Origin of the sequence: Billgrantia pellis (assembly GCF_008297955.1) — a bacterium.
Classification (GTDB): Bacteria; Pseudomonadota; Gammaproteobacteria; order Pseudomonadales; family Halomonadaceae; genus Halomonas; species Halomonas pellis.
This window is the reverse complement of sequence record NZ_VTPY01000007.1, coordinates 56,476-169,390: the sequence shown is the minus strand read 5'-3', so window position 1 is coordinate 169,390 and position 112,915 is coordinate 56,476. Positions and strand designations below refer to the sequence as shown.

Sequence of the window (112,915 nt, the reverse complement as noted above, 5' to 3'; positions counted from 1 at the left end):
AGAGACTCACGCCTCTTCTGCGAACAGTGGCTGGCCAAGAGAAGTGAACGCCGGCGCCTGCACTTGGCGCGCTGGCGGTTGGCAGCTCCTGCGTCGCGAAGAGTTCGACGTATCGACGAGGCCTGTCTCCTCGACTTTCTCGGATTCTGCGGGAAGGCAGCTACGGCAGGAAAAGATTGCCTCCATCTTGCCGCCTCCAGAGGTGTTCTGGAGGCGACAACGTGCGTTTCAGGATGGCTTCTGGGTGAAAGCCAACGGCCTTGTCATCAGTGACACGACAACGTAGCAAGCAGATGAGATAACGCACCCGGTCAGCGGTCCTATCAGCCACCCCACCTCAGCGAAAAGCATCATGTAGCCACTGGTAAAGAACCCCACCAGCATTGCCATGAGAGCGCCCCAGCCGCTTCCTTGCCAGAAAGTGGAGATGAATACCGGCCCCATCATGCTGGCCAACAACGTTCCGGAGCCCAGGATACCCAGCCAGGAGAGCATGAAGGGCGGTGCATATAGCATCATCATCAGGGCAAGAATGCCCAACAGGACCACTGCCATACGATTGATCATCAACGCCAGACGTTCGTTGGAGACCGGGCCGAACAGGGACAGGCGCAGGTCATGAGACGTTGCTGAGGCCACCGTATGCAGCAGCGAGTTAGCCGTGGATTTCATGGCAAAGATGATGAATAGCGTAATTACCCCCTGAATGGCCGGATGCATGAACTGCTCGAGATAGACCGGCATGGCCATGTCAGGGTCGGCCAAATTCGGCACGCGCATGCGAACGTAGAGCCCGACGATGGGAATCAGGCTGAGCAGCGCTCCGAGAACGGCCACGTAGACTCCCACCTTGTGTAGCTTGACGTCCGGCTTCATGGCCAGGAAGCGGATCGCCATGTAGGGCAGCACAGCGGCGAACAGGAAGGCGTAAGGCAACACCAAAAAGACGGTACCGATAGAGTCGCCGTAAGGTGCCCCCGTTGTGGGATTGAGCAGCTCGGGGTCGATGGCATTGAGCGATGCCTCCCAAGCGCCGAGGTCGACGGAAGTCAGCATTTGCACCAGGATAATGACCGCGGCCAGCGCCATGCCGCAGACCATGACCGTATCGGTCCAAGCAACCGCGGCAAGCCCACCCAACATGGTATAGATAATGATCACCGAGACCATCAGGATGGCACTTTGATTGAGTTCGATGCCCAACCAACTGGCACCGAGCAGCCCCACGGCTTTGATCTGGCTAGTCAAGAAAATCAGCAGCAGAAGAATGGTAATGAAGGCAGCCACGCCTTGCAGCACTCGCCCCATGGTTCCACCCTCATGAATCTGGGCAATATACTCGGGGATGGTGTTGCTGCCCATTTCTATGGCACGGCGCTGCAGGAAGCGCGCGAAGTAGAGCACAGCAATCATCATCGCTGGTGCAAAGAAGAAGTTACCCAGCACTTCGATAGCGCCGAACTGATAGGTCACACCGGGCGAGCCCATGAATCCCCAACCGCTGAAGCCGGTAGCGACGATGGTCCCTGCCGCCACGAAGGCACCTAGTGACCGCCCGGCCACCAAGAAGCCCCCTTCATCGCTCTTGTTCATGTAGCGTGACGAAAGATAGCCGAGATAAATCAGTAAGCCGAAGGTTAAGACAAGAAGCCCCCAATTGAACAATTTGTAGGCATCCATGATCATTTCCTCAAACCGCTAACCGACTTTGCCTTTAATTCCCTTCGAAAATAGGCGACGCCGGCATGCACCAGCATGTAGCAGGCGAGAAATAGAAAAGTACTCAATACCCAGGAATTCATCTCCACACCCTCTTGTTTTTTATCAATGGGACAACGGCTTCCAACGCATTGCCTTCGCAGGCACATTCAAGGTATTTTATTCCATTAACAGCGGCCAATTTGTAACGCAAATCCTCTCATAAAACTCAACAATAGGCTTTGAAATGAAAAACATTCCTACAGAACTGCTTCGCACCTTCGTGACCATAAGGGATCTAGGCGGGTTTACCAGCGCCGGGGAGCTTCTGGGACGCTCACAACCTGCCATAAGCCTTCAAATCAAGAAGCTGGAATCGCTTCTTGATACGCAAATATTTTTGAGAGGCACAAGCCTGGAACTTACGGAAGACGGGAACTATCTTTACCAAGCTGCCAAGAATATTCTGGAAATCAATGACAGAGTCATCACCAGGCTCAGTGGTGAGCACGTATCAGGCCGCGTTAGACTTGGCATTCCGCACGATTTAGAGCTTGCCTTTCTGCCTAAAGCATTACGCAACCTAGCGCGAACCCACCCGAACATCATGGTCGAAGTAGACGGTGACATCAGCAAGGTAATCTATCAGCGATTCCAGAAACATCATTATGATGTCTGCTTGGTCATGGAACCTGAAAAACAGCAGGAAGACCGAGATACAAGCGACTTTCGAATCGACCAACTAACTTGGGTAATGAATAATGACAACCTCGCCGAATTCGACATCATTCCTCTGGTTACCTATCCGCAAGGTTGTATTTATCGATCAATGCTCGAAAGATCATTGGAACAAGCAGGCAAACCCTACCGTATCGCCTATACCAGCCCCAGCTTGCTGGGGATCGTATCGGCCGTCGAGGAAGGGCTTGGGCTGACAGCCATGGCTGCGTCAGTGGCGCCGCCTCACCTGTCCAAGGCGATAGAAACGGAGCGCCTGCCGAACCTCGGCTCGGTCAGCATTGGACTCTATTACCGGGAACGGGAACTGAGCGTAGCAACCCGGCACGTTCTTGACTTCCTCCATGCCGGGCTGGCCAACCTAACTCCGCCTCCCATTCTAGGCAGAAGGTAAAACCTTCCCTATCGTTACCTGACGATATTATGCTCCGGCCCATAGGGGAAGCCGGTAATGTTCTCGGCTCCGTATTCATTGATCACTAGGATATCGTGCTCACGGTAGCCGCCTGCCCCGGGACGGCCTTCGGGCACCATGATCATCGGCTCCATGGAGACCACCATGTTGGGTTCAAGTACGGTCTCGATATCCTCGCGCAGCTCAAGGCCCGTCTCGCGACCGTAATAATGACTCAAGGTACCAAAGGAGTGACCGTAGCCAAAGGTGCGATACTGCAGCAAGTCGTGCTTGGCGAAGATCTCATTGAGTTCATGGGCGATATCACAGCAGCGCATGCCGGGCTTGATTAGCTTCTGTCCCTGCCGGTGAACCTCGCAATTGACCTCCCAGAGTCGCAGGTGTTCGTCCGAGGCGTGCTCGTAGAACAGGGTGCGCTCCAGAGCGGTGTAATAACCTGAGATCATCGGGAAGGTGTTCAGGCTGAGAATGTCCCCGGGCTGCACACGACGGCTGGTCACCGGGTTGTGGGCACCATCAGTGTTGATCCCCGACTGGAACCAGACCCAGGTATCCATCAGTTCACTGTTCGGATAGGTCTTGGCAATCTCGCGCACCATAGCCTGCTGACCGGCCAGTGCTACTTCATATTCCGGCACGCCTGCCGTAATGGCGTCACGCACAGCCACGCCGCCCACGTCGGCGATACGCGCGCCCTGGCGAATCAATGCGATCTCTTCCGCCGATTTGATCATGCGCATCTTCATGGTCGGCATGCCGATGTCGACTAGCTCCACTTCGCCCAGCGCAGAGAGCAGCTTGCGCTGGTTCTGGAGCGTAAGATGATCGAACTCGACGCCCACCCGACGCTTGCCTTCACAGAGCTGCTTGACGGCCTTGAAGAAGTTATCCTTCTGCCAGTCGGTGTAGACGATATTGCTGCCCAGCCGGTTGCGACGATAGGGTAGACCTCCATCGATATTGGCTGTGACGGTCGTGAAGCGATCCTGAGTGACGACCAGACCGTAATCGCGCCCGAATTTGCAATAAATGAAATCACTGAAGTAGTTAATGTTATGGTAGGAACACAGGACAATGGCGTCGATCTCGTTGGCCGCCATATACTCGCGTAGCCGCTTGAGACGTCCCTGCATCTCAAGATCGGTAAATGTCGGTGTAGCCTTGTTTCCATTAGGGATTTGGATGAGCGATGGAAGATTCATCTGTTGTCTCCTTTTCACCTTTCAAGCGACATGTGTCGCAGATTGGGAACCGATTCTTATTGTCATGCCAAGCTCCTTCGTATCGTTGAGCTCACTGAACTGCATGAGGGAAAGTCGGTATCTGGTTTCCAGAATTCTTATCAGGCGCATGATGTGGTTGAACTCTTCGTCTTCAGCAAGGAAATCAATACCAAACATTCTCATGCCGAGGCAGGCTATCTCGTAGGTTTCTACTACGCGCAAAAGAACGGCGACATTGCGCTTCAATTCGCTGGCGTCTTCTAACACCCTAGAATCAAACGCCACTCTCAACACCAGCCTCCAATGTTTCACTTTCGCACTCCCTAGCCGTTGATTAAGGAATATGACCAGCCGGGGTCGGCAACACCAATGACAAGTGCAAATCAGCACATTGGCGACAGTAATGCCGTGGTGGCGGTTCGGAGTCGCCTCTAGCTCATGCGAGCAAGCCCGTCAGGAAGCAAGAGGATGGGATGTGACGCGCACGCGGTTGCAGGTGACGCAGAAATCGTCACTATGGGGCGAAAGGAAGCCGATTCACGCGTCGCCGCGTTCGGTGACCGACAGGCGAACGTAGCGCACGGAGCGGCTGAAGCCGACGATCAGGCTCATGCGTTTTCCTCGGCTCTTGCTTCGACATGGGCCGCGGCGCTCATCGGCAGCCGGGCGATCAGCTCACCGACCTGCTCGGTCACTTCATGAACGGTTTCATCGTCGTAGCGCTGGCCGCGGCGCTTGCGAAAGCCCTGCGCGTAGAGCGTGACGTGTTCGGTGGGGCTCACCCCGGCGCGAGCCAGACAGTGAGTCACGCAGTGCATCTGACAGCCGTCGATGGCGATGATGGGCCGGCCGGCGCGCGCGATGCGCACCAGGCCGGGTACGCCGCCGCCGACGCCGGCGATACAGGACATTTCGGCAACGCCGCTGTGGTCGAGCCTCACGGCGACGTCGTTGGCCAGCTGCGCCACGTCGGAGCAGCCGGAGCAGGAGTAAACCAGGGTGTGCGGTTTGTTCGAGGTTCGGGACATACGGCCTCCCTCGCTGGAAAGTGACTGCGCCCGGTCATTCGAGACACGACTGGGCAACTGCGGGCTAATCGTCGGCCAGCATGGCGTCGCGCAGTTTTTGTTCGTCGAGCACCGTCAGGCGCTGGCGATCGATGTCGATCACGCCACCGTCGCGCAGCTTGGCCAGCAGCCGCGACAGGGTCTCGGGCGTCATGGCCAACTGGGCGGCAAGCCAGCGCTTGGGAATCGACAGGCGCACCACCCGTGGGCTCTTGCTGCGCCCCGCCGGCAACTGGCGCAGGAGATAGCTGACCAGCCGCGACATGGCGTCGGCCTGGGTCAGCAGTGCCAGGTCCTCGAGACGCTCGGTGAGTTCCAGCGCCAGCCGGCTCATGAATTCGGCGCGGCAGGCCGGCTGGCGGTCCATGAATTCGCGGCAGCGTTTGGCAGGAATCGCCAGTACGTGGGTACGACGCAGTGCTTCGGCGGAGTAGAGGTAGACACCGGCACTCGAGACCATACTCAGTTCGCCCAGGGTACCGCCGCGCTCGACGCAGCGGATGGTAGCCAAGCGCCCGTCGCCGGCGCTGCGTGCCAGCCGCACCGCGCCGTTGATGACGATATAAAGCCAGTGCGCCGGGGCGTCCTGGCGAAACAGCCACTCGCGGGTATTGAGCGTCTTGAGTTCGGTGTCCTCAAGCAACGCAGTGACTTCTTCGTCATTCAGTTCGCCCAGCCAAGGCACGCCGCGAACCAGTTCGCGGAGCTGCTTGGGCTTGAACAGCAGGTCAGTCGACGAACTGTCCGGCGGGCAGATAGGGGTATTCATGACCTTCCTCCACGTCGGTATCGGCGGCCAACATCAGATAGCCGTGCGCTTGGCTGGCGGCATGCAGCATGTGGGAGCCCTGCCCGCCGGCCAGCAGGGCCAGCGGACGGTCGCCCTGCCAGTCGATGACGACGCGCAGCAGCTCGCGCCGCCCTGGGCTGCCCCGCCGCGAGAAACCGGCGCAGACGCGATAGTGTTGTAGCGGCCCGACGGCGCGGCCCTGGCAACCCTGCACGAAGGGCCTGGCCAGCAGATGCCAACCCACCAGCGAGGCCACGGGATTGCCCGGCAGGCCGATCAGCGGCACGCCTTTCGGCGAGCCGTCATCCAGGTAGCCGAAGGCGAACGGCTTGCCCGGCTTGATCGCCACGCCGTGAAACCAGAGCCCGCCCAGTTCGTCGAGCACAGGCCTGACGTGGTCTTCCTCACCCACCGAGACGCCGCCGGTGCAGACCACCAGGTCGGCGCCGTCGCGAGCGGCGCTGAACGCCTCACGCAGCGAGGCGGGGTCGTCGGCGATGATGCCGAGATCCAACACGTCGCAGTCGGCACGCTCCAGTAGCGCCTTCAGCATCACGCGGTTGCTGTTGTAGACCCGGCCGGGGCCGAACGGCTCGCCCGGTTCGATCAACTCGTCGCCGGTGGAGATCAGCGCCACCTTGAGGCGCGGCAATACCGGTACCTCGTCGATACCCTGGCTCGCCAGCATGGCCAGCGCCGCGGCGTCCAGTATCCAACCCGCCGGCAGCAGGGCATCGCCTGTCCGGTACTCCTCGCCGCGGCGACGAATGTTGGCGCCCAACCGGGTCTCGCCGGAGACATGTACCCGCCCCGCCTCGTCCAACCGCACCCGCTCCTGGGGCACCACGCCGTCGGCCCCCTCGGGCACCGGCGCGCCGGTGAAGATCCGCGCACAGCCGCCCTCGGGCAGCACCGCGACCTCGGCCCCCGCCGGCACCCGCAACACGACGGGCAAGCCGGCGCCGCTCACTTCCGCCACACGCAGGGCATAGCCGTCCATCGCGCTGTTGTCGATGCCGGGCATATCAAGCCGGGCGGACAGGTCGCGGGCCAACACTCTTCTCGAAGCCTGCTCCAGCGTTACCCGTTCCTCGCCCGGGACCGGCTCGGCCGCCGCGATCATGCGCGCCCTTGCCACCTCCAGGTCGAGCAGACCTCTGGCCAGCGTGCCACAGCTCATGCATGCACTCCTTGACCGTGGTCAGGCACTACCGCTTCACGCGAAGCGCACGCCTGTTGCTCAGGCATGACCATGGCCACGAAGTTGCACGGCCGGGTGCGCGCGTCGAGTTGGCTCTCGAGAATGCCCTCCCAGGCGGTGGCGCAGGCCTTGGGCGAGCCGGGCATGGCAAAGATCAGGGTGCGGTTGGCCACGCCGCCCACCGCCCGCGACTGCACGGTGGAGGTGCCGATGCTGTCGTAGGAGAGCTGGCGGAACAGCTCGCCGTAGCCGTCGATGGCGCGATCGAACAGCGGTGCGAGCGCCTCGGGCGTGGTGTCGCGCACGGTGAAGCCGGTACCGCCGTTGACCAGAATGACCTGCACGTCGTCGCGCACTACCCACTTGGAAACCACCGCGCGGATGCGGTAGATGTCATCGGGCACGATGCGCCGGTCGACCAGCACATGGCCGGCCTCGGAGAGCCGTTCGCTGAGCAGGTCGCCGCTGCCGTCACGGTCGAAGCCGCGGGTATCGGAAACGGTCAGCACACTGATGCCGAGCGGAACGAAACGGGCGTTGGCATGAACGTGGGACATGTGGTTCTCCTATTGCATCAGACTGCCGGCGGCATCGTCATCCAACTCAATGCCTTCGACGCCGATCTCGGCCTCGAGCGCCAGCAGGTAGTGGCGCAGCGCGCGCCGGGTGGCCTGCTCGCGCAGGGCGTGGCGCACACGCTCGGCGACCTGCTCGAAGGGCAGGCGCTGGCCGCCTTGGCGCGCGTCGATGCTGATCAGATGCCAGCCGTAGCGCGAGGCCAGCGGGCGGTCGTGCAAGCCTTCGGGCAGGTGCTGCAGGGCGCGGTCGAGCTCGGTCACGGTCTGCCCTTGCGCCAGCCAGCCCAGCTCGCCGCCCTCGCGCTTCGACGGACAGGCGGAGTGACGCATGGCGAACTCGGTGAAGCGCTCGGGAATGCGCTGCAGCTCTTCGAGCAGCGTCTCGCCCAGGCGGTACTGAGCGTCGCGCGCCTCGGCATCGTCGGGGGCGGCGGCCAGCAGAATGTGGCGCACGGCGATGCGGGTCGGCGTGCTGAAGCGCTCGGGGTCGGCATCGAAGAAGCGGCGACAGGCCGCCTCCTCGGGCTCCGGCACCTCCAGCTCCCGCTCCAGCAGGGCGGCGATAGCGGCATCATGCTCGCCTTCGTCACGGGAGTCCGCCCTCAGCAGACCGAGCTCGACGGTGCGCTGGCGCAGCAGCTCGCGAACCACCAGGGCACGAGCGGCCGAAAGCTTCGCCTCGACGGCGGTCGCCGCCGGGTGGTACTGCATCTCGCGGGCGATGCTCTCTTCGTCGATCGCCTTGCCGCCGACCTTGACGGGCGGTGGCGCGTAGCGGCCCGGTAGCTGTTCGATCTCGATCATTTGCATGGTAAAGACTCCTTGGAGCGCATGTGCAGGCTCGGGAGGGCGCCGGGGATAGGTCGTAGAGGAAAAGTGATGACCTATCGCCGGAAAAGCCCGACCTTCCACTGCAGCCCATTTCAGGCGCGACGCCGCACCAGTTGATAACGCCGCGTGACATAGCCCATCGGCACGCTCCACACGTGAACCAGACGGGTGAAGGGGAACACCAGCACGATGGTCAGACCCACCAGGATGTGCAGCTTGTAGATCCAGCTCACGCCCTCCAGGTGAGCGGCAGCCCCACCTTGGAAGTACACGATGGACTGCGCCCAGCCGGAGAACTGCAGCATCTTGCTACCGTCCAGGTGCCCCAGGGTCGGCAGGATGGTGAGCAGGCCCAACGCCACTTGCAGCACCAGCAGGCCGATGATCACGGTGTCCATGGTACTGGAGGTAGCGCGCACCCGCGGGTTGGTCAGGCGGCGATGGAACAGCATGGCCCCACCCGCCAGACACATCACCCCGGCGATGCCGCCTACCACTACCGCCAACACTTGCTTGGCACCGGGGGTGATGAAGGGCGCGTAGACCCAGTGCGGGGTCAGCAGGCCGACCAGATGGCCGAAGAAGATCACGAGGATGCCGACATGGAACAGGTTGCTGGCCAGGCGCATGTTCTTCGACGACAACAGCTGGCTGGAGCCGGTCTTCCAGGTGTACTGGCCATGGTCGTAGCGCATCAGGCTGGCGATCAGGAAGACACTGCCGGCGAGGTAGGGGTAGAGCCCGAACAACAGGGAGTCGATGTAGTTCATGAAAGTGCTCATGACAGGTCTCCGTTAACGTTTCTTGGCGGCATCGACGGGGTCGAGGATGCGCACCGCCTCACCCTGGATCGCCCGCTTGCGCTCGGCCAGGCGCCGCCCCTCGGCGGACTGCAGCGCGCAGTCCTCGTCGGACTTGGCGGAGAAGCGTACCGCCTCCTCCTCCCACACCGCGTCGAGTGCCTCGGGGGTGTCGTCACGCGTCTCGCTCACCACGGCTTCCCGCTGCGCCTCGACGTCGCCCTCGGCACCGATCAGGGCCAGCAGCGCGCGGGTCACCAGCGCCTGGTCGGCGCCGCGCTCTTCCAGGCGCGCGGTGAGCAGCGCCAGGATGTGACGGATCTCGCCCAGCCAGCGGCCGATCTCCTCCTCGCTGCGCGTGGAGAGATACTCCAGGAACAGCGGCAGGTAGTCGGGCAGTTCACGGGCGTCGAGCTCGAAGCCGGCGGCGCGGTACTCGTCGATCAGGTCGACCATGGCCTGGCCGCGGTCGCGGGATTCCCCGTGCACGTGCTCGAACAGCAGCAGCGAGTGCGCGCGGCCCTTGTCGAACAGCGCCACGTAGTCGGACTGCAGCTCGAGCAGGTCGGCCTCGCTGATGCGCTGGCACCAGCTCATCAGGTCGCCGCGCAGCATCGCCGGCAGGCGGCGTTCGACATAGAGCGCCTCGATCAGCTCATCCACCGCGTCTTGCAGCGCCGCGGTAGGATAATCGAGCAGCCGGGCCAGTACGCGCAGGCTGCGCATGCCGAACTCGGGCTGGGCGGCTGCGTCATCAGTCATTTTCAGCGCTGCATCAGCCATGGTGGGCCTCCTTGGCTTGTTCATCGCGCCGCCCATCGCTCTGTGTTTTCGGATCGAAGACATCGACCGGCTTGACCAGCGAGCTGGTCTGCTTGCGCCCGTTGAACAGGCTCGGCTTGCTCTCGCCGTGGCAGCCGTCGCCAAAGCTGAAGCCGCAGCCGCCGCGCTCGGGGAAGGCTTCGGTGGCCAACTCGCGATGGCTGGTAGGCACCACGAAGCGGTCCTCGTAGTTGGCGATGGCGAGATAGCGGTACATCTCCTCCACCTGGGCTTCGGAGAGCCCCACCGCGTCGAGTACCTCGGTGTCGTGCTTGCCTTCGACGTGCTTGTTGCGCATGAACACACGCATCGCCATCAGCCGCTTGAGCGCCAGCACCACAGGCTCCTCCTCACCGGCGGTGAGCATGTTGGCCAGGTAGCGCACCGGGATACGCAGCGACTCGATCTTGGGCAGTACGCCGTCGTACTCGATCTTGCCGGCCTCGGCGGCCGACTGGATCGGCGACAACGGCGGCACGTACCAGACCATCGGCAGGGTGCGGTACTCGGGGTGCAGCGGCAGCGCCAACCTCCAGTCCATGGCCATCTTGTAGACCGGGCTCTCCTGGGCGGCCTTGATCACGTTGTCGGCGATGCCGTCACGCTTGGCCTGGGCGATCACTTCCGGGTCGTGCGGGTCGAGGAAGATCTCGCACTGGCGGTGGTAGAGGTCGCGCACGTCGGGCGAGCTGGCCACTTCCTCGATGCGGTCGGCATCGTAAAGCAGCACGCCGAGGTAGCGGATGCGGCCCACGCAGGTCTCGGAGCACACCGTCGGCATGCCCGCCTCGATGCGCGGGTAGCAGAAGATGCACTTCTCGGACTTGCCGGTCTTCCAGTTGTAGTAGATCTTCTTGTACGGGCAGCCGGAGATGCACATCCGCCAGCCGCGGCACTTGTCCTGGTCGATCAGGACGATGCCGTCCTCCTCACGCTTGTAGATCGCGCCACTCGGACACGAGGCCACGCACGCCGGGTTCAGGCAGTGCTCGCACAGGCGCGGCAGGTACATCATGAAGGTGTTCTCGAACTGGCCGTAGATGTCGGCCTGCACCTGCTCGAAGTTCTTGTCGCGGCGGCGCTTGGCGAACTCGGTGCCGAGGATCTCCTCCCAGTTCGGGCCCCACTCGATCTTCTTCATGCGCTGCCCGGAGACCAGCGAGCGAGGACGCGCCACCGGCTGGTGGTCGCCCTGCTTGGCGGTGTGCAGGTGCTGGTAGTCGAAGTCGAACGGCTCGTAGTAGTCGTCGATCTCGGGCAGGTCGGGGTTGGCGAAGATGTTCGCCAGTACCCGCCACTTGCCGCCGATGCGAGGCTCGATCTTGCCGTCGCGGCGACGCATCCAGCCGCCCTTCCACTTGTCCTGGTTCTCCCACTCCTTCGGATAGCCGATGCCCGGCTTGGTCTCGACGTTGTTGAACCAGGCGTACTCCATGCCTTCACGGCTGGTCCAGACGTTCTTGCAGGTGACCGAGCAGGTGTGACAGCCGATGCACTTGTCGAGGTTGAGGACCATGCCTACCTGGGAACGAATCTTCATTTCACGGTCTCCTGCACGCTGTCGTTGCCTTCGCCGTCCAGCCAGTCGACTCTCTTCATCTTGCGGATCAGGACGAATTCATCGCGGTTGGAGCCAACGGTGCCGTAGTAGTTGAAGCTGTAGGAAAGCTGCGCGTAGCCGCCAATCATGTGGGTCGGCTTCGGGCACACCCGGGTCACGGAGTTGTGCATGCCGCCGCGGGTCTTGGTGACCTCGGAGCCCGGCACGTTCACCTGGCGCTCCTGGGCGTGGTACATCATCACCATGCCGGCCTTGACTCGCTGGCTGACGATGGCCCGCGCGGTGATCGCGCCGTTGGCGTTGAACAGCTCGATCCAGTCGTTGTCCTCGATGCCGATCTCCTGGGCGTCGGTTTCCGACATCCACACCACCGGGCCGCCGCGGTTGAGCGTCAGCATCAGCAGGTTGTCGCTGTAGGTGGAGTGGATGCCCCACTTCTGGTGCGGGGTGATCCAGTTCAGCGCCTTGGCCGGATAGCCGTTGTCCTCGGGCATGGCGAAGCCGGTCACCGTCTTGGTGTTGATCGGCGGACGGTAGGTCAGCAGGCTCTCGCCGAAAGCGCGCATCCAGGGGTGATCCTGGTAGAACTGCTGGCGGCCGCTGACGGTGCGCCACGGGATCAGCTCGTGGACGTTGGTGTAGCCGGCGTTGTAGGAGACGTGCTCGTCCTCCAGGCCGGACCAGGTCGGGCTCGAGATGATCTTGCGCGGCTGGGCCACCACGTCGCGGAAGCGGATCTTCTCCTCTTCCTTGTTGTTTGCCAGGTGGGTGTGGTCGCGTCCGGTGATCTTGGACAGTGCGCCCCACGCCTTGACCGCCACGTGGCCGTTGGTCTCCGGCGCCAGGGTCAGGATCATCTCGGCGGCGTCGATGGCGCTCTCGATCTTCGGCCGACCCTTGGCGGGGCCTTCGGTCTTGCGGTAGTTGAGCTTGCCGAGCAGCTCGACTTCGGTCTCGGTATTCCAGGCGATGCCCTTGCCGCCGTTGCCGATGGTCTCGAGCAGCGGGCCCACGGAGGTGAAGCGCTCGTAGGTTTCCGGGTAGTTGCGCTTGACCTCGATCAGCGCCGGCATGGTCTTGCCGGGAATCGGCTCGCACTCGCCCTTCTTCCAGTCCTTGACCTCGGGCTGGGCCAGCTCGGCGGGGGAGTCGTGCTGGTGCGGCAAGGTGACCAGGTCGGTCTCCTCGCCCAGGTGCCCCACGCAGACTTTCGAGAACGCCTTGGCAATGCCCTTGTAGATATCCCAGTCGCTGCGCGACTCCCACGCCGGGTCGGTGGCCGCGGTCAACGGGTGGATGAACGGGTGCATGTCCGAGGTGTTGAGGTCGTTCTTCTCGTACCAGGTGGCCGTCGGCAGCACCACGTCCGAATAGAGGCAGGTGGAGGACATGCGGAAGTCGAGCGTGACCACCAGGTCGACCTTGCCTTCCGGCGCCTCGTCGTGCCACTTCACTTCCTCGGGCTTGCTGCCGCCGAATTCGCCCAGGTCCTTGCCCTGAATGCCGTGGCGGGTCCCCAGCAGGTACTTGAGCATGTACTCGTGGCCCTTGCCCGAGCTGCCCAGCAGGTTGGAACGCCAGATGAACATGTTACGTGGGAAGTTCTGCGGGCTGTCCGGGTCCTCGGCGGCAAAGGCCAGCTCGCCGCTCTTGAGCTGCTGGACGGCGTACTCGGCGGTGGTGAGACCGGCGGTCTTGGCCTTCTCGGCCAGGCGCAGCGGGTTGGTGCCGAGCTGCGGCGCGGAGGGCAGCCAGCCCATGCGCTCGGAGCGCACGTTGAAGTCGATCAGGCTGCCGCTGTAGTCGGCCGGGTTGGCCAGCGGCGAGAGGATCTCCTTGACCTCGAGCTTCTCGTAGCGCCACTGCGAGGAGTGGTTGTAGAAGAACGAGGTGCCGTTCATGTGGCGCGGCGGGCGCTGCCAGTCGAGACCGAAGGCCAGCGGGGTCCAGCCGGTCTGCGGGCGCAGCTTCTCCTGCCCCACGTAGTGGGCCCAGCCGCCGCCGCTCTGGCCGATACAGCCGCACATGATCAGCATGTTGATCAGGCCGCGGTAGTTCATGTCCATGTGGTACCAGTGGTTCATCGCGGCGCCCACGATGACCATGCTGCGCCCCCGGGTCTTGTCGGCGTTGTCGGCGAACTCGCGGGCGATGCGGGTGACCTGCTCGGCGGGCACGCCGGTGATCTTCTCCTGCCAGGCCGGGGTGTAGGGCTTGATCTGGTCCAGCGAAGTGGCGCCGTCGTCCTCGCCCTCTTTACCAAATCCACGGTCGATGCCGTAGTTAGCGCACATCAGGTCGAACACGGTGACGGCCAGCACATCGCTGCCGTCGGCCTTCTTCAGGCGCTTGGCGGGCAGGCTGTGGAACAGCACCTCGTTGCCGGCCACGTGGTCGAAATGCTCGTGGGCGATGCCGCCGAAGTAGGGGAACGCCACCTTGGCCACGTCGTCGTGATGCTCGGCCAGCGTCAGCAGCGGGTGGATCTCCTCGCCGTCGGCATCGCGCGGCTCGAGGTTCCACTTGCCCTGGTTCTCCTCCTTCTCGCCCCAGCGGAAACCGATGGAGCCGCGCGGCACGACCAGTTGGTCGCGAGTCTCGTCCCACGCCACGGTCTTCCACTCGGGGTTGTTGTCCTGGCCCAGGTTGGCGTCGAAGTCGGCGGCGCGCAGCTGCTTGCCGGGCACGAAGCTGCCGTCCTCGCACGCTTCCAGCTCGACCAGGAAGGGCATGTCGGAGTACTTGCGTACGTACTCGGTGAAGTAGGCGCTGGGCTTGTCGAGGTGAAACTCCTTGAGGATCACGTGGCCCATGGCCATGGCCAGGGCGGCGTCGGTGCCCTGCTTGACCGACAGCCACTCGTCGGTGAGCTTGGAGACCTCGGCGTAGTCGGGGGTAATGGAGACGGTCTTGGTGCCCTTGTAGCGCACCTCGGTGAAAAAGTGGGCGTCGGGGGTGCGGGTCTGGGGCACGTTGGAGCCCCAGGCGATGATGTAGCCGGAGTTGTACCAATCGGCCGACTCGGGCACGTCGGTCTGCTCGCCCCAGGTCTGGGGGCTGGCCGGCGGCAGGTCGCAGTACCAGTCGTAGAACGACAGGCAGACGCCGCCGATCAACGACAGATAGCGCGCGCCGGAGGCGTAGCTGACCATCGACATGGCGGGGATCGGCGAGAAGCCGATGACGCGGTCGGGGCCGTACTGCTTGGCGGTGTAGACGTTGGACGAGGCGATCAGCTCGTTGAGCTCATCCCAGTCGGCGCGCACGAAGCCGCCCATGCCGCGGGCACGCTTGTACTGTTTGGCCTTGGCCGGGTCCTCGACGATGGACGCCCAGGCATCGACCGGGTCGCCATGCTGCTGTCTGGCCTCGCGCCACAGCTTAAGCAGCGGCTTGCGGATCAACGGGTACTTGAGGCGGTTGGCGCTGTACATGTACCAGGAGTAGCTGGCGCCACGCGGGCAGCCCCGCGGCTCGTGGTTGGGCAGGTCCGGGCGGGTGCGCGGATAATCGGTCTGCTGGGTCTCCCAGGTGACCAGGCCGTTCTTGACGTAGATCTTCCAGCTGCACGAGCCGGTGCAGTTCACGCCATGGGTGGAGCGCACGATCTTGTCGTGCTGCCAGCGCTGCCGGTAGCCGTCCTCCCAGCCACGGGACTCCTCGCGGGTCTCACCATGGTCGTTGGCGAAGGGCTCACGCGCCTTACGGAAGAAATTCAGCCGATCTAGGAAGTGACTCATGGTCGATCTCCAGGCTCCTTGATGGGATGCGTGGCCGCCCGGGCCACCCCGCCTGCCGTGCCGCGCGACGTATTCGACACGACCGTCAGGCAGGTGCTTGGAGAGGATTCTGGGGGATCGAAGCGGGGATTACTGCCCGGTTACCTCCATATACACCCTGTCTACCCACAAGGGGATAGGCGGCCCGGAGAAAGGGGTTAGTCCCCTTTGGCATGGCGCCGGGAGCGGGCGCGACTGCTCACTTCCCAGAGCATCACCAGCATGCACACCGCGAGCGCGGCGTAGAGGAACATGAAGCCGGCGGTGCGCACGCCGACCCGCTCGTTGCCGAGCACGAACATCAACGGCAACAGCGCGGCGAACAGCCCGCCGAGGGCCAGCGCCAGCCCGCCCGAGCGCACCATGTCGTCACCGTGGTCGCGGTGGATCAGGCACATCAGGCTGCCCTTGGCGATGCCCATGGCCAGGCCCATGACCGCAAGCAGCGCGGCGAAACCGGCCAGCGGCATGGAGAAGCCCAGCGTCAGGTCGCCGTGCACGCCGTGGATCTGCATGGTGAAGTCGGGGTAGGAGAGCAGGAACAGGCAGGCCATCACGCAGGCGCTGACCCACCAGCGCAGCTCGCGAAAGTCGTGTCGGTCGGCCAGTGCCCCGCCGAGGATCTGGCCCAGCCCGCCGGGTAGGGTGAAGACCAGTGCCCACAGCGCCGCCGCCATCAGCGGGAGGCGGTACTGCGCCATGAGATAGGCGGGCAGCCACAGCGCCAGCGCCACGAAGGCGCCATAGAAGAAGCTGTAGTAGAGCGCCAGGCGGCACACCGCGGGCGGCGGCAGCCCGCCGGAGCGTAGCATCAGCTTGGCAGGCACGTCGCGCAGCCCGCCGCGCCGGAGCGGATCGTCTTCAGCGAACAACCACAACAACAACGCCACCAACAGGATCGGCAGGAGATAGAGCTTGGGCGCCATGGGCCAGCCGTAGGCCTGGCTGATCAGCGGCAACAGGAAATAGGTCAGCCCGGCGCCGAGCATGCCGGCGCCGTAGAGCCCCAGCGCCAGGCCGGCATGGCGCCGCGGACACAGCGCCGCCACGTAGACCAGCCCCGCGGCCAGCGAGCCGGCGCCCACCCCCAGGCCGGCGCCGGCGAGCAGAAACTCCCAGTAATCGTGGGAATAGGCGATGGCCCATAGCAGCGGACAGATCCACAGCAGGCAGCCGATCATCACCCGCCGGCCGCCCACCAGGCGTGCCAATGCCGCCAGCGGCAGCGCCGCCAGAGCGCCGGTGAACATCGGCATGGCCAACAGCACGGCGAACTGCACCTCGCCGAAGCCCAGCCCCTGCTTCAGTTCGATGCCAAGCACGGCAAAAAGGGTCCAGCTGGCGAACACCAGGGCGAAGGCCAGCGGCGACAGCAGCACGACCACCAGCGAACGATAGTCGACCTGCAGGTCCGCGGCCGGGACTGTTTCGGCGGACGTCATGAACAGTGGGCCTCGTGGCGGGATCGTAGAGAGTCTTGTTCACCCCGTCGGCAGGGTCAAAAGGGCATACGAGGTACCTCTTTGGTAGCAGCGCCCCGCCACGCCCGGCAGATTCCGCACCGCCCCTTGGGGTATAGTGTCTCAGTTCCGTTATCATTCGGAGTTCGCGCCACCTTGAAACTGCTGCAACGCTCCCTCGTGGCCCGTATCGTTGCCTCGCTGCTGGCGATCAGCGCCATGGCCCTGATCAGCATCGTGGTGACCATGGCGGTAGCCGGCGGCAGTCGCGGCGATGCCGCAGCGATCAATGTCGCCGGCTCGCTGCGCATGAACACCTATCAGATCGTCGCCGCCCTCCAGCGCTACGAGCGCACGCCTTCCATGGAGCATCAGGCCGCTGTGCACGTGCTCAAGCGCCGCTTCGAGGCGCGCCTGCAGAGCGAGGAGTTGACCGGTGCCATTCCCGTCTCCGAAGCCCACGACCTCCGGCGCCAGTACCGCCTGGTGCTGTCGCACTGGCATAACGAGCTGGCCCCCGAGGTCAACGAGGCCGTCGACACCCGCTCGGTGAACATCGAGTCGCTCAATCGCGCCCTTGACGGTCTGGTGAGCGAGATCGACCAGATGGTTTCCCAACTCGAGCACAATACCGAAGCCAAGATCCGCCTGCTCAGCGCGCTGCAGATCCTGTTCCTGGGACTGACCGCCGTGGTGGTCGCCATCGCGCTGTACGACATCCGCCACAACCTGGTGGCGCCACTGCGCCAGCTGATGGTGCTGGCGCGCGAAGCGGCACGGCATAACTTCACTGTTCGCACCCGGCTCAAGGGCGCCGACGAATTGGCACTGCTCGGCCGCACCTTCGACAGCATGGCCGAGGAACTCGGCACCAGCTACGCCGACCTGGAGGACCGGGTCAAGCGCAAGACCCGGGAACTCGAGCGCAGCAGCGAGGTGATGCAGGTGCTCCATGACGGCAGCCGTTCGCTCTACGGCGGCGGCAACGATCTGTGCACCAGCGCTGCGCCCATGCTGCGCCAGGTGGCGGAACTGCTCGACATCGGCCCCATCCGGCTATCGCTCAACGATCCCCACGACAATCGTCAGGTGCCGATCCTCGCCACTCATTCGGCGCGACGTCCCGACTATTGCCGCGACCACGACTGCCACGCCTGCTTGATCGCCCCTCGTCCCTTGCGCCTCTCCAATACCGAAAATGGCGACTGCGTGCTGCTGCCGGTCAGCGTGGGCGACGAGATGCTGGGTACCCTGGAGATCTGGCACCCCAAGGGAGAGCGTCTCTCCGACAGCGTACGACGCCTGCTCAACGCCCTGGCCGACCAGTTGGCCACTGCCGTTTACTTGCAGCAGCGCATCGAGGAGGAGCAGCAGGTCTCGCTGATGAACGAGCGCACCATCATCGCCCGCGAACTGCACGATTCACTGGCGCAGTCGCTCTCCTACCTCAAGATGCAGGTGGCACGACTGGAGCGCATGCAGGCCAAGGACGCGCCTCGTGAGAGGCAGGCGGCGGTATTCGACGAGCTGCGCACCGGGCTCAACAGCGCCTACCGTCAACTGCGCGAGTTGCTGACCACCTTCCGCCTCAAGCTCGAGGGGCCCGGCCTGCAGACCGCCCTGCTGCAGACCACCGACGAGTTCTCCGAGCGCATGGGCGCGCCGGTGGAGCTGCACTATGACGTACCGCCTCATCTGCTCAATCCCAACGAGGAGATCCACCTCCTGCAGATCGCCCGCGAGGCGCTGAGCAATATCCACAAACACGCCCAGGCCCACTGGGCGGCCGTGACGGTACGCTTCGAGAATGCCCGTATCCTGCTGCGCATCGAGGATGACGGCGTGGGCCTGGAGGATGGCGACTCCCCCCCGATGCACTACGGATTGGTGATCATGCGCGATCGAGCCCATACGCTTAGGGGCGAGCTGCGCCTGGCCAACCGGCCCGAGGGTGGCACCCGTGTGGAAGTGACCTTCACCCCGCAGACGGCACGCCTGATCACCCGCCAGCCCGCGGAAACCACGACGCTTCACAACCAAGGAAATTGAGACGCCATGGGCCAGTCAACTCAAGAGACTCCTGCCAGCCTCCTGATCATCGATGACCACCCGCTGTTGCGCCGCGGCGTGGCCCAGCTGCTCGAACTCGAGGACGATCTCGAGCTGATCGGCGACACCGGCGAGCCGGAGGTCGGTGTGCGTCTGGCCGCCGAGCTGGATCCGGACATGATCCTGCTCGATCTCAACATGCCGGGCATGGACGGCATCCAGACACTGAAGGCGCTGCGCGAAACGGGCTACGCCGGGCGCATCGTGATGTTCACTGTCTCCGATCACGAGGACGACTTGGTCGCGGCCCTGCGCGGCGGCGCCGACGGCTACCTGCTCAAGGACATGGAACCGGAGGAGATGGTGCGTCAGCTGCGCCAGGCAGCACTGGGCCGCATGGTGGTCAGCGAGAGCCTCACCGCGCTGCTCGCCGAGGCGCTGCGCAACCAGCGCACGGCACCGGCCACCCCCGACCTTCATAGCCTGACCCAACGCGAGCGCGAGATCCTGCGTGAGCTGGCCGCCGGGCTCTCCAACAAGCTGATCGCGCGCAAGCTCGACATCTCCGAGGGCACGGTGAAGGTGCACGTCAAGCACCTGCTGAAGAAGCTCAACCTGCGCTCACGGGTCGAGGCGGCGGTATGGGCCGTGCAGGAAGGCATCGACCGATAGGGGTGGTTCTGTGTGGATACCTCCAAAGACTTCGAGGCGCCGGCAAGGCGCCTTTTTCTTGCCTGCCGTTTCTCAAGCACATAACAAAAACAATAGGTTAGAACCATACCCCCGCTACCCCTCAAGAGGTATTTCCTTGTTTTTCCAAACTTTTCGGCCGGTTTCGCCGCTCTGTTGCGCGACGTATCGTTGCGACAACGAACCTGAATTGATCCCGGTCAGGACGGACGTCGCAAGACGGGATTGGTGGAACCACGAGGGGGAAACGTCATGGCTAAAACGAGTGCCGATATCGGCAAACTCGGCGCCGGCAGACCAAGGAATGCCGACATCGAGCATTGGGACGTCGAAGACGACTCATTCTGGCAACAAACGGGCAAACGCATCGCCTCGCGCAACTTGTGGATCTCCATCCCCAGCCTGCTGATGGGCTTCGCGGTGTGGATGATGTGGGGCATGATCACTACCCAGATGCAGAACCTGGGCTTTCCGTTCACGGTGAGCGAACTGTTCACCCTGACCGCCCTGGCCGGCCTCTCCGGCGCGACCCTGCGCATTCCCGCCTCGTTCATGATCCGCATCGCCGGCGGGCGCAATACCGTATTCCTGACCACCGCCCTGCTGATGGTGCCGGCCCTGGGCACCGGCCTGGCGCTGATGAATCCCAGCACACCGCTGTGGGTCTTCCAGGCGCTGGCGCTGCTCTCCGGCATCGGCGGCGGTAACTTCGCCGCCTCGATGAGCAACATCTCGACATTCTTTCCCAAGAAACAGCAGGGCTATGCGCTGGGCATGAACGCCGGCCTCGGCAACTTCGGCGTCACCACCATGCAGATCCTGATTCCGCTGGTGATGACCGTGGGCCTCTTCGGCGCCATCGGCGGCGGCGCCATGGAACTGCAGAGTGCCAGCGGCACGCTGATCGGCCGCATCGAGGCAGGCACGCCGACCTGGATCCAAAATGCCGGCTTCGTCTGGCTGGTATTCCTGGTGCCGCTTGCCTTCCTCGGCTGGTTCGGCATGAACAACCTGCGCACCATCACGCCCAACCCGGGCACGCCGACGCAGGCCTTCGGCAAAATTCTCGGCCTCTATGCCGTGGGCGCCGCCACCAGCATCGTCGGCATGTTCGCGCTCAACCTGCTGGGCATGTGGCTCGCCTTGCCATTGACCATCGTGCTGACCCTGGGGCTGATGCGCCTGCTGCCCGGCGAGATCAAGCCCAACATCCAGAAGCAGTTCGCCATCTTCTCGAACAAGCATACCTGGTCGATGACCGTGCTCTACATCCTCACCTTCGGTTCGTTCATCGGCTTCTCCGCGGCGCTGCCGCTCTCCATCAATGTCATCTTCGGCAACATGATGGAAGTCGCCGCCGACGGTAGCGTGGCACGTGTCGCCAACCCCGACGGCCCCAGCGCCCTGACCTGGGCCTGGATGGGCCCCTTCGTCGGCGCCCTGATCCGCCCTATCGGCGGCTGGATCTCCGACAAGATGGGCGGTTCGATTGTCACCCAGGCGGTCTCGGTGATCATGGTGGTGGCCTCGGCAGTGACCGGCTACGTGATGATGCTGGCCTACAACGCTACCGACCCCAACAGCTATTTCGCCCTGTTCATGCTGTTGTTCGTGATTCTGTTCGCTGCCAGCGGCATCGGCAACGGCTCCACTTTTCGTACCATCGGCGTGATCTTCGACCAGCACCAGAAGGGCCCGGTGCTGGGCTGGACCTCCGCCGTGGCCGCCTACGGCGCCTTCATCGCCCCGCGGGTGATGGGCGAGCAGATCCAGGCCGGCACCCCCGAGCTCGCCATGTACGGCTTCGCGATCTTCTATGCAGTGTGCCTGGTGATCAACTGGTGGTTCTACCTGCGCCCCAACGCCTACGTCCAAAACCCCTGATGCGGTCGTCGATGCTCTGGCATGACGCCAGAGCACGCTTCTTACCTTGCCTCTGCGGAGGGATGCCATGAAAGTCATGATCGCTTACGACGGCTCGCGAAACGCCAAGCTGGCCTTGGCTCAGAGCGTCAGCCTGTTTCGCTGCAATTCGCCCACCCTGCTGCTGGTCGGCGTGGCCGAAAACCCCGGTGACGCCACCGACGCCAACGAGACGCTGTTCCAGCAGGAGTACGAAGAACTCAAGGCGGCGCTCAAGGAGGGCGCCGACTTCGCCCGCCAGGAGGGCTTCGAGGCGGATTGGTTACTGGCCGAAGGCGATGCCCGCAAGATGCTGTTGCACGCCACCCAGAAGCACCGGCCGGACGTGCTGGTCATCGCCCGCCACAGCAGCAAGCCCGACGGCGGCATCATCGCCCAATCGCTGAGCTATTTCGTCGACGAGCTCGACTACATGACCTTCGGCAAGGTCAGCGCTTTCCTGGCCCGTCGTGTCGAATGTCCGTTGCTGATCCTGCCCAGCCCATGAACCGCGATCCCGTTATCCGTGGCTGTCCGAGCTCTCACTTCAGGATGATACGACCATGAAAGTCGCCGACCTATTCAAGTTCCGCACTCCCGAGGTCCGGGCGCTGCACCTGACCTGGATTGCGTTCTTCATCACCTTCTACGTCTGGTTCAACATGGCGCCGCTCGCCTCGAGCATGCTCAAGAGCGTCGACTGGCTGACCCCGGAAGACATCAAGCTGTTCGCCATCTGCAACGTGGCACTGACCATTCCCGCGCGCATCATCGTGGGCATGGCGCTCGACCGCTTCGGCCCGCGCCGGGTGTTCTCGGTGCTGATGGTCACCATGTCGATCCCCGCCCTGGTGTTCGCCTTCGGCACCTCCATGACCCAACTGTTGGTCGCTCGCCTGGTGCTGAGCTCCGTGGGCGCAAGCTTCGTGGTCGGCATCCACATGACGGCACTGTGGTTCAAGCCCAAGCACATCGGCTTCGCCGAGGGCTTCTACGCCGGCTGGGGCAACTTCGGCTCCGCCGCCGCCGCCATGACCCTGCCGACCATCGCCCTCGCCTGGTACGGCGGCCCCGACGGCTGGCGTTGGGCCATCGCCCAGAGCGCCATCGTCATGGCCGCCTACGGCATCTACTACTGGTTCGCCATCACCGACGGTCCCGATGCCAAGGCCCACCGCAAACCGCGCAAGGCGCTGGCCATGGAGGTGAGCTCCTGGGGCGACATGATCAAGCTGACCCTGTGGACCATCCCGCTGGTGGGCTGCCTGGCGATACTGGTATGGCGCATCGAAGGCATGGGCTATCTCTCCAGCACCGGTGCGGTGATCTGCTACGTGGCGATTGCCGCGGTGGTGATCTACCAAGTCGGACAGATCCTGCGTGTCAACGTGCCGATCCTGAAGAAGGGCGTGCCGGAGGACGACAAGTACTCGTTCAACAGCGTGGCCGCGCTCAACAGCACCTACTTCGCCAACTTCGGCGCCGAGCTGGCCGTGGTCTCGATGCTGCCGATGTTCTTCGAGCAGACCTGGGGGCTGACCGCCGCCGCCGCGGGCCTGATTGCCGCCTCGTTCGCCTTCGTCAACCTGGTGGCGCGCCCCATGGGCGGCCTGGTCTCCGACCGCCTGGGCAATCGCCGCTTCGTGATGCTCAGCTACATGTTCGGCATCGGCATCGGCTTCGTGCTGATGGGCCTGCTCAACTCGAACTGGCCGTTGATCGTCGCCATCGCCATCACCATCTTTACCTCCTTCTTCGTGCAGGGGGCGGAAGGCGCGACCTTCGGCATCATTCCCTCGATCAAGCGCCGCATCACCGGCCAGATTTCGGGCATGGCCGGCGCCTACGGCAACGTGGGGGCGGTGGTCTACCTGACCATCTTCACCTTCGTCACCCCAACCCAGTTCTTCTTCATCATCGCCACCGGCGCCTTCCTCAGCTGGCTGATCTGCCTGGTGTGGCTGAAGGAACCGGAAGGGGCGTTCGACGAGGAGTACTACGTCTCCTCCGTCGACCGCCTGATTGAAGAACAGGAGCTGACCGCGAGCCAGGCCAAGCCGCAGCAAGGCTAAGCCGGTTGGGCGCATCAAAAGGCGGCGACTTCGGTCGCCGCTTTTTCCTGTACACCCTGCGACATCCCACCGCCCCCTAATCCCTAGTGAAACGGTCGGGCATTGATCTGCGACAAGGATGTTTTCGCCAGGCTGCGGCACAGTAGAACGAGAACTTTCAGGCGAACCTTCGTCTGCCAGCCGACCCGACCAGGAGGTAGCCATGCCTTCGAATACCGTGACCTTCCCGCACACCGCCGCCCAAGGCGACGAGCGCGGTACCAAGCTCGCCGCGGTGATCTACATCCTCTTCCTCGGCAGCATCATGGCGGTGGTCACGGCCCCGGCCGGCGTGCTGGTGGCGCATCTGCGTCGGCGCCAGGTGGCCGACTGGGTCGCCACCCACCTGCAGTTCCAGATCCGTACCTTCTGGCTCGGCATCGCCGGCGCGGCACTCTGCCTGGCGGCGTGGCAAGTGCTGGGAATAATGGGCGCGCCCTCGTGGGCGCCCTGGGCGCTGGGCTACGCCTTCTTCACCGCCTGCCTGATCTGGATGGTGGGGCGCTGCGGGGTGGGCATCCATCGGCTGATGGCGGGACGTGCCATCGAGGCCCCGCGCAGCCTGTGGCTCGGCGGCGCCAGCGTGAGCCTGCATGACTGAAGCCAACCAATCCCGTCCTTTGCCCAACCCGGGCTGGGGGCCGCTCTCCACGCTGCCCGGCAACCCGCTGATGTGGGTGCTGATTCTGAGCGAGGTAGTGGTCTTCACCGCCTTCTTCGCCCTCTATGCCTGGCATCGCGCCGGCGACGTCACCGGCTTCAACGCCGCCCAGCGTGAGCTCGACCCGCTGATGGGCGGGCTCAACACTCTGGTACTGCTCACCAGCGGCCTGTGCGTGGCGCTGGCGGTGGAGGCGATCGCCGCCGCCCGTCGCCGACGTGCTCGCCAGTGGCTGGCGGCAAGCATGGGGCTCGGGGCGCTGTTCTGCGTGATCAAGGTCATCGAGTATGGCGGCAAGTTCTCCGCCGGCATCACGCCGGAGACCCATCTCTTCTTCGGCTACTACTACGGCCTGACCGCCTTTCACTTCGCCCACGTGCTGTTCGGCCTGGGGCTGCTGACGCTGGTGACCTGGCGCACCTCGACCGAGAACGTCGAGACGGCGGCGGCCTTCTGGCACATGGTCGACCTGATCTGGATTTTGCTCTATCCGCTGATCTATTTACTGCGCTGAAGGCTCTTTGTTGCGCTGAGGGCTCCTTATTACGCTTAGGGCTCTCTCAACCCACGAGGTGACCATGACCGCACTCCCCGGTACCCGCCGCCTGGTGATCACCTGGCTCACGCTGATGGCACTGACGCTGGTGGCGATGTTCTCCGCGCGCCTGGACCAGGCCAGTTGGGAGCCGCTGCCGCTGGCCTCGGCGCTGCTGGTACTCGTCGCCACCGGGTTCAAGGCCCAGCGGCTGCTGATGGTCTATCTCAACCTGCGCGCGTCGACGCCGGCCTGGAAGGGCACCTTCGTGGGGCTGGTGCTGTTGACGCTGGCGCTGATCGGCGCCGGTTATGCAACGCCGCGACTGGTCTGAGCCGCAGTGGAGCTGAACGACATCGCCCGGCCGAATGGCCGGGCGATGCGTTACTGGCTCTCACTTGCCGCTAGCGGGGAGGCCGGTCGCGGGTCGACGAGTGCGGCAGCGGCGGCGGGTTGCGTGCCCAGGCTTCCAGCACCCGGGCCAGGCGCATCAGGCCGTAGACGATGACAGGGACGAGCAGCATCAGCCCGACGCCCCAGTCGCGGTTGTGGATCAGCCAGGCGATCGGTAGCACCACCGCCAGGCCAATGGTGAGCCCGATGGCGACGGCGATGGCGAGTCGAGGATGTGTCATGTTCCTGCCTCCTCAGTGTCCGATGATCTGACGGTAGATACCCGGCAGGGCGAGCGAGAGGTGCTCGGGCCGGTTGACGATGGCGTATCTGCCGCGGCCGAACAGGTGCGGCACGTAGCGATGCCCTTCGCTGTCGACGGTGACGCCGAACACCCGAACCTCCTGCTGACGCGTCTCGAGCACGGCCCGGCGGGTGTCCTCGATGCCGTAGCGGCCCTCGTAGTAGTCGGTATCGTTGGGCTTGCCGTCGGTCAGTACCAGCAGCAGCCGGTGGCGATTGGGCCGCTTGGCGAGTTCCTGGGTCGCGTGGCGAATCGCCGGCCCCATGCGCGTGTAGTGGCCCGGCTTGAGCGCGGCAATGCGCCGCCCCACGCGGTCGCCCATGGGCTCGTCGAAGCCCTTGAGCGTATTGACCCACACCTTGTGGCGGCGCTGCGAGGTGAAGCAGTGGATGGCGTAGTCGTCGCCGCAGCCGGCAAGGCCATGCCCCAGCACCAGCAGCGCCTCCTTCTCGACGTCGAGCACGCGCCGGTCCTCGAGCCAGGCCTCGGTGGAGAGCGAGACGTCGATCAGGATCGACACCGCCAGATCACGGGCCTGTTGGCGCGCCGCCAGATAGAGCCGGTCGCTCGACTCGCCGGTGGCCGCCAGGTCGCAGCGCGAGCGGATCACCGCGTCCATGTCGAGTTCGGTGCCGTCGAGCTGACCGCGCAGGATCTCGCGCCGCGGGCGCAGCGCCTCGAATTCGCGGCGCACCTTGCGAATGCGACGCCGCGTGGCCTCGTCGGGCTCCCACTGCTCGCCCTCCTCGCTCTGCACGTCGCTCAGGACCACGCAGTGATCGGGCAGGTAGATCTGCTTGCGGTGGTGCCACTCGGGATAGGTGTGGCGCCCGCTCAGGCGGCCGCCGCAGGCCTCGTCGGGCGCCAGGTCGAGGTCGAGCTTGAGCCGCGAGGCGGCCTGCTTGCGGTGGGGGCTGAGCACGATCTCGTCGATCTGGTCAGCGGCCTCCTTGGCCGTCTCCTCCTCCTCGTCCTCGACGTGACGATTGAGGTTCACCATCTCGGCCCAGGAGAGCATCTTCTCCGAGGCGTTGAGCATCAGCGGGTCGTCGCGGTCGGCCTGGTCCTGCTCGCGGCGATCGGCCTTGCGCTTGCCGCCGTCGTCGGCCTGCGGGTCGCGCCGCACGGCGACGTCGGAGTCGTCGTCGATGGCTTCGCGCTCGCTAGCACGCGTTCCCAGCGCCACCACGTCGCCCCATAACGGGACCGGCAAAGGCGGGCGATAGCCGCGCGGAGCGTGGAAGTTCTCCAGCGGCAGGCTGGGGTCGAGAATGGCATCGTGCATGGCGAGCGGCCAGCCCGCCTGGGGCGCCGGGCCGCCCAGTTGGGCGAGCAGGGCCGATTCGAGGGCGACCTCCATGGGCGGCAGGCGCTTGCGCTGGGGCCGCACCGCGAGCAGCGCCCGGCACAGGCGGGTGTGCCGCTCGGCCAGGCCCGGGAAGCGTTCGAGCACCGCCCCGGTGGTTCGGCGCGCCAGGCGCAGGGCCTGCAGGTCGCGTTGCAACGGATCGTCGAGCCTGGCCGGAAGCTCGCCCAGGGCAAGATAAGCGGTCAACCACAGGTAGAGGTCGCGGTTGAGCTCGGCTTGGGGGAACAAGGCGATGCGCGGCGGCAGCAGCAGGTGCTCCTCGTCGCGGCGTGCCTGGTCCAGCGGCTCCTCGTCCAGGCCCAGACGCTGGCGCAACGACAGCCGATGGCTCGAGTTGCGCCGGGCGATGGCGGCCACCTCGACGCCGGCCTCGCCGCCGCTGCTGCGGAAGAACACGCCGAGCATGTTGCGCAGCGAGTCGAGGCGTACCGCCGCCTCGGGGTGGTCGGGATAGCTGGCCGCACTGGAGGCCCAGCGGTGCCAGCGGCGACCGACGAACTCCTCGACCTCTAGAAAATCCAGCATCTTCAGCCCTCCCGGGGAACCACTGACATGCAGCTCAGTTAACCGCCGGGGCTTTCCCGAGGGCAGACCTCCGGAAGGCCGGCCCCGCGCGAAGGCGCTGTAACCCCTCCCTGGGCGCTACTTTTGCCCTGCTTCGCTCTCGCATCCTGCTCCGCTTGCAGGACCGGTGCTGGCCATCCATGGCCAGCCCGTTCAGAGCAATGCTCCTCACCCATGGCAAAAGACCTTCGCTGCGGCCTGCCCTCGGCGCCCTAGCTTGGCAGTGTGTGCTTATCCAAATGTCGCCTTGATCGCTTCCATCAACCCCTGCTGCACGTCCTGATCGTCCGATAGCGGCTCGACCAGGGTGGCGCAGGCGGCGTCGAGGATCGGCATGCCGGCGTTGATCAGCGTGGCGCAGTAGACCAGTAGGCGCGTGGAGACGCCCTCCTCCAGGTCCTGCCCCTTCATGGCGCGCAGGCTGGCGGCCAGGTTGACCAGCGCGGCGCAGCGCTCAAAGGCCAGGCCGCTCTCGCGCGCGACGATCTCGCACTCCACGCGGGGCGGCGGGAAATCGAACGACATCGCCACGAAGCGTTGGCGGGTGCTCGGCTTGAGCGACTTGAGGATGTGCTGGTAGCCGGGGTTGTAGGAGACCACCAACATGAAATCGTCGGGCGCCTCGAGCAGCTCGCCGGTACGTTCCAGCGGCAGCAGCCGGCGGTCATCGGTGAGCGGGTGCAGCACCACGGTGACGTCCTTGCGCGCCTCGACCACTTCGTCGAGATAGCAGATGCCGCCCTCGCGCACGGCGCGGGTCAGCGGGCCGTCGACCCAGCGGGTCTCGCCGCCCTGCAGCAGGTAGCGGCCGGTGAGGTCGGCGGCGGTCAGGTCGTCGTGGCACGACACGGTAAACAGCGGCCGGCCGAGCTTCGCCGCCATGTGGCTGACGAAGCGCGTCTTGCCGCAGCCGGTCGGTCCCTTGAGCAGCAGCGGCAGGCGCTGCCGGTAGGCCTGCTCGAACAGGGCGCACTCGTTGCCGACCGGCTCGTAGTAGGGCAGCTCCTGCTTGAATGCTTGGGCGGAAGCGGTAGCGATATGGGACATGGGCGTCACTCCGGGGGAAGGCTCGATGGGGCGTTTGCACGCCCCATCGAGTGACGGTCACTCGGTAGCGGCCAAGGGCCGGCTGGAAGCGGGCACTTGCTCGCGTGCGGGACCGAAGAACGAGTAGATCAGCATCACCGCCGCAACGGTCACGGCCACGCCGGTACCCAGGCGCATGATGTAGAACAGGTCGAGCTGGCTCTGTACCTGCATGTAGTTCATGCCCAGCACCCGCTGCAGGTGCGTCTGCACGACACCGGCGAAGGTCAGGGTGAAGGTCATGAAGCACATGGCCGAGGTCATGATCCAGAAGCCCCACATGTTCAGCACCTGGTTGTAGGGCTGGCTGCGGCGGATCTGCGGCATGGCGTAGGTGATCACGCCGAGGATCAGCATCACGTAGGCGCCGTAGAAGGCCAGGTGGCCGTGCGCGGCGGTGAGCTGGGTGCCATGGGTGTAGTAGTTGATGAACGACAGGGTGTGCATGAAGCCCCACACGCCGGCGCCGAAGAAGGCGATGGTCGGGCAGCCCAGCGCCCACAGCATGGCCGCCTTGTTGGGGTGGTTACGGCTGCCCTTCCAGAACATGTAGAAGGCGAACACCACCATGGCGAAGAACGGGATCACCTCGAGCGTCGAGAAGATGCTGCCGATGGGCTGCCAGTAGCTCGGCGCGCCGATCCAGTAGTAGTGATGACCGGTGCCCAGCAGGCCCGAGAACAGCGACAGGCCGACGATCACGTAGAGCCACTTCTCGATGACCTCGCGGTCGACGCCGGACATCTTGATCAGCAGGTAGCCGAGCAGCGAGGCCATGATCAGCTCCCACACGCCCTCGACCCACAGGTGCACGACCCACCACCAGTAAAGCTTGTCCACCGCCAGGTTGGAGGGGTTGTAGAAGGCGAACAGCCAGAACACCGCCGCCAGCCACAGGCCCAGCATCAGCACCAGGTTGATGGCCGTCTTGCGCCCCTTGAGCAGGGTCATGCTGGTGTTGAACAGGAAGATCAGGTACGAAATGGTGATCAACACCTTGATCCAGAACGGCTGCTCAAGGAATTCGCGGCCCTCGTGAATGCCGAACTGGTAGCCCACCAGGGCCGCCGCACCGGCGAAGGCGAAGATGGCCAGCTGCAGGTAGGCCAGGCCGGGGCTGTGGATCTCCTGCTCGGCCTCTTCCGGCATCAGGTAGTAGGTACAGCCCATGAAGCCGATCAATAGCCACACGATCAGCAAGTTGGTATGGCTGACGCGCATGATGTTGAACGGCATCATCTCGGCCAAGAAGTGGGGGGACACATAAACCGTCGCCGCCAGCAGGCCGAAGACGATCTGCAGTGCGAAGAGAGCCATGGCCACGGCGAAGAATGGCAGGGCCACCTTCTGGGTTTCGTATTTCATCGGTATCGTTCTCCTTGCCTCATCCCGGGTTCACCTCGCACGGCATTAGCCGGCGGGGTGCGGGGGCCAGTTCTGGTCGTCGATGGAGTCGGTCCACTCGAGGAAATCGATCAGCGCGGTCATCTCCTCGTCGCTAAGATCGAAATACGGCATTTGGCGACGCCCCGGCGCGCCGGTCGGCTGGGCGCGCATCCAGGCGGTCAGCGCCATGCGCGCGCCCTCCGGATTGCTATGGCCACCATAACGCTCCCAGACGTTGGCCAATTCGGGAGCGAAATAGGCGCCTTCGCCCATGATGCTGTGGCAGTTGATGCACATGTTCTTCTCCCACACATGCTTGCCCAGCTCGACGGATTCGGTGAGTCCCGCCTTGTCGGTGGATTTGTTCACCATGTACCAGTGGCTGTGTGCCGTCAGTGCGGTAAACAACAGGAAGAAGAACAGCGAACCGCCATAGAAAATGTTGCGCGCCGCCGCCTTGGTGAGGCCTTCGGTCATGGCCATCCCCCCTTGCTAGTTTGGCTTGCCTACGGGACCTGCGGCCGAGGTCGGCGCGTCCCACCCCTTAAAGATGCATATTTGATGCATGTTTAGGTTAGCAGCTCCGAGCGGAGCCAGACATTGACGCCGATCAACACGCGGGCGAAGAGAGGGAAAACGGCGGATATAGCGGGCTCGACAGCCCTGTGTCGGAATGTCGCACGGCGGGTCGAGGCGGAATGCAGAAAGGGTGCAACGCCCTTCGCCCGCGCAGTCGTTTATCTTCTGGCGTCGGTGATGTCCGCGATCCAGGTCAGCGCCGCCACCCCGGCCGGCAGTCCCAGGGTGGGAATCGCCAGCATGGCCACCTGCTTGAGCGCCTCGGGCTCGATCCCCTCGTCGAGCGCTCGACGCATGTGCGAATGCACGGCTCCCTCGGAGCCGCCACCCACGGCCAGCGCGAGCTTGACCAGGCGCCGCGTGCGGGCATCCAACGGTCCCGCTTCGGCGCATGCCTTGCCCAGTGCGGCATAGGCGCGCCACACCTCGGGATAGTCGTCGGCCACCTTGCCGGCGCCGGAGGGAAGGTCTTGGTTGGCCATGCGAGACTCCTCGTTCCTGACGTTCGACACGTTGCGGCTATCCAGTATAGAGCGACACCCCATGGTAGCCAGCGTCACTGCCAGGCTGCGAACCACAGCGGATCCTTGCTCAGCGCCGTGCCGAATATGTAAGCAAAGGTGAGTATCGCCGCGACCGCGGCGACGCCGCGAGCCTTGATGCTGCGTCCATGCTTGATCGCCCGGGTTCCCAGCAGGATGTAGCCCAGCAGCGCCAGCAGCTTGGCGGCGAGCCACGGGTGCTGGTGCGGCCACATCGAGAGTGTGACCATCAACGTGATACCCAGCAGCAGCAGCAGAGTATCGTTGACGTGGGGCACGATCCTCACCCACCGCCGCTGCAGGATCGGCGCCTCGCGTACCGACCACCAGGCGCGCATGACGAAGAGGGTCAGGCTCAGCACCGCCGTGGTCATGTGCAGGTGCTTGATCAGCAGGTAGTGTTCGATCATCCGATGCTCCGGTTCCATGGCGCCGGCCCGCCTCCTTACCGTTGGGCGAGAAAGCGGGCCAGCCGGTCTTGTACGGCGCTAGCCGTCCTGTCCGTCGACGCGGGCACTCAACAGCGGCCGCGTATAGTGGAACAGGAAGATCAGGTAAGCGCCACACCAGAACAGGATACTCAGGTTATAGGTCCAGTGGGTGATCTGCGGGAAGACCGCCAGCACCGGCGAGCGCAGCAGGGCGGCGGCGAACATCAGCGCCAGGCCGACGCCGATCCCCGGCAGGGTGCGGATCTGACGCCCGGTATGGCCCAGCGAGACCCGCGCCATCATTGCCAGCATCATTGCCCCGATGCCGCCAATGGCCAGTGCATGCACGGCGAGTTCGACGCGAAAAGCCCCGAGCAGCGCCATCGCCCACATCGCCAGGCCCACCGGAACGAAGGCATAGCTGAGATGCAGCCCCCACAGCAGCGGTTCGTGCAGCGTGCGGTGGCCCTCCCAGCGCGCCAGGCGCACGAGGCTGGCGATTGCTGCCACCAGCATCATCGCGGCCATCAGCACAGCGGGCACCGCCACGCCGAGCAGCACAGCGAGCTGCAGCAACACCACCGCCAGGACCGAGCCCAGGGTCAGCTTCTCGAGCAGCGGGATCGGCGCCGGCTGCGGCCGCCCCAGCTTGCGCGAGGTGAAGAAGGGAATCACCCGGCCGCCGAGGAGCACCATCAGCACGGCGATCAGCAGTATCCCGAGGTAGGCTCCCTGGCGGATCAGCTCTGTCCTGCCCTGAGCGGCGCCGAGATGCATGGCCAGGTTGGCCATGGCCAGCAGCAGCAACACCGGCACGAACATCAGGTTGCGCCACAGCTTGGCGGCGATGACCAGGCGGGCCATGGCCAACGCCGCCAGCGGCAGGAAGGCCACATCGACCGCGGCCGGGACCCAGCTCGGCAGCCCCGCTGGAAACGCCAGCAGCACCCGCGCCGCCAGCCACAGCCCCACCAGAACGATTAATGGCGCGCCGTGCAAGCTGCGCCGTCCGGCCCAGTTCTGCACCGCGGTCAGCAGGAAACCCACCACCACGGCGGCACCGAAGCCGAACAGCATCTCGTGCTGGTGCCACCAGATCAGCCCACCCCGGGGGCGCAACAGAATGTCGCCGTGCCAGAAGGCGAACCACACTCCCATGGCCAGCACGCTGAACAGCGACGCGAGCAGGAAGAAGGGACGAAAGGCCAGGCGCGTCATGGGGAGGCGATTCAGGCGGGTAACGAAGAGCGGAGGTTTCATGGCGATAAATCCGACTTGAACGCTAGGACAAGCGCATTGTGCGACGCATGGCGCACAAGAATCATGACAAGCATCAAGAAGCTGCAATACGAGCGACGCGCGGCTGCAACCTATCGTCTTCAGCATAAAGCACGGCCGCCGCACCGGTCCTCGACATGAAGCCAGGTCGGAGCGGCGGGCCCGCTTGGCAAACGTCAATGACAATACGCCCAAAACACGACTTAACGCACTCGCCGGTGCCGCGGCGCGGCACCACTCCGCCAGGGAGGCACACCATGTCCGCTTTTTCGATTGCACTGGCCACGCACGATCCCTTGCCCCAAGGGCAGCTCGCGCAGGTTTGTCATCATGAGTATCGCGAACTTCGACGTCATCGCAGTCTTGCACTGAGCTTCCTGCCGAGCCGGCAGGATATCAGTATGGTCATGGCGCTGTTCGGCATCGAGAGCGAGCAGCGCCTGCTCGAACTCCATCGCCTGGCCGAGCGCATGCAGGCCTTCGTCGATGCCTGGGAGCATGAACCGCAGCGTTCGGGCGCTCCTCGTGACGCTTTTCGCGAACAGGTCTTCGTCTGCGATGACGATACCGCCCGTGTCCTGCTGGCCCGAGCCCACGCCGATACCAGCCTATCGCTGCACTTCTACGAAAGTCAGCTGGCGATCTGCTGCACCTTGGAGATGCGCACCCTGCTCGAGCGCTTCCGCAAGCAGTACCGGGCGGCGCAGCGCATCATCGAAGAGCTGGCGGCCTGAGCTTCAGCGCTGTGCCGAATTCGTCGCGACACGAAGCAGAGCCGCCAAGGATGGCGGCGATGGCGCAGCGACTCGCCGTGCCACCTTTGCGCCGCGATTTCCTAGTGACTGGTACCCTCTTCATATTGGGTCTTGTTCCACACGTTGTACTTGCCCGACGGCTTGTTCATCGGCATGCGCCCCAGCTCCTCCAGGGTATTGGCGTCGAGCCACAGCAAGTAGCCGTCGTCATCCCAGATGCTCAGCAGCAGGGTCTCGCCGCGGCGATCGAACTCCACGTGGGCGGCGGTCTTGCCCGGCTCGGGAATCAGCGTCTCGACGATCTCCAGGCTCTGCTTGTCGATCACGTGGATGCGATCGTGATGGGGACCGAAGAAGACGTCGACCCAGGCGTAGGGCGAGTTTTCGTGGCTGCGCATGAAGAAGCCGGGACCGTCGGTCTCGATCTGGGTGAGCAGCGTCCAGTCGCTCATGTCGAACACCGAGACCTGGCCGCGGTCGATGTGCGGGATCGCCATCACCCGGCGCCCGTCGAGCTCCCAGGTGATACCGGCCCCCAGGTGCGGCATGCCCTCCAGCGGCAGCTCGGCGACCTTCGCTTCGCTATCCAGGTCGAACACCTGTCCACCCCGGCCGCCACGCGCCGCCCCCACCAGGTAGCGGTACTCGGGGTCGAAGAAGAAATCGTCGAGATAATCCGGCACCGCCATGCGATGCAGGGAGAAGTCGCCGACCAGCGTCTCGTCGCCGGCGGCACGCTCTTTCGGCCAGCGGATCTCCCACACCTCGGGAATATCCTTGAGCGCCACGACGAAGCTGTTGCGCGGCGGTGCGGCGTAGACGGCGCTGACCCGCGAGGTGTCGCCGTCGAGCCCTTCCACCGGGATGCGGGCGATCAGCTCGAGGTTGCGCGCGTCGAGCAGCACCAGGGTGTGAGGCAGGTAGTTGCCGGCCAGCACATAGCGTCCGTCGGCAGAGACGGCGATGTTGCGCATGTTGATGCCGGCGCGCACCTCGGCGGTGACCTCGAGGTGGTAGATGTCGTACTTGGTCACCCAGCCATCGCGGGAGCCGAAGTAGACGTAGCGGCCGTCGGGCGAGTACTTGGGCCCGCCGTGCAGCGCATAGCGACTGGGGAAACGGGCGATACGCTCGAAGCGATCACCGTCGAGCAGGCTGACGTGGTGATCACCGATCTCCACCACGACGAACAGGTTCTTGAGATCCTCGACCTGGAACACCGGCTCGTCGGGCAGGATGCCGTCGGGGTAAGTCACCACGTGGCTGGCCAGGATATCCTCGTCGGTCCAGCTTGGCTCCACCTCCGGGGTCTCGAAGATCCATTCAGCCAGGGCGGCGATCTCGGACTCGTCCAACAATTCATCGTAGGCGGGCATCTGGGTGGCGATGCGACCGTCGCGGATCACCTCGACGGCCTCGGTGCGCTTGAGTCGCGAGAGGTTGTCGGGCAGCAGCGCGGGGCCAATGCCGCCTAGGCGGCTGGCGCCGTGGCAGATGGCGCAGTGGTGGTTGTAGAGCATGTTGGCGTCGGGCGCATCGGCCTGCGCCATCGATGCAGCCGAGAATGCCAGGCCCAGCATGACGCCGAACAGCGGCAGGACGCCCCTCATACGACCCGCCTCCTCGCTTCCATCGGCACCACGTCGCGCCATGGCGTCGTCGTCATGCCGGGCCCCAGGGTATCGGCCAGGCGCACCACCTCGCCCACCACGATCAGGGTCGGTGGTTTGAGTGACTCGCGCTCGATCGTTGCCACCAGGCTACCCAGGGTGGTGAATACGTTGCGCTGCTCCGGTGTGGTGCCCCGCTCCACCAACGCCACCGGATGCTTCGCCGGCAGACCGTGACGCTGCAGCTCGCGGCTGATCAACCCGGCATTGGCTAGCCCCATGTAAAACACCGCGGTGTGATGGGGCACCGCCAGCGCGGCCCAGTCCAGCGCCAGCTCGCCGTCGGCCCTGGCGTGGCCGGTAACGAAGGTCACGCTCTGGGCATGGTCGCGGTGGGTGAGCGGGAAACCCGCGTAGGTGGAGCAGCCCGAGGCCGAGGTGATGCCCGGCACCACGCGAAAGCCGACGCCGCACTCGACCAAATGCTCGGTCTCCTCGCCGCCGCGGCCGAAGATGTAAGGGTCGCCGCCCTTGAGGCGTAGCACGCGCAGCCCCTTTCGCGCCAGCTTGACCAGCAGGGCGTTGGTCTCCTCCTGGGGTAGCGAATGGTGACTCGCGGCCTTGCCCACGTAGTAGCGCTTCGCCTCGGGGCGCGCCAGTGCCAGTACCTCTTGGGACACCAGCCGGTCGAACACCAGGCAGTCGGCCTGCCGTAGCAGCGACAGCGCGCGCAGTGTGAGCAAGCCCGGGTCGCCCGGTCCGGCGCCGACGATGGCGACTTCGCCGGGCGCCAGCGGTGCCTCGTCGAGGACGAAACTCAGGTGTCGCGAATGGCGGTGTGTGGTCATGGTCGGCCTCTCCCCGAAGCGTCAACGCGGTCTGGCATTCGTGTTTCTGTGCGAAGCTTGGTCGTGTCAGAGTTCAATGCCTGGGATGGCATCGAAAGGTGCTGCCACGCGACGTTGCCGGCCCTCGGCGACGCCGATCTCCTCATTGCTGAAGTAGCAGCCGGGATCCTCCTCCCAGGGATCGCCGGTCATCTTCCATGCCCTCACCCGGGTGTTACCGTTGCAGATCGCCAGATAGCGGCACTCGGCGCAGCGCCCCTTGAGCGGGCGCGGGCGCTGGCGGAAGCCCTGCATCAGAGCATCCTCTGTGTCGCGCCAGATCTCGGAGAATGGCCGGTGGCGCACGTTGCCGAGGTCGTGATCCCACCAGAAGGTATCCGGGTGCACGGTGCCCAAGTTGTCGATGTTGGCGATGTGCTCGCCCGAGGCATTGCCGCCCCAGTGGACCAGGCGGCGCTCCAGCGCCTCGGCCCGGTCGGGAAAGTGCTCACGCGCCCACCTCAGCAGGAAGGGGCCATCGGCGTCGTTGTTGCCGGTGACGTATTCACGCTCGACGCCGCGTTCGAGTTCCGCCCGGCAATGGTCGAATAGCCGGGTCATGGCGTCGCGGGTCATCTGGTACCAGGCGTCCTGCCTGCGATGACGATGGCCACGCCCACCGTAGTTGAGGTGCGAGAGGTAGAACTTGTCGACGTCATGCTCGTCGATCAGCGCCAGGATGGCGTCGAGCTGCGCGTAGTTCTGCTGGGTCAGGGTGAAGCGCAGCCCCACCTTGATGCCGTGCTGCTTGCATAGCTTCACCGCATGCATCGACTCGCGGAACGCCCCCTGGCGGCGGCGGAACTCGTCGTGGGTGGCCTCGAGGCCGTCGATGCTGATGCCCACGTAGTCGTAGCCGCACTCGGCGATGCGCACAATGTTGCGCTCGTCGATCAGGGTGCCGTTGGTGGAGAGCCCGGTATAGATGCCGAGCTCCTTGGCCCGCCGGGAGATCTCGAAAATGTCCGGGCGCATCAGCGGCTCGCCACCGGAGAGGATCAGCGCCGGCACGCGGAAGCGCTTGAGGTCGTCGAGAACGGTGAAAACCTCCTCGGTGGAAAGCTCGCCCTGGAAGTCGACGTCCGCCGATACCGTGTAGCAGTGCTTGCAGGTCAGGTTGCAGCGCCGAATCAGGTTCCAGATCACCACCGGGCCGGGAGGCTTGTGGGTTGGCGGCATCGGTGTGGGCTCGAGCAGCGACTTGATGTAGCGGGTGACACGAAACATGCAAACCTCCTCAGGCGGCGCAGGCCTCAGCGCGGCGAACCGAGCCGTCGAGCTAGCCGCAGGCCGGTCTTCTTGAGAATGCGGGAGCTGTAAAGGATGCGGTGGTCGCGGCAGGCGTCACCGAACCGCTCGCGCAGCGCCTCGGCCTGGCGCTCGACCTCCTCGCGCGTGCGCCCGTGCAGCATCACGAACAGGTTGTAGGGCCACTCGGGCAGGTGACGCGGACGGCGGTAGCAGTGGCTCACGCCGGGTATCGCCGCCACTTCGCGCCCCAGCCGCTCGATATGGGCATCATCCACGTCCCATACGGTCATGCCGTTGGCCACGTAGCCCAGGCGGTAGTGGTTGGGCACTGCGGCGATGCGGCGGGTCATCCCGTTCGCCTGCATGCGTCGCATGCGCGCCAGCACCTCGTTGCCGGCCAGGCCCAGCGGTTTGCCCACCGCGCCCCAGGGGTCCGGTACCAGCGGCAAACCGGCCTGGGTGGCCAGCACGATGGCACGATCGATGGCGTCGAGACCGTTCGCGCTGGTGTCGTCGGCCTGCGGCTCAGACGGGCAGGTGGAGACGGACATGGAATTCCTCCTGCTTGGGCAGGTTGAACACGGCAAGGCCGGTGGCGACTTCGATCGCCGCGATCACTTCGCCGATACGTTCCGGCGTCTCGGTGGCCAGCACGAACCACATGTTGAGGCGATGCTCGCGACGGTAGTTGTGGGCCACCTCGGGAAAGGCATTGACCGCCGCGGTGACCCGCTCGAAGTCGGCTTCCGGCACCTCGAGTGCCGCCAGTGTCAGGCCGCCGCCCAGGCGCTGCGCGTGGTACATGGGACCGAAGCGGCTCAGCACACCGGCTTCCAGTAGCCGCTCGAGGCGGTAGAGCAGCTCCCCTTCGGAGAGAGAAAGCTCGGCTGCCACGGCGGCATAAGGCGACTCGACCAGCGGTAGACCTTCCTGCAGGCGGTTGATGATGCGCCGATCGGCGCCATCCAGTTCGGCCGGCTCGGGCCGCTGGGCACGTGCAACGCTCATGGCTGCTCCTCGCGGGTGTAGCGGCCACCGCACTGCTTGTAGGCTTTCACGCTGAATAGCACGCGGTGGGGAATGTCCTGCAAGCCTTGGCGTTCGACGATATCGTTCAGCGCGGCCAACACCCGCTCGCGACGGGTACCATGGATCATGCAAAAGAGGTTGTAGGGCCAGACCGGCGGACACCGCCTGCGGCGATAGCAGAGCGTCACCGCAGGCTCGGCGGCCAGACGCCGGCCCACCTCGGCCACGTCAGCGTCGGGCAGGTCCCACACCACCATGGCGTTGGCGCGGATGCCCAAGGCATGGTGCTTGACCACCAGCCCCATGCGCTTGATCAGTCCTTCCCGCTGCCAGCGCTCGACCCAGGCCAGCACCTCGCGCTCGCTCATGCCGCACTGCTCGGCCAGTGCGCGCCAGGGCCGCTCGGTCAACGGCAGGCCGCGCTCGAGCAGCGCCCGGAGCCGCCGGTGGGAGGTGCCTCCAGTGGGCATGGAAGTCGTCGACGACAGGCGACTCATGGCGCCTCCAGCTCAGCCCAGGAAATGGGAAATCCCAGGTCGATATGAAACGCTTCGACCATGGGCAGGCGCAGCAGCGCATACCCCAGCTCTTCCTCCAGCGCCTCCAGGCGCGCCTCGAGCTGAATCTCGTCGGAGGCCGTCATCACGAACCAGAGGTTGTAGTCGTGTTGGCGGGCCAGGCCTTCACGAGCCAAGCCTTCACGAGCGTAGTTGTGATTGATGCCAGGCGAGCGGTTGATCGCCTCCGCCACCGCGTCGCGCTCGGCCTCGGGCACCGCCACCGCCGCCAACAGGCTGGCGCCGGCACGGGCAGGGTCGAACACCGGCCCCACGCGACTGAGCACTTCGGCCTGCTGCAGCCACCGGAGCCGCTCGATGACTTGCGTCTCGCTCACGCCCAGGCATTCACCCATGGCGGCGAAGGGCCGTTCGCAGAGCGGCAGGCCACGCTGGTAGGCATCGATGAGGCGTCGGTCGAGGGCGTCGAGTTCGGCCATGGGCAGGTACCTGGCGGGACGAAGGAAGCAGGATCTTAAGCGGCATCTTACATGCCACATCAGCCCTGGAAGCCGCCATCGGATGTGTCGTTGACGCAAGTCAAAAGTCCCGAGCGACGTGTCATGCGCTTGATGACGGTCAAGGCGGGCTTCCGCCCGGCGCGGGACACTGCGGCGACAGCTCGCTCCCCGCGACGACCATCGTCAAGCTGCCGCCGAGGTTTTCAATGAAGCTGCCGGCCCTGATACCGCTGCTCTATGCCGCCCTGGTTCTGCCGGCCCTGGCGAGCGGCGATGCGCCCGGCCCCGAACATCGGGCCGAGCTGGAAACCCTGCTCTACCAGGATTGCGGTTCCTGCCACGGCATGACCCTGCGCGGCGGGCTTGGCCCGGCCCTGCCCCGCGACCGCATGCAGGGCTTCAGCCCCGAGGCGCTCGTGCACATCATCCAGCACGGTATCCCCGGCACTGCCATGCCAGGCTGGAAGGCCCTGCTCAGCGACGCCGAGGCTCGCTGGATTGCCGATCACCTGCGTACCGACAACCGCCTGGAAACCCTGGCCGACTGATCCCGAGGAGATCGAGATGCCGCTGCCCCGCCCCCTCAAGACCCTGATCGCCGTTGGCGCTCTCTCCCTGCTGGCCGCGGGGCATGCCCTGGCCGAGGTTGCCGACGTAGCACCCGAGCTGCGCGGCACCGGCGACCTCGGCGTGGTCATCGAGCGAGCCACCGGCAGCGTGGCGCTGGTCGATACGACGGCCAGACAAGTGCTGCGCCATGTCGAGGGCTTTGGCGATCTCTCCCACGCCTCGGTGAAGTTCACCCGCGACGCGCGCCACGCCTTCGTCTTCGGCCGCGACGGCGGGCTGACCAAGCTGGATCTGCTGACCGGCGAGATTGCCGGTCGCATCATCCAGGGGGGCAACAGCATCGGGGGCGCCATTTCCCAGGACGGCCGCTTCGTGGCAGTGGGCAACTATGAGCCTGGCGGGGTGAAAGTGTTCGACACCGAGACGCTGGAACTCATCATCGACGTGCCGGCCACTTACGAAAAGCCCGACGGTTCCATGGGTCAGGCCAAGGTGGTGGGGGTGGTGGACGCGCCGGGCAATGTCTTCGTCTTCAGCCTGTTCGAGGCCGGGGAAATCTGGACCCTGGACATGTCGCAGGACGAGCCCGAGCTGACCCCATACCGCAACGTGGGCAGCATGCCCTATGATGCCCTGATCACGCCCAACGGGCGCTACTACATCGCCGGGCTATTCGGCGAGGACGGCATGGTCCTGCTCGACCTGTGGCACCCGGAGAGCGGCGTGCAGCGTATCCTGCCCGACTATGGCCAGGGCGAGGAGCGCCTGCCGGTTTACAAGATGCCTCACCTGGAAGGCTGGGCCATGGCCGGCAACCTCGCCTTCTTCCCCGCCGTGGGACGCAGCGAGGTACTCGTTGCCGACACCACCGACTGGTCGCTGGTCGGTCGCATTCCGGTGCAGGGCCAACCGATCTTCGTCATGAGCCGCCCCGACGAGCGCCAGGTGTGGGTCACCTTCGCCCACCCCGATAATGGCCGGGTTCAGGTGATCGACACCCAGCGTCTCGAGGTGATCCAGACGTTGGCGCCGGGCGAATCGATCCTGCACAAGGAGTTCACCCCGCGCGGCGAGCACATCTGGATCTCGGCCCGCGACAGCAACCAGGTGGTGGTCTACGACACCCGCACCTTCGAGGAGCTGGCCAGGCTGCCGGCCGAGTCACCCAGCGGGATCTTTTTTACCCATCGGGCGCACCAAATCGGGCGATGAACCTTGCCGTTCAGCGCGCCACCTGACCGGCACCGCCGAGTATCCTCCGGCGGGGAATCTGGCCCGAATCGCCGGCTTGTCGGCGATGAGGGCGAGATGGATCGTATCGGCAAGCAGTGCTTCCATGATCAGGCGCAGCTCCATGCGCGCCAGCGGCGCGCCGGGACAGACATGGATACCGGCGCCATAAAGCAGGTTGGTCTCCGCATCCCGATCCAGCCGGCACTCATCCGGATCGCCGAATACGGCCTCGTCGCGGTTGGCTGCCCCCCACAGAAGCGTGAGCTTCTCCCCCGCCTCCAGGCGCCGCCCCCCGATCATCACGGGTTTCGTCGTGACCCTGCGATTGGACATTAACGGTGCATCGAGTCTCAGGATCTCGTCGATGGCAGCCGGCAGCAGCTCCGGCTCGCCGCGTAGCCTTGCCTGCAGATTGGGATGCTCGGCCAGGTAGCGCACCAGAATTCCCACACTGGCCGCTATCGTCCCCAGTTCCCCTACCGTCCAGTTCCGGATGATGCTGACAATCTCCTCGTCCCGTAGCGGCCGGCCCTCTACGGTTTCACGCAACAGGCGAGTCGTCACATCGTCAGGGGCAGCCGCTCCCGCGGTCCGCCGGGTTTCGAGCAGCTCCCGAATCACACCGTCGAACTCCAGCGCCAATTTTTCCAGGCGCTCCCGATCTCCCGCCAAGGTGGCGTCATGCTGTTGTCGAATCCAGTCGCGTAGGGGCTCGTGTAGACTCGATGGCCAACCCATGAAAGCGCACTGAATCTCCAGAGCAAAGTTCTGGCCCAGTTCCGCCATTGCCTCGATCTCGCCCGTTTGCGGTAGCCGCGCCACCACGCTCTCGGCAATCTCCCGACAGTGCGGCTCGAACGATGCCATCGCTTCGGGACTGAAATACGGCTCGATCAGCCGTCGAAATCGCGTATGTTCCGGCGGATCCATGGCGTTGGGCACGGAGAGATGACGACTGGCGGCATTGCTGAAAGTCTCGTGATCCGTGAGTACCCGCATCACGTCTTCATGGCGAAACAGCGACCACTGCAGGTAGTCGCTGTAGGCCACAGGGCAACGGCGACGCATCTCATCATAAGCCGCCATCTGGTCGCGTTGCACCGAATCGGCTCGTGGGTCCCAGTCATGCGAATCAGGGGCGAAAAGGTCGGTCATGATGTCTCCTCTGCTCGGCACTATGAATGAGGCAACTCGGGCCAGCCCGGCAAGGTGAACTCTTCCTGCAGATGGCGCAGTTCCGGCTGGTGCTCCTTCGCCACCCGCTCCGCGAGCTGCGCTCCCTTGGGTAGCAGGTGCACTTCGCTATGCCGACGATCGATCCGCCCCGATCGACGCTCCACCAGGGCCAGCTGCTCGCAGCGATCGACTAGCATGACGGTTCCGTGATGCTTGGCTTGCAGGCGCTCGGCAAGTTCGCCCACCGTGGCCCACTCACGTTCCTCGAACCCCTTCAGATGCAGCAACAACTGGTACTGGAGTGACGTCAATCCATGCCGGCGACAGATCTCCTCGCTCTCACGCAGAAAGCAGCGCAACCGATAACGGAAGTGAGAGAGGCGTTCGAAATCCCGCTTGGTCAATGCTTCGGCATCTGTCTCCCGGCCGGCGTACTTCCGCATCATCGTGCTCCTTGACAGGTTACGGCTCCAAGGCTAGAAAATATCATAATGTGATATAAAAAAATTGACCGTGAGCATGTCATGAACCTTTCGAGCCTTCTTCAACTCCCCTTCTCGCGAGGCGGTTGGCAGCAATTGCGCCAGGACCGGCCTTCCCTCAACGCGTTGATCCTTCGCGTTGTACTGCCACTGTCGCTGCTGCCGCCGGTCATGCTGCACTACGCCATCCATCAGCACGGCGATACCCTGCTCACCGGTCTGGCCGAGCGCCCCTGGGTCATCATCGCCCCGGCGCTGTTCACCGCCGAACTGCTCACTTTCCTGGTAATGGGCTGGCTGATTCACGGCGTGGCGGGCGCCCACCGCCTGCGGCTCAGCCATCGCGACGCCTACTTCCTGGCCGCCATGGTGCCGCTGCCGCTGTGGTTCTCCTCGCTGACCCTGTTCGTTCCCGACATGCCGTTCATCGTCTGTGGCGTACTGCTGGCCATGGTGCTGTCGTGTGGGCTGGTCTATCACGGCCTGCAAGCGTTCGCCGAGCGCGAGGAGGATGACGTCATGGTCATGTCGGCCACCTACACCGTCATCGCCTTCGGCCTGATGGCATGGGGGCTGCTGCTGGCGCTGGTGTGGGCGCTGTAAGTGTAAGCGCGCTTCGCCATGATCCTCATCAAAAGTCCTTTCCGCGTAGTCGACTAGCATGGTCGGGTTTACCCAGACTGCGAGGAGAGCGACATGGAGCTCGTCTGCCCGGCCGGCAACCTGCCGGCCCTGAAGCGGGCGGTGGATGAAGACGCCGATGCCGTCTACTTCGGCTTCCAGAACGCCACCAACGCCCGGCAGTTCGCCGGCCTCAACTTCACCGACAAGCGCGCCCGCGAAGGCATCGATTACGCCCATGCCCGCGGCAAGAAAGTGTTCTGCGCCATCAACACCTACCCGCAGCCCGACGGCTGGGCCCAGTGGACCCGCGCCGTGGATCAGGCCGCCGAGCTCGGCGTCGATGCCCTGATCCTGGCCGACATGGGGCTGCTCGACTATGCCGCGGGGCGTTACCCCGATCTCGCCCGCCACCTCTCGGTGCAGGGCTCCGCTACCAGCCACGAGGCGCTGCGCTTCTACCACGACCAGTTCGGCATCAAGCGCGCCGTGCTGCCGCGAGTGCTTTCGATCACCCAGGTGCGCGACCTGGCCAGGCAGAGCCCGGTGGAACTCGAAGTGTTCGCCTTCGGTAGCCTGTGCATCATGGCCGAGGGGCGCTGTTACCTGTCGTCGTACCTCACCGGCGAATCGCCCAATACCCGCGGGGTCTGCTCGCCGGCGGCCCACGTGCGCTGGGAGGAGACCCCGCAAGGACTCGAGTCGCGCCTCAACGGCGTACTGATCGACCGCTACGGCGAGGGCGAGCGGGCCGGCTACCCCACCCTGTGCAAGGGGCGCTTCGAGGTCGGCGGCGAGACCTACCACGCCATCGAGGAGCCCACCAGCCTCAACACCCTGGAGCTGCTGCCGGAGCTGCGCGAACTCGGCATCAGCGCGGTGAAGATCGAGGGCCGCCAGCGCAGCCCGGCCTACGTGTCGAAGGTCGCCGGCATCTGGCGCCAGGCGCTGGACCGCCTGGAACGCGCACCCGAGCGCTTCCACCCCGACCCCGCCTGGATGGCCGGCCTCGGCGAGGTCTCCGAAGGCGCCACCACCACCCTGGGCGCCTACGAACGCCGCTGGAAATAGGAGGTTTCATGTCATCCGATTCCCTGCAGCTCGCCCTGGGCCCGGTGCTGTTCTACTGGACCCGCGAGCGCTACGCCGACTTCTACCGCGAGGCCGCCGACTGGCCGGTGGAGATCGTCTATTTGGGCGAGTCCGTCTGCTCGCGACGGCGCGACATGAAGCTCGACGATTGGCTCGGCATCGGCCGCGAGCTGGCCCAGAGCGGCAAGCAAGTGGTGCTGGCGAGCCAGACCCTGATCGAATCCGAGGCCGACCTGCGCGACCTGCGCAAGCTGTGCGACAACGGTGAGTTCATGGTCGAGGCCAACGACCAGAGCGCATTGCAGCGCCTGGCCACCGCCGGCCTGCCCTTCGTCGCCGGCGCCGCGCTCAACCTCTACAATCCGGCGGCCATCGGCGTGATGGCCCGCGCCGGCATGCGCCGCTGGCACGCGCCGGTGGAGATGTCGCGCGATGACCTCGCCCGGCTGCTCGCGGACTGTGCCGCCGAGGGCCTCGATCAACCCGGCGAGGTGTTTGCCTACGGCCACCTGCCGCTGGCCTGGTCGTCGCGCTGCTTCACCGCCCGACGCCACCAGAAGCCCAAGGACCGCTGTCAGTTCGTCTGCCAGAAATACCCCGAGGGTCTGACGCTGCGCACTCAAGAGGCGTCCAAGGAGGTGTTCACCCTGAACGGCATCCAGACCCTCTCCGGCGCCTGCCAGGACCTGCGCCATGAGGTCAGCGACATGGCCGCGATGGGCGTGGCGGTGGCGCGCCTAAGCCCGAGGGCCGAAGGCATGGCCGAGGTGTTGGCCGCCTTCGACGCCGCCCGCCGCGGCGAGCTGCCCGCCGCCGACCCGCTTAGCCTGGTCGAGGCCGAGGTATGCGACGGCTACTGGCACGGCCGCCCGGGTATGGACAATACCCGGCTGCACGTCTAACCGCCGATATGAGCGCTTTTGCGCCTGTATTCGAACCCCGCCGACCGGCGGGGTTCGTCGTTCCCCGAGGTTCCAACTGGCCTTTTTCTGACCTGAGTCATGTTCTCCCGCTGCCGAAGGGACTAGCCTTCACGTACCATATGTTGTGGTTGAAAATACCAAACGGCAGCACATATAGGGAGAATACGGTGAACGCCCCCACAAGCCAGGCCGGCCCGCGCCGCATCGACGTCGCCTCGACCGTCAACGAATACCTCGAACGCGCCGACTGGCGCGTGCACGCCAACGCCAACCAGGGCTACTCCCTGGGCGGGCTGATCCTCAACGTCTCGGGCAAGCTGATCGCCAACTATTGGCTCGACGAGGTCTACCCGGCCGAGGTCGGCGCCGCTCACCGCGAAGGCGACCTGCACATCCACGACCTCGACATGCTGTGCGGCTACTGTGCCGGCTGGTCGCTGCGCCAGCTCTTGATCGAGGGCTTCAACGGCGTGCCGGGGCGCGCCGAGAGCGATCCGCCGCGCCACCTCTCCAGCGCCTTGGGACAGATGGTCAACTTCCTCGGCACGCTTCAGAACGAGTGGGCCGGCGCCCAGGCCTTCAGCTCCTTCGATACCTACCTGGCACCCTACGTACGCAAGGACGACCTCGATTTTGTCGCGGTGAAGCAGGCGGTCCAGGAGTTCATCTACAACCTCAACGTGCCGTCGCGCTGGGGCAGCCAGACGCCCTTCACCAACCTCACCTTCGACTGGGTGTGCCCGGCGGACCTGCGCGACCAGGTGCCGATCGTCGGCGGCGAGGAGCAGCCCTTCACCTACGGCGAGCTGCAGGCGGAGATGGACCTGCTCAACCGCGCCTACCTGGAGGTGATGGAAGCCGGCGACCGCCAGGGGCGAGTGTTCACCTTCCCCATCCCTACCTACAACATCACCCCGGATTTCGACTGGGAGAGCGACAACGCCGAGCGGCTGTTCGCGCTGACCGCCAAGTACGGCCTGCCCTACTTCCAGAACTTCCTCAATTCCGACCTGGAGCCGCACATGGTGCGCTCCATGTGCTGTCGCCTGCAGCTCGACCTATCCGAGCTGCTCAAGCGCGGCAACGGTCTGTTCGGCAGCGCCGAGCAGACCGGCTCGCTGGGGGTGGTGACGCTCAACTGTGCGCGCCTGGGCTACCGCTTCGCCGGCGACCGGGCGGGCCTGTTCGAAGAGCTCGACCGCCTGCTGGCGCTAGGCCGCGACAGCCTGGAACTCAAGCGTGGACGCATCCAGCAGTGGATGGACGAGGGGCTCTACCCCTTCACCCAGCGCTACCTGGGCACCCTGCGCAATCACTTCTCCACGCTGGGCGTGAACGGGCTCAACGAGATGGTGCGCAACTTCTCCGACGACCGCTACGACATCACCGCCCCGGAGGGGCGTCAGCTCGCCCTGGAAATGCTCGACCACGTGCGTGCCAGCATGCAGGCCTTCCAGGCCGAGACCGGCCATCTCTACAACCTGGAAGCGACCCCGGCGGAGGGCACCACCTACCGCTTCGCCCGCGCCGACGTCGAGCGTTACCCAGGCATCCTGCAGGCGGGCACGCCCGGGGCGCCCTACTACACCAACTCGAGCCAACTGCCGGTGGGGCATACCGACGATCCCTTCGAGGCACTGATTCATCAGGATCCGCTGCAGACTCGCTACACCGGCGGCACCGTCCTTCACCTCTACATGCGCGAGCGGCTCTCCAGCGCCACCGCCTGCCGCAAGCTGGTGCACACCGCGCTGTCTCGCTTCCGCCTGCCTTACATCACCGTGACACCGACCTTCTCGATCTGTCCGGTGCACGGTTATCTGGCCGGCGAACACGAGTTTTGCCCGAAGTGCGACGAGGCACTGCTGGCAAGACGCGCTGCGGCCGCTTCGGCCTGAGCGTTTTCTCAACCGCTGTTACCCACCACTGGAAGGAGCAATCAATGACGATCGTCGATACCCTGCCCACTGAACAACGCCAGCGCTGCGAAGTGTGGACCCGCGTGATGGGCTACCACCGCCCGGTCAGCCAGTTCAACGTCGGCAAGCGTTCCGAGCATCGCGAGCGCCGCCACTTCACCGAGCGGGCCGCCGGCCTGACGCTCTGAGACACACCACTGCCTGACGGATGCCGGGCCTCTGCGCCCGGCACTGGAGCCTTCGGATGATCGTCACCGACCTCGACCCGCCCACCCTCGCGCCCCTCGATGGCATCCGCCTGCCCATCGCCGGGATGACCCCGATGACCACCCTGGACTATCCGGACCACCTGGCTTGCGTGGTGTTCCTGCAGGGCTGCCCGCTGCGTTGCGGCTACTGCCACAACGGCCACATGATGCCGCCGCGACGCGGCGACGAGAGCGAATGGCAGGCAGTGCGGGAGTTTCTCAAGAGCCGTCGGGGGCTGCTCGAAGCGGTGGTGTTCAGCGGTGGCGAGCCCACGCTACACAATGCGCTTCCGGCTGCCGTCAGCGAGGCGAAGACGATGGGCCTCAAGGTGGGGTTGCACACTGCCGGGCCCTATCCGGCACGGCTTTCACGCCTGCTACCGAATCTCGACTGGGTGGGGCTCGACGTGAAGGGGCGCGGGCGCGATTTCGACCGTATCTGCGGACGGCCCGGCATCTGGCAGCGCAACAGCCAGAGCCTGACGGCGCTGCTCGACAGCGGCATCGACTTCGAGTGTCGCACCACCGTGCACTGGCGCGACTTCGAGCTGGCCGACGTGGAGCGCCTGGCACTGACCTTGGCCGACTGTGGCGTGCGCCGCTACGCCATCCAGGTGGCCCGCACCCGCCAATGCCTCGACCCGGCCTACTGCCAGCCGGTGGAGAACGCCCCGCCGCGGGCGATGCTTGCCTGGCTGGTCAAACGCCTGGCACCGCACTTCGAGCGCATCGAGCTGCGCGATTGAGTCAGTGGCTGAGATTCTCCGGCCCAAAGGCATCGGGTAGGAGCTGTTCCATGGTATAGCGCTTGAGCAGCCGACCCTCGGCGTCGACCACATGGATACGGGTCTCGGCGTCGGCGAATTCGCGGATGCGCTGGCGGCAGTCGCCACAGGGGGTACATAGGTGCTCGCCGGGGCCGATCACGTAGACGTTTCGCAGGCGCCGCTCGCCGGCGCCGACCATGGCGGCAATGGCCGAGGCCTCGGCGCACAGCCCCTTGTAGTGGGCGACTTCGACGTTGGCGCCAGCAAAGCGCGCGCCGCTCTCGCTTTCCACCATGGCACCCACCGGATGCTGCGAGTAGGGCGCGTAGGCGTTACCGCGCACCGCAATCAATGCCTCGACAATACTGGGATCTATGCCCGGATCGATCACGCTCATGCCGCCCCCGCCGCGTCGTCGCGCAGCACGACCTCCAGCGCCACCTCGACCATTTCGTTGAAGCTGCGCTCGCGGGCTTCGCTAGGCAGCGACTCGCCCTTGAGAATATGGTCCGATACGGTGCAGAGGGTCATCGCCCGGCCGCCGAACTCCGCCGCCACGCCGTAGAGCCCCGCCGCCTCCATCTCCACGCCGACGATGCCGTAGCGCTTCATCAGTTCGAACAGCTCGCCCTGGGGGTTGTAGAACAGGTCCGCCGAGAACAGGTTGCCCACTTTCACCGACACGCCCTGGGCCGCGGCGGCATCCACTGCGTGGCGGGTCAGCGCGAAGTCGGCGATGGCAGCGAAGTCGTGGCCCATGAAGCGGGTGCGGTTGACCGCCGAGTCGGTACTCGCGCCGAGGCCGATCACCACGTCGCGCACCGCCACGTCGTCACGCACCGCGCCGCAGGAGCCGACCCGGATCAGCCGCTTCACGCCATAGTCGGTGATCAGCTCCTTGGCGTAGATGGAAACCGAGGGAATGCCCATGCCATGGCCCATCACCGAGATCTCGCGGCCGCGGTAACGGCCGGTGAAACCGAGCATGTTGCGCACGTGGTTTACCTCGCGCGCCTCCTCGAGGAAGGTTTCGGCAATGTACTTGGCACGCAGGGGGTCGCCGGGCATCAGCACGGTATCGGCGAAGATGCCGCGTTCGCCCTGGATATGGGGAGTCGCCATGTCGAGGCTCCTATGCAGCGATTGGCTTGGGGAGAAAGCTCGTGCCGTCGTCCATGGGTGACAGGCCCAGGTAAGCCGCCAGGCTCTGGCCGATGTCGGCGAAGGTATCGCGCGCGCCGAGCGAGCCGGGCGCGAGCCCCGCGCCCAGCGCCAGTACCGGCACTCGCTCGCGGGTGTGGTCGCTGCCGTGCCAGGTGGGATCGCAGCCATGGTCGGCGGTGAGGATCAGCAGGTCGTCCTCGCGCAGTCTGGCGAGCAGTTCGGGCAGGCGCGTATCGAAAGCCTCCAGCGCGGCGGCGTAGCCGGCCACGTCACGCCGGTGGCCGTAAAGGGTGTCGAAGTCGACGAAGTTGGTCATGACGAGCGAGCGCTCGCTGGCCTCCTCCAGGGCGGCCAGGGTGGCGTCCATCAGCGCCTCGTGGCCGCTGGCCTTGACCGTGCGCGTCACCCCGCAGTGGGCGTAGATGTCGGCGATCTTGCCGATGGCGATCACTTCGCCGCCCTCGCTCTCGAGCTTCTGCAGCACCGTGGGCGCGGGCGGCTCGACGCTGTAGTCGCGGCGGTTGGCGGTGCGGGCGAAGTCGTCGGCGTTGCGGCCGACAAACGGCCGCGCGATCACTCGGCCGATGTTGTAGGGCTCGAGCAGGCGCCGCGCGGTTTCGCACAGCGCGTAAAGCCGCTCGAGGCCGAAGGTCTCCTCGTGGGCGGCGATCTGGAACACCGAATCGCCCGAGGTATAGACGATGGGCTTGCCGCTGGCCATGTGTTCCTCACCGAGCCGGGCGATGATCGCGGTGCCCGAAGCGTGACAGTTGCCCAGCACGCCGGGCAAGCCGGCCTCTCGTTCGAGCGCCTGGAGCAGCTCGGGTGGGAAGCTATTCTCGAGGTCGAAGAAGTAGCCCCAGTCGAAACGCACCGGCACGCCGGCAATTTCCCAATGGCCGGATGGCGTGTCCTTGCCCGAGGAAATTTCCCGGGCATGGCCGTAGGCGCCGATCACCTCGGTGGGCGGCGTCACGCCCTCGGCCCAGGCACCGCTGCTCTCACGGTGGGCATGGAACAGCCCCAGCCTCGCCAGGTTGGGCAGCGCCAGTGGTCCTCTACGACCAGCCACATTGCACTTCCCCTTGGCGCAGGCAGCGGTGATATGGCCCAGGGTGTCGGCCCCGGCGTCGCCGAAGTCCACCGCATCCGGCGCCCCGCCGATGCCGAAGGAATCGAGTACCAGCACGATGGCACGGGTCATGGCGCCTCCCGACGAATCACGTCTTGAATGAGTGTAGGCAGTGCGACGTCGCCGGCGGCGACGTCGTTCACCTCGATGGCGGCGCGCAGCCGAGCGGCGGCGTGCTCGGCCTCCGCCTCGCTTGCCGCATGCACCCAGGCCAGCGGGCGTTCGCCGCCGACCGGCTCGCCGAGAGCGGCGATACCGGTCAGGCCGACGGCCGGGTCGATGGTATCGTCAGGCGCACGACGCCCACCGCCCAGCGCCACCACGGCAAGCCCCACGCCACGAGTATCCATGCGCGTCACGCGACCGCTGCGCTCGGCATGGACGGGGCGCACGATGGGTGCCCGGGGCAGGTAGCGGTCGTGGCGTTCGAGCAGGTCGGCAGGACCGCCCAGGCCCGCCACCATGCGCGCGAAGCGCTCGGCGGCGGCGCCACTGGTGAGCTGCTCGTCGAGCAGTGCCAGAGCCGCATCGCGGCTGTCCGCCAACTTACCGGCCAGCAGCAGTTCGGCGGCCAGTACACGGGTCACCTCGAGCAGCCGGCCGCCGGTCTTTTCGCCTGTCCTTTCACAAGTCAACAGCGTGATCGCCTCGCGTACCTCGACGGCATTGCCGGCGCAGGGGGCCAGCGGCTGGCTCATGTCGGTGAGCAGCGCGGTGGTCGGCGTACCGGCGCAGCTGGCCACCTCGGCGATGGTCGCCGCCAGTTCCCGCGATTTCTCAGGCGTGGGCATAAAGGCGCCGCTGCCGCTCTTGACGTCCATCACCAGGGCGTCGAGGCCGCAGGCGAGCTTCTTGCCCAGGATCGAGCTGACGATCAGCGGCAGCGACTCCACCGTGGCGGTGACGTCGCGAATGGCGTAGAGCCGCCGGTCGGCCGGCGCCAGCTCGGCGGTCTGGCCGACGATGGCCACGCCCGCCTCGCGCACCAAGGTGCGAAGGCGCTCCCGCGAGGGGGCGATGTCGTAGCCGGGAATCGCCTCCAGCTTGTCCAGGGTACCGCCGGTGTGGCCCAGGCCACGACCGGAAACCATCGGCACGAAGCCACCGCAGGCGGCGACCCACGGCCCCAGCACCAGCGAGACGAGATCGCCCACGCCGCCGGTGGAATGCTTGTCGAGCACCGGCCCCGGCAGGTCCAGCCCGGGGCCCAGGCCGTGCCACGCCAGCACATCGCCGGAGTCGCGCACGGCCTCGGTCAGCGCCACCGTCTCGGCGGCATCCATGCCGTTGAGGAACACCGCCATGGCCAGCGCCCCGACCTGGGCGTCGGAGAGACTACCGTCACTGATGCCGCGGACCAGCTCGCCGATCGCCTCGGGCGAAAGCGCCTCACCGTCGCGCTTGGCGCGGATCAGTTCCTGGGGCAGCGTCTGCGAGCGCATCAATAGCCTCCCGCGGGACCTTTGTCTTCCTCGACGCCGAGCGTGGCGAGCAGGCTGCCGAGCAGCCCCGAGGCGCCGAAGCGGAAATGCGCCGGGGCGATCCAATTCGCACCCATCATCTGCTCAGCGAGGCGCAGGTAGGCGGCGGCATCCTCGGCGGTGCGCACGCCGCCGGCGGCCTTGAAGCCCACGTCGCGCCCGCTCGCCTTGATGGCGGTGAGCAGGACCTTGGCCGCCTCCAGGGTGGCGTTGACCTTCACCTTACCGGTGGAGGTCTTGAGGAAGTCGGCGCCGCCGTCAATGGCCAGCATGCCGGCGCGGTCGATCAGCCCCGCCTGCTTGAGCTCGCCGGTTTCCAGAATGACCTTGAGCACGGCGCTACCGCACTCGCGCTTGCAGGCGGCGACCAGCTCACGGCCGACCTCGGGGTCACCCGCCATCAGCGCGCGATAGGGGAAGACCACGTCGACCTCGTCAACGCCTGCGGCGATGGCCGCGCGGGTCTCGGCCGCGGCGCGCTGAACGTCGGCCTCGCCGTGGGGGAAGTTGGTCACCGTGGCGATCTTGACCTTGCCGGCCAGGCCCTGCTCGGCCAGCGCCTCTCGGGCAGTCTCGATGAAGGTGGGGTAGATGCATACCGCCGCCGGGTGGCCCGATGGTGTATTGGCCTTGCGGCACAGTTCACGAATGACGGCGTCGCTGTCGCCGTCGTTGAGGCTGGTGAGGTCCATCAGCGCCAAGGCCTGGCGCGCGGCCTGCTGCAGTTCGGTCATGACGTCACCTATAGAGGACGGAGAGAAATCGAGGCCATCAGATCACGCCCCCCAGGGCGAGGAAGAAGCCGGCGATGGCCGCCGACATCAGGTTCGAGAGCGTGCCCGCCAGCACCGCCTTCACCCCGAAGCGGGCGATGTCGTGGCGCCGACTGGGGGCGATGCTGCCCAGGCCGCCGAGCAGGATGGCAATCGACGAGAGGTTGGCGAAGCCGCACAGGGCGAAGGAGAGGACGGCAATGGTGTGGCCGCTCATGGCCTGGCCGGTATTCGTCACCATCGAGGTGCCTTCGACATAGGGCGACAAGTTGATGAAGGCGACGAATTCGTTGACCACTATCTTCTGGCCGATGAAGGAGCCGGCCAGGGTCGCCTCCTCCCAGGGTACGCCGAGCACGAAGGCAAGCGGGGCGAACAGCCAACCCAGAATCAGCTCCAGGCTTAGCGCCTCGACGCCGATCCAGCCGCCTACGCCGCCGAGCATGCCGTTGATCAAGGCGATCAGGCCGATGAAGGCGAGCAGCATGGCGCCGACGTTGGCTGCCAGGCGCAGCCCCGAAGTGGCACCGGTCGCCGCCGCATCGAGCACGTTGACCGGCTTGTCCTCCTCCTCGATGACCTGGTTGGCCTCTTCGGTGTCGTCCACCGGCTCGCGGGTCTCGGGCATGATCAGCTTGGCGAACAGCAGCCCGCCGGGAGCGGCCATGAACGACGCCGCGACCAGGTACTCCATGGGGATACCCAGCGCCGCGTAGCCGGCCAGCACCGAGCCCGCCACCGAAGCCAGCCCGCCGCACATCACCGCGAACAGCTGCGAAGGGGTCATGCGCGCGATGAAGGGACGCACCACCAGCGGCGCCTCGGTCTGTCCGACGAAGATGTTGGCGGTGGCCGAGAGCGATTCGGTGCGCGAGGTACCCAGTGCCTTCTGCAGCGCCCCGCCGAGGATGCGGATCACCCACTGCATGATGCCGAGGTAGTAGAGCACGGCGATCAACGAGGAAAAGAAGATGATCACCGGCAGCACCCGGATCGCGAAGACGAAGCCGATGCTGTCGACGTCGGCGAGGCCGCCGAACAGGAAATCGATGCCGTCGTTGGCGTAGAGAACCACCTGGCTGACGCCGGCGGAGATGGTCTGCAGCACCGCCTGGCCGAAGGGCACGTAGAGCACGAAGGCGCCGATGCCGGCCTGGATGGCGAAGGCGCCCCCCACGGTTCGCAGCCGAATGTCGCGCCGGTTGGAGGAGAAGACAAGGGCGATGGCGATGAGCGTCGCCATGCCGACCAGGCTCATGATGGCGGTCATGGAAAAGTCCTTCCGTTCGTGCTGGTAGACCCGCCGCACGGGCCGCACCTGATGATGCGCACTTGGTTATAGTAGGAAGCGCACGGAGGTCGCGCGAAAATGTTAAAGTTATAACATTAAATGTGATAACTCCAACAAGAATCGCCAGGGAGGGAACGCAACAAGGCCGTCACGCGATGCATGACGACCTCGTCGATAACCTTCAGGAAGACGTTAGGCCCGGTGTCCGCGACTTCCCGGACGAAGGGCTTACTTCGAGCGGCCCAGCAACCGCCGGGACCAGGCCTGCGGCAAGGCCAGGCGCAACAGTAACGGCCAGAGCTCCGATGTCATGCCCGCGAGGCGCAGCGCCGCGAGCGTGGGGCGCACAGGATGCCCTCGCCGTTTGTTCTCCATTCCCCAATCGAGCAGCTTGCGATTGACCGCCGCGAGAAGTTGGCGCCTCTCACGGCGGGGAAGTCGCTGCCGATACGGGTCGAGAAGATCCTGAGCCGGATGTGGCGGCAGGACATCGCTACTGCCCAAACCTCCCTCGGCCTCCTGCCATAAGCTGGTTACGGTATCGTCGTAATGGATCGCTTCGATTTCGCAGAGCGCCTTGAGCCAAAAATAGTCTTCCCCCCCGAGGGGGTATCGCTCGGGAAATCCGCCCAGTGCGAGGAAGCGCTGGCGGCGCAAGCACGCAGCATGAGGATGAATGAAGTCTTCATGGGCATAGGCCGTCAGCGCGCTCAGTCGACTCAGGACGCCCTGCGGTAGCGGTGCCACCTTGATCAGCCCCCGCTGAGCGCTCATGCACTGATAGGCGTTGATGAAGAGTTCGATATCGGGAAAACGAGCTATTGCCTCGGCCATGCGTGACAGGTGATCGAAGAGCAGCAGGTCCCGCGCGTCGAAGAACATCAGCCAGTCCCCCACCGCATGGTTCGCTCCGCCATTGCACGCTACCAGAGGACCGTCGTCATGGCGGGAATGCAGCAGCTGCAACCGTCCCGCTCGTTCGTGCCGCCGCAGGAGTTCCAAGGAGCCATCCGTGGATTCCTCGTCGACCGCGATCACTTCGATATCCTTGAACACCTGACGGAACAGGGACGGGAGTGACGTTTTCAGGTTTTGCGCTTCGTTATGGACGGGTATCACTACCGATATCAAAGGCATACCAAATCATTCCCTGCTCCAGTACACATCAACACGGTAAAGGACGTTCAGGTTACATTGGGTGAGATGGCGTGCTGTCTGATTTTACCGTCAACGCAATGCTGAAAATCGGCTAGCAAGAAGCGCTGAATAAAGCTGGCGGCTCAACCCCCGACGGGAATGAGCGGCCTCAGTCGTCGCCCAGGCATGGCTCGGAACGAATGAAGGCAAGCGGTGCGACGCGAACCCGGTCCGCCGAGGGCCGCAGGATCGAGAGACGGCAGACCCCGAGACAGATCGCCTCGCTGCCGGACAGAGTGGAAAAAAGGCGTTTGCTGGCTCAGCATAGGGCCAACCAAAGCGACCTTCGAGGAAGACACCTTGGGAAACCGGACATGAAAGGCCGCAGTGCCATCCGCCTGGCCCGGCTGCAGCAAGCACTGGCCGGGGGCGGAACCCTGCACCTCAGCGAGGCGGCACGCCTCTGCGGCGTTTCCGAGATGACGATTCGCCGCGACGTGGCCGCCAGCGACGGCGCGCTGATCTTTCTCGGCGGGCGACTGGTGATGGCCGACAATCCACGCTATGCGCCGGTTTACAATGTCGACGAGCAGCAGGCTAGCCGCTTCTCGACCAAGCGTCGCCTTTGCGAGCGCGCCGCCGGTTTCGTCGAGAATGGCGACACCTTGTTTATCGACTGCGGCACCACTCTGCTGCCTTTGGTCGGCCTGCTGGGGGGATACCGTGAGCTCACCGTGGCGACCTATGCGCTCAACGTCGCCAATGCCGTAAGCCAATTGCCCCACTTGCGCCTGATACTGCTCGGTGGGCTCTACTATCCCGCCTCGCAATCCTTCGGCAGCGATGACATCGCCGCTTCGATCCATCGTTTGGGCATCAATCGCGCCTTCGTCTCGGCGGGCGGCGTGCATGCCGAGCGAGGCGTGAGCTGCTTCCACTTTCACGAGGTAGCACCCAAGCAGGCCGCCATCGCCTGCGCCGCGCAGCGCCTGCTGGTGGTAGACGAGAGCAAGATCGGACAGATCCGCCCCGCCTACTTCGCCAAGCTCGACGACTTCGACGTGGTGATCACCGACGGCGATATGGCGCCGTCGCCGGAGAACGACGGCCCGAGAATCGTCGCCGCCTGACCCGAACACGCCGAAGCCGGACCAAGTCCGGCTTCGTGGGGTGGTGTTGTATGGCCCAGCGCAGCCAATTTTCAGCCTAACCTACCCACATTTAGACCAGCCACAGCCCGCATAGCACGTGGGGCAGCCATCCATCATGATCAGCTCGCCGCGACACTCCGGGCAGTGGCCCACCACGGTGGGACCGTCGCCCTTGCTCGCCTCCGACGCTTGAACTTGGGCCTGCTGCTCGGCCTGGGCCTCCTCTTCGGGGGTGGGCGGCTGCCAGGGATGGCCGTGCGCCAGGCGATGGGCGTAGCGGCTGACCAGGTCCTCCACCGGCACCTGGTTGCCGTCCTGGTCGAGGAAGCCTCGACGGTAGAGGATCTGCTGGATCGACCAGGCGATGGCGGCCACTTCAGAGTCGTGGAACATCGGCTTGCCCCAGCGGTTCATGCCACAGCGTACCAGGCCCTTGTCCCAGGCCACCTTGCGCAGGTCGGCCACCGCCTGGGTGACGTAGCCGCCGCGGGCGGCCAGCGACAGGCTGCGCATGGTAGCGGTGATCCACTGATGCTCGCTGGAGAGCTGGCCGGAGGGGAAGAAGAATTCCACCGGGCGTTCGATCACCACGCGCTTGCCGTCGAGCACGCCCTCCACCGGCATGAAGGAAACCAGCAGGTAGACCTTCTTGCGGCCCTCGGCGCCGACGTAGGAGATCTTTTCGGACACGGCCTCGAGGGTACCCTCGGGGCGCGAGGGGATGCGTACCGTGAGCGGGTTCTCGTCGGCCAGCGGCGCCTCTTGCACCGCCTTCTTGACGCTGTAGGAAACGATCTTGGACTTGATTTCGACGGCCATCAGCAGGCTCCTTCAATACTTGTCTTCACGACGCGGAAACGGATCGAGCGGTTACCACTTTCCATAGGTACCCTCTTTCAGTGCGTCATAGAGATTGGCCGCGTTGTGCTCCTCGCCGTCGTAGATCACCTTCTCGTCGCCCTTGAGTTCCAGTGTCTCACCGTCCTCCAGCTCGAACACGTAGGTGGTGTTCTTGAGATCGTCCTCGCGTACCAGCACGCCCTGGAACGCTTCCGGGTTGAAGCGGAAGGTGGTGCAGCCCTTGAGCTTGCTCGCGTAGGCGTCCAGATAGAGATCCTTGAACTGCTCGAAGGGGAACTCGGTGGGCACGTTGACCGTCTTGGAGATGGCCGAGTCGACCCAGGCTTGGGCCGCTGCCTGCACCGCCACGTGCTGCTGCGGGGTGACCGCATCGGCGGTGATGAAGTAGTCGGGCAGGTCGCTCTCCACCGCGTCGCTGGCGATGAAGTGGCGGTAGGCGGCGAGCTCGAACGACACGACCTCTACCTGCTCCTTGGTCTTCTTGCCCGACTGGATCACGTTGCGGAAGTAGCGGTGCGAGAACGACGGCTCGATGCCGTTGGAGGCGTTGTTACCCAGCGACAGCGAGATGGTGCCGGTCGGCGCGATGGAGCTGTGGTGGGTGAAGCGCGCACCGTGCTCGGCCAGGGCCGCGACCAGCTCCGGCTCCACCTCGGCGACCTTCTGCATGTAGCGGCTGTAGCGCGCATGCAGGATGCGTCCCGGCACCTTGTCGCCGATCTCGTAGCCGTCCTTCGCCAGTTCCGGCCGCTCGCGCATCATCTTAGGCGTAATTTCGAAGTCTTCGGCGAGTATCGGCGCCATGCCTTTCTCCCGGGAGAGTTCCAGCGCCTGCTTCCAGCCCTCGATGGCCAGGTTGCGGCTCACTTCTTCGGTGAAGGCGAGCGACTCGGCCGAGCCGTAGGGAATCTTGAGCATGGTCAGAGTCGAGCCCAGGCCGAGAAAGCCCATGCCGTGGCGGCGCTTGGCCTCGATCTCGCGGCGCTGGCCCTCCAGCGGCAGGCCGCTGATCTCGACCACGTTGTCGAGCATGCGGGTGAAGATCGCCACTACCTGGCGATAGCGCTCCCAGTCGAAGCGCGGCTTCTTGCCGAAGGGGTCGATGACGAAGCGGGTCAGATTGACCGAACCGAGCAGGCAGGCGCCTTCCGGCGGCAGGGGCTGTTCGCCGCAGGGGTTGGTGGCGCGGATCTCCTCGCAGAACCAATTGTTGTTCATGCGGTTGACCTGGTCGATCAGGATGAAGCCCGGCTCGGCGAAGTCGTAGGTGGAGCGCATGATGGTGTCCCACAACTCGCGCGCCTTGATCACCTCGACGATGCGACAGGCCACACGGCCCTCGGCGTCGACGCTGTAGCCTTCCTCGATCACCGGCCAGTCGCGGTAGATCAGGTCTTCGGGCTTGACGTCCTCCTTCTCGCCGGCGTGCAGCGGGAAGGCCAGCGGCCAGTCGGCGTCGTTCTTCACTGCTTCCATGAACTCGTCGGTGATCAGCAGGCTAAGGTTGAACTGACGCAACCGGCCGGCTTCACGCTTGGCCTCGATGAAGCTCTTCACGTCGGGATGGCCGACATCGAAGGTACCCATCTGGGCGCCGCGGCGACCGCCCGCCGAGGCTACCGTGAAGCACATCTTGTCGTAGATATCCATGAACGCCAGCGGACCGTTGGTGCCGGCGCCGGCGCCGAACACGAAGGCCCCCTTGTGGCGCAAGGTGGAGAACTCGTAGCCGATGCCGCAGCCCGCCTTGAGGGTCATGCCGGCATCCACCACCGAAGAGAGGATGTCGTGCATGGAGTCGCGGATGGTGCGCGACACGGTGCAATTGATCAGGCTCACCGCCGGCTTGTAGTTCTCCGCGCCGGCGTTGGACATGATGCGACCGGCGGGAATGGCGCCGTTCTCCAGCGCCCAGCGGAACTTGGGCAACCAATCCTCGGCCTTGTCGCCTTCCACCGCGGCCAGGGCCCGCGCAACGCGATCCCAGGTCGCTGCCACGTCCTTGTCGACGGGGCGTCCATGACGATCCTTGAGGCGATACTTGGAGTCCCAGATATCGCGTGAGGGCGCTTGCATAGGCACCTCGTGGGATGTCTTGACGGCCTTGGTGGAAGTACTCATGCAGGGATCTCCAGTCAGGGTCAAAAGTTCAAATCGATCAATGTTCCTGGCGCGCCATGCGTTCGAAGCGCGCCAACCATTCGCCGAGCCGGCCCTGGGCCAGGCCCTCCTCGCGGCCGTCCAGCAGATTCTTGACCATCAGGCCGAGCTCGGTGTCACCCTCGATCACCAGCCGACGCTGGAAAAACAGCGCGTCGGGATCCTCGCGCCGGGTCGCCAGGCACAGGAATTCGCGCCAGCCGCCGCGAATGGTCGCCTCGCCCGCCTCGCGGGTGAGTTTGAAGCGCTCCCCCTCGAGGGTCAGCGTCAACGTCACACCCAGATCTTCGATATGCAGGGCGATACGGCGGCCCTCCAGGGCATCGAACTCGCCCTCGCTCAACGGCCCGGCGAAGGTGCGGTTGAGCAGCGGCTCGATCAGCTGACGCTTCAGCGTGAGCGGCACACGAGGATCGACGGCGCGGATCAGGTGGACCGGAGCGGGCGGGCGCGGCAAGCGCAACAGGGATTGCAGGAACATCGGCGACTCTCCATGGAGCAAGACTGGATTCCGAAACCGCTCATCCTAAGCCCGACGCCGCCTGTCTGCACTGATATGCGTCAAGCCCATGCCAGCGCCCCAACCGGGGCCTTGGCTACCATATATAGAGCAGCATGGTTGATCAAGCACCACATGTAGCCTTTATTTTAACGGTAGCTCTTGCATTTCGGTAACTGCCTGATCCCCAAGCGACAGCACCGGGAAGCTGGCACACCGACGCGAAAAGAGGGCAGCAGGACACCGACGGAGCCGGCCGAGGAAAGGGACTGAAGGCTACTTGATTCCCAGCCGGCGAGCCAGCTTGTGCAGGTTACTGGGATCGACATCGAGCCGCCTGGCGGCACTTGCCCAGTTGCCGCCGCAGGCCGACAGGGCGCTACGAATGGCCCGCCGCTGCGCGGATGCGATCTGGCTGCGCAGCGGTTGTTCGATGGATGGGGCGGCCTCAGGCTCGACCGCCGCTTCCTGCAGGCTAGTCATCGCCTGGCCGCCGGGCAGGTCGAGCCATTCGGGCTCGAGGGTGACGATATCGTCGCGCCGCGCGCCATGCCCTAGCGCCTTGATCGCCGCACGGCTGACCACGTGCTCGAGTTCGCGCACGTTGCCCGGCCAGGCATAGCCGAGCAGCGCCGTCTCGGCTGCCGGCGCCAGGCGCAGACTGCGCACGCCGAGCCGAGCACGGTTGATTTCGAGGAAGTGGCCGGCCAGCACCAGTACGTCGCTGCCACGCTCGCGCAGCGGCGGGATGACCACCGGGTAGACCGAGAGTCGATGATAGAGATCGGCGCGGAAATGACCGTCGCGCACGCCGTCGGCCAGGCGACGATTGGTGGCGGCGATGATGCGCACGTCGACCCGCCGCGGGGTATCCTCGCCCAGGCGCTGAACCTCGCCGTTCTGTAGCGCGCGCAGCAGCTTGGCCTGGATCGGCAGTGGCAGCTCGCCCACTTCGTCGAGAAACAGGGTGCCGCCATCGGCGGCTTCGAAGCGCCCTGCCCGGTCGGCCGTGGCGCCCGAGAACGCTCCCTTCACGTGACCGAACAGCTCGCTCTCGGCCAGCGTCTCCGGCAGCGCCGCGCAGTTGACCTGTACCAGCGGCTGTTCGCAGCGCCGGGAGCGCTGATGCAGGCGACGGGCAAACAGCTCCTTGCCCACCCCGGTCTCGCCGCTGAGCAGTACCGGCAAATCGGATTCGGCCACCACGTCGAGTTCGTGCAGCAATCGCTGCAGCACCGCGCTATGGCCGAGAATCTCGCCGCCCTCCCCCGGCGCCGCGTGCGTGAGCGCACCCTGGCGTGCCATGCGCAACGCGCGTACCTCCTGCTCCAGGCGCGTGACCCGTACGGCGGCCTCGACCAGCAGCGCATAGCGCTCGAGCAGGAGGCGGGACGCCTCATCGAAGGTGCCGGCCACCAAGGCATCCAGGGTCAGCACGCCCCAGGGTTCTCCCTCCACGTGCAGGCTGATGCCCATGCAGTCATGCACGTGCAACGGTTCATCCGGCTGCTGCTCAACCAGGCCATCATAGGGATCGGGCAGAGTCGAGTCCGGCGGGAATAGCGTCGAGCGGCGGCGGGTGAGAATGGTGGCCAGGCGCGGGTGGCGGGCCACTTCGAAGCGTCGTCCCAACGCCTCGCGCACCAGGCCGTCCACCGCCACGGGTGCCAGTACGTCGTTCTGAAGCCGCAGCAGGCATACCGCCCCGCAGCGAAAACCCTCACGCAGGGTACGTACCAGGCGCTGCAGACGCACGGCACTGGGCAGGTCGGCGGCGAGATCGGCGAGAAGCGAATGATCGAGCACGGTGAATTTGACCCTAAATGGTAAAAACCACCTTAATCGAATCGGGTGGTTTTTACCATTACATCCGCAAGCTCTTGAAAATTCAGAACTGGCACGGCAATTGCTCTTGGCAGGGTGTTCTTCACCTTTCGAGGAGTGCCACATGAATTTGCTGGAACAGACCGTTGGCCGCATCGCCCTGTCACTGCCCGGCGCCACCCGTATCTTCCATGCCCACCACATCGACTTCTGCTGCGGTGGCCGCATCAGCCTGCGCCAGGCCGCCGAACGCGCTGGCCTGCATATCGACAAGCTGGTCGCCGAACTCGAGGCGCTGCCGGCCGTCAGCAGCGAACAGCGCGACTGGCGCGAGGCCAGCAACGACGAGCTGATCGACCATATCCTCACCCGTTATCACGATGTGCACCGCGAGCAGCTACCCGAGCTGATCCGCATGGCGCGGCGCGTGGAACAGGTCCACGGCGACCGCGTCTCCTGCCCCAACGGGCTCGCCGATCTGCTGTTGACGCTTCATCAGGAGATGGAGAGTCACATGCAGAAAGAGGAGCAGATCCTGTTTCCCATGCTGCGCAGCGGCATGGGCACCCAGGCACAGGGGCCGATCACGGTGATGCGCCACGAGCACGACGACCACGGCCAGAATCTCGAGCAGGTCATGCTGCTGACTGACGACATCACTCCGCCCAAGGGCGCCTGCACCACCTGGCGCGCCCTTTATGCCGGCCTGCGCGAGTTCCGCGAGGATCTGATGGAACACATCCATCTGGAGAACAACCTGCTCTTCGAGCGGGCCGTCTGACGCTCGACATCTCGCCTCACGCCCGCCGCCCGGCGGGCGTCTCTCCCTAACGGATACGTTCCACCCGACGACAGGAGACGTCATGCGACTCTGGCAACGCGCCCAGCCCAGGGCAAGCGATACCGCCGTCGTGCTCCAGGAGCGAGACCGACTACAGGCTCGCGTCGTTGACCTGGAAGCCGAGCGTCAGATACACCAGCAACTCTTCGCCAACCTCACCGGCTTCGGCAATTCGCTTATCGCCCTGCGTGAATCCTTCTCCGAGCTCTCCGGACTGCTGGTCGGCAATCAGCGAGTGTCCGACCACACCACGCAGGAATCGCGACATAGCCAGGAAGCCCTGACCGGCATGGTCGAGGAGCTGCGCAAACTCAACCAGCGCATCGGCCAGGCCGCGGGAGCGGTCTCCTCGCTGCGCGACGATGCCGACCGCATCGGCAACTTCGTTCACCTGATCGAAGAGATTTCGCTGCAAACGACACTGCTGGCCTTCAACGCCAGTATCGAGGCCGCCCGCGCTGGCGACGCCGGACGCGGCTTCGCCGTGGTAGCGACAGAGGTGCGTGAACTGGCCACGCGCACCAGTGGCGCCACCGAGGAAATTGGCGGACTGACCGGCAGCATCCTCGCCCAGACGGGCAGCGTGGATACGACCATGCACCATAACGCCAGCGAAGCCGAGCGCCTAAGCAGCGAAGCCAGCCGGGTCATGCAGCGCACCGAGCATCTGCTGGCGCTGAGTCAGGAGAGCAGCCAGGCCCTGGCCTTCTCCGCCATGCTGAGCGAAGTGGAGCTGGCCAACCTCGAAGAGCTGGAGGTGAAGCTGGAGGTCTATCGGATCCTGATGGGGTTGTCGACCAAGACGGCCGCGGCGCTACCCGACGAAACTCAGTGCGCTCTGGGACGCTGGTACTATGAAGGTAGCGGCAGTGCACGCTTCCGCAGCGACGAGGACTTCCAGGCCCTGGAGCTGCCGCATCGCGACGTCCATCGTCAGGCGATCGAGGCCGTCGAGCGATTCCATGCCGGTGAGATGGATGCAGCGATGCAGGCGCTGGCAAGGATGGAGTCTGCCAACCTCGACGTGATGCAGCGGCTGCGCTACATCATGCGCAAGTACCGCCCGGTGAATACCGGCGACGAGTCCCTGCGGTTGCTCAGCGACGCGGAAAGCCTTCTGCTACCCGCTTGAAAGACCTTCAACGCAGAGTGTGGAAGCCCAACGGGGCGCGGCGTCCCGAGACGCCGCGCAAGCCTTCCATGGGCCGCCTACACCGTGCGCGAGAAGCGGCCTTCGTTGGGCTTCAGGTAGGCGTCGAAGGCCATCGCCATGTTGCGCATCATCAAGCGCCCGGCGGGCAGTACTTCGATGGCGCCGTCATGGAGCGTGAGCAGGCCGTCAGCCTGCATCTCCTCGAGTTCGCCGAGCGCGTCGGCGAAGTAGTCGCGAAAGACAATGTCGTGGCGAGCCTCGACGTTACCCATATCGATCCGCCCGTGGCACATCAGCGCGTTGATCACGTCACGGCGCAGGCGGTCGTCGTCGTTGAGGCGGTAGCCACGCATCACCGGCAGGCGGTCGCCCTCCAGACGGTGCTGGTACTGGGCGGTCTCCTTGACGTTCTGGCTGTAGCTGTCGCCCACCTTGCCGATGGAGGTGATCCCCAGGCCGATCATGTCGCAGTCGGCGTGGGTGGAATAGCCTTGGAAGTTACGCTGCAGGGTGCCGTTCTCCCTGGCCAGGGTCAGCTCGTCCTCGGGCAGGGCGAAGTGGTCCATGCCGATGTAGACGTAGCCGGCCGCCGTCAACCGGCCGATGGTCAGCTCCAGCAGCTCCAGCTTGCGCTCCGGTGGCGGCATGTCCTCGGGGCGGATCAGCCGCTGAGCCTTGAACAGCTCGGGCAGGTGAGCGTAGCTGTAGGCGGCGATGCGGTCGGGGCGCAGGGCGATGATCTTGTCCAGCGTGGCATCGAAGCTCGCCACCGTCTGCAGCGGCAGACCGTAGATCAGGTCGACGCTGACCGACTGGAAGCCGGCTGCGCGGGCCGCGGCCACCAGTTCGATCACCTGCTCTTCGCTCTGCACGCGGTTGACCGCCTTCTGCACGCCGGGATCGAAGTCCTGCACGCCAAAGCTCAGGCGATTGAAGCCGAGGTCGTGGAGCTCATGGATCTGCTCGGGCGTGACGGTACGCGGGTCGACCTCCAGCGAGAACTCGCGTTCGGAAGCCTCGGCAAAGTGAAAGGCCTCGTCGAGGGCCACCATCAGCTCGCCGAGCTGGGCGTTGCTCAGATAGGTAGGCGTGCCGCCGCCCAGGTGCAGTTGGGTCATGCGCCGGCTCTCGTCGAACAGCGCGCCCTGCACACGGATCTCTTGCTTCAGCCACTCGAGGTACTCGGCCGCCCGTTCGGTGTTGTGGGTGATGATCTTGTTGCAGGCGCAGTAGTAGCACAGGCTCTTGCAGAACGGGATGTGGACGTAGACCGACAGCGGTTTGGGCGCGGCAACACGGTTGCTGCGCTCGGCGGCGGCGCGGTAGTCGTCCTCGGCGAAGGCCGCGTGAAACTGGGGAGCGGTCGGATAGGACGTGTAGCGGGGGCCCGGGCGGTCGTACTTCTCCACCAGCGGGCGATTGAACAGCAGATCGTCTTGCATGATCGGAACAGCCTCTTGAAACCTCGTCACGGAGCGCGCCATGCCTGAATGCCGTGAGTATGACACCGGCCGCCGGCGCCGTCTCGACAGCTCGCCCCTCTATTGTCCGGGGTCAAGTTTGGCGGGCTCGCGCGGCAGCCGCCGCCCTACATTCACCCTGTCGACAAGCCCTATCCACACGCACAGCCGCCGGGCCACCAGCAACCAGCCCAGGCCCCATGCGGCGGCAGAGATCCAAAGTAGCCATAGCCAGCCGTTGCCGGCATGGATCGCCCAGAGCCGCAACATCGCCGCCACGGCAAACAGGCCGGCCAGCGGCAGCAGCAGCCCCTCCCGCTCGGGATGCTGTTTCGCGCGGAGGATCACGTGGCGCAGCATGACGCTGCTGGCCAGCGTCCCCAGCGCCCCGATGGTGAAGGCGTGTAATGCCGTGCTGGCGTGCGTCGGCATCCACCAGCTGCGCGCCAGTAGCCACAAGCCGATGGCGATCCAGATGTAGCCCAGCATCAGCCCCTGCAAGTCTGGCCTTGTCGCGCGGCGCATCGGCGCCCAGCGCAGAATGCGCCACAGGACCAGCAGCCCCGCCACCAGCAACAACCACGCGGCCAGCGGATGCAGCACCTGCCACGGTGCCAGGAAAGCCGCCAGCCCCAGCAGCACGATCAAGGTCGCCTCGATCCGCGGCTGAACGCCCCGACCCGCCAAGCGGTGTTGGCTCATCAAATGGCCATTGACCGCCGGCGAGATCACGCGCCCGCCCATGAAGGTCATCAGCAGCACCAGCCATAGCACGCCCTGATGCATCAGGGGCGCGGTAGTCGGCATGTCGTCGAGGTAACGCCAGGTCAGGGTGACCATCGCCAGCAGACAGAGCATGCCCAGCAACGGCGACAGCAGCCGGTTGCGCCACTTCTTGGCGGATCGGAAGCGCGGCACCAGGCGTACGGCCACCCACCCTGCAAAGACGCCATCGGCCAGCGCGGTCGCGACCGCACCAGGCCAATCCAGCACGCCCAGCCGCCCCACCAGCCACAGCGCCGTCAGCAGCAACAGCTGCCGCCATGGCACGGGGCCCAGCAGATAACCGGCGATGACCGCCAGGGCGAAACCGAACAGCATTTCCCGCGCATGGGCCGCTGGCGACCCCAGTTGCAGCCCCTCCCAGCCGTGGTAGAGCGCCAGCAGCGAAAGCGCCGGCATTAATGCGGCATGCAGCGCCGCCAGCGGGAACAGCCAGCGCCAGGCGGGTAGCCGGAGAGAGGGGGCGATCGCCGCGCCGACGCCGGACTTGGCAAGGACTTTTAACATGTATATAAAATACTGCTTAGCGTACCCGCTGGAAACCGTCGCGAGGTAGCAGCGATGAAACATCACCTCTCACGCCTGGCCTGGCTTACCCTGGCCTATGGTTGTATCGGTCTGGGTGCCGTCGGTGCCGTACTGCCGCTTTTGCCGACCACACCCTTCCTGCTGCTCGCGGCCTGGGCGGCCCCCAAGGGCTCGCCACGCCTGGCGCGCTGGCTCTGGCAACACCCGCGGCTGGGGCCGGCGCTACAGGCCTGGCAGCAACAGCGCGCCATTCCGCGTCATGCCAAGCGACTGGCCGTCGCCCTGCTGGCGCTGAGCTGGTTGCTGCTCTGGCTGGGCGGCGCCGCCCCGGTGGTGCTCGGAGCGACGGCGGTGCTGTTCTGCGGCGTTGCCGTTTTCGTCGCCACGCGACCCGATGCCACAGGCTCGGCCGAGGAACCCGCTCGGCTGAACAGTGCTAGCATGAAACGTCCTTAGAACGACTTTTCTTTCATCAAGCGATCGCTGGATTGGCCATGCACCTGACCCGTTACACCGACTATGCGCTGCGCGTGCTGATCTTTCTCGCCGTCAAAGGCGACGAGCGTGCCACGATCCACGAGATCGCCGAGAGCTTCGGCGTGTCGCGCAATCACTTGATGAAGGTGGTACAGGACCTCAGCCACCGCGGCTATATCACTACCATTCGCGGCAAGCACGGCGGATTGTTGCTCAGCCGTGCCCCCGAGGAGATTTCCCTCGGTGGGCTGGTACGCGATACCGAACACGAACTCGGTCTCGTGGAGTGCTTACGCGACGGCAACGATTGCATCATCACCCCCGCCTGCCGGCTCAAGCCGATCTTCAATGAAGCGCTGGAAGCTTTCCTGGCCGTGCTGGATCGATACACGCTGGCCGACATGCTCGGCCCCCGTCAGCCACAGCTCGCCCGCTTGATGCAGATCGCTATCAGCCCTGCCTGATTATGCCATTATCCGCTTTGGCTCTTTATCGAGGCCAGGCGCCAAGCGGAGTTCTGCCATCGCTACTGGCTTCACCGTGAACTTAAGCATAAGGAGAACACCATGAAGACATTCACCGTCGCCCTGCTCGCCGGCTTCGCCGCCCTCTCGCTTACCGCCACTGCCCAGGCGGAAGCCGACGGCGAAGCCGTCTACAACCAAGCCTGCATGGCGTGCCACATGACCGGCGCTGCCGGCGCGCCGATACGCGGCGATGAGGCCGCCTGGGCCGATCGCCTTGAGAAAGGCATCGACACGCTCTATGCCCACGCTATCGAGGGCTTCGGCGCCATGCCACCCAAGGGTGGCCAGATGGGCCTGAGCGACGAGGACGTGCAGGCCGCGGTCGATTTCATGGTCGAGCCGGTGCTTTAACCCCCAGCGATTCAGCCACCCGGCGGCCAAGTTCGCCGGCGAGACGGGCGCCATACCGCCAACATCGGTCATGCGTCCCGTCTCTTCGTTTCCTGCCTTGCTCTTCGCTTCACATCCCGCCTTGCGCCCCGCGAGGGCCTACCTCATCGGGGGTACTCCCAAAGAACCGAGTCGGCCCTTCGGGACATGACCCATATCAATTCGAGTGAATGAATCGACTGGCATGATAGCGCCATAACCGCCTGGTCGGATTCGCACCGGGTGCTTTCGAGCCGCAAAAGATTCATTTCACATGCCTGTTGAAAACAGCCCTCGCGAGGGGCCTTCACAGGCAGGAATTCAAGGAATGCCAATGCCCATCCGGCGCAGCGCCCCGTCTCCCCTGGCCCTCACCTGGCTGATCGGTCTGCTGATGCTGCTGTTCACCCTGCCGGCCATGGCCATCGAGCTGGTGCAGGTTCGCCCCGGCTTCCCCGAGGCGGCCCGGTTGAGCGAAGCCGAGGGCACCCTTCCCACCATGGCGGTGCTGGATGACACGGGAGAGCCGCTGGGCTACGCCTTCGAGAGTGTCGATATCGCCCCCATCCCCGCCTATTCGGGCAAGCCGGTCAACCTGCTGGTGGGCATCGACCTGGAGGGCCGTATCGTGCTGGCCGATATCCTCGGCCACGAGGAACCCATCATGCTGGTGGGCATCCCCGAGACGAAGCTGGAAGGCTTCGCCGACGCGCACGTGGGCGCCCATGCCAACGACCGGCTCAAGGTCGGCGATAACCTGGATGCCATCTCCGGTGCCACCGTCACCGTCATCGTGGTCAGCGACACCATCCTGCGCGCCGCACGCCAGGTGGCCGCCGAGCAGGGGCTGATCGCCGACCCTTCCGCCGCGCCGCCGGCCCGGGTGCTCGAGGATGTCTACGCCCCCGCCGACTGGGGGACCCTCACCGGCGACGGTACCATCCGCCGTCTCCACCTGACCCACGGCGAAGTGGACGAGACCTTCGTCGGCACGCCTGCCGAGCACTACCTGCACACGCCCCAGCCGGCGGAGCGCACCTTCATCGAACTCTTCTATACCTACCTCAACCCACCCACCGCCGGTCGCAACCTGCTGGGCGACGGCGGCTACGCGCAGCTGATGGAAGAGCTCAATGAGGGCGAGCACGCGATCGCGGTGATGGGCCGCGGCGATTACTCCTTCAAGGGCTCGGGCTACGTGCGCGGCGGCATCTTCGATCGGCTGGAACTCAGCCAGGGCACTACCACCGTCAGCTTCCACGACAGCGACCATATCCGCCTAGGCAACCTGTCCATCGTGGGCGCGCCCGACTTCGCCGAGCGCGACATCTTCATCGTGCGCGAGGCGGCCGCCTTCGACCCGGGCCAGCCGTGGCAGCTGGAGCTGCTGGTACGCCGCCCCTCCGGACCGCTGGATACCGAATTCAGCCGCTTCAGCGCCGACTACAGCGTGCCCGAGACCTACATCGAGCGACCCGAGCCGCCCAGGGAGGAGCCGATCTGGGTCCAGGTGTGGCGCGACAAGGCGTTTCAGATCGCCGTGCTCGGTGCCGGCCTCGCGGTGCTCACCGGTGTCATGCTGTTCCAGGACGTGCTGGTGCGCTACCCACGCATCATGCGCCCGCTACGACTGGGTTTCCTGGTCTATACCCTGGTGTTCATCGGCTGGTACTCGCTGGCCCAGCTCTCGGTGGTCAACGTCCTCACCTTCCTCAACTCACTGATCACCGGCTTCAGTTGGGAGTCGTTCCTGATCGACCCAATGATGTTCATCCTCTGGTCGTTCGTGGCGGTGAGCCTGCTGTTGTGGGGCCGCGGCGTCTTCTGCGGCTGGCTGTGCCCCTTCGGCGCGCTGCAGGACTTGGTCAACCAGGCCGCGCGCAAGCTCAAGGTGCCCCAGTTCGAGATTCCCTTCGCCCTGCATGAGCGGCTATGGGCAATCAAGTACATCATCCTGCTGGCTCTGTTCGCCGTCTCGCTGCACTCGCTGGGGCAGGCCGAGCGCTACGCCGAGGTGGAACCGTTCAAGACCGCCATCACCCTGCGCTTCCAGCGCTAGTGGGGCTTCCTGCTCTACGCCCTGGGCCTGGTCGCCATCTCGGCGTTCACCCACAAGGCCTATTGCCGCTACGTTTGCCCGTTGGGCGCGGGGCTTGCCATTCCCGCTCGCCTACGGCTGTTCGACTGGCTCAAGCGCCACCGCGGCAGCTGCGGCACGCCCTGTCAGATCTGCGCCAACGAATGCGAGGTGGCCGCCATTCATCCCGACGGTCATATCAACGCCAACGAGTGTCACTACTGCCTCGACTGCCAGGTCACCTACCACGACGACCATCGCTGCCCACCGATGATCAAGCGCCGCAAGCGCTACGAGAAGGCGGCGCGCGTATCGGGCGGCAATGGCCGTGTCGAGATTCACGAACCCGCCAACGCCGTCGATCGGCTGCAGCGTATTCCGACCCACCAGGAGGACTGAACCATGAGTGACAAGAAACAGATCGAGAACCTCGGTCGCCGGCACTTCCTGCGCAACAGCGCGGTGACCGGCGTCGCCGGGGCCGGCCTGGCCAGCGGTTTCGGCGCCGGCGCGCTGATGAGCAGCCGCCAGGCCCAGGCCGCCGGCGCCGCCGAAGGCAGCGTGGCGCCAGGCGAACTCGACGAGTATTACGGCTTCTGGAGCGGCGGCCACTCCGGTGAGGTGCGCGTGCTGGGCGTGCCCTCCATGCGCGAGCTGATGCGCATCCCGGTGTTCAATACCGACAGTGCCACCGGCTGGGGCATCAGCAACGAGTCCAAGCGCATCCTCGGCGAGTCCGCACGCTTCCTCAATGGCGACAGCCACCACCCCCACATCTCGATGACCGACGGCCGCTACGACGGCAAGTATCTGTTCATCAACGACAAGGCCAACACTCGCGTGGCACGCATCCGTCTCGACATCATGAAGACGGACAAGATCACCACCATACCCAACGTTCAGGCGATCCACGGCCTGCGCCTGCAGAAAGTGCCGCACACCAAGTACGTGTTCTGCAACGCCGAGATGCCGATCCCGCAGGTCAACGACGGGCGCGACCTGGAGAACCCCGAGAACTACTGGACCATGTTCAACGCGGTGGATGCGGAGAGCATGGACGTGGCCTGGCAGGTGATCGTCGACGGCAACCTCGACAATACCGATGCCGACTACACCGGCCGCTTCGTCGCCTCCACCTGCTACAACTCCGAGAAGGGCATGACCCTCTCCGAAACCATGAGCGCCGAGCGCGACTGGGTCGTGGTGTTCGACGTCGAGGCGATCGAGGCCGCCGTCGCCGCCGGCCATTACGAAACCCTGGGCGATTCACCGGTGCCGGTGCTCGACGGCCGCAAGGGCTCGGCGCTGACCCGCTACATCCCGGTGCCCAAGAACCCGCACGGCCTGAACACCTCGCCGGATGGCAAATATTTCATGGCCAACGGCAAGCTGTCGCCGACCGTGACCATCATCGCGATCGACAAGCTGCCCGAGCTGTTCGACGACGTCATCGAGCCGCGCGACACTGTGGTTGGCGAGCCCGAGCTGGGCTTAGGGCCGCTTCACACCACGTTTGACGGCCGCGGCTATGCCTACACCACACTGTTCATCGACAGCCAGGTGGCCAAATGGCATATCGAGGACGCCATTCGCCACTACAACGGCGAAGAGGTGAACTACATCCGCCAGAAGCTGGACGTGCACTACCAGCCCGGCCACAACCACGCCAGCCTCACCGAGTCGCGCGACGCCGACGGCAAGTGGCTGGTGGTGCTATCCAAGTTCTCCAAGGACCGCTTCCTGCCGGTGGGCCCGCTGCGCCCCGAAAACGACCAGTTGATCGACATCAGCGGCGACGAGATGAAGCTGGTGCACGACGGCCCGACCTATGCCGAGCCGCACGATTGCATTCTGGTGCGCGCCGACCAGATCGACCCGCGGCGCGTGTGGCGACGCGACGATCCCTTCTTCGCCGATACCATTGCCATGGCCGAGGCCGATGGCGTCAACGTCGAGCGCGATAACAAGGTGATTCGCGACGGTAACAAGGTGCGGGTCTACATGACCTCGGTTGCTCCGACGTTTGGCTTGACCGATTTCAAGGTCAAGCAGGGCGACGAGGTCACCGTGGTGATCACCAACCTCGACCGGGTGGAAGACCTGACTCACGGCTTCTGCATGGTCAACCACGGCGTGCAGATGGAAATCAGCCCGCAACAAACCGCCAGCGTGACCTTCGTCGCCGACAAGCCCGGCGTGCACTGGTACTACTGCAACTGGTTCTGTCACGCCATGCACATGGAAATGACCGGCCGCATGCTGGTCGAGAAGGCCTAATGGCCTTCTGATGACATGAGCATGCCGGGACCAAGCGGATAGAGGAGGTCCTACGTCAGGGGTAAGGAGGCTCCTCCGAACGGGTCGGCCATGGATGGCCGCCCCCCGGCCCTCAACAGTTTGGAGAAAGGCATGACCCGACGACCGTTTTTCGGCGTCCCTATCCTGATTCTGACCGCCTGGCTGCTGGTGCCGGGCCAGTTGCTGGCCGCCGATTGGCAGGCCCGCCCGGGCGAATCGCTGCAGCCGCTGGTCGAACGCGCCAGCGACGGCGATCGCCTGCTGCTGCCAGCGGGCCGTTATCCCGGCCCGCTCATGCTCGTCCGCACGTTGAGCGTGGAGGCCGAGCCCGGCGCCGTGATCGATGCAGGTGGCAGCGGACATGGCGTGATCGTCACCGCCCCCGGTAGCGTCATCGACGGCCTCACCGTCGAAAACTGGGGCCGCGACCTCACCGCGATGGATACCGGCATCCTGGTGGCGCGCACCGCCACCGGCAGCGTCATTCGCCGTTCGCGCCTCGAAGGGCCCGGCTTTGGCATTCGTCTCGATTCGGTACACGAAGTGGACGTGCACGACAACGTCATTCGCGGCGACACCTCGCTGCGCTCGCAGGACCGTGGCAACGGCATTCATCTGTACAACGTGCGCGATGCACGGGTCGAGGGCAACGACATCCGCGACGTACGCGACGGCATCTACATCGACACCAGCAGCCAGAGCCTGTTGCGCGGCAACGTGATGCAGGATCTGCGCTACGGCGTGCACTACATGTACGCCCATGACAACCGCCTGGAAGAGAACCTGACCCGCAACACCCGCACCGGCTATGCGCTGATGCAGTCGCGCCATCTGACAGTCACCGACAACCGCTCCGAGGGTGACCTCAACTACGGCATCCTGATGAACAACATCACCGACTCCACCCTGCGCGGCAACCGCATCCGCGACGTACGCCAGCCGCTGGATGCCAGCGGTGAGGGGATGGTCAGTGGCGCCGAAGGCAAGGCGCTGTTCGTCTACAACGCCCAGTTCAACCGCTTCGAAGGCAACCGCCTGGCCGCGAGCGACATCGGCATCCACCTCACCGCCGGGTCCGAGGACAACGCCGTGGTGGGCAACGCTTTCATCGACAACCGCCAGCAGGTGATGTACGTCGCCACGCGCACCCAGGAGTGGACGGAAAACGGCCGCGGCAACTATTGGAGCGACTACCTGGGCTGGGACCTGGCTGGCGACGGCGTCGGCGATACCCCCTACGAGCCCAACGACGCCATGGACCGCCTATTGTGGCGCTACCCTGTCGCACGATTGCTGATGCACAGCCCCGCGGTACTGACCCTGCGCTGGGTGCAGCGTCAGTTCCCCGTCTTCCGTCCCCAAGGCGTGAAGGACAGCGCCCCCCTGATGATGGAACCCCACTTCGGAGACTCCGACACATGACCGCGGTGATCGAATTCCACGGCGTGACCCGACGCGACGGCGATGTCGTGCGCCTCGACGCCCTCGACCTCACGGTCTGCGAGGGCGAGGTCCTCGCCCTGCTCGGCCACAACGGCGCCGGCAAGACCACCACCATGAAACTGATTCTGGGACTGCTCTCACCTAGCGAAGGCTCGATCTCCGTACTCGGCGGCGCCCCCGACGGCGCTCACGCCGAGACGCTGCGCCGCCGACTGGGTTACCTGCCCGAGAACGTCAGCTTCTACGAGCCGCTCAGCGGCCGCGAGGTCCTGGAGTTCTTCGCCCGGCTCAAGCGCGTCGATCGGCGCCAGGTGGACGAGCTGCTCGAGCAGGTCGGCCTGGGCGCGGCGGCCAAGCGCCGTGTGAAGACCTACTCCAAGGGCATGCGTCAGCGCCTCGGTCTGGCTCAGGCGCTGCTCGGCGAGCCACGCCTGCTGCTGCTCGACGAACCCACCACCGGGCTCGATCCCGCCGCCACTCGCGACTTCTACGACACCGTGCGCCGCCTGCGCGAGCGTGGCTGTACGGTGCTGCTCTCTTCCCACGTGCTGCCGGGCGTGGAGCCCTACATCGACCGCGCGCTGATCCTTGGCGGCGGCCGCCGCCTGGCGCTGGGCAGCCTCGAGACCCTGCGCGCCGAAGCCGCGCTGCCGACGACCATTCGCGCCCGCGGCCGGCTCGAAGGCGCCGACTGGCAGCGGCTCTGGAGCGAGTCGCGCATTCAGGCACGGCCGCTCAACGGCCACGAGGTGGCGCTCTCGGTGCCCGCCGACGCCAAGCTTGCCGTGTTGCGTCACCTCACCGCTCACCCCGGCGTCGAGGATGTCGAACTGCTACCACCCACCCTCGAGCACCTCTACACCCATTTCTCCGCCGGGCTTGCACCCCATGAGCGAGGAGACGCCCAATGAACGCCATCCTGACCCTGGCCGGCAAGGAGTTCCGCGACGGCATGCGCAACCGCTGGGTGCTGGCCATCACCCTGGTGCTGGCCCTGCTCGCCGTGGGCATCGCCTGGTTCGGTGCCGCCGCCAGCGGCGGGCTGGGCTTCACCTCGCTGGCCACGACGCTGGTCAGCCTCGCTACCCTGGCAGTGTTCCTGATCCCACTGATCGCTCTACTGCTGGCCTACGACGCCGTGGTCGGCGAACAGGAGTCGGGTACCCTGCTGCTGCTGCTGACCTACCCGGTCAGCCGCACCGCGCTGCTGCTGGGCAAATTCCTCGGCCACGGCCTGATCCTCGGCAGCGCCACGGCGCTGGGCTTCGGCATTGCCGGCGTGGTGATCGCGCTGGGCGCCGAGGGTGTGGCGCTGGGTGAACTCGCCGCCGGCATGGGCCTGCTGATCGTCAGCAGCGTGCTGCTGGGCTGGGTATTCATCGCCTTCGCCTACCTGATTAGCGTATGGGTGAGCGAGAAGGCCCGCGCCGCCGGCTTGGCGCTGGTGGTGTGGTTCCTGTTCGTACTGGTGTTCGACCTGGGCCTGCTGGCCCTGCTGGTCAGCGTCAAGCAGGGCGGCGACTGGCTGCCCTGGCTGCTGCTGCTCAACCCCACCGAGCTGTTCCGCCTGATCAACCTGGCCGGCTTCGAGGCGGCGCGCAGCTATACCGGCCTGACCTCCATTGCCGTGGGCGGCGCCTTCCGCCCCGCCGTGCTGCTGCCCCTGCTGGCCGCCTGGTGCCTGGTACCCCTGGGCCTGGCGCTGCTGCGCTTTCGTCATCGTTCGGCCTGATTTCCTTCTTTGCCTTGGAGTGCCCCCATGCCCCGCTTCCTGCTGTTGCTTCCCCTGCTCCTGTCGACATTGCTGATCGCCGGTTGCAACGAACCGGAGCCCGTCGCCCTGGCCGCCGCCGAGCCCATCGAATCCGGCGACAGCTGCCACGTGTGCGGCATGCTGATCGACGAGCACCCCGGGCCCAAGGGTCAGGCCTTCATGGACAAGCAGGGCTCGGCATTGAAGTTCTGCTCCACCGCGGAGCTGTTCGCCTTCCTGCGCCAACCGGAGAACGAAACCCGCCTCTCCCACGCCTACGTGCACGACGTGGCGGCCGCCCCCTGGCCTACCCCCGACGACGACGCCTTCATCCTCGCCAGCGAGGCGTGGTACGTGGCGGGCCACGACCAGCGCGGCTCCATGGGCCATACCCTGGCCTCGTTCAAGGAACGCCGCCACGCCGAGGCCTTTGCCGAGACCCACGGCGGCGAGCTGTATACCTTTGACGATATCGACCTTGAGCTGCTGGCCCGCCTGAGCCGCGGCGAACTGGGCGGCGGCGAGGCGATGGGCGCCATGGCCGGCCACGGCGATGGCCATGGCGGAGGACACTGAGCCCGGCGGGACAGCGTTACCGCTTCATGCTAGGCTCGGGCGCATCGTTTCTCGAGGACCCCGCATGCGTTTCACCGCCCTGCTCGCTCTCGCATTGGTCGGCCTGACCCTGGCCGGCCCGGCCGCGGCCACCAACTACAACGTCAGCGATGCCGAGCAGCACGGAAACTGGCACTCCGTGACGCTGTCGCTGGGCGATGAGCGCCACTTTCGCGCCCTCGAGCAGACGAGCTACAGCGACTCGATCCTGAGCGTGAACTACACCGCCGGCGTGTGCGATCTGCCGTGGCTCGAGGTGCGCGTCGAACTCGAAGAGCACCAGCCCGAGAGCCGCGTGGCCAACCTGGTGCCCGGCGACCTGCGGGTGGATCACGAGACCCTCCACAGCGGCATGGCGGAATTCATCACCCAGCGCGGCGACCGCGGCTTCTACGTCAACTTCTACCTCGATACCCAGGACCTGCTGCTCGACGAGATGCGCGGCGGTGAAACGCTACGGCTGCGCTTCGATCGCGGCGACGAGGACTACTGGTTCATGAGCTTCGACCTGGCGGGGGCCGAGGCGGCCATCGCCCGCGCCGAGCGGCGGTGCAAGGCGGCCGGCTGATGGCGACGCTGCTGTTCCGGCTGGCCAACGTCACCGAGGAGGAAGCCTGGGAGGTGCGCCGGCTGCTCGACGAGCATGGCTTCGATACCTACGAGACTCACGCCGGGTTCTGGCGCCTGGGCGTGGATGCCATCTGGCTACGCGACGCCTCTCAACTCGAACGGGCACGCGACGTGCTCGAACGCTACCAGGCCGGGCGGCAAGCACGTGTACAGCAGGAGCATGCCGAGCGGGTCACCCAGGGAGACGCACCGACCCTGTGGCGGCGCCTTAGGCAGCATCCCGTGAAGATGCTGCTGGTGGCGCTGGCAGTGCTGGCCATTCTGGCCCTCACATTGGCGCCCTTCCTCGGATTGATCGAGCGCATCGGCAGCGACTGAGCGCTTGCCGGGCAAGCGAAACGGCCGCCAGCGGGCGGCCGTGAGGTTATGCGCATTCAGCGAAACCGCTGCGTATCCAGGTACTCCACCGACAGGTAATCCTCAAAGGTCCACAGCCGCACGAAGCGCCCGCGGTGGGCCATCTCGTCGCCGTCGCCACTCCACACCATCAGGCTCTGAGGCGTTTCCGGCCTCTCCCCCTGGAGCTGCTCGAACCACCAGGCGGCCATCTCCTCCTCCCAGGGTTCGCCGTGGTTCGCCACGAGCCGCTCGATGACCCGCTCGCGCTCCGCCACGTCGTGGTGGAAGGCCACCACCAGCGCCAGAGCGTCGTCGCCGGCCGGGAACACGTAGCGCAGGGCGGTCTCGTCCTGCAGTTCGCCATCGATGAGGCGATCGCCCTCGTCGGTCTCGTGTACTTCGATCCCGGTCACGCCATCGTTCTCGAGAACGGCCATCACTTCCTGGGATGACATCCCGAACTCGGCGCTGCGATAGCCCGTGGGCCCTTCCGCCGCCAGGGCAGCGGTAATGGCCAGAGCCGTCACACCGGCGGCCAAACAGGTGCCGGCACGGTTGAAGCGCATCATGTCAGTACCTCTCATTCGCCAGCGCCCCCGGCCAGGCCAAGGACACCGCGTGGATCGCCGTGCATCAGCGGGTGACGCGCGTCGCATTGATTTCCACCCTGTCCTCGCCGAAGGCTTCTTCCGGGTTCTCGGCATCGAAGGCCAGACCGTACTGGAACGAGACGTGGTGGAAACGCGAAGCGGCGTGATCGTCGTGCAGCGCTACGTTGAGGCTGTAGAGACGCGCCAGGTCGAGCGGCTTGTCGCCCTGCGTCCCGGTCTTGAGCGCGCGGGTCAGGTAGGCGGTCCACACCCCGTCCTGCTCCTCGGCGCTGAAGGCGATGGCCTGGCTGCCGCTGAAATGGCGCTCGTCGAGGACGTAGCCCGACTCGACGCTGCCGTCGCCACTGTTGTAACGCGCCAGGTCGAGGTAGACGCCGCCATCGAGCAGCTCCCGGATCTCGCCCTCCTCCTTGAGCTTGTCCCAGCCACCGCGGGCGGCACCGCGACGTCCTTTGATCTCGATCCCGGTGCGACTCTCGGTCAGGTACTTGGTGACGCCGTTACCGCTCATCAAATCGAGTCGCTCGGAGAGCTCGCTCGCCGCAAGCGCCTCGGCTTCGGGGGCGTCCGGCATGTAGGCGGAATCGTGGTGGCAGCTCGCCCAGCAGCCCGCCCGCTCGGCCATGTCGACACGGTCGTCGGAGAGGCTCACGGTCAGCTTGAAGGGGTTATCCGGGTCCATCACGCCGCCTTCGATGAAGGGCAGCGGCGCATGCTCGCCGGCCTCCCACTGGAACTGCATATAAAGGTACTCGTCATCGAAGGCGGCCTTGACGCTCATCGGTACGTGGCCGCGCTTGTCGCCCAGGTCGAAAGTCTCGATCTTCTCGCCGGCGACGGCCAGCGCGCCGATGTCCGCCTCTTCGCCCTGGTGACACCAGAGGCAGCGATCGCCGAAGCTGAAGGCGCGGCCGCCGCCATGCTCGCTGCCGTCCTGGATCCATTCGATGGAGGCCTGTCCGGGCAGGAACAGCGTCAGCTCGACCGCCGGCATCGCCTCCCAGTCGAGCGAGGCAGCCAGGTTCTCACTGACCGAGGCAGCCTCGCCGATATCCTCGCTCTCCAGCGGTGCCTCCGGCGCTCCCCCGACGCCATCCGCGGCGTCGGCGACCTCGAAGCGGCCTGCCCATACCGGCGATTCGTCCCAGGCCTCGGGCAACCGGTGGGCGATTCCCTGATGACACTCAATGCAGGTCATGCCCTGATCGAATGCGCGCGAGTGTTCGCGCGAGGCGCGCGCGGCCTGCTGCTCCAGGGCCATCGCCGACCCGTCGTGGCAGTTGCGGCACTCGCGCGAGTCGGTCCTGAGCATCGAGCGCCAGACGTTCTCGGCCAGGTGAATGCGCTTGGCCTCGAACGCCTCCTGGGTATCGATCGAGCCCAGCATCCAGTGCCATACCTCGCGGCTGGCCTGGATCTTACGAATCATCTTGGGCCCCCAGGCGTCCGGTACGTGACAATCGGAGCAGATCGCCCCCACACCGGTGGCATTGCGGTAGTGCGGACGTTCCTGGTACTCCTCGTGAACCCAACTCATCTCATGGCAGGCGCTGGTGCAGAACGTGTAGCTGTTGGTGGCTTCCATCACGGTGTTGAAGCCGCCCCAGAAGATGATACCGGCAACAAAGAAGAACACCGCGGCACCCAGCGATGCCCCCAAGATGGTGATTCTGCGCCAATTGCGTGGTCGCTCCCCCATGGTCTTACTCCCAATGTCATTCGCGAGTGCTTGCCCTCGACGGCCGCCGCCTGGTTGTCGCTGTTGTGCCGGCCCTTTCCCCCGCCGCTTCGCCGCGGCGAAACGGCGGGGGAAAGGGCCGGGGTGCCCGCTGGCCCCCGGCGCAAGCGGCTGGGCGATCAGCCGACGTGTTTCTTGCGGTTGTAGACGTTGAACTTGCCGGTCGGCGTGTTGAGGCCTTCGACGACCGCCTTCACCTCCAGGGTCTGGTCGTCATAGACCACGATGGCGCCGTCCTCCTGATGGCCGTCGCCACGCGCCCAGATGGAGACCCACACCTCGGTGCCGGTCTGGTCGTACTCCATGTGCACCGCCACGGCGTCATGCTCCAGGGGGCGGTCGGCGACGTGGATCGGCGTCAGTTCGCGGGTCTCCTTGTTCATGACCATGACCCACTGGTTGACGTCGGCCTCGGGATGCATGGCCTGGTCGATCCACACGTGGGGTGAGTCGGGGTGGGTGCGCACGAACAGGCCGGGACCGTCGGTCTCGACGCTGTCGCAGATCTGCCAAGCCCGTTCGGGATGCCCTTCGGGGTCGTTGCCCCAGAAGGTCATGCGGCCTTCGCCCAGGTGGGTGGTCCCCGCCACCGGACCGCACTCGGGATCGACCCAGTTGGCGCCCGGGCCCGGGTGGGGCTTGACGCCGGTTTCCAGCAGGCTGACCAACTTGCGCGTCTCGGTGTCGATGAACACCATCTTGTCGCTCATGTTGGCGGCGATCTGGAAGTAGCGGCCGGTGGGGTCGAAGAAACCGTCGTGCAGGTACTCGGCGGTTTCCATCTGGTCGATGCGCAGGTTGTCGATATCGCTGTAATCGACCTGCCAGACTTGGCCGGACTCCTTGACGTTGACCAGGAAGGTCGGCGCATGCGGTGTGTTGTAGAGCGCCGCGACGCGGGCCTCGTTGCGAAAGTTGCCCTGGGTGTCATAGCTGCGGGTGGAGACGACCTTGAGCGGTTCCATGGTCTCGGCATCGGCGATCACGAAGTGCGGCGGCCAGTAGGCGCCGCCGATGACGTACTTGTCCTTCCACTCACCGTAGTGAGACACCGCCACGTCACGGGCGTCGTAGCCGATGAATACCTCCGCGGTGACCTGGGGCGGGTTCATCCACAGGTCGATCTTGGAAAGCCGACCGTCACGCCCCTGGACATACCAGAAGCGGCCGTCGGAGCTCTCCTTGGCCACGTGCACCGCGTAGCCGGTCTCGACCTCAGTGACCAGTTCCTTGGTGTCGGCGTCGATGATGCCCATGGCGCCACGGTCACGCAGAATGGTGACCATGAAGTTTTCCCAGTTGAGATCATGCTGGGGCTCGGTGGGCAGGTCTTCCGGCGCGACGAAGACCTGCCAGCGTTCCTTCATGTCGGCCAGCGACATCTCCGGCGGCTCGACCGGGTCGTGCTGGATGTACTGCGAGATCAGCGTGATGTCATCCGCGGAGAGGATGCCATCGAAGTTGTTCATGCCGCCTTCCGTACCCAGCGTGATGATGCTCTCCAGACGCCGCTGGCCCAGCTCCTGGGTGGTCTCGGGCAACAGGTTAGGACCGGTGGCGCCGTTGCGCGTGGTGCCGTGACAGCCGGCGCAGCGCTGGAAGTAGATGTTGTTGGCGCGCTCCATCTCTTCGGCGCTCAATTCCGGCGCCGCGGCCTGGGCGGTCCCCATGGCGGCCAACGGGAAGCTGAGGGCGAAGATCCCCTTGGTCAATGCTCTCTTGTGCATAACGTGCCTCGCTTGGTTTCCCCTTCGGGTAGTGGCTGGCGGGTGCCCGACATGACCTTTTCTTCTGCGCTCAGCGACCATGGCTCTCAGCCACCCCCCACCTGGGGCCAGTAGAGCAGCTTTGCCTTTCGCCTCACTTGACCATTGTCAATTGATGCATCCAGGAGTTGACTTATGTCACAAGAGTTTCGAGTAAAGCGCCGCGCCCCATTGGCACGGGCCGCGGCGTGGCGTAGGAAGGGATAGCCGGTGGGTCAGCGGCAGGGACGCAGGCCAGCGGCCGGCATGACGCCACTGAGGGGGGCAACGACCGCTTCGTCGGTGGCATTGGCAAAGCGCCGCAGACCGGCGACGTCTTCGACATGGACGAAATTGCGTTCGCAACTGACGCCGACCTCGCGTAGCCGCGCCAGCGCCCGCGAGAAGCTCTCGGGCTTCATGCCCAGCCGACCGGCGATGAGCAGCTTGTCGCAGGGGAGGCAGACACTGATCGGGCCATTCTCGTCGGGGCACAGCGAGACGATGAAGGCCGCCAGGCGCTGGTAGGTGGGCTGCAGCGTGAGCTGGTCGAGCTGGCGCACCAGCGAGCGCAGCATGCCAGAGAGGTTGGCGAGCATGTTGAGCGCCAGGCCGTGATGGCGCTCCAGGGTGGTGAGAAAGTGCTCGGCGGGAAAGAGCAGCAGCCGGGCCTCCTCGACCACCGCCGCATTGACCGGAAACCCCAGCCGGTCGAACATCGCCGCCTCGGCGAAGGATTCACCGCGGGTGAATAACCCCACCATGCACTCATTGCCATCGGGGCTCTCTCGGAACAGCTTGACCCAGCCGCCCAGCACCACGTAGAAGCGATCCGCCGGCTCGCCCCTGCGGAACAGCTGCGTTCCTCGGCGATAGCGGCGCTCCAGGGCACCCTCGGTGAGCAGCGCCAGGGTCTCGCTTTCGAGCCCGGCGAACAGTGGTACCTGGCGTACGGCCTGCAGGGCCTCACGGCTCAGCGGCGATGTCATTCGATGCCTCCTTCTGTGACGCGTCTCATTCGGCTGCCGCCCGGTCCAGCTGCGCCAGATTGCCGCGGATCGCCTCGGCCTCGCGCGAATCCGGCGGCAGCACGCCGAGCAGGCGCTGCCAGTAGCCCCGGGCCGCGGCTTCGTCCGCCAGTTGGACGGCCAGGGAGCCCGCCAGCCATAGCCCTTGGACGTGTTCGGGGTCGATGGCCAGGGCGCGCTCGATCAGGCGTTGGGGCTCGCCGGTCAGGCTGCCCTGCCGTTCGGCCAGAACGTCCGCATAGCGCGCCAACAAGTCGGGATTGCGCTCGCCGCCATGGACCATGGCCTCGCGGAAGGCTCGCTCCGCGGCTATCAGGTCGTTCAAGAAGACCAGGGTGCGACCCAGCAGCACCCAGCTCTCGAGATCGTTCGGCTCCCGGGCCAGACGTCCTTGAAGCTGCTGCGCCAAGTGCTCGAACTCACGTCGCAACGCCGCCTCGGAAGGCGGCTCGGCTTCGAAAAGTGGCGCTGGCGTACCCGCAGACGCCTGGGTGGCAAACACCTCCTCGGCATGGCCGACCGTCAAATAGATACTGACGGCCAGAAACGGCAGCACAACCACGCTGGTGAAGGCAGCGATGGAGGAAGCATGCCGCCCAACGCGCCTGCGCAAGACGGGGGCGACGACGATGGTGTCGAGCAGCTCGCGCTCGAGTTCAGCCAGCGCCGTCGCGTGCTGGGCCCGGGTCAGGGTGCCGGCGGCCAGATCCCGGTCGAGCTCATCCAACCGCTCTCGATGCATCGCCAAGGGTGGCGCCCGCCCGTCTAGCGACGCGGCATCGGGCGGCGCATGCAGCAGCGGGATAACGACGAAGGCCAGCGCCATCAGGCACAGCGCCAGTGCCAGCAAGAGAAACCCTCCGTTCACGGCAACCTCCCGCCACCGCTTTCGCGGCGCAGCCGCTCAAGCAGGGCGCGCTCCTGTCCGGTGAAGACCGGTGCCGGGGGCATGCGCCGTCGCACGGCGACGCTTCGCCACCAGGCCAAGGCGCCGAACAGCGCCAGCAGGAAGGGGCTGGCCCATAGCAACCAGGTGTTGGCTTGCAGCGGCGGCCGGTAGCGCACGTAGTCGCCATAGCGCTGCACCATGAACTCGATGATGGCCCCGGCGTCGTGCCCGGCCAGCGTCATCTCGTAGACCCGGCGACGCATGTCGGCGGCCAGTTCGGCGTTGGATTCGTGAATGGCCTCGCTCTGGCACACCGTGCAGCGCAGCTCACGCACCAGGATGTCGTACTGGCGTTGATGCGCCTCGCGGGTGAACGTCAGCGGCTCGCCGATCGCCAACCCCATGACCGACCCCGCGGGAAGCCAGGCGGCCAGCAGCCACAGGCTCAGAGCGCGTCGAATGAGGGGGATGCGTGGTTTCATGATTGCGCCATCCTCCTGGCTTCGCCGGCGCGCAGGGTCTCGATCAGCGGCAGCACCTCGTCGAGCAGCAGCTGGCGGGTGAGCGGGCCGATGCGCTTGTAGCGGATCACCCCCTCGGCATCGAGCACGTAGGTTTCCGGCGTGGCGTAGACGCCCCAGTCGATACCGGCGTCGCCCTTGGGGTCGTAGGCGATGGTGCGGTACGGGTTGTCACTGACGTTGAGGTAGCGCAGCGCCGAGTCGCGTTCGTCGCGGTAGTTGAAGGCGTGGATGGGAATGCCACCGCGGGCCAGCTCCATCAGCAGCGGCTTCTCCGAACGGCAGGTGCCGCACCATGTGGCCCAGACGTTGACCAGCGCCACCTCGCCGATGAAGTCGCGCTCGGTCAGGATGACCTCGGCATTTTCCAGCGCTTCCAGCATGAACGGTGGTGCCGGCTTGCCTACCAATGGAGAGGGCAGGTCTCGGCTGTTCAGACCCAGGCCCATGAATAGCAGCCCCAGCAGGGCCGAGACTCCCAATAGCAGCAGGATCAGACGCGGCTTCATGGCTGGATCGTCTCCCCGATGGTGGCGTGACGGCGCACGGCAACCTGCGGTTCGTCACGGTGTCGGCGCGCCAGACGATAGCGCCTGTCGGCAGCGGCCAGCAGCCCGCCCAGCGCCAGCAAGAGCCCCCCGCCCCACATCCAGGCCATGTAGGGCTTGTAGTAGAGCCGGAAACTCCAGGCGTCCCCCTCCAGCCGCTCCCCTAGCGAGACGTAGACGTCGCGGGTCGCCGAGCGGTCGAGCGAGGCCTGGTTCATGGGGTTGCGCGGCTGGGCGTCGTAGTAGCGCCGCTGCGGCGTGAGCAGGGCGATCGGACGCCCCTCGCGGACAACCTCGACCACCGCCTGGTCGCCCTCCCAGTTGGCGCCACGTACGGACTCCATGCGTCGCAGGGTGAAGTCGAAGCCTGCCGCCGAGGCGGTCTCGCCCGGGGCCAGGCGCACGTCGCGCTCGACCTCGTACGTGTTGACCATGGCGATCGCCACCACCACCAGCGCCAGCCCCATGTGCGCCAGGTGCATGCCGAGAAAACTCGGGCGCAGAACCCGCCTGAGCCGGGTCGGCCACGGCTGTCGCGCGGAGCCCAACCGCCTACGCACGTCGAGCAGGGCCGTCAGCACGACCCAGACGGCGAGCATCAGCGAAAGCGCGGTCAACGGCTGCCAGGTCCCCAGGGCCAGCGGCCAGAGCCCGCCGGCAAGTACGCTGGCGACGCAGGCCCAGCGCAGCTGGCGGACGGTGTCGCCGGGGCTGGCCTGCTTCCAGGCCACCGACGGTCCCAGGCCGACCAGCAGCAAGAGCGGCAGCATCAACGGGGCGAAGACAGTCTCGAAGTAGGGCGGGCCCACCGAGATCTTGCCCAGGCCGAAGGCGTCCAGCGCCAGCGGGTAGAGCGTGCCGACGAAGACCGCCATGCAGGCCACCGCCAGCAGCACGTTGTTGGCCAGCAGCAACGACTCGCGCGAGTACCCGGTGAAGGCTCCGCCGAGCCCCACCTTCGGCGCCCGCCAGGTGTAGACCGACAGCGCGCCGAGCAAAGTGAGGCTCAGGATGCCAAGCAGGAACACCCCGCGTTCGGGGTCGGTAGCGAAGGCGTGCACCGAGGTGATCACCCCGGACCGCACGATGAAGGCACCGAGCACGGTGAGCGCAAAGGTGGCGATGGCCAGCATCAGGGTCCAGACCTTGAAGCCGCCGCGTTTCTCCGTCACCGCCAACGAATGGATCAGCGCCGTCGCCGTCAGCCAGGGCAGGAAGGAGGCGTTCTCCACGGGGTCCCAGAACCACCAGCCACCCCAGCCCAACTCGTAGTAGGCCCACCAGGCCCCCACCGTGATGCCCAGGGTGAGGAATACCCAGGCCGCCGTGGTCCAGGGGCGCGACCAGCGCGCCCAGGCGGCATCGAGCCGGCCGCCCAGCAGTGCCGCGATGGCGAAGGCGAAGATCACCGCGGTGCCCACGTAGCCCATGTAGAGCAGCGGCGGGTGCAGGATCATGCCCGGATCCTGCAGCAGCGGATTCATGCCGCGCCCCTGCATGGGGGCGGGGACGACTCGCTCGAAAGGATTCGAGGTGAACACGGTGAAGGCGACAAAGCCAGCCGAAACCATGCCCAGCACGGCCAGCACCCGGGCCACCACCTCCCGCGGCAGCGAGCGGCTGAACAGTGTCACGGCGAAGCCCCAGGCACCGAGCAGGAACACCCACAGCAGCAGCGAGCCCTCGTGCCCGCCCCAGGCGGCGGTCAGCTTGTAGATCAGCGGCTGGTCGGCGCTGGAGTGGCTGGCGACGTAGCGCACGGTGAAGTCGTCGACGGCGAAGGCCCAGACCAGAATCGCGAAAGCCAGCGCGAGGAAGACGCACTGCCCGGTGGCCAGGAAACGACCGCTGCGCATCAGCCGCGCATCGCCGAGCCAGGCGCCGAGCCACGGCAGCACGCTCTGGGTTATTGCCAGACACAAGGCCAGGATCAGGGCAAAGTTTCCGAGTTCCGCCACCATGGACTGCTATCTCCTCGTCGGCAAACGCCGACACGAACGATGCCGTGGCCGCGGCGATGATGTCGCCGATGGCGAGCTGAACGGCCGACCTGTTGGCATGGTCCGCCGAGTGGCGCATAAACGCCATATGGAGACTTTCTTAGTGACCCCCCTTCTGATCTGGATCAACCTCACTGGCGCGGCGGGATGTCGCGCTCGATCGCGAGGCGCCCCGTCTGGAAGCCGGACGCCGGCAGTCGTAAGCTAGACACACATGTTTACAACACACCGATTCCGCCCTACAGGAGCCCCTCGTGCTGAAACGAACCCTACTGATCCTTCTGACCGCCGTCTGCCTGCCGCTGGCCGCCGCCAGTGCCCACGCCACCGATGTGGTGTTTCACACCAACCATGGTCCCATCGGCATCGAGCTGTTTCAGGAACAGGCCCCCGAGAGCGTCAACAATTTCCTCACCTACGTGCAGGAGGGCCATTACGACGGCACCCTGTTCCACCGTGTGATCGACGGCTTCATGATCCAGGGCGGCGGCTTTGACGAAGACTTCCGCCAGAAGCCCACCCGCGATCCGATCACCAACGAAGCCGACAACGGCCTGCGCAACGAGCGCGGCACACTGGCCATGGCGCGCACCGGCGCCCCACATTCGGCCACCTCGCAGTTCTTCATCAACGTCAATGACAACCGCTTCCTCGACCATCAGGGCACCCACTCCGGCCAGGCCTGGGGCTACGCCGTGTTTGGCCGCGTGGTGGAGGGCATGGAGGTGGTCGACGCCATCAAACGCGTGCCCACCAGCAGCCGCGGGCCCTTCCAGGACGTGCCGCGCGAAGCGGTGATCATCGAGCGTGCCGAGATCCAGTGAACCCTCGCCCTTGAACGACGGCGCCCCGCCACCTTGCGGTGACGGGGCGCCGTCGTGTCGAACCCTATGAAGCACCACGTCGCTTCCAAAGGGACGCTACTCCCGGCGGCGCGCCGTCCGCCATCCCCATAGCAGGGATGCCGTCGCGGCTCCCAGGCCATTGGCGAGGATATCGAACCAATCTCCACCGCTACGGCCCGGTACCGAGATCTGCAAGTACTCGATGGCGATACCGTAGAGCGTCGCCGCGAGAAAGGCCCAAGGTGGGCGTACACCGGCTAGCCCCATCAAGCCGGCCAACCCGGCATAGCCGAGAAAGTGGTTGGCCTTGTCCCATGGTATTTGGCTGGGCATCTCGTCGCCCGGCGTTAGACTGCCGCCGGCGATCGCGAGCGCCGCCAGAACGGCCAACACCGCCCACAGGCGATGTCGATCGTGCCAACGCCGATGCCGTACGCCGTCAGGCATTCTGGTACTGGATGGTGCGATGGTAGCGCGGGCTCAGCTCATGCAGCGCCTCCATGAAGGCGGTGACGCTGTCCGGGTCGGTAAACTGGCTGATGCCATGGCCCAGGTTGAACACGTGCCCGGGGCCGTGACCGTAGCTGTCGAGGATGCGCCCCACCTCAGCGCGAATGGCCGCCGGGCGGGCGAACAGTACGTTGGGGTCGAGATTGCCCTGCAGCGCCACCTTGTGCCCCACCCTCGCACGGGCATCGGACAGTTCGGTGGTCCAGTCCAGGCCCACGGCGTCGGGGCCGGCCAGGGCGATATCCTCTAGCCACTGACCGCCGTTCTTGGTGAAAAGGATCACCGGCACGCGGCGCCCGTCGTGTTCTCGCTCGAGACCGGCGACGATCTGCTCCATGTAGCGCAGCGAAAATTCCAGATAGGCTGGCGTGGAGAGTGCGCCGCCCCAGGTATCGAAGATCTGCACCGCCTGGGCGCCGGCCCGAATCTGCGCATTCAGGTAATCGGTCACCGCCTGGGCCAGCACATCGAGCAGCTGGTGCATGGTATCGGGCTTGTCGTAGAGCATGGTCTTCACGTGACGGAAGTCCTTGCTGGAGCCCCCTTCCACCATATAGGTCGCCAGCGTCCAGGGACTGCCCGAGAAGCCGATCAGCGGCACACGCCCGTTCAGCTCGCGGCGAATAGTGGACACGGCGCGCATCACGTAGTCGAGGTCGCGCTCGGCGTCCGGCGCCTCGAGCGCCTCGACATCCTCTATGCTGCGCACCGTCTTGCGAAACTTGGGCCCCTCGCCCGTCTCGAAATAGAGTCCCAGCCCCATGGCATCGGGAATGGTAAGGATGTCGGAGAACAGGATCGCAGCGTCGAGCGGATAGCGCTCCAGCGGTTGCAGCGTCACCTCGCAGGCCAGGTCGTGATTGCGACACAGGTCCATGAAATTGCCGGCATCGGCGCGGGTGGCGCGGTACTCGGGCAGGTAGCGGCCCGCCTGACGCATCATCCATACCGGGGTGCGGTCCACCGGCTGACGCATCAGGGCGCGCAGGAAGCGATCGTTCTTGAGATCCATGCAGGCATCTTCCACAGGAAATGTCGGTCCATTGTAGCGCATCATTTTTCACGCGGCTTGACCCTGGCCAAGTGAAACGCAGCGTGCTGCCTGCACCTCCCGGTCATGCCCGTGAGCACGGGCCACGTTCCTGCTAGAATGGCAGCTTCACTTCCGGCATCGCCGTGGTCTGACCGAGGTACCCCGTGACCATTCGATTCATCGCCGCTTCCCGGCTGCCCACCCCCTGGGCCACCTTCACCATGCACGGCTTCGAGGACGAGGCCACCGGCAAGGATCATATCGCCCTGACGCTAGGCAACGTAGCCGACGGCGAGCCGGTGCTCGGACGGGTGCATTCGGAGTGTCTGACCGGGGATGCCCTGTTCTCGATGCGTTGCGATTGCGGTTATCAGCTTCAGGAAGCGCTGAAGCGTATCGCCGAAGAGGGACGCGGCGTACTGCTTTACCTGCGTCAGGAGGGGCGCGGCATCGGCCTGCTCAATAAGATTCGCGCCTACCATCTTCAGGATCAGGGCGCCGACACCGTGGAAGCCAACGAGCGACTCGGCTTCGGTGCCGACCTGCGCCGTTACGACCTCTGCGTGCCGATGCTCGAGCACCTGGGTGTCAACGGCCTGCGCCTCATGACCAACAACCCGCGCAAGGTTGATGCCCTGACCAAAGAAGGGGTCGACATTGCGGAACGCGTGCCCCTGACCACGGGTCTCAATCCACATAACGAGCAGTACCTGTCCACCAAGGCAGGCAAACTCGGCCACATGATGGCACTGGGCGACTTCACCCGGGCCGGCGATGTGGATATAGAGCGTAAGCCCTGAGCCGAACCGGCATCGGGGCGCCCCTGACGGAAGAGATCCCCATGCCGCACTCCCTCGCTCCAAGCGGGCAACGCCGCCATGTTCTCGAGGAAATGCTGAACAGTATCAGCCACGGCATAGGCGCCGCGCTGAGCCTGGCCGGCGTCATCGTTCTTCTGGTGCTGGCCAGCGTGGCCGCCCATGTCGACCCGTGGAAGATTGTCGGCATCAGCCTCTACGGCGTGACCCTGGTGCTGCTCTATACCGCCTCGACCCTTTACCACGGCGTTCGCCATCCGCGACTCAAGCGCATCTTCCAGCATCTGGATCATTGCGCCATCTATCTGCTGATCGCCGGCACCTACACGCCCTTCTTGCTGGTCAACATGCGCGGCCCCACGGGCTGGACGCTGTTTGCCATCGTCTGGACCCTGGCCCTTGCGGGTATTGCCTGCAAGCTCGCCTGGCCGCACCGTTTCACGGTATTGCGGGTGGCGATCTACCTTGTCATGGGCTGGCTGATCGTATTCGCCAGCGGCGAGATGAGCGCCCGTCTGCCCACGACTGGCATCGCCCTGCTCACCGCCGGCGGCGTCACCTACACCTTGGGCGTGATTTTTTTCGCCATTCGCGCCATCCCTTTCAACCACGCCATCTGGCACGTGTTCGTGCTCGGCGGCAGCACCTGTCACTACTTTGCGGTTTACGCGGCGGTACTGCCATTCAGCACCTGACGTCATCGCGCCCCCGGCCTACCACGGTTCCCGATCTCGGCTAGCCCCGCCCCATCGTGCCATGGGCGCGGCCTTTCCGTGTCCCTGCGAACCCATCCGGCTCGTCGTAGCGATCCCTTTTTGTAGGTTATCTCTTACAAAACAGATCGGTTATTTCTTACATGGACGTTGCTGCAGGTTAAAGCCCATTTCGCCCGGGGTTGGCATTCTTAAAGGGCAACTGAGCAAGGAACGCTCAGCAAGGACGACCGAGTCAGGATGACTCGACTATCCAGGGATGCTCGGGGAGGAAGGATACCCGAGGAGGATGTAAGGAAGCGGAGATCCAGCCCGGCCAAACGGCCGGGCTTTTCGCGCGTCTCCAGTCGAATGGGGCTTCTGGTTTCATAGACTCGCCTGGATGCGAAGCAACGATATTTACCTTTTCTTACTCATTTAAACTATTTAAATTAAAATTTTACGCTGATTTATATCCTAGGTTAAGGAGCAAATTTCTTTTTTCCACCATCTTTAGGGTATAGGGAAAAGGAAAGCCCAACAAGGAAGGCCGAGCGACGGAATGCTCTGATCCAAGGATGCCTGGGCAGGAAGCCTAGGATGGCGGGAAAAGGAAGCGTTAATAAAGAGCCCGACCTTCACGGTCGGGCTTTTTATTAAGCCGAATGGCCGATGAATTTGCTATTTTTCTCCCCCTGGCTTCGCGCAAAAGCAGCTATTCTTCTTTGGCGTAAGACGCTTCAGGTTTTGCGTTCTCTGTGGGTTCGCCAGAATATCGCGTCTTATCGCACCTGCCCCGGCCAAGGCCGGGGATTTCTTTTTCCGGTGGCACTTACGGGACGGGGTTTCCATTAACGCCTAATTAAGTATTCTGTTTGAGACCGCCAGCAAGTGAACATCCTGAAACCGATTGGCGATCAGCTGTACTCCTACTGGTAAGCCCTCCTCTGACCAGTAAATGGGAAGATTGATACAGGGCATCCCTAGTAACGTCCAAGCTCGAGAATAGAGGGGGTCGCCTGTGCTTTCCAAACCTTCGGGAGCCGCACCGGTCGCGCTGGGGGCAATGAGAAAATCGATCCCTCCTGAGAAAATTTCCGTCATTCGTTGTCTCGCATGCTCACTGGCAATGCGAGCTTCCTGATAGGCCTTGAGCGGTATCCGCTCCCCCTCCTCCAGTAATGCCTCGAGTGCACCACTCATTTCGTCACGGAACAGGATCCTCTCACTGGCCAATTCTCTCGCGGCTTCGTAAGCCAGGACGACATGTTGATGCGCGGTCAATTCGTCCCGCGCTGGATCGGCTGGGATCTCGATAATCTCCGCTCCCTCGGCTGCCAGGCGTTGCGACGCAAGCTCCAGCGCGGCGCAAACCTCCGGCGCGAGCACCAAGGAACCGGGAATGGGGCATAGGCCGATCCGAGTACCGGCGAGGCTTACCCGGTGTCCCAGCCCTTCACTTCCCGTGAGCGCCTGAAAAACTGTTCGGGTATCCTCCACCGTGCGAGTGAACCAGCCCAGGGTATCCAGCGAAGGCGCCAGGGCCCTGACGCCAGAGAGGGGTAGCGTGCCATGGGTCGGCTTGAAGCCGACCACGCCGCAGTAGCTGGCAGGACGTATGATGCTACCGACGGTCTGGGTACCTAGTGCCACCGGTACCATGCCGGCCGCCACGGCCGCGGCTGAACCGCTGGAGGAGCCACCGGGCGTTCGTCCCGGATCATGCGGATTGCGGGTACCGCTGGGTTGAAAGTAGGCAAACTCGGTCGTCACCGTCTTGCCCATGACCAGGGCACCGAGCGAGGCCAGGCGAGTCACGATCGCCGCATCGGTCGGTGCGTGTTCCAGCCGTTGGTAGCGGGTCCCCCAAGTGGTCGGAAGATCGCGCGTTTCGATGATGTCCTTGATCCCTACCGGCACCCCAAGGAGGGGAGGCAAGTCATGGCCTTTCGTCGGCAAGGTTTCGGAAGGACGGGGCGCCAGGCAGGCCCAGGCTCCCAGCCCGGTTTCCTTGGCCTCGATCATCTCACGGCAAGCATCCCACCAGTCCAGAGGGCCTACCTCACCGGCTCCGAGCCGACGCTGAAAGTCGGCGATCGATAGAGGGTTCCAGTCGTTCATGGCGATGGCGGACCTCCCAGGATGTCGATACCGCTACCCAGACACTGTTCGATGGATTGCCCAATGGCCAGCAGTCGCGCGTCCTGCCAGGGACCGGCAAGTACCTGTAACCCCACGGGCATGCCGACGGCATCTCGTCCAACCGGCATGGTCAGGCCGCACAGCCCCATGAAATTTCCGATCACGGTGTTCCGCAGGGCAAGCATGTTGGCCTTGGGGTAGGCACCTTCGGGCTCCAGGCTTTCGAGGGTCGGCGGTGTGATGGCCACGGTTGGAGTGAGCATGGCATCTACGCCTGCGACAGCCGCCGAAGCCTCGGCGCATAAACGCTGGATGACCGAGCGTCGACGCACGTACTCCCAGGCCGGCATATCGTCTGCAGCACGCACCCGTGCGGCCACATTGGGGTCCAGTACCTCGATCATCCCGGGCAGCTCCGTCCTCAGGAAGGCGGCGAGTTCCGCAGCCGCCAGGCCCCCCTGTTGAAAGAGAGCATAGGCCTCGTCGGTGCCCGGGAGATCGAGAGGCACCAAACGAGCCCCGGCAGCCTCCAACCGGGCAATGGCCTGCCTGACGGTTTCGGCGATCCCTGGGCTGCAATCCTCCCAGAAGTAACGCTCCGGCACGCCGAAGGTGAGGTCCGACAGCTCCGGACATGGCGGCACACGCTGCGAATGACGGCCAAGCGGGGCATCCAGTGCGTCGAACGCAAATGCCAGATCGTCAACGCGACGTGCCAACAACCCGGGCGAATCGAGCGTCGTGGAGAGTGGCACGATCTGGTCCTTGGGCCAACGCCCTTCCGTGGTCTTCAGTCCCGCGACGCCCGTCATGGCCGCTGGGATTCGCACCGAGCCCGCCGTGTCGGTGCCGAGAGCCAGACTGGCGGTGCCCCCCACCAGCGACACACCCGCGCCGGAACTGGACCCACCGGGAGTGCGATGGCATGTGATATCCCAAGGGTTGCGAGGCGCGCCCCAGTGAGCGTTCGTGCCAAGGCCACCGAAGGCAAACTCCACGCTATGGGTCTTTCCCATCACGCTGGGTAGCTGCTCCAGCAGCGCTGCCACCATCGGGCCGGCCCGCTCCCATGACTTGGGCAGACGACGCGATGAGCCGGCGTAAGTCGGTAGGCCGGGCACAGCGAAAATATCCTTGATGGATACCGGGATACCCATCAGCGAACCGGCATCGCCCCCGTGCGCGAGCACGGCATCGGTGGCGCGTGCTGCGGCGAGAGCGGCTTCGCCGTTCCAGGTCATGTAGGCGTTATCATGCTGGCCTCGCAGGTGATAGGCCGCCAGCGAAGCCTCGGCCAATGCCATTGCGCTCAGCGAACCCTCGCGCAACCCGGCATGCTGATCGCGCAAGGACTTGTTCAGGGGGGAGTCGATCATGGTCACCATTCCTGTCTTTCCGTCGCGAATCGTGGGGAGGCGATACCCTGAGACATGATGAGGCGTCCTCGTTGTTGTGAGAAAAAACGGTCAGGTCGTGACGTGAAGGAGACGTCCTGCCGCATCGGCCAATACGCGAACAGCCACTTCCGCATCGACACGCTCGACGTGCTCATCGGGATGGTGGCTGATGCCGTTACGGCACGGTGCGAAGAGCATGGCCGTGGGGCAGATCCGCGCCAAGTGAATGGCGTCATGGAAGGCTCCAGACATCAATCGGAGCGGCGGCGAATAGTTCGAGACGCTGGCATCCAGCACGGCCAGTAGCGTCTCATCGAACGCAACCGGCGCCACGCGAGAGGAGACATCGAGGCGTGCCGTACAGCCAGCCCATTTCCGTTCCGCCAGGCGATGAAACTCGGCATCCAGCACGTCCAGGACTGCCTGGCTGGGGTGCCGGAGGTCAATGGTGCAGGTTACCCGCTCGGGAATGGTATTGACCGAGCCGGGCAACACCGCGAACTTGCCAATGGTGAAGCGCAGTTCGTCATCGGCATTTGCGACGGCCGATCTGAGCGCCGTCACCAGATCGTGGGCCCCCAGGAAGGCGTCACGGCGAGCCGATGCGGGCGTGGTCCCGGCATGATTGGCCTCGCCATTGATCTCGAACCCGTACCAGTTCACTCCCTGGATGCCCGAGACGACGCAGACCGGCAAGCCACGCGACTCCAACACCGGGCCCTGTTCGATGTGCAGTTCCAAAAACGCATGCGGAACGTAACGGGCTGGACGGCGATGCACCCTCTTGGATTCAAGGAGCGCCAAACACTCCTCGAGCGCCTCTTCGAACGAGGTGCCTTCCCCATCGGTTGCCGACACGATCGTATCTTGGGAGCGTGCCCCCGCGAACCAGGACGAGCCGGAAGCACCAGGCGCGAAGCGTGCGCCCTCCTCGTTGGTCCATGACACTACCTCGACCGGCCGGTCATGGCGGACCTGCTGCTCCTGCAAAGTGCGCAGCACCGCAAGCCCCGCCACGACACCAAGAGCACCGTCATACGCACCGCCTCGCGGCTGGCTGTCGAGATGACTGCCGATCAACAGCGGCGCCAGCGTTGAATGACGCCCCTCACGATGCAGGAAGACATTCCCAAGGTCGTCGTAGTGGGCCGTGCAGCCAAGCGATTCGGCTTGTGCCACCAACCATAGCCGCGCCTGGTTGTCGGCGTCATCCAAGGCCAGCCGGCAAAGGCCACGATCCCTCAACGCCCCAATGCGAGCCTGTTCCTGCACGTCGGCCCAGAAGCGATCACCGTCGAGGTAGTAGCCCAGGGTAGGGGCATCTGTCATCGTTCAACCTCCTCAGTAGATCAGCGATGGCAGCCAGGTGCTGATCCATGGCACGTAGGTGATGATGACCAATGCCAGGATCATGAGGCCAATGAGCGGCAGGCAGGCTTTGAACACTTCCTGAAGCGACATCTTGGAAATCGCCATCGCCACGAACAGGTTGAGACCGACCGGTGGGGTAATCATGCCGACCGAAAAGTTGACCAGCGTGATGACACCGAAGTGAACGGGATCGACACCCACCTGAGCCGCAATGGGCTGCAGCAGGGGCGACAGCACGATGATGGCTGAGGCACTGTCGAGGAAGAATCCCGCAACGATCATGACCACGTTGAACAATCCCATGACTTGAATCGGGTCGTCGGTCAGAGAAAGAACTTGGCTTGCCAGTTGGGTAGGAGTGCCGGTAATGGCCAGTATCCAGGAGAAGGCCGAGGCCCCGGCAGTGATCAGCAGCAGGGTTGCCGAAGTCAGGCCGGAGCTGCGCAAGGTCCCGATAAGCTCAGGCACCTTGATCGTACGGTAAACCACCATCCCCACGAAGAGGCCATAAGCGCAAGCGACGGCTGCCGACTCGGTGGGTGTGAATACGCCGCTGTAGATGCCTCCCAGCAGAATAAATGGCAGACCAAGGCCCCAGGCCGCATCCTTGAAGGCGTGTCCGATTTCGGCCAGCGTGGGGAATGAGGAGCGCGCATATCCCTTGAGGGAGGCATAAACGATACAGTAAGCAATCAGCAGCGAGGCAATCAAAATGGCGGGGAACAGGCCGGCGGCGAACAGACGACCCACGGAGGTTCCGGTGACCGAACCATAAATGATCAGGGCAATGCTAGGGGGAACGATGGGCCCCAACGTTCCCGCTGTCGCAATCAAGCCTATCGCAAAGCTTTTGCTGTAACCGGCTGCCACCAGGGCGGGAAACATGATCGTGCCGATCGCCACCACCGTGGCAGGGCTGGATCCGGAAATCGAGCCGAAGAACAGGCATGAGAGGACCGTCGCCGCCGCCAGTCCGCCGGGTACCCAACCCACCAGCGCTTTCGCTAGATTAATCAAGCGGTCAGACAACCCCCCGATGCGCATCAGCTCCGCCGCGAGAATGAAGAAGGGGATGGCCATCAAGGAAAAGTTATTCATGCCCGTGAACATGCGCATGGGCACGATCACGGCACTGGTAGTCCCGAAGAACTCAATTGCAATGAATACCGAAAATGCCAAGGCGGCAAAAATTGGCAATCCCAACAACAGTACCGCAAAGAAAACAGGAAGAAGCGCCGTAACCATGGGTGTTCCCCGTTATCAAGCGAGTTTATCCGCCCCGGCAGCCAGCTCTTCGACGTGGCTGGCCGGCGGTCTCATCCACACCAGGTAAATGACCCTGATATAGCGCAGGATCAATAGTACGCCGGAGACACCGATGGGCAGGTAGAACCAGGCCATGGGCAGACGTAGCGCGGCAGTGAGCTGGCCTCGCCCCAGAGTATTGAAAAACAGGTGAAAGCCGTAAAACACCATGAATCCGGCAAACCCTATGCCCAATACAGCCGTAATGATGTGCAGCCATCGATTGACTGAAGGGGGAACGATGGCATTCAGAACGTCGACCGAAATATGGGAACCATACCGCACCCCCATACTGGCCCCCACGAAGCTCATGCAGATGATGGAATAGATGACGACTTCTTCCGCCCAGAACAAAGAACTGTTGAAGCCGTACCGATAGACGACCTGGATGGTGGTAATAATGGTCGCGATCGACATGAACGCGACCATTGCCACACTCTCCAGGCGATCAAGCAGGGTATTGAGCGCCTTGAACATGGTGGAGCGACCCTCAGTAATCGATGCCTACTTCGTCATAAACCTTGTGAAGCAATTCAGCCGTCACGATGTCTTCATACTCCTGGTGCACCGGAAGGCTTGCCTCGACGAAAGCTTCACGAGCCTCGGGGGTAATTTCATTGATGGCGATCTCATCCTCGATTTCCGCGAGAATCTTCTCCTCGTCTTCCAGAGTCAGTCGCCGCGATGTATCGCGCCCGTTGTTGAACGCTTCGATCATGATCGCTTGAAGGTCTTCCGGAAGAGAATCCCAGGAGCCTTGATTGATGACGGCCGCATAGGCGTGATAGGCATGGTTGGTCAGTGACAGGTAGTCTTGTACCTCGTGGAAGCGCATGGTGTAGATATTGGCCAGGGGATTCTCCTGACCTTCCACCACGCCCTGCTGAAGCCCGTTGTACACTTCGGTGAACGCCATGGCCGTCGCGTTGGCATCGAAGTTCTCATAGGTGGAAATAATGATGGGCGCCTGCATGGTCCGCATGCGGATCGCCGCGAGATCCTCTGGCCCCTCGATAGGTCGGACATTGTTCGTCATATGACGAAAACCCGCTCCCCAGAAGTTCACCGCGTACATGTTGTCATCATTCAGGGTATCGAGAATCTCCCGGCCGACGTCACCATCCAGTACCTTGACCATGGTGTCGTAATCGGCGATCAGAAATGGCAAGTCAAGAATCTGCAGGCGGGGCTCGAAATTGCCGAGCGTCGCGGTGGGCGGAATGCCGATGTCCACCAGCCCCATCTGAATCTGCTCGATGATCTCCACATCGCCGCCAACCTGAGCCGCCGGAAGAACCTGTATCTCGATTCGGCCGTCGGATTTCTCTTCCACCTCCTCCTTGAAGCGCAGGGCGGCCTGACCGTTGGGCGTCTCTTCGATCAGGACATGGGCAAATGTAAAGGTGTAGTCGGCCGCTTGCACCTGGCTGATACCCAGCGATGCGGCGGTCATGGCGGCGGCCAGTGAAACCTTGGACAGTGTCGTGTTCATTGCCTTCACCTTCAGTGATTGAGTCATGGTTGTTGTGACTAACGGCGCCTTACCCGAAGGCGTCACCCGTACGCGATACGGGACCCACACGACCCGGCCGTGCCAGGCGGAGCATGATGCCGGCCATGCTCAGGCCGTCAGGGTTCTGAAGCGCGACGCCAAGTCCTCCTGACTGGGCGTCGCCAAGAGCAAAGCCAGAGCGAGGCGTGCCTTGCGTGCACTCAGGTCGCTGACCGGGATGGCCCCTACCGATGCCAGGTCCGCCAGGCTTCCGCTGAATTCATAGGTGGGATGCACAGGCCCGCGAAGGCAGCTGCTGACGACGACGACGGCAACCCCTGCGCCACACGCCCGTGCGATAGGGTCCACCCAACTGGGCGGCACGTGCCCTCGCCCCAGGGCATCAATCACCAGACCCGACGTCCCACCGTCCAGCACGCTCTCGACCAGGCCAGCATCGGCATCCAGGTAAGCCGGTACGATGTCGACGCGGGGTAGCGGGCCCTCAGGGTTCAGGTACGAGCCCCTGCGCCAGGGGCCCTGGCGGATACCCACACGACATCCATCGACGTAACCCACGTAACCGCTCGCAGGGGCAGCAAAGCCATCCAACTGGAAGCTGCTTACCTTGCGGACATCCCTTGCCGCAAAAATCGATTGGTTGAAGACCACGACCACGCCCAGGCCACCGGCCTGCTTGTTCCCAGCCACCTGCACGGCATCGGCGAGATTGCGATAGGCATCCGTCCCTGACTCATGCGGGGCACGTTGGGCGCCGGTGATGACAACCGGGAAATGCGCCGGCAGGGTGAAGTCCAGGAAACAAGCCGTTTCCTCAAGGGTATCGGTACCATGAGTCACGACTACGCCCGTCACGCAGGGATCAGCCACCAGCACCAGGCAGTGACGCCGGATTTCCAGCAGATCTTCCAGCGTGATGGCATTGCTCGGCTTCTGCAGGATCGATCTCACCTCGACGAGCGGGCCAGCCCCTGTCGGCAATTGGACATGCTGCATCAGCGCTTCGCCGCTGAGGGCACCCGAACGGTACCGGCCGGAGGGGTCCAGGCTGCTGGCGATCGTTCCACCGGTCGTCAGCACCACGATCTTGGCTTGGGGCATGGTCTGTCCATTGTTGTTGTTCCCAGCAGACATCTGATGTCTGATGCCTTCTGTTAGACTAGACTCGCCTTTACGATGTCTGCAAGCTCAACCGATCCCATGGCCTGCACATTGCCACCGAAAACGCCAAAACTCTGACAATAACTGCCTGTATAAGAATGAGTTGTGGACACGCCAACGCCAGCGCAAGAGACCCAAATGAGCCTGAAACGCCAACCGATGACGAAACCGGCAGCCCTCGACTCCTTCGGTGGCTCCATCGAGCGCAACTCCGTTGCGCTGCAGATCCTGGAGAGGATCAAGCAAGCCCTGATACGAGGCGAGCTCCAGCCCGGAGACTACCTGCCATCCGAGACCGAACTGACCCAGAGTCTCGGCATCGGCAAATCCAGTGTCAGAGAAGCGATCAAGATGTTGCAGGCCATCGGCATCGTCGAGGTAAAGCGGGGGCAAGGCACCATCATCCGACGCGAGCCGGGGGATCCACTGGTCGATCCGATGGCCTTTGGCATGATTCTGGCGCGCGGCATGACACGCGACGTACTCGAATTCCGCAGAATCTTCGAGCCCGCTTACACGCTTCAGGCCATGTCGAATGCCACCCCGGAAGACCATCAGCGGATCCAACAAGCTATCGCCGACATGGAGGCTGCCATCAACAGTGGCGAGCAGACGGCGATACATGACGTCGCCTTTCATCGGGCGGTACTGCACGCCACCCACAATCCCATGACCCTCCGCGTGGGCGAAACGCTTCTGCAACTGATCGAAGCAGCGCTGGAAACTTCCATGCAGACCCTGCCGGAAGTCGCCCTGAAAGATCACAAGGCCATCTATGCCGCCTTCGCGGCGGGCGATGCGGAGGCGGTTCGCCGAGCGATAGACGAGAGCAGCAAGAGTTGGGAAACGAATCTGACGTACGTGGATTGAGTGGATCGGGGAGTAACGACGGACGACGCACCGCGTTGCATGGTGGGGTGAGCTTGCCACCACGGCCTAACCCTCGATCTCGACTCCCAGCACGAGGACGCCAGGCAGCCGCGGTATACGCGAGCCCCCGAGGGCGGCTATGTTAGGTGGAAGACATATGCCATACGCCTCCGAAACCTGACAAAGAGAAAATGAGCAAGGAGAGCTACACATGCGCGCACTATTATTCACGCTCTTGTGCCTGGTGTCTGGATTGATGGCAGGCTCAGCAATGGCCCAGGAGGTCAACCTACCGCCAGAGCTCCGAATTGAACCCCAGTCGGAATTCCTCACGGCCTGGGGACCGCGCGTCGAAAGCGAGGTTTTCGAGTATACGACCGGTGGCGAGACCTTCCAGGGCTACCTGGCACGCAACGTCAATGATGAGACGCCACGGCCGGCAGTACTGGTGGTGCACGAGTGGTGGGGGCTCGATGACTATGCCCGTGCACGGGCCGACCAGCTCGCCGCGCTGGGCTTCGTGGCATTGGCGGTGGATATGTATGGCGGGGGACAAGTCGCCTCGCACCCCGATCAAGCGGGCGAATTTTCCTCGCAGGTCATGCAGGATTGGCCAGCCGCGCGTGCCAGGTTCGAAGCGGCCATGACTCAGCTACGCGAACACCCTGCCGTAGCAGATACCGGTATGGCAGCCATCGGCTACTGCTTCGGCGGTCGCGTCGTCATGAACATGGCATTGTCCGGTATGCCGCTCGAGGCCGCCATCAGCTTTCATGGCGATCCCACGCCAGCTGTCCCCACTCCCGGGAAGTTCAGCGGTGCGGTGCAGATCCATACTGGCGGCGCGGACTCGCTCGTCGCGCGTGAATCCCTGGCAGCCATGGCGCTCGCGCTCGAGGCACAGGGTGCCGATGTCGATGTCATCACCTATCCGCAGGCCCTTCATGGTTTTACAAACCCCGGCGCCGATGCACTGAGCGAGGAACATGGCTTGCCGGTTGGTTACAATGCCGCCGCCGACGCCTCCTCCTGGCAGGCTGCGCTGCTATTGCTGGACAAAACCCTCAATCAATAATGCTCAGGCAGATCCTTGCAATTCTTGGTCATTTATCAAGCCACCACACCCTGGCGACGATAGGCATCGCTGAAGATATCCTCAATGGCACGGTGAGGATTCTCCTCGCGTAGTCGGCGCACCTCGGCCGATAAGCGCACCAATTCCTCGCTGGGCTTGGCCCACTGCTCCTTGGGGAAGGCCGATTCGCCGGCGGTCTGCTAGAAGGATTCCGCTACGTCCGGAGACGATCCGATCTGAAGACGATGATGGTCATGCTGTTTCTGATCAGCACCTTCGGATCCAACTTTCCAATCTCCATTTCGACCATGTCGGTCTCCAACTTCTACGGCGGCGCCGATCAGTACGGCGTCCAGCGCTCTGATGCAGTTGACGACCGACTCCACCATACGCGGACAAGTGACGGCACTGCGAATGGCGGTCATCATGGGTGGCACGCTGCTCGGTGCGCCTATCGTCGGCTGGCTCGCCGATCATGCCGGGCCGCGCTGGACGATGGCAGCGTCCAGTTACGGGGTGGGCGAGACCGAGAACATCGTTTCTGATGCCTCACGTACCCTCTTCAGCGCCGCTGCATACCGGTCAACTCGGAACCCTGGTCGCGAATCAGATCGATGAAACGCCGTAGCCGGGGCGGGACAAAGCGGCTATAGGGGTAGACCAGATAGACCGGCAGCGGCGCCGCCTGCCACAAAGGCACCAGCTGTACCAGGCGCCCGGCGGCGAGATCTTCCTCTACCCGCCAGGCGGGGACGATCGCCACGCCGAAGCCGGAGATCACCAACCGGCGCAGCGCCGTCAGGTTATCGGTCGACACCCGCGGCGTGATCGAGAAACGTCGCGAGCGGCCGCCCTCGACGTGTGTCAGCTCGACGCTATCGTGATAGAAGGTGCGCAGCGCCAGCCAAGGCAGTCGAGAGATCGCTTCCACGCTGTCGGTATCGACCTCTTCGATCACCGCCAGCGCCGCGACCAGAATGCGGGACACCTCGGCCACCGGCACTGCGATCACCGCCGGATCGTCGACGTGACCGACGCGAATGGCACAATCGATTCCTTCTGCGATGAAATCCGGATAGCGATCATGCGGGCATCTGAGCCGGGGCCGAGAAGCGATCTTCCGACAATACTAGGCCGGCGCCGAAATCTCGGCACCGGCTTGGTAATTGTCATTTCAGCAATGGCTCAGACATCAACCGCTTTCGAGCGTTCCGTCCGCCTGCACCCGCGGCGAATTCCCATCTTCTCCAGTGTCAGTGTTTCATCGGCGCGCCCCCAGCCGCCATCGGCGACTTCCTCCACCAGTACCATGGTGTAGGGGCGCACCTCCTCACCGAAATACTCGACGAACATAGCGGTGGTGCGGTGGATGATCTCTTCCTTGCGGGCGTGATCCAGGATGCCCTCGGGAAACTTGTAGTTGGCAAATGGCATTGTTTCTATCCTCAAAAAAGATCGGTTTCAGACCATGCCGCCGTTGACGCGCAGGATCTGGCCATTGACCCAGCCGCCCTGCGGCCCGGCCAGAAACGCCACGACATCGGCGATCTCTTGGGGCTGGCCCAAACGTTCGAACGGCGCCAGATTGGCGATCGACTGGATCTGCTCCTCGCTCTTGCCCGCGAAGAACATTTCAGTTGCCACCGGTCCCGGCGCCACACCGTTGACCGCGATGCCGCGGCCGCGTAGTTCGTTGGCCAGCACTTTCACTAGCCCTTCGACGCCCGCTTTGCTAGCTATATAGGCGCCATAACCCGGGAACGATTTCCCCAACACCGAAGAGGAGAGCGCGATGATGCGGCCGCCCTCGCTCAGGGTCTCGGCGGCTTTCGCCATCACTAGCCAGCTGCCGCGCAAATTGGTTGCGAGCGTACGGTCGAGAATCCCGACATTGTCGGTGGTGAGCTTCGCCATCTGCAGGATGCCGGCGTTGTTGACCACCACGTCGATGCGCTCGAAGGCGTCTTGCGTTGCGCGGAACACTCTCTCGACGGCCGGCAGGTCGGCGATGTCGCCTTGCACGGCGAGCGCCCGGCCGCCATTGGCCTCTATGTCAGCGACGACCCGTTCGGCGAGCTCCGTGCTGCCGGCGTAGTTCACCACCACCGCAAAGCCATCGGCTGCCAGCTTGAGAGCGATCTCGCGGCCGATGCCACGGGAAGCCCCGGTCACCAAAGCGACTTTCTGCGTCGTGTTCGTCATGGATGACTCCTTGCTGAATGAACGTGGCCAGTATTGGCGTTCCAGCTCAAGGGATAAATCCGCTAATCTGGCAATACTATTCATCCAGGAATAACAATCCTCATGGATCGATTCGACGCGATGACGCTGTTCGTGCGTATCGTCGAGGTTGGCAGCTTCACCAAGGCGGCCAATGCGCTGGATATTCCTCGCGCGACTGCCACCCTGGCCATCCAGCAACTGGAGCGCCGGCTGGGCGTACGCCTGTTGGAGCGCACGACCCGGCAGGTTCGCACCACCGTAGAGGGCCAGGCGTTCTACGAGCGTTGCGTGCAGCTATTGGCGGAGCTCGAGGATGCCGAGGCGATTCTCAAGCCGGTGGCGAGCAATCCGTCCGGCGTGTTGCGCGTCGAGTTGCACGGCATTCACGCCAGCCGGATCGTGCTGCCGCGCATCGATGAATTTCATGCCCGCTATCCCCGCCTGGAACTGGTCGTCACCAGCGGCGACCGGCTCGTCGATCTTGTTGGCGAAGGGGTCGATTGTGCGGTCCGCGGCGGCACGCCGGGCGACTCGACGCTGATCGCACGGCGGCTGGCCGAGTTTCCCCAGGTCATCTGCGCCAGTCCTGCCTATCTGGAGAGGATGGGAAGACCCGAATCGCCGGCAGCGCTGCGCGATCACCACGCGGTCCGCTTCGTGTCGGGGAGCAGGGCGCCGGACGCCGAGCTGGAAGTGGTGATCGATGGGCAAACCCGCGCCTTCGCCGCCGGCGGCTGGATGACCGTCAATGATGCGCAGAACTATGTCGCCTGCGCGCTGCGCGGCTGCGGGCTGATTCAGGTGCCCCGCTTTCATCTCGAGCAAGCGCTGGCCAGCGGCGACCTGGTGGAAGTGTTACCGGAGTGGGAAAAACCGACGCTGCCGATCCATCTGGTCTACCCGCACCGGCGTCAGCTATCGCCCAGGGTGAGGGTATTCATCGACTGGCTGGTCGACCTCTACGCCGAACGCTTCGGCACCAACCGCCAGGCCACCTCCACGAAACGTGAGACGCCCGCTTCGCGGAAATTGAGTGAATCCTGAAGCACGTCCTTACGCGACAGTTCGGTAATCGCGTAACGCTCGGCGTAGTGGCGCTCGATCTCCCTGGGCGGCACGGGAAACGGCGGGCCATCTTTCTCGGCAGAGTCATACTCGAAAGCGATCAAGAGCTGCGGCGCGCCATCGGTCAGCGCCAGGATCTGTTCGGCGTAGGCGGGTCTCATCGCGAACGGCAAGGCAACCAATGCGGCGCGATCATAGACCAAGTCGACCGGGTCGAGGTCCGCCGTCGTCAGCGAGAAGATATCGCCCTGGAACACCGTCAGATTCCTGCTTGTGCTGGGCCGAAATTTCTTCGTCATCCAAGAGTTTCAGATACAATCCCCTGACTCGCTGAGTCTTCTGCTGGCGCTTCTTAGAATTTAGCGAATGCGCGAGCTCGTTGCGCAGACTATTTGCCGCCTTGGCTAGGTCCCAAATTTCATTGTCTTGCTCCTCCAGAGACATCGACCGAGCAACATCCAGCTTTTGCGCAAAGCGTAGATTGGCGTTTTCCAAGCATTCAGGATGGAAGACAAACTTCCCAATGATCCGCTCTATGGCTCCTCAATGAGCAGATTTCCTTTCAGCACGACTTTCGCGATGGCATCAACATACTGAAAGTGCTCTTCGAGTTGCGCCTGGATCTTCGCTACTTTATCGGTCATGGAGCTCCTTTGAAGGCTGACAGTGGTTAGACTGCCATATCGCTTATTGAATTAAACGCGCCGACACTCTTATTCATGTTTACCGCACGTCTCCCATTGCCTGACTCATAGCATCTAAAGCAGGTTAATCATAAATAGGCAACATAACATCAATTATGGTGCCGACTGCATTTGCCGAAACGGCCGCATTGGGTCGACAGCTGCCTCACCTGTTTTCGCTTATTAACACGATACACAAAGAAACCTTAATGTATAAGCATTCCTGACCTTTCTGACGAAGTAGTTTACAACGCTTATTTAATTCGCAAAAAAACCGGCCTATGAGGCCGGCTGCGTAGAGCGAGCGAAGTTGAAGGTTCAGTTCAAACGCGCCCGAATCGCCGCTTCGATACCTGCAGCGTCCAGGCCGCACTCGGTGAGCAGTTCGGCGGGCTTGCCGTGTTCGACGAAGGCATCGGGCAAGCCGAGGTTGAGCATGCCGACCTGCACGCCTTCGGCGGCGAGCAGCTCGTTGACGGCGCTGCCGGCGCCGCCGGCCACCACGTTTTCCTCTAGGGTGACCAGCAGCTCGTGCTCGGCGGCGGCTTTCAGCACGGCCTCGCGGTCGAGCGGCTTCACCGAGCGCATGTTGAGATGGGTGGCGTCGAGGGATTCCGCCACCTGGACCGCCGGGCCGTTGAGGCTGCCGAAGGCGAGCAGGGCCACTCTTCGACCGGCGGTGGCACCGCCCTCTCGGCGAAGCTCGGCCTTGCCGATCTCCAGTGGCTCGAGGTGTGTGGGAACCTCCACGCCCGGCCCGCTGCCGCGGGGGTAGCGCACCGCGGCGGGGCCGGGATAATGGTAAGCGGCGCTGAGCATGGCGCGGCACTCCGCCTCGTCGGCGGGAGCCAGGATCACCAAGCCGGGAACGCAACGCAAGTAGGAAAGATCCATGCCGCCGTGGTGGGTGGGCCCGTCCTCGCCGACCAGGCCGGCGCGGTCGATGGCGAAGGTAACGTCCAGATGTTGCACCGCCACATCATGGATCAACTGGTCGTAGCCGCGCTGCAGGAAGGTGGAGTAGATCGCCACCACCGGTTTCATCGCCTCGCAGGCCATGCCGGCGGCGAGCGTCACGGCATGCTGTTCGGCGATGGCCACGTCGTAGTAGCGCTCGGGATACTCCTTGGAGAAGCGGATCAGGTCGGAGCCTTCGCGCATCGCCGGGGTGATGCCGATCAACCGCTCGTCCACCGCCGCCATGTCGCACAGCCAATCGCCGAAGACATTGCAATACTTGGGCTTCTTCTTGGCGGGGGCGGCGGGCTGACTCGCCGACACGTCGCCGTTCTTCTCCAGCTTGGTGATGGCGTGGTAGCCGATGGGATCGGCCTCGGCGGGCAGGAAGCCGCGCCCCTTGCGAGTCTTGATATGAAGGAACTGCGGGCCGTCCAGATCGCGCAGGTTGCGCAGGGTCTGGATCAGCGTGGGCAGGTCGTGACCGTCGAGCGGGCCGATGTAGTTGAATCCCATTTCCTCGAACAGCGTGGCCGGGCTGACCATGCCCTTCATGTGCTCTTCGGTGCGCCGGGCGAGTTCCAGTGCTCCGGGCAGGCGGGAGAGCACGCGCTTGCCCTCCTCACGGAAGGTGAGATAGGGCTTGCTGGCGAGTATGCCTGCCAAGTAGCTGGCGATACCGCCGACGTTCTCGGAAATCGACATCTCGTTGTCGTTGAGCACCACCAGCAGGTTGGCGTCGAGGTGTCCGGCATGCGCCAAGGCTTCAAAGGCCATGCCGGCGGTCAGCGCACCGTCGCCGATTACCGCACAGACCCGGCGCTTGTCGCCGCGAGTGGCACTGGCCAGCGCCATGCCCAGCGCCGCCGAGATCGAGGTGCTCGAGTGGCCCACGCCGAAGGTGTCGAAGGGCGATTCGGCGCGGCGCGGGAAGGCGGCCAGCCCGCCGTACTGCCGAATGGTGGGCATCGCCTCGCGCCGCCCGGTGAGGATCTTGTGCGGGTAGGCCTGATGACCGACGTCCCACACCAACCGATCGTGGGGCGTGTCCAGCGCGTGATGCAACGCCACGGTGAGTTCCACCACGCCCAGCCCGGCGCCGAAATGGCCGCCGCTACGCCCCACGCTGTACAGCAGGTAGGCACGCAGTTCGTCGGCCACCTGCAGCAGTTGGGAAGTGGTCATGGCCCGCAGCGCCGCTGGCGTATCCAGCGTGTCGAGCAACGGCGTCACGGGGCGTTCGGCGGGAATTGCGTCGTAGAGCTTCATGCTTTTCGGTCGTCCTGGCTTCATGCCATTGCTAGTGGTCGCGCTCGATCATGTATCGGGCCAGCTCGGCCAGCGGAAGCCCCGCCTCACCCAGCGGATCGAGAGCCGCCAGCGCCTCCTCGACCAGTTCCTGGGACCGGGAACGTGCTCCCTCCAATCCCAGCAACGAGGGGTAGGTGGGCTTGTCGCGGGCCGCATCGGCGCCGGAGGCCTTCCCCAGGGTCCGGGTGTCGCCGGTCACGTCGAGGATATCGTCGTGAATCTGGAAGGCCAGGCCGAGCGCCTGGGCGTAAGCGTCGAGCGCCGCCACTCGCGGATCGTGCTCATCCACCGCCGTCAGCGCCCCCATGCGCACCGCAGCGCGAATCAGCGCACCGGTCTTGTGGGCGTGCATGGTGGCCAAGGCCTCGACGTCAGGGTGGCCGCCAACGGCCGCCAGGTCCAGTGCCTGGCCACCGACCATGCCATCGCGCCCGGCCGCCCTGGCCAGGGTCAGCATCAGCGCGGGTAGGCGGGGATGCTCGGCGCGTGCCAGCACTTCGAAGGCGAGCGTTTGCAGGGCGTCACCGGCGAGTATCGCCGTGGCCTCGTCATAGGCGCGGTGCACCGTGGGCTGGCCACGGCGCAGGTCGTCGTCGTCCATGGCCGGCAGGTCGTCGTGCACCAGTGAGTAAGCGTGGATCAGCTCGACGGCGGCGGCCGGCGCATCGAGCGCTTCGTCCGCGGCGCCCAGGGCGCGTCCGGCCAGATAGACCAGCACCGGACGCAGCCGCTTGCCGCCCACCAGCAGCCCGTGGCGCATGGCGGACTCCAGTCGTATCGCCGATGCCTGGCGCGCGTCGAACAGGTGCGCCAAGCAAGCGTCGACGCGGGTGCGAGCGGCGGCCAGGCGAGCCGTGAACGCGTCAGTGTTCACTACCGTCCTCCCCAGTGGGCGCCTCGAAAGGGGCGAAGGCGATGCTGCCGTCGGGGCGCTCGATCAGGGTGCGGACGCGCAACTCGGCCTCGTCGAGGCGACGCTGGGCTTCGCGAGTCAGGCCCACACCCTGTTCGAAGGCGGCAAGCGAGCCTTCCAACGACAGCTCGCCGGACTCCAGCTGTTCGACCAGCCGTTCCAGTCTCTCGACGGTGGCGGCGAAATCGACTTCGGCATCTGCGTTCGGCGCCGCTTCGTCCGCCGCCTGCTTGTCACGTTCGGCCATGATACCTCTGGCTCGTCGCCGCTGTTTTTCGGGACGCACAGTATACACGCACTGCCCCAGGGTTCGTCTGCTTGAACGCGCAACGTGCAGCGCGTTCATCTTCGCGGCGCAGCATTTTCATCCTCGTGCCTGCCCGCTGTGCTAATATTGGCGCCCTGTTTCCAGCCTGTTACCGGAGACACCGAGCGGTACGTTCCGGTCTTCCAGCACGCGGCGCACCAAGAAGGGGTTGATTCGACCATGGCCAAAACGTCCCTGGACAAGAGCAAGATCAAGATCCTGCTACTCGAGGGCATCCACCAGAGCGCGGTGGACAATTTCCTGAATGCCGGTTACACCAACATCGAGCATCTGCCCACCTCGCTCGACGAGGCCTCGCTGATCGAGAAGATTCGCGACGTGCACTTCCTCGGCATTCGCTCCCGCACCCAGCTCACCGAACGCGTCTTCGCCGCGGCCGAAAAGCTCAACGCCGTAGGCTGCTTCTGCATCGGCACCAACCAGGTCGATCTGGGTGCGGCGCTTTCACGCGGTATTCCGGTCTTCAACGCGCCCTACTCCAACACCCGCTCGGTGGCGGAGCTGGTGCTGGCCGAGGCGATCATGCTGCTGCGCGGCATTCCCGAGAAGACCACCCGCGCCCACCAGGGCGGCTGGCTCAAGAGCGCCAAGAACGCCCACGAGGCGCGCGGCAAGACGCTAGGCATCGTCGGCTACGGCAACATCGGCGCCCAGCTCTCGGTGCTGGCCGAATCGCTCGGCTTCAACGTCATCTTCTACGATGTGGTGACCAAGCTCGGCATGGGCAACGCCAACCAAGTGGCGAGCCTCGAGGAGCTGCTGGCCCGCGCCGACGTGGTCAGCCTACACGTGCCGGAGCTGCCCTCCACCAAATGGATGATCGCCAAGGAGCAGCTGGCACTGATGAAGCCCAGCGGCATCCTGATCAACGCTTCGCGCGGTAGCGTGGTCGTGATCGAAGATCTCGCCGAGGCACTCGAGGCCGGTCGTCTCTACGGTGCCGCCATCGATGTCTTCCCGGTCGAGCCCAAGGGCAACGAGGAAGAGTTCGTCAGCCCGCTGCGCGGGATTCCCAACGTGATCCTCACCCCGCACATCGGCGGCTCCACCCTGGAAGCCCAGGAGAACATCGGCATCGAGGTGTCCGAAAAGCTGGTCACCTATTCCGACAACGGCACCACCGTCACCGCGGTCAACTTCCCCGAAGTGGCGCTGCCGGCGCACCCCGACAAGCACCGCGTGCTGCACATCCATGACAACGTGCCGGGCGTGCTCTCCGAGATCAACCGGGTGCTCTCCGAGAACGACATCAACATCTCCGGCCAGTATCTGCAGACCAACGAGAAGGTCGGCTACGTGGTCATCGACGTGGACAAGGCCTACGGCCCCCAGGCACTCGAGGCGCTGCGCAAGGTCGAGCACACGCTCCGCGTGCGAGTGCTCTACTCCGAGACAAACTTCGAGGACTGACGCCGCCGGCGCCATTCTGACAGACCGCCGCGCTCAAGCGCGGCGGCATTATTTCATGGCTGTTTCTCGAGGCCGCCTGGCCGTACCCTGGCGCCTTAGAGGCTCTGGATATCGATCAGGTATCCCACGATGGGGTAGCCGGCTTGCTTGGCGGCTTTCTCCGCCTCCAGTTGGGCCTCAAGCTTGGAAATGCTGGTGGAACGATGCTCGAAGACGGTATCCGTTTCCAGTTGTTTGGTGCGTACGGCAAGCCGCACCAGGTGACCGGTCCTGTAGGCCTTGGCGGATTCACGGGCAACTCCTTTTCCCTTGCCGCCTTTCTCTTGGATGCCTTTCTCCTTGGTGGCAGGGCCGACCGTGCCAATTGCCGGCTCACGAGAGGTCGGCGAGGCCTTCTCGGGCTTCATGAAGGCATCTATCTCACGCTTGATGCTCTGTTCGAACTCGCTCAGTTCGTCGCTCATTCATCCTCCGGTGAAAACTTGCCCCGCCCCGTTTGGAACCTATCAGAACTCGCCGGACAAACGGCTTAACGCAGGTTATTGTGACGAGTGCGATACGCGGCGGCACGCCTCGCCTTCGATGTTCGCTTCAAACGCCGGGCGCCGATACCTCGGCCAAGGCCTGCAGATAACGGGCCGGGCCGCCGCTGCGCTTGAGCCGCCTAAGCCCCGCCCACAAGCTCACCTGATTGGCCGTGAGCACCTGGCGCCCTGCCTCACGGTTCATCGCCTCGACCAGTTCGAGCGTGTTGATGGCGGTGTCGGGAACCAGGATCGGGTTGTTCGATTCGTGCGTGGTGGCGAAATCACGCACGGCTGCGACGATGTCGAGCTTATGGGAGTCGGCTGCATAAGGGCAATCCAGCACTTGCCGACCCTCTACCGCGACATCGCTGTCGCGCAGAAACTGTACCAACTGATCGGTGACCTCCGGTGGATAGGGACTGAGCAGATCGACCCGACGACAGGCCAGGGCCGCAAGAGCGTCGCGGAAAGCCATGGCAGTGCTGGTGGCCGGCACCCCGAGCCATTGCGAGAGTTCGCGTGCCTGGGCACAGGACCATTCGAGCCCGCCAATGAAGCTGCCGCTGGTACAGGCCCAAACCACCGCCTGGGCACCGCGCTCCTTCACTAGCCCTTCGCCCACTGCCGCCAGGCGGTCGGTGGCACCGAGCGACATCAACGCCGTGTGCTCATGGTGGCCGTCGCTGACTATCTTGCCCACTTCGATAGCGGGCAGCGTCTCGCCGATGCCGGGACGTTCGTTCAGTTCGTACCATTCATAATCGGGCGGTCCGTCCTCGGGCAGTAGTATGCCCAGACACTGTACATTACGCATCGGTACCTCTCGGTCGGCGGTGCGTCACATGACGCGGTAAAAACATGGGCTTTCAGGCGGGAGTACGCTGGCAAGGAGCCACTGTGAGCACTTCTCCGCCCGTTCTGCTTCCGATTCCCTCACCTGCTTTTCGGCAATGACAATCGGCTCTAACCACCCGCCAATGCTTTCTCGACAGACAGGGCAATAGCAAGCAGCCCCTCCTCATGGCCAGCAGGGCTCATCAGCTGTAGACCTACAGGCAAGCCCTGTGCCCCCACCGGCATAGGCAGGCTGGCAGCACATAACCCCAAGTAGTTCGCCGGCTGGGTATTTCGGGTCATGTTCAATGCTTGCCGATAGGCTTCATTGTAATCCGCCAAGCTTGCGACACTAGGGGCAGCGCTGGCAGTCGTCGGGCTGACGACAGCATTCACGCCTTGGAACCTGCTTAATGCTCGCGAGGCGCTGCGCTTCCGGCGCATTTCGACTTCTAGAAGCTGAGTAGCTAGGATATCAAGCCCTTGCGCCGTTCTCTCGGCGATAACCGGATCCATGAGATGACGGCTTGCTTCAAACCGCTCACGCCCCAAGGTGTTCAGCAGCTGTACGGGCATGCTGATAGGGAAATAACTCTCTCGCTCGCTTGCCTCGGGGAAGGAGACCTGGGTGAACTTCACGCCTGCCGATACCAGCAGGTCGACTGCCCGTGAAGCAACTATCGATACCTCCGAGGTCAGATCCTCCCAGAAATAAGCCTTCGGCACGCCTAGTATTGTGCCGGGAAGCAACGCGGGCCTTATTTCCTTGTAGTTCCCACCATGAAGAAGTCGCGTGATGTCAGCATAAAAAATAGCAGCATCGTCAGCGCTGCGGGTCAACAACCCAATCGTATCCAGTTCCGGTGCCAGCGGAAAGACACCCTGAGTTGGCCATATGCCGAATGTCGTCTTGAGACCAAAGACACCGCATAAGGCAGCTGGCACGCGAACCGAACCTCCTGTATCGGTACCGATCGCCACGGCACACAATCCGGCAGCCATGGCCACCCCGGCTCCCGAGCTTGAACCGCCCGGTATGCGCTGGACCTGATGATCACAAGGGTTCCAAGGCGTTCCTCGCGGCTGCGAAAGCCCCGTGATGCCATAGGCGAACTCCACCATCCGCGTCTTGCCGAGCAACACGCACCCCGCTTGCCTCAGGGACTGAATGAAAGGCCCTTCCCGACAATCCACAATCGCCGAAAGGTCCAGCCGAGAGCCCGCCGTAAGCGGCATGCCCGCTACTGTAAACAGGTCCTTGACGCTAACCGGCATTCCCATCAGTGGGCCCAGGTCTGTTCCCGAGGCAAGAAGCTTGTCCACGGCCCTTGCAGTCTCTAGCGCCTGCTCATGTGCTACGTGCTCGAAGGCACCCAGGTGTGGATCCAAGGCCCGAATCCGGGTGAGGTAATCAAGGGTCATCTGCTCGGAGGTAATCTTACCTGAGCGCAGCAGCTCCCCTGCAGCACGCAGGCCACCGGCGCTGGCGACAGGATCTTCGGGTACGTCGGTCATGCGGTGGCTCCTTCAGACAAGCGCACATAGCGCATCCAATATAGGCAGCGGATCTCGCGCGCACATGGTGATCATGGCGGCTCAACGGCTTGACAGGGATTGTTCAACAATTTATACCAAAATTTGCATGTCCTGAAGCCTCACAAT

Annotated in this window: 110 protein-coding genes; 40 read left to right on the top strand and 70 right to left on the bottom strand. The window is 64.5% G+C overall.

The features are described 5' to 3' along the window. Nucleotides 1-228: 228 nt before the first annotated feature. Nucleotides 229-1,680, bottom strand: a complete 1,452-nt coding sequence (locus tag F0A17_RS17965; RefSeq protein ID WP_149329732.1) for a sodium:solute symporter family protein — start codon at nt 1,678-1,680, stop codon at nt 229-231. A 265-nt stretch (nt 1,681-1,945) separates the two neighbouring features. Here F0A17_RS17965 and F0A17_RS17960 point away from each other — a divergent pair, with 265 nt between their 5' ends. Beyond that, nucleotides 1,946-2,830, top strand: coding sequence for a LysR family transcriptional regulator (locus tag F0A17_RS17960; protein ID WP_149329731.1), 885 nt, complete (start codon nt 1,946-1,948; stop codon nt 2,828-2,830). Between the two features lie 14 nt (nt 2,831-2,844). Here the strand turns inward: F0A17_RS17960 and F0A17_RS17955 are convergent, their stop codons facing one another. The 12 genes from F0A17_RS17955 to F0A17_RS17895 all read right to left on the bottom strand — a co-directional run bounded on the left by F0A17_RS17955 (nt 2,845) and on the right by F0A17_RS17895 (nt 16,945). After that, the gene (locus F0A17_RS17955) at nt 2,845-4,053 is read right to left on the bottom strand and encodes a M24 family metallopeptidase (protein WP_149329730.1); all 1,209 of its coding nucleotides are present in this window, start codon (nt 4,051-4,053) and stop codon (nt 2,845-2,847) included. A gap of 21 nt (nt 4,054-4,074) precedes the next feature. Then, nucleotides 4,075-4,386, bottom strand: a complete 312-nt coding sequence (locus tag F0A17_RS17950) for a hypothetical protein (protein ID WP_149329729.1) — start codon at nt 4,384-4,386, stop codon at nt 4,075-4,077. Nucleotides 4,387-4,682: 296 nt separating this feature from the next. Beyond that, entirely contained in the window at nt 4,683-5,102 is a 420-nt protein-coding gene (locus tag F0A17_RS17940) for a putative zinc-binding protein (RefSeq protein ID WP_149329728.1), read from the bottom strand. Nucleotides 5,103-5,166: 64 nt separating this feature from the next. Beyond that, nucleotides 5,167-5,910: a Crp/Fnr family transcriptional regulator gene (locus F0A17_RS17935; RefSeq protein ID WP_149329727.1), complete on the bottom strand. Its 744-nt coding sequence runs from the start codon at nt 5,908-5,910 to the stop codon at nt 5,167-5,169. After that, complete coding sequence (locus F0A17_RS17930; protein WP_149329726.1) at nt 5,870-7,111, bottom strand: molybdopterin molybdotransferase MoeA; 1,242 nt, start codon at nt 7,109-7,111, stop codon at nt 5,870-5,872. Before F0A17_RS17930 ends, F0A17_RS17935 begins: the two co-directional genes overlap by 41 nt. After that, nucleotides 7,108-7,689: a molybdenum cofactor biosynthesis protein B gene (moaB, locus tag F0A17_RS17925; RefSeq protein WP_149329725.1), complete on the bottom strand. Its 582-nt coding sequence runs from the start codon at nt 7,687-7,689 to the stop codon at nt 7,108-7,110. The genes F0A17_RS17930 and moaB overlap by 4 nt, the downstream gene beginning before the upstream one ends. A gap of 9 nt (nt 7,690-7,698) precedes the next feature. Further along, the gene (locus F0A17_RS17920; RefSeq protein WP_149329724.1) at nt 7,699-8,520 is read right to left on the bottom strand and encodes a peptidylprolyl isomerase; all 822 of its coding nucleotides are present in this window, start codon (nt 8,518-8,520) and stop codon (nt 7,699-7,701) included. A 113-nt stretch (nt 8,521-8,633) separates the two neighbouring features. Further along, a complete protein-coding gene (narI, locus tag F0A17_RS17915) occupies nt 8,634-9,311 on the bottom strand; it encodes a respiratory nitrate reductase subunit gamma (RefSeq protein WP_149329874.1) in 678 nt (225 codons plus the stop codon). A 24-nt stretch (nt 9,312-9,335) separates the two neighbouring features. Further along, on the bottom strand, nt 9,336-10,124 hold the full coding sequence (gene narJ / locus F0A17_RS17910; protein ID WP_149329723.1) for a nitrate reductase molybdenum cofactor assembly chaperone: 789 nt from the start codon (nt 10,122-10,124) through the stop codon (nt 9,336-9,338). Continuing rightward, nucleotides 10,117-11,703, bottom strand: a complete 1,587-nt coding sequence (narH, locus tag F0A17_RS17905) for a nitrate reductase subunit beta (RefSeq protein WP_149329722.1) — start codon at nt 11,701-11,703, stop codon at nt 10,117-10,119. The genes narJ and narH overlap by 8 nt, the downstream gene beginning before the upstream one ends. Then, on the bottom strand, nt 11,700-15,464 hold the full coding sequence (locus F0A17_RS17900) for a nitrate reductase subunit alpha (RefSeq protein ID WP_149329721.1): 3,765 nt from the start codon (nt 15,462-15,464) through the stop codon (nt 11,700-11,702). Before F0A17_RS17900 ends, narH begins: the two co-directional genes overlap by 4 nt. Nucleotides 15,465-15,661: 197 nt before the next feature. Further along, nucleotides 15,662-16,945: an MFS transporter gene (locus F0A17_RS17895; protein WP_149329720.1), complete on the bottom strand. Its 1,284-nt coding sequence runs from the start codon at nt 16,943-16,945 to the stop codon at nt 15,662-15,664. Nucleotides 16,946-17,119: 174 nt separating this feature from the next. On the opposite strand from F0A17_RS17895, the gene F0A17_RS17890 reads away from it, so the two are divergent. From F0A17_RS17890 to F0A17_RS17855, 8 genes are all read left to right on the top strand, one after another. After that, nucleotides 17,120-19,012 carry a histidine kinase gene (locus F0A17_RS17890; RefSeq protein WP_149329719.1) on the top strand — a complete coding sequence of 631 codons (1,893 nt, stop codon included), beginning with the start codon at nt 17,120-17,122 and terminating at the stop codon, nt 19,010-19,012. 6 nt (nt 19,013-19,018) lie between these two features. Further along, the gene (gene narL / locus F0A17_RS17885; protein WP_149329718.1) at nt 19,019-19,684 is read left to right on the top strand and encodes a two-component system response regulator NarL; all 666 of its coding nucleotides are present in this window, start codon (nt 19,019-19,021) and stop codon (nt 19,682-19,684) included. Nucleotides 19,685-19,954: 270 nt separating this feature from the next. After that, entirely contained in the window at nt 19,955-21,586 is a 1,632-nt protein-coding gene (locus tag F0A17_RS17880) for an MFS transporter (RefSeq protein WP_149329717.1), read from the top strand. Nucleotides 21,587-21,653: 67 nt separating this feature from the next. Then, a complete protein-coding gene (locus F0A17_RS17875) occupies nt 21,654-22,112 on the top strand; it encodes a universal stress protein (RefSeq protein ID WP_149329716.1) in 459 nt (152 codons plus the stop codon). A gap of 55 nt (nt 22,113-22,167) precedes the next feature. Beyond that, the gene (locus F0A17_RS17870) at nt 22,168-23,676 is read left to right on the top strand and encodes an MFS transporter (RefSeq protein ID WP_149329715.1); all 1,509 of its coding nucleotides are present in this window, start codon (nt 22,168-22,170) and stop codon (nt 23,674-23,676) included. Nucleotides 23,677-23,878: 202 nt separating this feature from the next. Next, entirely contained in the window at nt 23,879-24,316 is a 438-nt protein-coding gene (locus F0A17_RS17865; protein ID WP_149329714.1) for a DUF4870 family protein, read from the top strand. Beyond that, nucleotides 24,309-24,890, top strand: a complete 582-nt coding sequence (locus F0A17_RS17860; RefSeq protein WP_149329713.1) for a cytochrome c oxidase subunit 3 — start codon at nt 24,309-24,311, stop codon at nt 24,888-24,890. Before F0A17_RS17865 ends, F0A17_RS17860 begins: the two co-directional genes overlap by 8 nt. Before the next feature lie 64 nt (nt 24,891-24,954). Then, nucleotides 24,955-25,245, top strand: a complete 291-nt coding sequence (locus tag F0A17_RS17855) for a hypothetical protein (protein ID WP_149329712.1) — start codon at nt 24,955-24,957, stop codon at nt 25,243-25,245. Nucleotides 25,246-25,315: 70 nt separating this feature from the next. Here the strand turns inward: F0A17_RS17855 and F0A17_RS17850 are convergent, their stop codons facing one another. From F0A17_RS17850 to F0A17_RS17815, 8 genes are all read right to left on the bottom strand, one after another. After that, complete coding sequence (locus tag F0A17_RS17850) at nt 25,316-25,546, bottom strand: hypothetical protein (protein WP_149329711.1); 231 nt, start codon at nt 25,544-25,546, stop codon at nt 25,316-25,318. A gap of 12 nt (nt 25,547-25,558) precedes the next feature. Beyond that, entirely contained in the window at nt 25,559-27,502 is a 1,944-nt protein-coding gene (locus tag F0A17_RS17845; protein WP_149329710.1) for a nitric oxide reductase activation protein NorD, read from the bottom strand. A 270-nt stretch (nt 27,503-27,772) separates the two neighbouring features. Then, nucleotides 27,773-28,588, bottom strand: coding sequence for a CbbQ/NirQ/NorQ/GpvN family protein (locus F0A17_RS17840; RefSeq protein WP_149329709.1), 816 nt, complete (start codon nt 28,586-28,588; stop codon nt 27,773-27,775). A 57-nt stretch (nt 28,589-28,645) separates the two neighbouring features. Further along, entirely contained in the window at nt 28,646-29,992 is a 1,347-nt protein-coding gene (locus tag F0A17_RS17835; RefSeq protein ID WP_149329708.1) for a cbb3-type cytochrome c oxidase subunit I, read from the bottom strand. A gap of 45 nt (nt 29,993-30,037) precedes the next feature. Then, a complete protein-coding gene (locus F0A17_RS17830; RefSeq protein ID WP_149329707.1) occupies nt 30,038-30,490 on the bottom strand; it encodes a c-type cytochrome in 453 nt (150 codons plus the stop codon). A gap of 260 nt (nt 30,491-30,750) precedes the next feature. Beyond that, nucleotides 30,751-31,074: a carboxymuconolactone decarboxylase family protein gene (locus F0A17_RS17825; protein WP_149329706.1), complete on the bottom strand. Its 324-nt coding sequence runs from the start codon at nt 31,072-31,074 to the stop codon at nt 30,751-30,753. A gap of 74 nt (nt 31,075-31,148) precedes the next feature. Further along, nucleotides 31,149-31,544: a SirB2 family protein gene (locus F0A17_RS17820; RefSeq protein ID WP_187774732.1), complete on the bottom strand. Its 396-nt coding sequence runs from the start codon at nt 31,542-31,544 to the stop codon at nt 31,149-31,151. 78 nt (nt 31,545-31,622) lie between these two features. After that, nucleotides 31,623-32,825 (bottom strand): NnrS family protein, encoded by a 1,203-nt coding sequence (locus tag F0A17_RS17815; protein ID WP_149329705.1) that lies wholly within the window; start codon nt 32,823-32,825, stop codon nt 31,623-31,625. Between the two features lie 275 nt (nt 32,826-33,100). On the opposite strand from F0A17_RS17815, the gene F0A17_RS17810 reads away from it, so the two are divergent. After that, nucleotides 33,101-33,577 (top strand): hypothetical protein, encoded by a 477-nt coding sequence (locus F0A17_RS17810; protein WP_149329704.1) that lies wholly within the window; start codon nt 33,101-33,103, stop codon nt 33,575-33,577. A gap of 101 nt (nt 33,578-33,678) precedes the next feature. On the opposite strand, the gene F0A17_RS17805 is transcribed toward F0A17_RS17810, so the two are convergent. From F0A17_RS17805 to F0A17_RS17775, 7 genes are all read right to left on the bottom strand, one after another. Continuing rightward, entirely contained in the window at nt 33,679-35,208 is a 1,530-nt protein-coding gene (locus F0A17_RS17805) for a cytochrome D1 domain-containing protein (protein ID WP_187774731.1), read from the bottom strand. After that, entirely contained in the window at nt 35,205-36,056 is an 852-nt protein-coding gene (gene cobA, locus F0A17_RS17800) for a uroporphyrinogen-III C-methyltransferase (protein WP_149329703.1), read from the bottom strand. The genes F0A17_RS17805 and cobA overlap by 4 nt, the downstream gene beginning before the upstream one ends. 66 nt (nt 36,057-36,122) lie before the next feature. After that, nucleotides 36,123-37,322 carry a heme d1 biosynthesis radical SAM protein NirJ gene (gene nirJ, locus F0A17_RS17795; RefSeq protein ID WP_149329702.1) on the bottom strand — a complete coding sequence of 400 codons (1,200 nt, stop codon included), beginning with the start codon at nt 37,320-37,322 and terminating at the stop codon, nt 36,123-36,125. 26 nt (nt 37,323-37,348) lie between these two features. After that, complete coding sequence (gene ahbB, locus F0A17_RS17790; RefSeq protein WP_149329701.1) at nt 37,349-37,897, bottom strand: siroheme decarboxylase subunit beta; 549 nt, start codon at nt 37,895-37,897, stop codon at nt 37,349-37,351. After that, complete coding sequence (locus tag F0A17_RS17785) at nt 37,872-38,354, bottom strand: Lrp/AsnC family transcriptional regulator (protein WP_223111570.1); 483 nt, start codon at nt 38,352-38,354, stop codon at nt 37,872-37,874. The genes ahbB (F0A17_RS17790) and F0A17_RS17785 overlap by 26 nt, the downstream gene beginning before the upstream one ends. Then, nucleotides 38,351-38,872 carry a siroheme decarboxylase subunit beta gene (gene ahbB, locus F0A17_RS17780; RefSeq protein ID WP_223111569.1) on the bottom strand — a complete coding sequence of 174 codons (522 nt, stop codon included), beginning with the start codon at nt 38,870-38,872 and terminating at the stop codon, nt 38,351-38,353. The genes F0A17_RS17785 and ahbB (F0A17_RS17780) overlap by 4 nt, the downstream gene beginning before the upstream one ends. After that, nucleotides 38,869-39,372, bottom strand: a complete 504-nt coding sequence (locus F0A17_RS17775) for an Lrp/AsnC family transcriptional regulator (RefSeq protein WP_149329700.1) — start codon at nt 39,370-39,372, stop codon at nt 38,869-38,871. The genes ahbB (F0A17_RS17780) and F0A17_RS17775 overlap by 4 nt, the downstream gene beginning before the upstream one ends. A gap of 227 nt (nt 39,373-39,599) precedes the next feature. Here F0A17_RS17775 and F0A17_RS17770 point away from each other — a divergent pair, with 227 nt between their 5' ends. Both F0A17_RS17770 and F0A17_RS17765 read left to right on the top strand, forming a co-directional pair. After that, nucleotides 39,600-39,941 carry a c-type cytochrome gene (locus F0A17_RS17770; protein WP_149329699.1) on the top strand — a complete coding sequence of 114 codons (342 nt, stop codon included), beginning with the start codon at nt 39,600-39,602 and terminating at the stop codon, nt 39,939-39,941. Between the two features lie 16 nt (nt 39,942-39,957). Continuing rightward, on the top strand, nt 39,958-41,175 hold the full coding sequence (locus F0A17_RS17765) for a cytochrome D1 domain-containing protein (protein WP_149329698.1): 1,218 nt from the start codon (nt 39,958-39,960) through the stop codon (nt 41,173-41,175). Here the strand turns inward: F0A17_RS17765 and F0A17_RS17760 are convergent. Next, on the bottom strand, nt 41,125-42,351 hold the full coding sequence (locus F0A17_RS17760) for a cytochrome P450 (RefSeq protein ID WP_149329697.1): 1,227 nt from the start codon (nt 42,349-42,351) through the stop codon (nt 41,125-41,127). The genes F0A17_RS17765 and F0A17_RS17760 overlap by 51 nt on opposite strands. A gap of 20 nt (nt 42,352-42,371) precedes the next feature. Further along, on the bottom strand, nt 42,372-42,818 hold the full coding sequence (locus F0A17_RS17755) for a MarR family winged helix-turn-helix transcriptional regulator (protein ID WP_228716951.1): 447 nt from the start codon (nt 42,816-42,818) through the stop codon (nt 42,372-42,374). A 78-nt stretch (nt 42,819-42,896) separates the two neighbouring features. Here F0A17_RS17755 and F0A17_RS17750 point away from each other — a divergent pair, with 78 nt between their 5' ends. The 6 genes from F0A17_RS17750 (at nt 42,897) to F0A17_RS17725 (ending at nt 48,403) form a co-directional block, all read left to right on the top strand. Further along, nucleotides 42,897-43,457, top strand: a complete 561-nt coding sequence (locus F0A17_RS17750) for a YIP1 family protein (protein WP_149329696.1) — start codon at nt 42,897-42,899, stop codon at nt 43,455-43,457. A gap of 93 nt (nt 43,458-43,550) precedes the next feature. After that, nucleotides 43,551-44,546: a ubiquinone anaerobic biosynthesis protein UbiU gene (gene ubiU, locus F0A17_RS17745; protein WP_149329695.1), complete on the top strand. Its 996-nt coding sequence runs from the start codon at nt 43,551-43,553 to the stop codon at nt 44,544-44,546. 8 nt (nt 44,547-44,554) lie between these two features. After that, the gene (locus F0A17_RS17740; RefSeq protein WP_149329694.1) at nt 44,555-45,469 is read left to right on the top strand and encodes a U32 family peptidase; all 915 of its coding nucleotides are present in this window, start codon (nt 44,555-44,557) and stop codon (nt 45,467-45,469) included. A gap of 188 nt (nt 45,470-45,657) precedes the next feature. Then, nucleotides 45,658-47,388 (top strand): ribonucleoside triphosphate reductase, encoded by a 1,731-nt coding sequence (locus F0A17_RS17735; RefSeq protein WP_149329693.1) that lies wholly within the window; start codon nt 45,658-45,660, stop codon nt 47,386-47,388. 44 nt (nt 47,389-47,432) lie between these two features. Continuing rightward, entirely contained in the window at nt 47,433-47,597 is a 165-nt protein-coding gene (gene nrdD, locus F0A17_RS17730) for an anaerobic ribonucleoside-triphosphate reductase (RefSeq protein WP_149329692.1), read from the top strand. A 56-nt stretch (nt 47,598-47,653) separates the two neighbouring features. After that, complete coding sequence (locus F0A17_RS17725; protein ID WP_149329691.1) at nt 47,654-48,403, top strand: anaerobic ribonucleoside-triphosphate reductase activating protein; 750 nt, start codon at nt 47,654-47,656, stop codon at nt 48,401-48,403. 1 nt (nt 48,404) lies between these two features. Here F0A17_RS17725 and cdd read toward each other — a convergent pair whose 3' ends face one another. From cdd to F0A17_RS17690, 7 genes are all read right to left on the bottom strand, one after another. Next, entirely contained in the window at nt 48,405-48,821 is a 417-nt protein-coding gene (gene cdd / locus F0A17_RS17720) for a cytidine deaminase (RefSeq protein ID WP_149329690.1), read from the bottom strand. Next, nucleotides 48,818-49,546, bottom strand: coding sequence for a purine-nucleoside phosphorylase (gene deoD / locus F0A17_RS17715; protein WP_149329689.1), 729 nt, complete (start codon nt 49,544-49,546; stop codon nt 48,818-48,820). The genes cdd and deoD overlap by 4 nt, the downstream gene beginning before the upstream one ends. Before the next feature lie 10 nt (nt 49,547-49,556). Continuing rightward, nucleotides 49,557-50,792, bottom strand: a complete 1,236-nt coding sequence (locus F0A17_RS17710) for a phosphopentomutase (RefSeq protein WP_149329688.1) — start codon at nt 50,790-50,792, stop codon at nt 49,557-49,559. Further along, nucleotides 50,789-52,162: a thymidine phosphorylase gene (gene deoA, locus F0A17_RS17705; protein WP_149329687.1), complete on the bottom strand. Its 1,374-nt coding sequence runs from the start codon at nt 52,160-52,162 to the stop codon at nt 50,789-50,791. Before deoA ends, F0A17_RS17710 begins: the two co-directional genes overlap by 4 nt. Then, nucleotides 52,162-52,935, bottom strand: coding sequence for a deoxyribose-phosphate aldolase (gene deoC, locus F0A17_RS17700; protein WP_149329686.1), 774 nt, complete (start codon nt 52,933-52,935; stop codon nt 52,162-52,164). The genes deoA and deoC overlap by 1 nt, the downstream gene beginning before the upstream one ends. 37 nt (nt 52,936-52,972) lie before the next feature. Beyond that, nucleotides 52,973-54,244, bottom strand: a complete 1,272-nt coding sequence (locus F0A17_RS17695) for a NupC/NupG family nucleoside CNT transporter (RefSeq protein ID WP_149329685.1) — start codon at nt 54,242-54,244, stop codon at nt 52,973-52,975. A 249-nt stretch (nt 54,245-54,493) separates the two neighbouring features. Beyond that, nucleotides 54,494-55,402 (bottom strand): glycosyltransferase family 2 protein, encoded by a 909-nt coding sequence (locus F0A17_RS17690; RefSeq protein ID WP_149329684.1) that lies wholly within the window; start codon nt 55,400-55,402, stop codon nt 54,494-54,496. Between the two features lie 374 nt (nt 55,403-55,776). On the opposite strand from F0A17_RS17690, the gene F0A17_RS17685 reads away from it, so the two are divergent. Continuing rightward, nucleotides 55,777-56,532, top strand: coding sequence for a DeoR/GlpR family DNA-binding transcription regulator (locus F0A17_RS17685; protein ID WP_149329683.1), 756 nt, complete (start codon nt 55,777-55,779; stop codon nt 56,530-56,532). Between the two features lie 81 nt (nt 56,533-56,613). Here F0A17_RS17685 and F0A17_RS17680 read toward each other — a convergent pair whose 3' ends face one another. The 4 genes from F0A17_RS17680 to norR form a co-directional block, all read right to left on the bottom strand. Then, nucleotides 56,614-57,372, bottom strand: a complete 759-nt coding sequence (locus tag F0A17_RS17680; protein WP_149329682.1) for a ribonucleoside-diphosphate reductase — start codon at nt 57,370-57,372, stop codon at nt 56,614-56,616. 51 nt (nt 57,373-57,423) lie between these two features. Next, nucleotides 57,424-59,535 carry an adenosylcobalamin-dependent ribonucleoside-diphosphate reductase gene (locus tag F0A17_RS17675; protein ID WP_149329681.1) on the bottom strand — a complete coding sequence of 704 codons (2,112 nt, stop codon included), beginning with the start codon at nt 59,533-59,535 and terminating at the stop codon, nt 57,424-57,426. Between the two features lie 37 nt (nt 59,536-59,572). After that, nucleotides 59,573-60,055, bottom strand: coding sequence for a ubiquinone anaerobic biosynthesis accessory factor UbiT (gene ubiT / locus F0A17_RS17670; protein WP_149329680.1), 483 nt, complete (start codon nt 60,053-60,055; stop codon nt 59,573-59,575). 294 nt (nt 60,056-60,349) lie between these two features. Continuing rightward, entirely contained in the window at nt 60,350-61,879 is a 1,530-nt protein-coding gene (gene norR, locus F0A17_RS17665; protein ID WP_149329679.1) for a nitric oxide reductase transcriptional regulator NorR, read from the bottom strand. Nucleotides 61,880-62,021: 142 nt separating this feature from the next. Between norR and ytfE the strand changes: the two genes are divergently transcribed. Continuing rightward, a complete protein-coding gene (gene ytfE, locus F0A17_RS17660) occupies nt 62,022-62,678 on the top strand; it encodes an iron-sulfur cluster repair protein YtfE (protein ID WP_149329678.1) in 657 nt (218 codons plus the stop codon). Between the two features lie 82 nt (nt 62,679-62,760). Then, nucleotides 62,761-63,870: a methyl-accepting chemotaxis protein gene (locus F0A17_RS20975; RefSeq protein WP_149329677.1), complete on the top strand. Its 1,110-nt coding sequence runs from the start codon at nt 62,761-62,763 to the stop codon at nt 63,868-63,870. 77 nt (nt 63,871-63,947) lie between these two features. Here the strand turns inward: F0A17_RS20975 and hemN are convergent, their stop codons facing one another. Next, a complete protein-coding gene (gene hemN, locus F0A17_RS17650; protein ID WP_149329676.1) occupies nt 63,948-65,333 on the bottom strand; it encodes an oxygen-independent coproporphyrinogen III oxidase in 1,386 nt (461 codons plus the stop codon). Between the two features lie 99 nt (nt 65,334-65,432). Further along, nucleotides 65,433-66,641: an NnrS family protein gene (locus tag F0A17_RS17645; protein WP_149329675.1), complete on the bottom strand. Its 1,209-nt coding sequence runs from the start codon at nt 66,639-66,641 to the stop codon at nt 65,433-65,435. 54 nt (nt 66,642-66,695) lie between these two features. Here F0A17_RS17645 and F0A17_RS17640 point away from each other — a divergent pair, with 54 nt between their 5' ends. From F0A17_RS17640 to F0A17_RS17590, 12 genes are all read left to right on the top strand, one after another. Next, nucleotides 66,696-67,118 (top strand): YbaN family protein, encoded by a 423-nt coding sequence (locus tag F0A17_RS17640; RefSeq protein WP_149329674.1) that lies wholly within the window; start codon nt 66,696-66,698, stop codon nt 67,116-67,118. Between the two features lie 38 nt (nt 67,119-67,156). Continuing rightward, nucleotides 67,157-67,603 (top strand): Rrf2 family transcriptional regulator, encoded by a 447-nt coding sequence (locus tag F0A17_RS17635; protein WP_149329673.1) that lies wholly within the window; start codon nt 67,157-67,159, stop codon nt 67,601-67,603. A 102-nt stretch (nt 67,604-67,705) separates the two neighbouring features. Next, nucleotides 67,706-68,017 carry a c-type cytochrome gene (locus F0A17_RS17630; RefSeq protein WP_149329672.1) on the top strand — a complete coding sequence of 104 codons (312 nt, stop codon included), beginning with the start codon at nt 67,706-67,708 and terminating at the stop codon, nt 68,015-68,017. A 346-nt stretch (nt 68,018-68,363) separates the two neighbouring features. Further along, entirely contained in the window at nt 68,364-70,094 is a 1,731-nt protein-coding gene (locus F0A17_RS17625; protein ID WP_223111568.1) for a 4Fe-4S binding protein, read from the top strand. A gap of 9 nt (nt 70,095-70,103) precedes the next feature. Further along, complete coding sequence (locus F0A17_RS20720) at nt 70,104-70,511, top strand: 4Fe-4S binding protein (RefSeq protein ID WP_223111571.1); 408 nt, start codon at nt 70,104-70,106, stop codon at nt 70,509-70,511. Between the two features lie 3 nt (nt 70,512-70,514). Beyond that, nucleotides 70,515-72,389, top strand: coding sequence for a TAT-dependent nitrous-oxide reductase (gene nosZ / locus F0A17_RS17620; protein ID WP_149329671.1), 1,875 nt, complete (start codon nt 70,515-70,517; stop codon nt 72,387-72,389). Between the two features lie 132 nt (nt 72,390-72,521). Further along, entirely contained in the window at nt 72,522-73,832 is a 1,311-nt protein-coding gene (locus F0A17_RS17615; protein ID WP_149329670.1) for a nitrous oxide reductase family maturation protein NosD, read from the top strand. Continuing rightward, the gene (locus F0A17_RS17610) at nt 73,829-74,764 is read left to right on the top strand and encodes an ABC transporter ATP-binding protein (protein ID WP_149329669.1); all 936 of its coding nucleotides are present in this window, start codon (nt 73,829-73,831) and stop codon (nt 74,762-74,764) included. Before F0A17_RS17615 ends, F0A17_RS17610 begins: the two co-directional genes overlap by 4 nt. Continuing rightward, nucleotides 74,761-75,585, top strand: a complete 825-nt coding sequence (locus tag F0A17_RS17605; RefSeq protein ID WP_149329668.1) for an ABC transporter permease — start codon at nt 74,761-74,763, stop codon at nt 75,583-75,585. The genes F0A17_RS17610 and F0A17_RS17605 overlap by 4 nt, the downstream gene beginning before the upstream one ends. A gap of 27 nt (nt 75,586-75,612) precedes the next feature. Next, nucleotides 75,613-76,182: a nitrous oxide reductase accessory protein NosL gene (locus F0A17_RS17600; RefSeq protein WP_149329667.1), complete on the top strand. Its 570-nt coding sequence runs from the start codon at nt 75,613-75,615 to the stop codon at nt 76,180-76,182. A 64-nt stretch (nt 76,183-76,246) separates the two neighbouring features. Then, nucleotides 76,247-76,789 (top strand): hypothetical protein, encoded by a 543-nt coding sequence (locus F0A17_RS17595; protein ID WP_149329666.1) that lies wholly within the window; start codon nt 76,247-76,249, stop codon nt 76,787-76,789. Next, nucleotides 76,789-77,169, top strand: coding sequence for a DUF6164 family protein (locus tag F0A17_RS17590; protein ID WP_149329665.1), 381 nt, complete (start codon nt 76,789-76,791; stop codon nt 77,167-77,169). Before F0A17_RS17595 ends, F0A17_RS17590 begins: the two co-directional genes overlap by 1 nt. A 56-nt stretch (nt 77,170-77,225) precedes the next feature. Here F0A17_RS17590 and F0A17_RS17585 read toward each other — a convergent pair whose 3' ends face one another. The 8 genes from F0A17_RS17585 to F0A17_RS17550 form a co-directional block, all read right to left on the bottom strand. Further along, the gene (locus tag F0A17_RS17585) at nt 77,226-77,759 is read right to left on the bottom strand and encodes a hypothetical protein (RefSeq protein WP_149329664.1); all 534 of its coding nucleotides are present in this window, start codon (nt 77,757-77,759) and stop codon (nt 77,226-77,228) included. 64 nt (nt 77,760-77,823) lie between these two features. After that, entirely contained in the window at nt 77,824-79,500 is a 1,677-nt protein-coding gene (locus F0A17_RS17580; protein ID WP_187774730.1) for a NapC/NirT family cytochrome c, read from the bottom strand. Between the two features lie 158 nt (nt 79,501-79,658). After that, entirely contained in the window at nt 79,659-81,266 is a 1,608-nt protein-coding gene (locus F0A17_RS17575; RefSeq protein ID WP_149329663.1) for a nitrite reductase, read from the bottom strand. Nucleotides 81,267-81,520: 254 nt separating this feature from the next. Beyond that, complete coding sequence (locus tag F0A17_RS17570) at nt 81,521-82,273, bottom strand: Crp/Fnr family transcriptional regulator (protein ID WP_149329662.1); 753 nt, start codon at nt 82,271-82,273, stop codon at nt 81,521-81,523. Between the two features lie 25 nt (nt 82,274-82,298). Beyond that, nucleotides 82,299-83,180, bottom strand: coding sequence for a c-type cytochrome biogenesis protein CcmI (ccmI, locus tag F0A17_RS17565; protein ID WP_149329661.1), 882 nt, complete (start codon nt 83,178-83,180; stop codon nt 82,299-82,301). After that, complete coding sequence (locus F0A17_RS17560; protein ID WP_228716950.1) at nt 83,177-83,683, bottom strand: cytochrome c-type biogenesis protein; 507 nt, start codon at nt 83,681-83,683, stop codon at nt 83,177-83,179. The genes ccmI and F0A17_RS17560 overlap by 4 nt, the downstream gene beginning before the upstream one ends. Further along, nucleotides 83,680-84,231, bottom strand: a complete 552-nt coding sequence (locus F0A17_RS17555) for a DsbE family thiol:disulfide interchange protein (protein WP_149329660.1) — start codon at nt 84,229-84,231, stop codon at nt 83,680-83,682. The genes F0A17_RS17560 and F0A17_RS17555 overlap by 4 nt, the downstream gene beginning before the upstream one ends. Further along, nucleotides 84,228-86,231 carry a heme lyase CcmF/NrfE family subunit gene (locus F0A17_RS17550; protein WP_149329659.1) on the bottom strand — a complete coding sequence of 668 codons (2,004 nt, stop codon included), beginning with the start codon at nt 86,229-86,231 and terminating at the stop codon, nt 84,228-84,230. The genes F0A17_RS17555 and F0A17_RS17550 overlap by 4 nt, the downstream gene beginning before the upstream one ends. 341 nt (nt 86,232-86,572) lie before the next feature. Here F0A17_RS17550 and F0A17_RS17545 point away from each other — a divergent pair, with 341 nt between their 5' ends. Beyond that, on the top strand, nt 86,573-87,094 hold the full coding sequence (locus F0A17_RS17545; protein ID WP_422671107.1) for a peptidylprolyl isomerase: 522 nt from the start codon (nt 86,573-86,575) through the stop codon (nt 87,092-87,094). Between the two features lie 96 nt (nt 87,095-87,190). Here F0A17_RS17545 and F0A17_RS17540 read toward each other — a convergent pair whose 3' ends face one another. Then, nucleotides 87,191-87,562 carry a VanZ family protein gene (locus F0A17_RS17540; RefSeq protein WP_149329658.1) on the bottom strand — a complete coding sequence of 124 codons (372 nt, stop codon included), beginning with the start codon at nt 87,560-87,562 and terminating at the stop codon, nt 87,191-87,193. Continuing rightward, complete coding sequence (gene hemE / locus F0A17_RS17535; protein WP_149329657.1) at nt 87,555-88,637, bottom strand: uroporphyrinogen decarboxylase; 1,083 nt, start codon at nt 88,635-88,637, stop codon at nt 87,555-87,557. Before hemE ends, F0A17_RS17540 begins: the two co-directional genes overlap by 8 nt. A gap of 185 nt (nt 88,638-88,822) precedes the next feature. Between hemE and ribA the strand changes: the two genes are divergently transcribed. Both ribA and trhA read left to right on the top strand, forming a co-directional pair. Beyond that, entirely contained in the window at nt 88,823-89,458 is a 636-nt protein-coding gene (gene ribA, locus F0A17_RS17530) for a GTP cyclohydrolase II (protein ID WP_149329656.1), read from the top strand. Nucleotides 89,459-89,499: 41 nt separating this feature from the next. Then, on the top strand, nt 89,500-90,171 hold the full coding sequence (trhA, locus tag F0A17_RS17525; RefSeq protein WP_149329655.1) for a PAQR family membrane homeostasis protein TrhA: 672 nt from the start codon (nt 89,500-89,502) through the stop codon (nt 90,169-90,171). 855 nt (nt 90,172-91,026) lie between these two features. Here trhA and F0A17_RS17520 read toward each other — a convergent pair. The 7 genes from F0A17_RS17520 to F0A17_RS17490 all read right to left on the bottom strand — a co-directional run bounded on the left by F0A17_RS17520 (nt 91,027) and on the right by F0A17_RS17490 (nt 98,997). Further along, nucleotides 91,027-92,289: an amidase gene (locus tag F0A17_RS17520; protein WP_149329654.1), complete on the bottom strand. Its 1,263-nt coding sequence runs from the start codon at nt 92,287-92,289 to the stop codon at nt 91,027-91,029. Further along, nucleotides 92,286-93,686, bottom strand: a complete 1,401-nt coding sequence (locus F0A17_RS17515; protein WP_149329653.1) for an amidase — start codon at nt 93,684-93,686, stop codon at nt 92,286-92,288. The genes F0A17_RS17520 and F0A17_RS17515 overlap by 4 nt, the downstream gene beginning before the upstream one ends. 90 nt (nt 93,687-93,776) lie before the next feature. Next, nucleotides 93,777-95,036 carry a M20 family metallo-hydrolase gene (locus F0A17_RS17510; RefSeq protein WP_149329652.1) on the bottom strand — a complete coding sequence of 420 codons (1,260 nt, stop codon included), beginning with the start codon at nt 95,034-95,036 and terminating at the stop codon, nt 93,777-93,779. A gap of 12 nt (nt 95,037-95,048) precedes the next feature. Continuing rightward, the gene (locus F0A17_RS17505) at nt 95,049-96,323 is read right to left on the bottom strand and encodes a TRAP transporter large permease (protein WP_149329651.1); all 1,275 of its coding nucleotides are present in this window, start codon (nt 96,321-96,323) and stop codon (nt 95,049-95,051) included. Between the two features lie 15 nt (nt 96,324-96,338). Continuing rightward, on the bottom strand, nt 96,339-96,860 hold the full coding sequence (locus F0A17_RS17500; RefSeq protein WP_149329650.1) for a TRAP transporter small permease: 522 nt from the start codon (nt 96,858-96,860) through the stop codon (nt 96,339-96,341). Between the two features lie 13 nt (nt 96,861-96,873). Further along, nucleotides 96,874-97,875: a TRAP transporter substrate-binding protein gene (locus tag F0A17_RS17495; protein WP_149329649.1), complete on the bottom strand. Its 1,002-nt coding sequence runs from the start codon at nt 97,873-97,875 to the stop codon at nt 96,874-96,876. Nucleotides 97,876-98,004: 129 nt separating this feature from the next. After that, on the bottom strand, nt 98,005-98,997 hold the full coding sequence (locus F0A17_RS17490; protein ID WP_149329648.1) for an asparaginase: 993 nt from the start codon (nt 98,995-98,997) through the stop codon (nt 98,005-98,007). A 198-nt stretch (nt 98,998-99,195) separates the two neighbouring features. Between F0A17_RS17490 and F0A17_RS17485 the strand changes: the two genes are divergently transcribed. Then, nucleotides 99,196-99,927 carry a FadR/GntR family transcriptional regulator gene (locus tag F0A17_RS17485; RefSeq protein ID WP_149329647.1) on the top strand — a complete coding sequence of 244 codons (732 nt, stop codon included), beginning with the start codon at nt 99,196-99,198 and terminating at the stop codon, nt 99,925-99,927. Between the two features lie 211 nt (nt 99,928-100,138). Then, complete coding sequence (locus tag F0A17_RS17480) at nt 100,139-101,002, top strand: dienelactone hydrolase family protein (protein ID WP_149329646.1); 864 nt, start codon at nt 100,139-100,141, stop codon at nt 101,000-101,002. A gap of 562 nt (nt 101,003-101,564) precedes the next feature. Here the strand turns inward: F0A17_RS17480 and F0A17_RS17475 are convergent. From F0A17_RS17475 to F0A17_RS17465, 3 genes are all read right to left on the bottom strand, one after another. After that, nucleotides 101,565-102,068 (bottom strand): substrate binding domain-containing protein, encoded by a 504-nt coding sequence (locus F0A17_RS17475; protein WP_228716958.1) that lies wholly within the window; start codon nt 102,066-102,068, stop codon nt 101,565-101,567. A 119-nt stretch (nt 102,069-102,187) separates the two neighbouring features. Continuing rightward, complete coding sequence (locus F0A17_RS17470; RefSeq protein WP_149329644.1) at nt 102,188-102,436, bottom strand: tautomerase family protein; 249 nt, start codon at nt 102,434-102,436, stop codon at nt 102,188-102,190. A gap of 27 nt (nt 102,437-102,463) precedes the next feature. Further along, a complete protein-coding gene (locus tag F0A17_RS17465) occupies nt 102,464-103,204 on the bottom strand; it encodes an SDR family oxidoreductase (RefSeq protein ID WP_149329643.1) in 741 nt (246 codons plus the stop codon). Between the two features lie 102 nt (nt 103,205-103,306). Here F0A17_RS17465 and F0A17_RS17460 point away from each other — a divergent pair, with 102 nt between their 5' ends. Further along, nucleotides 103,307-104,269: a LysR family transcriptional regulator gene (locus F0A17_RS17460; protein ID WP_149329642.1), complete on the top strand. Its 963-nt coding sequence runs from the start codon at nt 103,307-103,309 to the stop codon at nt 104,267-104,269. On the opposite strand, the gene F0A17_RS17455 is transcribed toward F0A17_RS17460, so the two are convergent. The 4 genes from F0A17_RS17455 to F0A17_RS17440 all read right to left on the bottom strand — a co-directional run bounded on the left by F0A17_RS17455 (nt 104,185) and on the right by F0A17_RS17440 (nt 108,401). Further along, a complete protein-coding gene (locus F0A17_RS17455; RefSeq protein WP_267285444.1) occupies nt 104,185-104,547 on the bottom strand; it encodes a class I SAM-dependent methyltransferase in 363 nt (120 codons plus the stop codon). The genes F0A17_RS17460 and F0A17_RS17455 overlap by 85 nt on opposite strands. 744 nt (nt 104,548-105,291) lie before the next feature. Then, complete coding sequence (gene dxs / locus F0A17_RS17450) at nt 105,292-107,199, bottom strand: 1-deoxy-D-xylulose-5-phosphate synthase (RefSeq protein WP_149329640.1); 1,908 nt, start codon at nt 107,197-107,199, stop codon at nt 105,292-105,294. 31 nt (nt 107,200-107,230) lie between these two features. Continuing rightward, complete coding sequence (gene ispA / locus F0A17_RS17445) at nt 107,231-108,115, bottom strand: (2E,6E)-farnesyl diphosphate synthase (RefSeq protein ID WP_149329639.1); 885 nt, start codon at nt 108,113-108,115, stop codon at nt 107,231-107,233. Then, complete coding sequence (locus tag F0A17_RS17440; RefSeq protein WP_149329638.1) at nt 108,105-108,401, bottom strand: exodeoxyribonuclease VII small subunit; 297 nt, start codon at nt 108,399-108,401, stop codon at nt 108,105-108,107. Before F0A17_RS17440 ends, ispA begins: the two co-directional genes overlap by 11 nt. A 240-nt stretch (nt 108,402-108,641) precedes the next feature. Here F0A17_RS17440 and serA point away from each other — a divergent pair, with 240 nt between their 5' ends. After that, nucleotides 108,642-109,892 carry a phosphoglycerate dehydrogenase gene (serA, locus tag F0A17_RS17435; protein ID WP_149329637.1) on the top strand — a complete coding sequence of 417 codons (1,251 nt, stop codon included), beginning with the start codon at nt 108,642-108,644 and terminating at the stop codon, nt 109,890-109,892. A 95-nt stretch (nt 109,893-109,987) separates the two neighbouring features. Here the strand turns inward: serA and F0A17_RS17430 are convergent, their stop codons facing one another. The 3 genes from F0A17_RS17430 to F0A17_RS17420 all read right to left on the bottom strand — a co-directional run bounded on the left by F0A17_RS17430 (nt 109,988) and on the right by F0A17_RS17420 (nt 112,768). Next, nucleotides 109,988-110,356 carry a hypothetical protein gene (locus F0A17_RS17430; RefSeq protein ID WP_149329636.1) on the bottom strand — a complete coding sequence of 123 codons (369 nt, stop codon included), beginning with the start codon at nt 110,354-110,356 and terminating at the stop codon, nt 109,988-109,990. A gap of 127 nt (nt 110,357-110,483) precedes the next feature. Next, a complete protein-coding gene (locus F0A17_RS17425; RefSeq protein ID WP_149329635.1) occupies nt 110,484-111,233 on the bottom strand; it encodes an aspartate racemase/maleate isomerase family protein in 750 nt (249 codons plus the stop codon). 149 nt (nt 111,234-111,382) lie between these two features. Continuing rightward, complete coding sequence (locus tag F0A17_RS17420; RefSeq protein WP_149329634.1) at nt 111,383-112,768, bottom strand: amidase; 1,386 nt, start codon at nt 112,766-112,768, stop codon at nt 111,383-111,385. Nucleotides 112,769-112,915 lie beyond the last annotated feature (147 nt).

Bases quoted from the DNA above. Each gene is read 5' to 3' on its own strand.
- F0A17_RS17965 (WP_149329732.1), bottom strand. From the start codon at position 1,680: ATGGATGCCTACAAATTGTTCAATTGGGGGCTTCTTGTCTTAACCTTC.
- F0A17_RS17960 (WP_149329731.1), top strand. From the start codon at position 1,946: ATGAAAAACATTCCTACAGAACTGCTTCGCACCTTCGTGACCATAAGG.
- F0A17_RS17955 (WP_149329730.1), bottom strand. From the start codon at position 4,053: ATGAATCTTCCATCGCTCATCCAAATCCCTAATGGAAACAAGGCTACA.
- F0A17_RS17940 (WP_149329728.1), bottom strand. From the start codon at position 5,102: ATGTCCCGAACCTCGAACAAACCGCACACCCTGGTTTACTCCTGCTCC.
- F0A17_RS17935 (WP_149329727.1), bottom strand. From the start codon at position 5,910: ATGAATACCCCTATCTGCCCGCCGGACAGTTCGTCGACTGACCTGCTG.
- F0A17_RS17930 (WP_149329726.1), bottom strand. From the start codon at position 7,111: ATGAGCTGTGGCACGCTGGCCAGAGGTCTGCTCGACCTGGAGGTGGCA.
- moaB (WP_149329725.1), bottom strand. From the start codon at position 7,689: ATGTCCCACGTTCATGCCAACGCCCGTTTCGTTCCGCTCGGCATCAGT.
- F0A17_RS17920 (WP_149329724.1), bottom strand. From the start codon at position 8,520: ATGCAAATGATCGAGATCGAACAGCTACCGGGCCGCTACGCGCCACCG.
- narI (WP_149329874.1), bottom strand. From the start codon at position 9,311: ATGAACTACATCGACTCCCTGTTGTTCGGGCTCTACCCCTACCTCGCC.
- narJ (WP_149329723.1), bottom strand. From the start codon at position 10,124: ATGGCTGATGCAGCGCTGAAAATGACTGATGACGCAGCCGCCCAGCCC.
- narH (WP_149329722.1), bottom strand. From the start codon at position 11,703: ATGAAGATTCGTTCCCAGGTAGGCATGGTCCTCAACCTCGACAAGTGC.
- F0A17_RS17900 (WP_149329721.1), bottom strand. From the start codon at position 15,464: ATGAGTCACTTCCTAGATCGGCTGAATTTCTTCCGTAAGGCGCGTGAG.
- F0A17_RS17895 (WP_149329720.1), bottom strand. From the start codon at position 16,945: ATGACGTCCGCCGAAACAGTCCCGGCCGCGGACCTGCAGGTCGACTAT.
- narL (WP_149329718.1), top strand. From the start codon at position 19,019: ATGGGCCAGTCAACTCAAGAGACTCCTGCCAGCCTCCTGATCATCGAT.
- F0A17_RS17880 (WP_149329717.1), top strand. From the start codon at position 19,955: ATGGCTAAAACGAGTGCCGATATCGGCAAACTCGGCGCCGGCAGACCA.
- F0A17_RS17875 (WP_149329716.1), top strand. From the start codon at position 21,654: ATGAAAGTCATGATCGCTTACGACGGCTCGCGAAACGCCAAGCTGGCC.
- F0A17_RS17870 (WP_149329715.1), top strand. From the start codon at position 22,168: ATGAAAGTCGCCGACCTATTCAAGTTCCGCACTCCCGAGGTCCGGGCG.
- F0A17_RS17865 (WP_149329714.1), top strand. From the start codon at position 23,879: ATGCCTTCGAATACCGTGACCTTCCCGCACACCGCCGCCCAAGGCGAC.
- F0A17_RS17860 (WP_149329713.1), top strand. From the start codon at position 24,309: ATGACTGAAGCCAACCAATCCCGTCCTTTGCCCAACCCGGGCTGGGGG.
- F0A17_RS17855 (WP_149329712.1), top strand. From the start codon at position 24,955: ATGACCGCACTCCCCGGTACCCGCCGCCTGGTGATCACCTGGCTCACG.
- F0A17_RS17850 (WP_149329711.1), bottom strand. From the start codon at position 25,546: ATGACACATCCTCGACTCGCCATCGCCGTCGCCATCGGGCTCACCATT.
- F0A17_RS17845 (WP_149329710.1), bottom strand. From the start codon at position 27,502: ATGCTGGATTTTCTAGAGGTCGAGGAGTTCGTCGGTCGCCGCTGGCAC.
- F0A17_RS17840 (WP_149329709.1), bottom strand. From the start codon at position 28,588: ATGTCCCATATCGCTACCGCTTCCGCCCAAGCATTCAAGCAGGAGCTG.
- F0A17_RS17835 (WP_149329708.1), bottom strand. From the start codon at position 29,992: ATGAAATACGAAACCCAGAAGGTGGCCCTGCCATTCTTCGCCGTGGCC.
- F0A17_RS17830 (WP_149329707.1), bottom strand. From the start codon at position 30,490: ATGACCGAAGGCCTCACCAAGGCGGCGGCGCGCAACATTTTCTATGGC.
- F0A17_RS17825 (WP_149329706.1), bottom strand. From the start codon at position 31,074: ATGGCCAACCAAGACCTTCCCTCCGGCGCCGGCAAGGTGGCCGACGAC.
- F0A17_RS17820 (WP_187774732.1), bottom strand. From the start codon at position 31,544: ATGATCGAACACTACCTGCTGATCAAGCACCTGCACATGACCACGGCG.
- F0A17_RS17815 (WP_149329705.1), bottom strand. From the start codon at position 32,825: ATGAAACCTCCGCTCTTCGTTACCCGCCTGAATCGCCTCCCCATGACG.
- F0A17_RS17810 (WP_149329704.1), top strand. From the start codon at position 33,101: ATGTCCGCTTTTTCGATTGCACTGGCCACGCACGATCCCTTGCCCCAA.
- F0A17_RS17805 (WP_187774731.1), bottom strand. From the start codon at position 35,208: ATGAGGGGCGTCCTGCCGCTGTTCGGCGTCATGCTGGGCCTGGCATTC.
- cobA (WP_149329703.1), bottom strand. From the start codon at position 36,056: ATGACCACACACCGCCATTCGCGACACCTGAGTTTCGTCCTCGACGAG.
- nirJ (WP_149329702.1), bottom strand. From the start codon at position 37,322: ATGTTTCGTGTCACCCGCTACATCAAGTCGCTGCTCGAGCCCACACCG.
- ahbB (WP_149329701.1), bottom strand. From the start codon at position 37,897: ATGTCCGTCTCCACCTGCCCGTCTGAGCCGCAGGCCGACGACACCAGC.
- F0A17_RS17785 (WP_223111570.1), bottom strand. From the start codon at position 38,354: ATGAGCGTTGCACGTGCCCAGCGGCCCGAGCCGGCCGAACTGGATGGC.
- ahbB (WP_223111569.1), bottom strand. From the start codon at position 38,872: ATGAGTCGCCTGTCGTCGACGACTTCCATGCCCACTGGAGGCACCTCC.
- F0A17_RS17775 (WP_149329700.1), bottom strand. From the start codon at position 39,372: ATGGCCGAACTCGACGCCCTCGACCGACGCCTCATCGATGCCTACCAG.
- F0A17_RS17770 (WP_149329699.1), top strand. From the start codon at position 39,600: ATGAAGCTGCCGGCCCTGATACCGCTGCTCTATGCCGCCCTGGTTCTG.
- F0A17_RS17765 (WP_149329698.1), top strand. From the start codon at position 39,958: ATGCCGCTGCCCCGCCCCCTCAAGACCCTGATCGCCGTTGGCGCTCTC.
- F0A17_RS17760 (WP_149329697.1), bottom strand. From the start codon at position 42,351: ATGACCGACCTTTTCGCCCCTGATTCGCATGACTGGGACCCACGAGCC.
- F0A17_RS17755 (WP_228716951.1), bottom strand. From the start codon at position 42,818: ATGATGCGGAAGTACGCCGGCCGGGAGACAGATGCCGAAGCATTGACC.
- F0A17_RS17750 (WP_149329696.1), top strand. From the start codon at position 42,897: ATGAACCTTTCGAGCCTTCTTCAACTCCCCTTCTCGCGAGGCGGTTGG.
- ubiU (WP_149329695.1), top strand. From the start codon at position 43,551: ATGGAGCTCGTCTGCCCGGCCGGCAACCTGCCGGCCCTGAAGCGGGCG.
- F0A17_RS17740 (WP_149329694.1), top strand. From the start codon at position 44,555: ATGTCATCCGATTCCCTGCAGCTCGCCCTGGGCCCGGTGCTGTTCTAC.
- nrdD (WP_149329692.1), top strand. From the start codon at position 47,433: ATGACGATCGTCGATACCCTGCCCACTGAACAACGCCAGCGCTGCGAA.
- F0A17_RS17725 (WP_149329691.1), top strand. From the start codon at position 47,654: ATGATCGTCACCGACCTCGACCCGCCCACCCTCGCGCCCCTCGATGGC.
- cdd (WP_149329690.1), bottom strand. From the start codon at position 48,821: ATGAGCGTGATCGATCCGGGCATAGATCCCAGTATTGTCGAGGCATTG.
- deoD (WP_149329689.1), bottom strand. From the start codon at position 49,546: ATGGCGACTCCCCATATCCAGGGCGAACGCGGCATCTTCGCCGATACC.
- F0A17_RS17710 (WP_149329688.1), bottom strand. From the start codon at position 50,792: ATGACCCGTGCCATCGTGCTGGTACTCGATTCCTTCGGCATCGGCGGG.
- deoA (WP_149329687.1), bottom strand. From the start codon at position 52,162: ATGCGCTCGCAGACGCTGCCCCAGGAACTGATCCGCGCCAAGCGCGAC.
- deoC (WP_149329686.1), bottom strand. From the start codon at position 52,935: ATGACCGAACTGCAGCAGGCCGCGCGCCAGGCCTTGGCGCTGATGGAC.
- F0A17_RS17695 (WP_149329685.1), bottom strand. From the start codon at position 54,244: ATGACCGCCATCATGAGCCTGGTCGGCATGGCGACGCTCATCGCCATC.
- F0A17_RS17690 (WP_149329684.1), bottom strand. From the start codon at position 55,402: ATGCCTTTGATATCGGTAGTGATACCCGTCCATAACGAAGCGCAAAAC.
- F0A17_RS17685 (WP_149329683.1), top strand. From the start codon at position 55,777: ATGAAAGGCCGCAGTGCCATCCGCCTGGCCCGGCTGCAGCAAGCACTG.
- F0A17_RS17680 (WP_149329682.1), bottom strand. From the start codon at position 57,372: ATGGCCGTCGAAATCAAGTCCAAGATCGTTTCCTACAGCGTCAAGAAG.
- F0A17_RS17675 (WP_149329681.1), bottom strand. From the start codon at position 59,535: ATGAGTACTTCCACCAAGGCCGTCAAGACATCCCACGAGGTGCCTATG.
- ubiT (WP_149329680.1), bottom strand. From the start codon at position 60,055: ATGTTCCTGCAATCCCTGTTGCGCTTGCCGCGCCCGCCCGCTCCGGTC.
- ytfE (WP_149329678.1), top strand. From the start codon at position 62,022: ATGAATTTGCTGGAACAGACCGTTGGCCGCATCGCCCTGTCACTGCCC.
- F0A17_RS20975 (WP_149329677.1), top strand. From the start codon at position 62,761: ATGCGACTCTGGCAACGCGCCCAGCCCAGGGCAAGCGATACCGCCGTC.
- hemN (WP_149329676.1), bottom strand. From the start codon at position 65,333: ATGCAAGACGATCTGCTGTTCAATCGCCCGCTGGTGGAGAAGTACGAC.
- F0A17_RS17645 (WP_149329675.1), bottom strand. From the start codon at position 66,641: ATGTTAAAAGTCCTTGCCAAGTCCGGCGTCGGCGCGGCGATCGCCCCC.
- F0A17_RS17640 (WP_149329674.1), top strand. From the start codon at position 66,696: ATGAAACATCACCTCTCACGCCTGGCCTGGCTTACCCTGGCCTATGGT.
- F0A17_RS17635 (WP_149329673.1), top strand. From the start codon at position 67,157: ATGCACCTGACCCGTTACACCGACTATGCGCTGCGCGTGCTGATCTTT.
- F0A17_RS17630 (WP_149329672.1), top strand. From the start codon at position 67,706: ATGAAGACATTCACCGTCGCCCTGCTCGCCGGCTTCGCCGCCCTCTCG.
- F0A17_RS17625 (WP_223111568.1), top strand. From the start codon at position 68,364: ATGCCAATGCCCATCCGGCGCAGCGCCCCGTCTCCCCTGGCCCTCACC.
- nosZ (WP_149329671.1), top strand. From the start codon at position 70,515: ATGAGTGACAAGAAACAGATCGAGAACCTCGGTCGCCGGCACTTCCTG.
- F0A17_RS17615 (WP_149329670.1), top strand. From the start codon at position 72,522: ATGACCCGACGACCGTTTTTCGGCGTCCCTATCCTGATTCTGACCGCC.
- F0A17_RS17610 (WP_149329669.1), top strand. From the start codon at position 73,829: ATGACCGCGGTGATCGAATTCCACGGCGTGACCCGACGCGACGGCGAT.
- F0A17_RS17605 (WP_149329668.1), top strand. From the start codon at position 74,761: ATGAACGCCATCCTGACCCTGGCCGGCAAGGAGTTCCGCGACGGCATG.
- F0A17_RS17600 (WP_149329667.1), top strand. From the start codon at position 75,613: ATGCCCCGCTTCCTGCTGTTGCTTCCCCTGCTCCTGTCGACATTGCTG.
- F0A17_RS17595 (WP_149329666.1), top strand. From the start codon at position 76,247: ATGCGTTTCACCGCCCTGCTCGCTCTCGCATTGGTCGGCCTGACCCTG.
- F0A17_RS17590 (WP_149329665.1), top strand. From the start codon at position 76,789: ATGGCGACGCTGCTGTTCCGGCTGGCCAACGTCACCGAGGAGGAAGCC.
- F0A17_RS17585 (WP_149329664.1), bottom strand. From the start codon at position 77,759: ATGATGCGCTTCAACCGTGCCGGCACCTGTTTGGCCGCCGGTGTGACG.
- F0A17_RS17580 (WP_187774730.1), bottom strand. From the start codon at position 79,500: ATGGGGGAGCGACCACGCAATTGGCGCAGAATCACCATCTTGGGGGCA.
- F0A17_RS17575 (WP_149329663.1), bottom strand. From the start codon at position 81,266: ATGCACAAGAGAGCATTGACCAAGGGGATCTTCGCCCTCAGCTTCCCG.
- F0A17_RS17570 (WP_149329662.1), bottom strand. From the start codon at position 82,273: ATGACATCGCCGCTGAGCCGTGAGGCCCTGCAGGCCGTACGCCAGGTA.
- F0A17_RS17560 (WP_228716950.1), bottom strand. From the start codon at position 83,683: ATGAAACCACGCATCCCCCTCATTCGACGCGCTCTGAGCCTGTGGCTG.
- F0A17_RS17555 (WP_149329660.1), bottom strand. From the start codon at position 84,231: ATGAAGCCGCGTCTGATCCTGCTGCTATTGGGAGTCTCGGCCCTGCTG.
- F0A17_RS17550 (WP_149329659.1), bottom strand. From the start codon at position 86,231: ATGGTGGCGGAACTCGGAAACTTTGCCCTGATCCTGGCCTTGTGTCTG.
- F0A17_RS17540 (WP_149329658.1), bottom strand. From the start codon at position 87,562: ATGCCTGACGGCGTACGGCATCGGCGTTGGCACGATCGACATCGCCTG.
- hemE (WP_149329657.1), bottom strand. From the start codon at position 88,637: ATGGATCTCAAGAACGATCGCTTCCTGCGCGCCCTGATGCGTCAGCCG.
- trhA (WP_149329655.1), top strand. From the start codon at position 89,500: ATGCCGCACTCCCTCGCTCCAAGCGGGCAACGCCGCCATGTTCTCGAG.
- F0A17_RS17520 (WP_149329654.1), bottom strand. From the start codon at position 92,289: ATGAACGACTGGAACCCTCTATCGATCGCCGACTTTCAGCGTCGGCTC.
- F0A17_RS17515 (WP_149329653.1), bottom strand. From the start codon at position 93,686: ATGATCGACTCCCCCCTGAACAAGTCCTTGCGCGATCAGCATGCCGGG.
- F0A17_RS17510 (WP_149329652.1), bottom strand. From the start codon at position 95,036: ATGACAGATGCCCCTACCCTGGGCTACTACCTCGACGGTGATCGCTTC.
- F0A17_RS17505 (WP_149329651.1), bottom strand. From the start codon at position 96,323: ATGGTTACGGCGCTTCTTCCTGTTTTCTTTGCGGTACTGTTGTTGGGA.
- F0A17_RS17500 (WP_149329650.1), bottom strand. From the start codon at position 96,860: ATGTTCAAGGCGCTCAATACCCTGCTTGATCGCCTGGAGAGTGTGGCA.
- F0A17_RS17495 (WP_149329649.1), bottom strand. From the start codon at position 97,875: ATGAACACGACACTGTCCAAGGTTTCACTGGCCGCCGCCATGACCGCC.
- F0A17_RS17490 (WP_149329648.1), bottom strand. From the start codon at position 98,997: ATGCCCCAAGCCAAGATCGTGGTGCTGACGACCGGTGGAACGATCGCC.
- F0A17_RS17485 (WP_149329647.1), top strand. From the start codon at position 99,196: ATGAGCCTGAAACGCCAACCGATGACGAAACCGGCAGCCCTCGACTCC.
- F0A17_RS17480 (WP_149329646.1), top strand. From the start codon at position 100,139: ATGCGCGCACTATTATTCACGCTCTTGTGCCTGGTGTCTGGATTGATG.
- F0A17_RS17470 (WP_149329644.1), bottom strand. From the start codon at position 102,436: ATGCCATTTGCCAACTACAAGTTTCCCGAGGGCATCCTGGATCACGCC.
- F0A17_RS17465 (WP_149329643.1), bottom strand. From the start codon at position 103,204: ATGACGAACACGACGCAGAAAGTCGCTTTGGTGACCGGGGCTTCCCGT.
- F0A17_RS17460 (WP_149329642.1), top strand. From the start codon at position 103,307: ATGGATCGATTCGACGCGATGACGCTGTTCGTGCGTATCGTCGAGGTT.
- dxs (WP_149329640.1), bottom strand. From the start codon at position 107,199: ATGAAGCTCTACGACGCAATTCCCGCCGAACGCCCCGTGACGCCGTTG.
- F0A17_RS17440 (WP_149329638.1), bottom strand. From the start codon at position 108,401: ATGGCCGAACGTGACAAGCAGGCGGCGGACGAAGCGGCGCCGAACGCA.
- serA (WP_149329637.1), top strand. From the start codon at position 108,642: ATGGCCAAAACGTCCCTGGACAAGAGCAAGATCAAGATCCTGCTACTC.
- F0A17_RS17430 (WP_149329636.1), bottom strand. From the start codon at position 110,356: ATGAGCGACGAACTGAGCGAGTTCGAACAGAGCATCAAGCGTGAGATA.
- F0A17_RS17425 (WP_149329635.1), bottom strand. From the start codon at position 111,233: ATGCGTAATGTACAGTGTCTGGGCATACTACTGCCCGAGGACGGACCG.
- F0A17_RS17420 (WP_149329634.1), bottom strand. From the start codon at position 112,768: ATGACCGACGTACCCGAAGATCCTGTCGCCAGCGCCGGTGGCCTGCGT.